Here is a 114,189-nt window from a genome sequence, read left to right on the forward strand (position 1 = left end):
CCACCGTGATCGGCCTGCTCGGGCCCGTGGCGGTGAGGACGGCCTGTGCTGCACCGGCAGACGGTGGCACCGCCGGGGATCCCTCCGACGGCACGGCAGGCACACCCGAGTGTCTGGTCCCGGTGCCCGGGGTGCGCGCACGCCGACTGCTCGTCTCGCTCGCGCTCGCCGACGGGCGCACGCGCTCCACCGAACGGCTCATCGCCGACGTGTGGGGTGAGGAGCCCCCGCGGTCACCGATGTCGGCGCTGCACACGCAGGTCTCGCGTCTGCGCCCGTTGCTCGGCACCGGTCGGCTCGACGGTGTCGGCAACGGATACCGACTCCTCGGCTGCCGGACCGACCTGGAGATCGTCGCCGCCCTCGTCGAGGCGGGTGACGCCGCATCCCTGTCCTCCGCCGCATCGTGGTGGCGGGGCACACCGGGCGACGACCTGGCCGACGACGGGGTGATCGGTCTCGACGACGATCTGCGTGCGCGTGCCGAGCGTCTGCGCGAAGCCCTCGATCAGCGTCGGGTCGGGGTGGCGCTGGACACCGGCGATTACGCCACCGCGCGGGAGATCGCCGACCGGCGTTGTCGGGCAGACCCGTTGGACGAGTCGGCGCACGTGGACCTCATGCGGGCACTCGCCGGAGAGGGCAGGGTCGCCGAGGCGCTGTCGGTGTTCGCCCGGCTGCGCCGCGCACTGTCCGAACAGCTCGGCGTCGACCCCGGGCCACAGGCGGTGGAACTCAACGGTGAACTGGTGCGCGGCGGGGGCGGTGCGCCGGGCGACCGCGATCGGCAGGCGCGCATCTCCCCACCCGCCACTCGGCGGGCACGCACCGTGGGCCTGGTGGGTGAGACGTCGGATCTGATCGGCCGCGACGACGACATCGCGGCCATCGTCGATCTCTTCGACGACCATCGGCTGGTGACCGTCCAGGGTCCCGGCGGAGTCGGGAAGACGCGCGTCGCGCATCGGGTCGGCGACGCGCTCGCCGAGGTCGGCCGACCCGTCTTCTACGTGCCGTTGGCCCCCATCCGCAACGATGACGACGTCGTCGCCGCGATCGCCGCCTCACTCGGGGTGGGTGAGACCGAGATCGGCAGCGGCGCACGACCGCGTGTCGCAGTCGGCGATCTCGCGGATCGTCTCGTCGATGCCGTGCGCGGACAGCGCGCCGTGATCATCCTCGACAACTGCGAACAGGTCATCGAGCGATGTGCCCGGGTGGTGGCCGACCTCCTGGCGGCCGAGCCCGCGCTGTGCATCCTCACGACCAGCCGTTCTCCGTTGTTGCTCGCCGCCGAACGGATCTTCCTGTTGCCGGTGCTCGACGTCGGGGTGCGTGGCTCAGCGGTCGAGTTGTTCGAGCGCCGGGCACGCGCGATCCGTCCGGATGCCCGTCTGCCACGAGTCGAGGTCGCCGAACTGTGCCGACATCTCGACGGTCTGCCACTCGCGATCGAACTCGCCGCCGCTCGCATCCGGACGATGACGGTCGCCGAGATCTCACGACGGCTGGCCGAGCGGTTCGCGTTGCTGCGCGGCACCGACCGCACCGCACCCGATCGGCACCGCACCCTGTACGCGGTCATCGAGTGGAGTTGGGATCTGCTCGATGGCGATGCGCAGTCGGCGATGCGCCGATTGTGCCGCTTCCCGGCGGGATTCACGATCGACGCGGCGGCGGTCGTCGTGGAGCACAGCGGATTCCGCCTCGACGACATCCTCGAGGCGCTGGTGAACCAGTCGCTGCTCACGGTGACCGAGGCCGACGGCCGCACCCGTTACCGGATGCTGGAGATGGTCCGGGAGTTCGGTGAGGAGATGCTGACCCGACCCGGCGGTCCGGACGAGCCCGACCACGTCGATCGTGCGATGGCGCGCTGGGCACGGGCATTCGCAGCGACAGCCGAAGAGCGATACGACCTCGCGGTCGACGACCGGTTGTTCGACTGGATCGCTGCCGACGTCGACAACCTCGTGTGGGTGTTGCGTCGGAGCGCCGAACGCGCTGTCCGCGGCGACGACCCGGAATCGGTCGACACCGTGGTGTCCGTCTTCCCGGTGCTCAGCGGATTCTGGATGGTGCGCGGGTTGCACGGTGAGGTGATGTCCTGGGGCGCCCGGATCATCGCCGTGTTGCCTTCCCCGAGTATCGATCTCGACGATGCGATGAGACGCCGGTGGCAGTTCACCGTCCTGGCGTCGATGGCGCACCTGCTGTTACGGCGCGAGTACCGGTGGGTGGCGACGGGACGCTACTACCTGCGTCGACTCCATCGGCCGGAACGGACGTACGACGAACCGACCGAACTGTTGTCGGCGTGCGCGCTGTGCCGATCCCCGGTCGGCGCCATGCGCTATGTGTCCCGGGCCACCCGGGTCCCGAACGAGGATGTCCGAACCGCCGCGTTGTCCATCCGGATGAATGCTCGTGAGAACTACGGGAATCTCGATCAGGCACTGGCCGACGGCCTCGCGCTGCTCGGGATCGGCCGCGAACACCGCAACTCGTGGATGTCGGGCATGACCCAGGTGACGATCGGGAGCCTGTACGGGCAACGGGCGATGTGGGGTCCAGCGATCGGCTACTACCGCGGGGGGATCGCCGATCTGGCGCGACTCGGCGCGCGGGACGAGGAACAGCAGATCCGCTGCTATCTGGTTGCGACGCTCGTCGCGCTGGGTCGGCTCGACGATGCCGAACGCGAACTCGATGTCGCCGCGGAGGGCTGGCGGCCGGAGGATCCCAATCCGCAGGGCAACCCGGAGGTCATCGGCGCGATGATGCTCGGCCGTGCCGAGCTCGAGCATGCTCGCGGCAACACCGAGGCGGCCGGCGAGATCTACTGGCGGGCCGCGGACCTGATCAAACACAATCATCCCCTGGGAGCCCAGGACCCGGGCATGGTCATGTTGATCAGTGTGTCGGTCATCGGCATCGTCCGGGCCGGCAACGTCGGCGCCGCAGAAGAATTCCTGGCTCTGCTCGCCGACGGGATCGGCCAGACGTTCGGCACGCTCGGATGGCAGGATCAGCCGCAGGCAGGAGCGATGGCGATGGCTGCCGGTTACCTGATGTGCGCCGGCGACCGACCCGATGCCGACGGACCGTGGCTGCTCGCGCTGTCGACGAGATTGGGTGCGCGACAAGATTATCCGTCGCTCCACGAAGTCTACTCGTCGATGGCAACCATCTCCGGCCTCTCCGGGCGGGACTGGGAGGGGTTGCTGGGCCGGGCCCGAACGCTGACACGGCGCCAGGCGGTGGACGAGGTCCGAATCCGCCTGGCGCCGTGGGGGAGCACAAAAGTGTAGTGCGTCGCTCAGGTGTTGCGCATATAGGCGCGGACGGCCAGCGGCGCGAACACCGCGGTGATCACGGCAGCACCGACCAGAGCCCACAGCACATGGATGCTCGCGTGACCGCCTGCGGTGAGATCACGCACCGCGGTGACGATGTGGCTGACCGGATTGATCTTGACGAAGGCCTGCAGCCAACCCGGCATGGTGTCGACCGGGACGAAGGCGTTGGACATGAAGGTGAGCGGGAACAGGATCAGCATCGACACACCCTGCACGGCCGATGCCTTGCTCATGAGACAGCCCATTAGGGCGAAGATCCACGAGACGGCGAAGCTGCACACGATGATCAGCAGCGCTGCTGCGATCGTGCCCCACGCGTCGGGGCGCCAGCCCATGATCAGACCCATGACGATGGTCAGGGTGGTGGCGATCAGATACCGGATCATGTCGGCCATCAGGGCGCCCGCCAGCGGGCTGATCCGGGCGATCGGCAGCGATCGGAATCTGTCGAACACGCCCTTGTCCATGTCCTCGCGGAGCTGGGTGCCGGTGACGATGGACGTCGTGATCACGGTCTGCACCATGATGCCCGGGATGATCACCGGGAGATACGATGCCACGTCACCACTGATCGCACCGCCGAAGATGTAGGTGAACATCACCGTGAAGATGATCGGCTGGATCGTGACGTCGAAGAGCTGCTCAGGATTGTGGCGGATCTTGAGCACACCGCGGTAGGCCATGGAGAACGACTGCTTCACGGTCTCGGCGAGGCTGACGGATGTCTTCGCCTGCAGCCGGGCGCTTTTCGTGGTGATAGCGGACGACGGTGCGCCGCGCTCGATGGTGGTGGTCATCAGGCGACCTCCTGCTCGATGGTGTCGGTGGTCGGCTGGTCCCCGGTGGCCTGGTCGGCCGCGGGCTTACCGGTGATGGTGAGGAAGACCTCGTCGAGACTCGGTTTCTGGACGGTGATCTCGTCGATGGCGATCTCGTGCTCGCGCAACGCGATCAGGACGTCGGGAACCAGGGCGGGCTGCTGCAGACCGACCGAGACGCGTGATGCCTCGGGGCTGAGCGTGGCCGTTTCACCGAGGACGTTCTCGACGATGCGGCAGACCTCCTGTGCATCGGGACGATGCTTGGGGACCAGCTGCAGGGTGCTCGCACCGACGGACTGCTTGAGTTCGTCTGCGGTGCCGTCGGCGATGACGACCCCGTGGTCGATGACGGCGATGCGGTCGGCGAGTTGATCGGCCTCGTCGAGGTACTGGGTCGTCAGCAGAACCGTCGATCCCTGCTTCACGAGATTGCGGATCGTGTTCCACATCTGGGCCCGGGTGCGCGGATCGAGTCCGGTGGTCGGCTCGTCCAGGAACAGTAGCGGGGGAGTGTCGATGAGGCTCGCCGCGAGGTCGAGGCGTCGGCGCATGCCGCCGGAGAAGTTCTTCAGCGGACGGTTGGCGGCCTCGGTCAGGGAGAACTCCTCGAGGAGTTCCTCGGCACGCGACCGTGCCGCCGGGCGGGAGAACCCGAGCAGTCGACCGAAGAGGACCAGGTTCTGCGACGCGGTCAGGTCCTCGTCGACCGACGCGTACTGGCCGGTGACGCCGACGAGGGAGCGGACGGCGACGGCGTCGTCGACGACGTCATAGCCGAATACGGTGGCGTGGCCCTCGTCCGGACGCAGCAACGTCGCGAGCATGCTGACCGTCGTGGTCTTGCCGGCCCCGTTCGGGCCGAGCACGCCGTACACCGATCCTGTCGGGACGGCCAGATCCACGCCGTTGACGGCGCGGGTCGATCCGAAGCGTTTGACCAGACCATGGGCGTCGATCGCCAGGCTGGTCGTGGTGGTTGATGTCATGTCGACGACGATGCACCGGTGCGCTGTCGTCGGGCTTGCACGGTCTTGCACGGAGATCACGGCGGACCGTCGACGCTGTCGTGACCTGTCCCGGCATGGCTGCGGATGCGTGCCGGACGATCGTGTCAGGCCGCGAAGCTCGAGGTCGGGAGGTCGATGTCGGTCGGGAGGTCGGCGGCGTAGCGGATTACCGAACCGACGTGCCCGAGTCGTCGTTCGACGAGCACGATGGCCTCGGCGAGCTGATCGGGGTCGTCGACGTCGGCGACCAGCGCGACGGTGTGCCCGTTGTTGCCGAGCATGAACGGGATCGCGGCCGAGTACTGGCTGCTGACGACACCGAGCGGGATGTCGCGAAGGAAGAGTGCGCGGGCGTAGTCGAGGGCGGCGGGGTCGTCGTCGAGGACCACGAGCGGGACGGTGGGGGTGCGTGTGTTCTTTCTCATACCCCGAGGATGAACCCGCAGGTTGGGGCCGATCTGGGGTGTCGCTGTGGATTGACTGTGAGCGGCAGGATTTCTTGTGGATGGAGTCCGGCGCAGGTGTGGAACGGCCCTAGTGTTCTTCAGCTATGGGACGACGGAATCGCACACCAGAACCGGTTTGGGCACCGAAGAACGTGGCCCGGATCAGAGCAGAACTCGCATTCGGATACGTCCAGACGATCGAGACACAGACCCGTCAGATCGATCGCTTGGAGTCCGATGTCGAGGGGCTCGACCATATTCTCGGTGACGGGACGTTACGAGAGCTTCGCCCCAGCATGCACGGCGAGCTGGCCGACGAGCAGGAGGAATGCCTGGAAGAACTACAGCAGCTCACGACCGACCGGGGGCGGGCCCGACACGCAGCCGATCTGATCGAGCGGTTGCCCCTGACCTGGATGTCGATCTCGGCGATCCGCGCCACGAAAGAGGTGGCGGTGGGTCTGCCCGGCGCGGCACCTCTGACCGCGTTGGGCTTGTCCGGATGCACCCTGTTCGCTGAACCGATCGCTCGCGTGGTGGGGACCTTGGATCCCGTTGTCGCCCTGCCGACCGAGGTATCCGTCGACGGTGTGTGGTGGTCGTGCGCAGGGGAGGGCGATGACGTCCCAGTCGATTCCGGGCGGCCGCTACCCGAGGCCATGACCCTGCATGTACTGACACGTAGCCGTGAGCAAGGACTGCTCGCGATGATCAGCCCGTGGCGGCAGTCCACGCTTGCCGACGCGGCGGTCTATCCGGTCCCTCTGCGTGAGAACACGACTCTGTCGGTCCCCGATGGGTGTATCTCGCTGCTGACGTTTCTCGAGCAACTGAGCGCAGCTGTCACGACCGGGATGGTGACGATCACCGAGCGGTCCCTGCCGCCGAGCAAGCGGGAGTACCGGCGCCTCGGTCGGCCTGAGCTCCCGCCGATCACGTCGCTGTCCGTGGTTTCCGCCGCGTGACCCGTGGCGCGCGCTGTGGTTCGGTAGCGTCAGTGCCATGGGACGACGCAACCGGAAACCGGAATCGTCATGGGACCCAGAGAACGCTGCGAGGATCAGAGCCGGTCTCGCGCACGGTTTCCATCGACTCGAGCGTGAGTTGTCCGCTGCGAGCAGCGAACTCGGTCCGCTGGTCGATGACCTGCTCGACCGTGAGATCGACACGGACCCGACGCTGGATGCCGACGAGCAGGACGAACTCGACCAATTGAGTGCCGACGCACTGCAGACCCTCGACGAGTACGACGAGGGTGCTGCGCTCGCAGCAGTCGAATCCATCATGGCGGGCGCCGGCGCGATCACCTGGGTCGAGAAGGACGTGGTCGAAACGCAGTGGCCTGTTCGGAAGTCGACCGCGACCCCTGCGGAGCTCTTGGCCGATTCCGACTCCGGAATCATGCTGTTCGAGGTGCCGGCGGGTTCCTATGTGTTCGAACCCGGGGGACCGATCGACGACAATGACTCTCCCGGAGCGAAACTCGAGATCGACGGCGTGTTCTGGTGGCACGCCCGGCGCGATTCCGATGCGGAGGACGACCTCGACGACCTCGACGACCTCGATCTGGAGGGTCTCGGCCTCGGAGCCGACGAGTTGGAGGGTGTGGCGGACCTCGTCGGAGGCGATGCAGACCTCCTCGATTCGGACGATCCGGGGGACGCGGACAACCTCGTCATCCACTTTCTCGCCCGGGCGCCTCGGCAACGCCATCTGCTCCACGAGGCGTGGCGTCTACCCGTCGTGGTCGACGGTGCATCCTTCGTGCTCGACTGGGACGAACCGTACGAGCAGGATCCGGACGAGCTCGCGCTGTCGGCGGCCCTCATACGATTCTTCGGACTGTTGGCAGAGATCCGGTCCCGCGAGCACGTCGACGTCACCGACCACGTTCTCCCCGCGGCGCGTCGAACGTACGTGAAGGCTGGATGGCTGGAACTGGAACCGCTGCAGTCGGTGTCGGTGGCGTCGCTCAAGAAGAGCTGAGCTGTCGGCCGGGGCGCCCGCTGGTGGAAGGAGTGGGTGGCCGTTTTTGTCCCACGGCCAATCGCGGGTGTGCGGATCTGGATGCACCGGTGGAGGTTCGCCGCATTCGGTGACGACGGTTGCGAGTAAGCGGTCGGATCACGAGGTCGACTGCAGAGCCTCAGCGCCAGATCTCGGCATGGCCTTGCCGCTGTTCGCCTGCACGAAAGTTGATGCCGCGCAAACTTGTCAGACCCCTGCTGCATCATCCCATTCGAGGCGATGCCCACTTCCCGGGGATCGCACGCGAGAAGGATGATCATGACCACTCCCCAGAATCCGGAGCCACAGTTCTCGGCTCCCCAGCCCGGCGGTCCGCACCACGAAGCGCCTCAGTATGCGGCGTCGCAGCCGTACCCGGGCGCTCAGTACGGCGCTCCGCACTATGGAGCTCCCAACTATGGAGCGCCGCAGTACGGAGCGCCACTCCCGCCGGTCGAGCCGCCGAAGAAGAAGCGCAAGTGGCCGTGGGTGATGGGCGGCATCTTCGTGGTGTTGATCGTCATCGCCGCACTCTCCGGTGGAGGTTCCGGCGACTCCACCGACGCCTCCGCGGCCGATGGCGGACCGACCGCAACCAACGCGGCCGCCGATGCACCCACGGCCGTGAACAAGCCGAAGTCCGACGACGTCGCAGCGATGAACGCCCCTGTGCGCGATGGCAAATTCGAGTTCGTCGTCACAGGCGTCGAGAAAGGGCTCGCGAGTGTGGGAGACAACCCGTACCTGACGGCGAAGCCGCAGGGGCAGTTCGTGATCGTCAGCATGACGGTCAGGAACATCGGTGATCGGCCTCAGGGTTTCTCGCCGAGCAATCAGAAACTGCTGGACGCCCAGGGACGCAGCTTCGAGTCCGACACGTCCGCGCAGATCGCCCTCGACAGCGACACCACGGATGTCGCGGTGTGGGACAACATCAACCCTGGCAACGCAGTTCAGGTCCGGGTGGTCTACGACATGCCGGCCGACGCCGTGCCCGCCGTCGTCGAAGTCCATGACTCGATGTTCTCCGGCGGCGAGAAGGTGTCGCTGACGTAGCACTGGCGACGCTTCGGCGAACGCCTTCGCCCGACCGGCCTCAGCGTTCCGCGGAACGCCGGCCAGACACAACGACAACGGCCGGTGTCGGATTCCTCCGACACCGGCCGTCATGTCGCCGACGCATCGGCGATGTGGATCAGCTGTGGTACGGCTCCGCGCTGACGAGCGTGACCTTGACGACCGCGCCGCTGGGCACGCTGTACTCGCGGGTCTCGCCGACCTTGGCGTCGATCAGTGCGGCGCCGAGAGGTGAGCTCGGTGAGTACGTCTCGATCGAGCCGCCCTTCGCGCTCTCCTCGCGGGTGGCGATGAGGAAGGTCTCGGTGTCGCTCTCGTCACCGTCGTAGTAGACCTTGACGACGGAGCCCGGCAGAGCGACGCCCGACTGGGTCGGCGCCTCGCCGACCTTGGCGTTGTTCAGCAGCTCCTGGAGCTGGCGGATGCGTGCCTCCTGCTGGCCCTGCTCCTCGCGGGCCGCGTGGTATCCGCCGTTCTCCTTGAGGTCGCCCTCTTCGCGTCGCTCGTTGATCTCCGCGGCAATGACCGGTCGATTGGCGATCAGCGCATCCAGTTCGCCCTTGAGGCGGTCATGCGACTCCTGGGTCAGCCACGTCACCTGTGTGTCGGTCATCGGTTACTCCTTTGTGTTGTCCGCGCCCAGACGCATTCTTCACCTGGGCATATGGACTGCTCAAAATGCAGCAACACGACCCCTCGCGGAGCCGTGTATCAATCGAGGATACCAGTGAATGAGAGCTAAAGCACATCCGATGTCTCGTCGCGCGCCTCGCGGAGTGCCTGCTGGTAGCTAGGCTCCGCCTTCTTGAGGCGCCCCACGACCAGGTAGGTCACCGGCATGATGATGATCTCCACCAACGTTTTCCAGACGAATCCGACGATCGTGTAATTGATGAAGTCGCCCCAGGTGGAAATGCCGAGCGCGGTCGCTGCGATCGAACAGAAAACGAGGGTGTCGGCGAACTCCCCGACGACGGTCGAGCCGAGCAATCGGGCCCAGAGATGTCGTTCGCCGGCCCGCTCCTTCATCTTCACGAGGACGAACGAGTTCAGGAACTCTCCGGCGAGATATCCGGCGAGACCGGCGAGCAGGAACTGCGGTACGACGCCGGCGACGGTGCGGAACGCCTCCTGGCCCTCGTAGAACTCGGCGGCGGGCAGTTCGATGGTGAGCCAGAAACAGATCGACGCGATCAGCAGCACCACGAAACCGCACAGGATGGCGCGGCGCATCGCGCGGAAACCGTACACCTCGCTGATCACGTCACCGAGGACGTAAGCCAAGGGGAACAGATAGAACGCACCGTCGGTGACCAGGCCGTTCATCTGGATCGGGCCGAGCGAGACGTTCAGCCAGTCGTCGAACAGGACGACACCCTTGGTGCCGGTGATGTTGCTGATCAGCATCACCCCGACGAACAACGCCAGCAGATAACCGTAGAAGGGCGTCGTGACGGTGGCGAACACCGCGCGATGGCGGTTCGGTGGATTCGGCTGGATCGACTCGGTCACGGTGTCGATCTGGTCAGGTAGGCGGGGACGTCGGTGGTGCAGCCGAAGACCTCACCGATCACCGGCGGCTTTGAGGTGATCACCTCGGTGCGCATACCGATCTGGGTCTGCGTGCCACCGGGGATGAGGATCTCGCGGCGTCCGCTCTCGTCGCCATCGAGCGAACGGCCGCGGACCACACACGCGACTGCCTGCGACGGATCGTTACGGGTGACGGTGAACTGTACGGCGACGGTCGAGGGATCGACGATCTGATACCCGGTCGCCTCGCCGGAGACATCGGGACTGGCGAACTTGCTGTAGCCGAGTGTGGCCAGACCGACTCCCACCACGACGACGAGCGCGGACAGACCGATGAACCAGCGTCGACGGCTGGTTGCCGACCGCTCGACGGGATAGGTGGCCCGGGGACCGCTCTGCGGCCGATCCTCACCGGCGCCGGGAGTGGAGCGAGCGGGCCTATCCTCACCGCTGCCGGTGCCCCCGTCTGAACTGTTCACGCGTCAATACCTACCATGGGAGGAGTATCGATCCGAAGGTGAGGAAGCGTGACCGAATCTCACACTGGTGGCCCCCACGCCGGTCTCCGTCTGATGGCGGTGCATGCTCACCCGGACGACGAGTCCAGCAAGGGCGCGGCCACGACCGCGAAGTATGCGGCCGAAGGCAATGATGTGCTCGTGGTCACGCTGACCGGCGGCGAGCGTGGCGACATCCTGAACCCGGCGATGGACCGACCGGGTGTCAAGGAGCGGATGAGCGAGATCCGTAAGGAAGAGATGGCCAACGCCGCGTCGGCGCTCGGCGTCGAGCAGGTCTGGCTCGGTTTCGTCGACTCGGGACTTCCCGAGGGTGACCCGCTGCCGCCCGTTCCGGAGGGGTCATTCGCCGCCATCGACCTCGACGAGGCCGTGGAGGCGCTCGTCCGGGTGGTCCGGGAGTTCCGGCCGCACGTGATGATCACGTATGACGAGCACGGGGGCTATCCGCATCCCGACCACATCCGCGACCACGAGGTCTCGGTCGCCGCATACGAGCGTGCCGGTGATCCCGATGCGTACCCGGGCACCGGTGAACCGTGGACGGTCTCGAAGCTCTACTACACGCACGGTTTCATCAAGGACCGAATGGTCTTGTTCTCCGATGAGTTCGAGCGCCACGGGCAGGAGAGCCCGTTCAAGGAGTGGCTCGAGCGGTGGGAGCGTGACCCGAGTCGCGGTGACCTGATGGGTCGGGTGACCACGCAGGTCGAGTGCGCAAAGTACTTCCCACAGCGTGATGACGCATTGCGCGCCCATGCGACGCAGATCGATCCCAACGGTGTGTTCTTCGCTGTGCCGCTGGAGTGGCAGCAGCGTCTGTGGCCGACCGAGGAGTTCGAGTTGGCGAAGACCCGGGTGAAGACGTCGATACCCGAATCCGATCTGTTCGCCGGAATCGAGGAGCCGTGAACCCGATGAATCTCGCCGCCGGTCTGCAGGTGCTGGCCGCGCAGGAACCCGAAGGCCCGGAGTTCGGCAAGGCGTCCCCGCTCGGGCTGTTGGTGATCATCCTCCTGCTGGTGGGCACCGCATTGCTGATCCGATCGATGAACACCCAGCTCAAAAAATTGCCGAAGAGCTTCGACTCCGACCATCCCGAGCCGGACCAGGCGTTCGACGAAGGGACCGATCCGGGTGCCGCGGATTCGGTGGCGGACGGCGAGGCCACACCGGACACCACGGATGGGGTGCACACCGATGAACGAAGGTCCGCCGACACCTGACCGCATGCCGCTCGACCCGGAGTCGGGTCTCGGCGGCGCCGGGCGCAACCTGTTGGATGCGTCGACCAGTCCGTACCTGCGTCAGCACGCCGACAACCCAGTCCACTGGCAGGAGTGGGGTCCCGATGCGATGGCCGAGGCGGCCCGGCGTGATGTCCCGATTCTGCTGTCGGTCGGTTACGCGGCGTGTCACTGGTGTCACGTGATGGCACACGAGTCGTTCGAGGACCCGGCGACCGCGTCGGTGATGAACCGCGACTTCGTCTGCGTGAAGGTGGACCGTGAGGAACGGCCGGACATCGATGCGATCTACATGAACGCGACGGTCGCGATGACGGGACAGGGCGGTTGGCCGATGACCTGTTTCCTCACGCCGACGGGGGCGCCGTTCTACTGCGGCACCTACTTCCCGTCGACACCACGCGGCGGTATGCCGTCGTTCGTGCAGATCATGTCCGCGGTCACCGAGGCCTGGACTGATCGTCGCGAGGAGATCGACGCCATGGGAGCGCGGGTGGGTGACCACCTGCGCGCGAACACGGTTGCGCTCCCACCGACCGATGTCGGCGTCGACGACCGGCTCCTGACGCATGCGGTGTCGACCGTCCTCGAGGACGAGGACCGGCAGTCCGGTGGATTCGGTGGCGCACCGAAGTTTCCGCCGTCGGCTCTGCTCGAGGGGCTGATCCGGTCGTCGGAGCGAACCGGTGACACTGCCGCACTGGAGGCGGCGGTACGGGCGTGCGTCGCGATGGCGCGGGGTGGCATTCATGACCAACTCGCCGGCGGGTTCGCTCGCTACTCGGTCGACAACGACTGGGTGGTACCGCATTTCGAGAAGATGCTCTATGACAACGCGCAGTTGTTGCGCGTATACGCCCATCTCGCGCGCAGGACGGGTGACGCACTGGCGCTGCGGATCACCGCGGAGACGATCGAGTTCCTGCGCCGCGATCTGCGAGTGGCCGACGGATTCGCCTCGTCGCTCGACGCCGACGCCGCCGGCGTGGAGGGCTCGACGTACGTCTGGTCGCCAAGCGAACTGATCGAGGTACTCGGCGACGACGACGGGCGTTGGGCGGCAGAGGTTTTCGAGGTGACTGCCGCTGGGACGTTCGAGGACGGCAGGTCGACTCTGCAGTTGCCCGCCGATCCCGACGATCCGGCTCGCTTCGCGTCGGTTCGGGAGCGACTGCTCACGGCGCGCGCTGCCCGTCCGCAACCGGCGCGGGACGACAAGGTGGTGACCGGCTGGAATGCGATGACCGTCACCGCGCTGGTCGAGGCGGGGACCGGACTGGGCCGGGCCGAGTGGGTCGATCTCGGGGCATGGTGCGCGCGCCGGCTGGTCGAGCGCCACATCGTCGACGGCCGCCTGCGGCGATCGTCGCTGGGCGGGGTGGTCGGTCAAGCCGCCGCCGCGTTGGATGACCACGCGGCTTTGGTCACGGCGCTGCTGACGCTGCATCAGGCCACCGGGGACGTGGCGTGGCGTGATCAGGGTCTGGTGGTGCTGGACGCGACGATCGACCTGTTCGCCGACACCGACGAGCCGGGAACCTGGTACGACGCGGCCGGCGACGGACTCATCACGCGACCGCGGGACCCGGTCGACGGGGCCACCCCGGCGGGAGCGTCGCTGATGGCCGAGGCCTTGCTGATCGCGTCGTCGGTGGCCCCGGACGGTCCGGCGGTCCGGTATGCCGAGCTGCTGGAGCAGACCCTGGCCCGTGCCGTCGTGCTACTGGTGAAGGTGCCGAGGTCGGCCGGACACTGGCTGGCCGTCGCCGAGGCGCGGGTGGCGGGTCCGCTGCAGATCGCGGTGTCCGAGACCCCCGGCAGCGCCGGTGCGCTCGCCGCCCACGCCCGGTCGATCGCACCGGGGGGAACCATCATCGTTGCGGGACAGCGCGACTCGGTGCCGTTGCTCGTGGGTCGGGGCCCGGTGGACGAGACGGACGCGGCGTATGTCTGTCGGGGCACGGTGTGTGGCCTTCCCGTCGTCGACGCGTCATCGCTGGCCGCACAGTTGGCGTGAGGCGCAGTCGGGAGACGTAGCCGACCACGTCGACCGGCGACGATCTCGGCATGTCTGCGGGATACGACTGTCGTCCGGACAGACCATTGCTGGTCCCGACCGGATGACAGTAACGTCACACGAATGTCGATGGGTCGCACTCCGAAGGGGCGTCGGCCATCCGCTCGCACCACCGTTCTCGCAGCCGCCACGATCATCATCACCGCGCTTGTTGCCGTGGCACAGCTCGCGGCGTCGTCGAAGGCGTTGTCGCCGAACGCGAATGCGGCAACACCCCTGCGAATGTTCGCCATGGGCAACTCCTATGTCTCGGGTCAGGGCGCAGACAGCCATCGGACGATCCCCGCAGACATGACGTCGTATCGACCCGGGACCACCGGCCCGGCGAACTATTGCTTCCGGAGCAGGCACGCGGCCGTCGAGGTCGTCGCGCGGGATCTGTCCGCAGACCTGACGAACGCCACGTGTGCGAACTCGGAACCGCGCCACGTCGATGAGACGGTCCAGTTCGACGAGGGATTGCAGATCGATCGACTGCCCCGGACCACGGACATCGTCGTCCTGCAGGTGATCGGCAATCCGGAGTTCATCAAGGTCGTCGAATGTGTTCAGCTGCGTGAATGCGACGACGCGACCGTGGCGCGGTCGGTGCGGGTACTCGACGAGCGCCAACGACTGCATGAGCGACGGATCGTGCGGGAGGTCCAACGGCGCGCACCGGACGCGGACATCTTCGTTCTCGGTGCACCGCAGGTCGTGCCGCGCGTGGGCCAGGACCAGCGGGCCAGGTGTGGCTGGTTCATGTCCGATCGGGAGGTCGTGCAGCTCAATCGGTTCATCGGTGCGGTCAACGCGATCTCACGCGACAACGCACGGCGGACGGGGGAGACGTTCGTCGACCTGGCCCGACCCGGTTCGCCGTGGAATCAGCGCCACGACCTGTGCAGCGCCGACCCCTGGCAGTGGGGTCCCCGGGTGGCCGCGCCGCAGTACGGTCCAGACAGTGCGCAGCTGCGGCACTGGCTGCTGGGCGGCTATCACCCGACGATTGCCGGGCAGCGGGCCACGGCGCATGTCCTCGAGCAGTACATCCGCGAACGAGGTTCTGTCAGAATTCCTCGGTGAGTGCTGTCGATCCTCGGCGAGCGCTGCGTCATAGGGGCAGATGGAGGCCGGCCCGGCTGCCATCATCACCCAGAGATCGGCATCCGAGAGAGGATCTGACATGCAGTATCTACTGACGATCACCGTGGACGAGTCCGTGCCCCTTCCCCAACCCGGTGACGCTGGATTCGACGAGATGAACGCCGCGTGGGCGGGCTATGGAAAGGCGCTCGCCGCAGCAGGTCTGCTCGTCGACGGCGCGAGCCTGGCCCCGAGCGGGTCCGCGACGACGATGCGACTGACGCTGGGGCAGGCCCCCGCGGTCAGCGATGGTCCCTACATCGAGGCCAAGGAGCAGCTGGCCGGCTACTACCGGATCGATGCCCCGGATCTCGATGTGGCGCTGGAGTGGGCGGGACGAATCCCGTTGCCGTTCGGCGTCGTCGAGGTCCGGCCGGTGCGTCTGTTCGCCGCCGATGACGGGACGCCGACCCCGGCCGGGGCCTGACGTCGCGGTGACCGATGCCGTCGGCCCGGCGATCATCCGCCTGGCGCGCGAGGAGAGCGGACGTGTGCTCGCTCTCCTCGCCGCCCGGTTCGACGACGTCGACCTCGCCGACGACTGTGTGCAGGATGCGTTGCTGCTCGCCGCGGAGACGTGGCCGTCGCGCGGTGTCCCCGACAACCCCGCGGCATGGCTGTTCACCGTGTCCCGTAACCGCGTCATCGATCAGCTGCGCCGACGTGCCGCGGCTCGACGTCGGTTGGCTGCCGCCGCGCCGGACCTGATCCCCGACGACCGGCCGTCGGCAGGATCGCCGTTGATCGTCGATGACAACGAACTCGGCGACGATCGGCTGCGGCTGCTGTTGTTGTGTTGTCATCCGGCGCTGAACCGTGATGCGCAGGTCGCGCTGACGCTGCGGCTCGTCGGCGGACTGACGACCGCGGAGATCGCCGCCGCGTTCCTCGTCCCGGAAAAGACGTTGGCGCAACGGATCGTGCGCGCCAAACGCAAGATCCGGGACGCGCGGATACCGCTGACGATCCCGGCCGACATCGACGGGCGTGTCGGAGTCCTGCTCGGGGTGCTCTACCTGATCTTCAACGAGGGGTATCTCGCGCGTGGAGCCGCCCCTGCGCTGGTCCGGGTCGATCTCGCCGACGAGGCGATCCGACTGTCCGAGCAGCTGATCGAACTCGTGCCGAACGACGGAGAGGCGCACGGACTCCTGGCGCTCGAACTCTTCCACCGCGCTCGGTTCGACGCGCGCACCGACGCCACCGGTGAACTCATCGTGCTGGCTGATCAGGATCGAAATGCTTGGGACACAACGACGATCGATCGTGCACGCGATGTCCTGCGTGTGGGTGTCGGCCTGCCGGGGGTAGGTGTCTATCGCATCCAGGCCCTCATCGCCGCGCTGCATGCCGGCGCGCCGTCGTCGGCAGACACGGACTGGTCGGCGATCGTCGGCCTGTACCGGATTCTGGAACGCATCGATCCGGGGCCGGTCGTCGCGTTGAACCGGGCGATCGCGGTGTCGATGGTCGAGGGGCCCGCGCGCGGCCTGGTGGAGGTGGACGCGATCGAGGGGCTCGCCGCCTACCACCTCTGGCACGCGGCGCGCGCCGAGATGCTGGCGCGGGCCGGTCACGTGGCACCGGCCGATGCCGCATTCCGTCGAGCGGCGGAACTGACTGACAACCCGGCCGAGCGACGGCATCTGGAACGGCGGCGCCTGCGCGCGGGCGGTACGGCCGATCGTGCGGGAGAGTAGAACGGCGGTATGCGTATCTCCACCCTCATCGGAACGTCTCTGGCCACCGCCGCCGCGGCCGCGATCGGGAGCGTGGTCACCCGACCCGCCGTCGAGACCTGGTATCCGACGCTGCGCAAACCCGCCTTCGTGCCGCCGAACTGGGTGTTTCCCGTCGCGTGGACGACGCTGTACGCCGACATCGCCGTGACCTCGGCGTCGACCGTCGACGCCCTGCGGGATCGCGGAGACGAGGACCTGCGTCGCTCCTACATCGGGGCTCTCGGCGCGAATCTGCTTCTCAATGCGGGCTGGACCTGGATCTATTTCGGTCAGCACCGACTGGGCGCGGCGTCGGTGGTGTCGGGTGCGCTCACCGTCAGCAGCGCCGACCTCGCTCGCCGGGCCGCCCGGGTCGATCCGCGTGCCGGTGCGGCACTGTCGGCCTATCCGGCGTGGTGTGGATTCGCGACAGCGTTGTCCACCAGCACGTGGTGGCTCAACCGCGATCGCTGACGGAGGATGCGCCGCCGATCACACCGCGAGATGTGTCGCGGCGGCTCCCTCCGGGCCGACCAGGGCACACAGCCGACGATCCTGACCGAGCTGCATGAGCAGCGCGGCTCCCGCCGGACGGAGGTCGATCTCGGCGCCCTGTCCGATCGGCCATCCGAGGAACCGGCAGACGAACGACCGGGAGAAGTGTCCGTGGGACACGATGATCACATCGGAGTCGACCAGACGTTCCTCGACGAGGTCGACCGCGCCGTCGACGCGCGCGACCATGTCCTCGACCGACTCCCCGTGCGGGCCGCCGCCGGTCCAGATCGTCCAGTCCGGGTCGCCGTCGGCGTGGATCTGCAGGCGGGTGAGCCCCTCGTAATCGCCGTAATCCCACTCGGCGAAGCGATCATCGACCTGGTCGACGGACAGGCCGGCCAGCTGCGCTGTACGTCGGGCGCGGGTGCGCGGCGACGCGAACACGAACGGCGAGACCAGACCGAGCCGGTCCGCGATCCCCGCCAGAGCGCGGGCGTCCTCCTCGCCTCGTGCCGTGAGGTCGATGTCGGTGCGGCCAGTGTGGCGATCGGTCAGTGACCACTCGGTCTGACCGTGGCGGATCAGCAGGACCCGGCGGTTCGTCGGGATGTCCGGTGCGGAATCGGAATGATCGGCGCTCACTCCCGGAAGCCTAACCGAGGAGCCCGGATTCAACTGTTTCATTCGGTCGACCGACGACGATGGTGCCGTCACCGGCCGCGTATAGGGTGAACGACAAATCGGGCAACTCGCGCGCAGGCGAGTCGGGGACGGGGGAGCAGTGGTTGGTGCGGCAAGCACGGACGCGGTCACAAGGGCGCACGATGAACACCTGGTCCCGTACCTGAAGCGGGTGTTCGATGCAGGCGTGCGGATGACTTTCGACGAGCACGGCCGCCCGCTCCGGCTGAGCCTGTCCGGGCAGGCGCACCGTCTCGGTGTGCATCAGCTCGACCGGGCGACGTACCTCTGGTTGGTGCATGGTCGGATCAAGACGATTCGCGCACTGGCCACGTCAGATCACCCTGGGCAGCGGCGGCACGTGCTCTTCCGATGCCCGAATCGCCTCGTCGAGATCGCGGCCGACGAGTACGGACCGTACCGGGCACGCTTCGATCCTCGACGCGCGCCGAATGCGACGCCGGCCGAGTTGATGAACTCGGTGAACGACGGTCTGCGGCAGCTCGCGGACGCAACCAGACGAACACGAGGAGATGATCGTCGTGGCGCCTGATCCTGCACTCACTGCAGCCCTGGCCGACATCCGAGCAGACGCGACGTTCTGGTCGACCACGGCACCGACGGTCGGCGGCTGTGGAGATCAAGCTGCCGGATTGCGTTTCGACGGAGCCGAACTGGGCATCTTCAGTCCGCTGAAGAGTGCAGTGAACGGTGTGTCCGATCTGGTGCGTGACCGCTGCTCCGAGGGCGAGACAGCGATGGACGACATCGCCGACAAGGTGGCCAACGCGGCGAAACTGATCGAGGAGGCGGATCGCTGGTGAGTGTCTTCGATATCGAACTTCCCGACCTGGATCTGCCCGAGATACCGGACATCCCAGGCCTGGATCGACTTCCCGATCTGCCGGACGTCTTCGACCTGCCCCTGCCCAAGGGGCCGACCCCGACGATCCCCGACACATCCATACCCTCGGTCGAGGACATCCTGGACAAGATCTTTCGGGGAGACGACACCGACGCGGCCGGCATCGACATCGAGGATCTCCTCGACTTCGCGCGGAAGGTCGTCGAGATCATCGCGTACCCGGACAAGCTCCGTCAGTTGGGTCGGGAGATCAACGCCTCGAGCCTGACACAATTCCTGAACCTCGAAGACGAGGTCACGGCGGCATGCGATTCCATGGCGAGCACGATCGAGAACGCCAAGGCGACTCTGGAATCTCTGGCCAAGGGTGTCGCGGTGCCGTTCACACTTCGCCAGCACGCAGCAGAGTGGGAATCGATACGGACCACGATGACCAACATCGGAGCGAACATCCCACAGTCGGCCCAGGTTTCCTCCGACTGGACGGGTCGCGGGGCTGGTGCGTACACGCGAGCCGCGACCGCGCAGGCATCGGCCGCTTCGAGTGTGGGGAGTAGTGCCGAGAAGATGCGATCGAGTGAGATCGACCTGTCGAATCGTGCACTCATCAGTTACGCGGGCGCTGGGATCGCATTGGCAGGGTGGTTGACGGCGGTGGCCGGAGCCTATGCGGCCGGATCGCGTGCTGGTGCTCCCGGGCTGTTGGCGGCTGCTGTGACCACCATTCCCACAGGGAAAGCTGCATTTGCGGTTATCGGAGGTGTCGTGGGGAGCTTGGCGAACTACATAGCGACGATGTCGGCAACCGCGGCCACCATCAACACCGAGCTCGCCACACACCCGGGCCTTCCGCTGGGACACTGGCCTCTGACGAACTCGAGTGACTATGACGAGGTGCACGAGTGGCGGGGATAGCGGCCTACCGCGTCGCGTGCGCGGTCTACCTCGCTGTCGCTGCGATTGCCGGCGCCGGGTGGGTGGTTGTCGTGGTGCTGGCGGGTTTCCTCGTGATGGCATTGATCCCGGCAGGCGCCGGCAATACCGATCGGTGGCGAACCGGTGTCTTCTTTTATGGGATGTCGGCGTTTCTGGCCGCGGCCTTCGTCCCGACAAGCAGCTATATCGCGTTCGCCCTTCCAGCCGCAGTCGTGACTGTACTCGGCATCCTGACGTGGGAGACCGTGCAGAGAATCGGTGCTCGGCGTGCCGGAAATCCGTCGGTCGGACAGGAAGTCACACTCACCGACCCACGACATCCGCCAATCGATCCACCGCCCAATCGATTTCCTCCTCGGTGATCACCAACGGCGGAGCGAGGCGCAACGTCGATCCGTGCGTGTCCTTGGCCAGGACGCCGCGCTCTGCCAAGCGCCGGCAGACCTCCTTGCCGGTGCCCACGGACTGCTCGACGTCGATACCCGCCCACAGGCCGAGCCCGCGGACGGCGACGACACCGTGACCGATGAGGTCGCGGAGACGGGTGTGCATCCGATCGCCGAGTTCGGCCGCCCGGGCCTGCCATGTCCCCTCGGCGAGCATCTCGACGACCGTCTGTCCGACCGCGGCGGCAAGTGGGTTGCCGCCGAACGTGGAGCCGTGTTCGCCGGGGTGCAGGACACCGAGGACCGTGCTGTCGGCGACCACCGCCGATACCGGCAGTATGCCGCCGCCCAGGGCCTTGCCGAGCGTGTAGATGTCGGGTTCGACGTTCCAATGCTCCACGGCCAGGGTCTTTCCCGTGCGGCCGAGTCCTGATTGGATCTCGTCGGCGATCATGAGGACATCGTTGTCGGAGCAGAGTGCGCGGACCCGGGGCAGGTAGTCGGCGGGCGGCAGATGATGCCGGCCTCGCCCTGCACGGGTTCGAGGAGGACGGCGACGGTGGTGTCGTCGATGGCGTCGGCCACGGCCTGGGCGTCACCGTAGGGGACCTGTACGAATCCCGGCGTGTACGGCCCGAATCCGTTGCGTGCGTCGGGATCGTCGCTGAAGCTGACGATGCTGATCGTGCGGCCGTGGAAGTTGCCGGCGGCGACGATGACCGTCGCCGTTCCGTCGGGGACGCCCTTGACGTCGTAACCCCACTTGCGGGCCACTTTGATCGCGGACTCGACCGCTTCGGCGCCGGTGTTCATCGGCAGGACCATCTCCTTGCCGCACAGAGTCGCCAGTGCCGCGCAGAACGGCTCCAGACGGTCGGATCGGAACGCCCGGCTGGTGAGGGTGACGCGGTTCATCTGTTCGGTTGCGGCAGCGAAGATTCGTGGGTTGCGGTGGCCGAAGTTGACGGCAGAGTAGGCGCCCAGACAATCGAGGTACGCCCGTCCGTCGACGTCGGTGACCCATGCACCTTCTGCCGTGGCCGCTGTCACCGGGAGTGGTGAATAGTTGTGTGCCACATGGGGCTCGGTGAGCGTGTGCACGTCGACCTCCTTGTCGGAGTCCCGCAGTTCCAGGGTCACGCACTTGACGCCGCCCCCGCCTTTGAGCAGTTCGGACAGGTCGACCTCGATCGGTTCGAATCCGTTGGCCCGCAATGTTGCGGCCAGCGCGGGTGCGGCGTCGGTCATCACGACACGGCGACCGTCGGAGACGAGGTTCAGCCCCAGCATCTCGGCGTCGGCATCGGTGGCGATCACGGCTCCGGGGTAGAGGTCTGCGAGCATCGCCCTCGAGCCCTCGGAGAACGCCGGCGGGTAGTAGGCGATGGTGTCCTCGTCGAGGACGCCGAGTGCGGTGTCGAGATGGTAGAAGCGAGGATCGACGAGTTCGAGGGTGATCACCGGGAGGCCGGTGATGGCGGCGATCTCGTGGTGCGTCTCGCGGCTCGTGCGGAATCCCGTGCCCGCGAGGATGCGGTCGCCGACGACCAGGAAGTCGCCCTCACCCTCCTGGACGCCGGTGGTGCGGTGGACTGGTCCGTGACCGTCGGCGTCGAACCATGCGGCGTACAGGTCGCCCTCGGGAGCGCGTTCGGGGAAAGCGAATCGGGCGGCGATGGTGTGGCCCGCCACGCTGAGTCCGCCGTTGGCGGCATACACCATGTCGGGGAGGCCGGGGTGGGGCTCGACCACGTGCACGCTGTGCCCGAGGGACTCGTAGATCTCCCGCAGATGCATCCACTGGCTGATCGCGCGATCGGTGTCGACCGGCACCGTCGGGTCCATCCAGGGATTGATGGCGTAACTGACGGTGAAGTGGACCGGCGGTGTCATCGCGTAGCAGCGGGTCCGTGAGATCCGCGTTGTCGGGGGTGGAGTCAGGGGCGTCGTCGCTGCCGGCGCCGAGGTGGTGAACGATGCGATGTCGGGCCCGGACGACGGACCGGCGATGGTCATGGATCGACGCTATCCGTGGCCATCTGTGCAATCAATCCTCGGATCTTGCGCATCTGTGCAATACACTGGTGCTCACGGCCCGACGATCGGAGATATGTTGCGCGTACCCGATGATGTCGACGAACAGGTGATCGCGTGCCTCACCAGGGACGCCCGCGCGACCTACGCCCAGGTCGGCGAGGAGGTCGGACTGTCGGCGCCCGCGGTCAAGCGTCGCGTCGACCGGTTGCTCGACGAGGGCGTCATCAAAGGCTTCACGACGGTCATCGATCCGCACGCGATGCAGTGGACGACCGAGGCGTACGTGCAGGTGTCGTGCCGTGGCAACATCTCGCCGGACGCGCTGAAGGCGGCGTGGGAACCGATCCCCGAGGTGGTGAGCGCAGCGACCATCACCGGTCAGGCCGATGCCATCCTGCGGGTGCGGGCGCGCGACGTCCGGCACCTCGAGCACGCGCTCGAGCGGATCCGCAGTGCGGGTCCGGTGGATCATTCGGAGTCGATCATCGTGCTGAGCCAGCTCATCGATCGTGGTCACCCGTGATCACCTCGGACCCGGCCGTGGGCTCCCTCCGAGTCCACCGACCGTGCCCAGGATCTCGCCGACCGTGTCCAGAATTCCGCCGACCGTGTCCAGAATTCCGCCGAGTGGACCCGCCTGCCGGGCTCGGTGCTCGGCGGTGGCCGGCTTCTGTGGATACCGTGCCCGACGGGCGAGAATCTGGACCCGGTCGGCGGAGAACTGGACCCGGTCGGCGAGGTGGCGGCGGGCGGTTCAGGCCGCGAACGCCGACGGCGGTCGGTGGGTCGCCGCGGTCGTGCTAGCCTGGTCGCCGTGATCAACATCGCTCGCGCCTATTGGCGCTTTATCGAGGCTCCGGGTGGGGCCGCGATGAAGCGCTGAACAGCCGCGCGCATCACACCCGGAGCCCGAGCAGCGACCAGACGGTTGCTGCTCTTGTCATTTCAAGGGCCTCCGGTTTCACCGAACACCTGGGGCCACCCGACGACCAAGGGCCTGACCCCGAAAGGCATGACGTGACCACCATCCCCGACTTGACCTCCGAATCGACCTCGGACCGGCGGATCAAGTCCTTCCGCTCCATCCCGTCCCCGGACACCATCCGCAGTGAGCTGCCGCTGACCGCGCGTCGCGCGGTGGCCGTGCAGAACGACCGCGACGAGATCGCCGACATCCTCGCCGGCCGCGACGATCGTCTGCTCGTGGTGGTGGGGCCGTGCTCGGTCCACGACCCGATCGCCGCCATCGACTACGCCCGCCGCCTGGCGCCACTCGCCAAGGACCATGCCGACCGCCTCAAGATCGTCATGCGGGTCTACTTCGAGAAGCCACGCACGACGGTCGGCTGGAAGGGCCTGATCAACGACCCCGGGATGGACGGGACCTTCGACGTGGAGCGTGGACTGCGTACGGCGCGATCCCTGCTGCTCGACATCATCGACCTCGGACTGCCGGTGGGGTGTGAGTTCCTGGAACCGACCAGTCCGCAGTACATCGCGGACACCGTCGCGTGGGGTGCCATCGGTGCACGCACCACGGAGTCGCAGGTCCATCGCCAGCTGGCTTCCGGATTGTCGATGCCCATCGGGTTCAAGAACGGCACCGACGGAAACATTCAGGTCGCGATCGACGGAGTGAAAGCTGCTGCAGCACAACACGTCTTCTTCGGTGTGGACGACTTCGGCCGCGGCGCGGTGGTCGAGACGGCCGGCAACGAGGACTGCCACGTGATCCTGCGCGGCGGGACCGCCGGTCCTAACTTCGACGCCGAGTCAATCGCCACCGCGGTCACCGCGCTCGCGAAAGCGTCACTGCCGCAACGGGTGATGATCGACTGCTCGCATGCCAACTCGGGCAAGGACCACATCCGTCAGGCCGAGGTCGCCGACGAGATCGCAGGCGTGATCCGCGCGGCTCGCCGCTCCGGTGATTCCGTCACGATCAGCGGGGTCATGCTGGAGAGCTTCCTGGAGCCCGGCGCACAGTCACCCGACGCTCGTCCGCTCACCTACGGTCAGTCGGTGACCGACAAGTGCATGGGCTGGGAGGCCAGTGCCGCTGTGCTGGCGCACCTCGCCGCGGTCTGACACTCAGCGATCGACGACCCGACCCGGCGAACGGTGGTGACACCGCCCGCCGGGTCGGCTCATCGAGGCGGTGTCAGCCCGACCGGTGTCGCCATCGGGCACCGGCTCCGGCGAGCACATCGACGAGGACGAATGCGATCCGTTCTGCTCACGGCAGAACCGACGGCGCCGCCTGTTCCCGGCGACCTACCATCGGCACATGGATCACCGACCCAGAGCAGCCGAACCGCTGTTGCGCGAGGTGACCGGGCGCGTCCTGCGCCGGCACCGGCACGACGCCGGTGAACGACTCGTCGAGACCGCCGAACGGGCCGGGGTGTCCAGCCAGTACCTCTCCGAGATCGAACGAGGCCGCAAGGACGCGTCGTCCGAACTGTTGGCCGCGGTGGCCGGTGCGCTGGGACTGACCCTGTTCGACCTGACCCGCGAGGTCGCCGTCGAGTTGAGCCGGCGGACAGCCGTCCCGGTTCTGCGGGCCACCACGGTTCCGGTTCCCGCGGCGGTGGCGCCGATGCGCACACATCGCGGCCCGGTCGCGCTCGCCGCCTGAAGCGTTCTCTGCCGACCCACACCCCGGTGGGCTGCGGTCACCGTCCGCGGGTGTCGATGATCCGGTCGGCGAGCCCGTAAGCGACGATCTCCTCCGCACGCAACACCCGGTCGCGGTCGGTGTCGCGGCGGAGTGCCTCGAGCTCCTGGCCCGTATGGCGACTCATCGCCTTCTCGATCTCCTCGCGCACCCGCAGGATCTCCTCGGCTGCGAGAATGAGGTCGGGGATCGTGCCGCGGCCCTGGCCCGAGGGCTGATGCAGCAAGACCCGCGCATGGGGCAGGACCGATCGTTGCCCCGGTGTGCCGGCCGCGAGCAACAGCGCGGTCGACGACAGCGCCTGGCCCACACAGGTCGTCGCGATGGGTGCGTGGCAGTACTGCATCGTGTCGTACAGGGCGAACGTCGCCATCACGGACCCGCCGGTCGAATTGATGTAGAGATCGATCGGGGCGTCGGGGTTGTCGGAGTCGAGGTGCAGGATCTGTGCGATCAGCGCATTGGCCACGCCGTCGTCGATCTCGGTGCCGAGATAGATGATCCGTTCGTCGAGCAGTCGGCTGTAGACATCCATCACCCGCTCGCCCTGCGGAGTACGACTGATGACGTTGGGGATGGTGTAGGTGCTCATCGGGTCACCCCGAAACCCGTGGACGCCGGTGTGAGGGGACGAATCTGTCCCAGATCGTCGACGATGTGATCGATGAAGCCGTAGGCGACGGATTCCTCCGCGGTGAACACATGATCGCGGAGCGAGTCGGCGAAGATCTTCTCCGCGGTCTGCCCGGTCTGCTCGGCGATGATCGTGAGCACGGTGTCGCGGACGTGTCGGAGGTCGTCGGCCTGGAGCTCGATGTCGGGTGCGTATCCGCCGATCCCGGCCGAGCCCTGGTGGAGCAGCACCTTCGCGTGCCGCAGAGCGAACCGCTTGCCGCGGGTTCCGTTGCAGAGCAGGAACTGTCCTGCGCTGTAGGCCATCCCGAGGTCGACCGTGCAGACATCATTGGGGATGAGTCGCATGGTGTCCATGATGGCGAGCATCGCCGGTACCGAGCCGCCCGGCGAGTTGATCCACAGGCTGATGTCGGCGACCGGATCCTCTGACGCCAACATCACGAGTTGTGCGCACAAGTGGCTGCCGATCTCGTCGTCCAGTGCGGAATCGAGCATCAGAATGCGCTGGCTCAGTAGACGTTCCGCGGTTCGCCGGCGTAGTGGCAGGGTTTGTTGTTCATCACTCATGTCACCGATCGTCGCGGTCGGTCGACGGTACCGCAGCCGCCTGCTGCTGTGCGCAGAACGGCTCTGCTGCAGGCAGGCTCAGACGACGTCGACAGTGGGAGACGAGTCAGGGATGGTGACGACGGCCCGACGGTGCAACCGTGCCGACGGCGTCGCGATCGAATCGGCCACCCGGAACTCGGCCTCCCATCGATCGCGACGCAGCCGGTTGAGGACGTACCCGCGTTGGGCGTTGCCGAAGCGGATGTGCGGCGATGCCGCCTTGAGTGCGCGGTCCGAGGTGTCGCTGTCCTGCCCGTCTCCGCCGGAGGAGATCGAGGTGCCGGCCAGTTCGACACCGACGGTGGGTGATTCACGACGGTACGTCGAGCGCAGATCGGACACCACATTGCGGTGGATGTCGCCGACGATGGACACCAGATTACGCACGCCGCGCGCGTGCGCGCCGTCGAGGATGCGGGCCCGCGACGCCTCGTAGCCGCTCCAGCCGTCCATGCTCACCTCGCGGACACCGTTGTCGACCCGGGCGAGGTCGGCGATGGTCGTCTGGTGTGCCAACACGTTCCACCGATGTCCGCTGCGGGCGAGTCCATCGAGCAACCACCGCTCCTGGCCGGCGCCGACAATGGTCCGCCGCGGGTCGGCGGTGACCGCGTTCTGCGCGGTGTCGTTGTCGCCGTTGGCCTGATCGCTGCGGAAGGTGCGGGTGTCGAGAACGTTGAACTCGACGAGATCGCCGAAACCGAAGCGTCGATAGGCGCGGATGTCGGCGCCGCGCGGATGCTGTGCGGTCCGCACCGGCATATTCTCCCACCATGCCTTGAGGCCCTGGGCGCGGCGGAGCAGAAAGGCGGGCACGGGCATGCCGTCCTCGGGAATCGTTGCAGCCCAATTGTTGTCGACCTCGTGGTCGTCGAAGACCGTGATGAACGGGCTGGTCCGATGGATCAGGCGCAGATGGGGATCGAGCTTGTAGAGCGCGTAGCGGTCCCGGTAGTCCTCGAGCGTCATGCACTCCCGCAGCGCCGACGCGGGCATCACGCTCGTCGCACGCCGGCCACCGTTGCCCGGGATCGGTTTCTCGTAGATGTAGTCACCGAGGTGGAAGACGACGTCCGGTGCATGAGATGCCATGTCCGCATATGCGGGGTAGTGGCCGTCGGCCCATGACTGACACGATGCGAACGCGAACGTGAGAGCGTTCACCGACGACCGGGCCGCGGGGGCGGTGCGCGTCCGGCCGATCTCCGAGATGTCCCCGGCTGCCCGGAATCGGAAGAAGTAGTCGCGCGCGGCGTCGAGTCCGCGGACGTCGACGTGCACGCTGAAGCCGTTGTCGGCGGTCGCGATCACCCGTCCACGCCGCACGACGCGAGCCATCGCCTCGTCGGTGGCGATCTCCCAGTCGACTCCCACCGGCGCGATACCCATCCCGCCGCCGCGCTCCAGTGGAGAGCGGGCGAGTCTGGTCCACAACGCCACCGAGTCGGCGACCGGATCCCCCGACGCGACACCGAGGGTGAACAGCCGGTCTCCGGGACGTGGCGAGCCGGGGGCGGCCGTCGCGTCGCCCAGGAGACCGGGGACGACGGCCAAGCCGGCGGCCACCCCCGTCCACGTGAGGAAGCGCCGTCGGGTCATGCCGATGCGCAGGGACTTGTCGGGGCCGACGGAGATGTCCGGCAGTTCGGTGCGGGGCATGGGCCCAGCGGATCAAGACGACCTGACCACGCACCGACCCGTGTCTTGCCCCCACGTGATGTCCGCATGAAGAGCAGACGATGCTCCTCGGCGACCGGGTGGGTCACGCAGTGAGTACGAGCCAGACGGCGACGTAATGCATCAGTGCTGCGACGGCGGTGCAGGCGTGGAAGACCTCGTGATGTCCGAACGTGTCGGGCCAGGGGTTCGGCCATCTGGCGGCGTAGAGGACTCCGCCGACGGTGTAGAACACCCCGCCGAGCGCGAGCAGGATGATGACGGCCCAGCCGACGTGGCTGACCAGTGCGGGCGCGACGGCGATGATCACCCAGCCGAGCGCGATGTAGAGCGCGACGCCGAGCCATCGTGGTGCCGACGGCCAGACGAGCTTGCATGTCACCCCGGCGACCGCGCCCACCCAGACGATGCCGAGGACCCACCACCGGACGTCGGCGGGCAGGGCCAGGGCGCAGAAGGGCGTGTATGTGCCGGCGATGAACAGGAAGATCATCGAGTGATCGGCGCGCTTCATACGGACCTGGGCGCGCGGCGTCTTCCAGGGGATGCGGTGATAGCTCGCGCTGACCGCGAAGACCCCGACCACGGTGACCGCATAGATGGCGCAGGCGACCGCCGCCCCGGGGCCGCGGAGGACTCCCGCACCGATGACCACGGCGAGTCCGGCGCACACCGCGACCCACGCGGAGTATTGATGGATGACACCGCGAAGTCGGGGTTTGACGAGCGGTGCTGAGACCTCCGACGTGATGCCCACGCAACCTACGGTACCGTAACTTCTCAGTCGATAAGATCAGGCAGCGATGAAACTACTTCCCGATCGGCTCCGTCGTCCGATGCTGAGCGTCTATGAACGCCGGCTCATCCAGTTGATGGACGACACGCGGCTCCCGCACCATGTCGCGATCATCTGCGACGGCAATCGGAGGTGGGCGCGGGAGGCGGGTTTCGAAGACGTCAGCCACGGTCATCGCGTCGGGGCCCAGCGGATCGCCGAGATGCTCGCGTGGTGTGCCGAACTGGACATCTCCACAGTCACGATCTACCTGCTCTCAACCGAGAACCTCCGTCGGGAGTCCGACGAGCTCGACGCGCTGATGGAGATCGTGCCCGACATCGTCGACGAGATCTCCGGCCCGGCCGGTCACTGGCGGGTGCGGATCGTCGGCACCCTCGACCAGCTGCCGGACGCCGTGGCCGATCGTTTACGGACCGCGTCCGCACGCACGGCCGACCGTCCCGGGATGAACGTCAACGTCGCGGTCGGTTACGGCGGACGCCAGGAGATCGTCGACGCAGTGCGCTCGCTGCTGAGCGAGCGCCGTGCGGCCGGCGACGGACCCGACGAGTTGGTGGACGCGGTCACCGTCGACGCCATCGACCGCAACCTGTACACGAAGGGGCAGCCGGACCCGGACCTGGTCATCCGCACCTCGGGGGAGCAGCGGCTGTCGGGCTTCCTGCTCTGGCAGAGCGCCTACTCGGAGATCTGGTTCACCGATGCCTACTGGCCGGAGTTCCGCCGGGTGGACTTCCTGCGCGCACTGCGCGACTACTCCGCGCGCAGCCGGCGATTCGGCAAATAGTCACCCACCAGATCGGCGAGAGCCTCCACATCCGCGGCGAACGCCGACGCCGCCGGTGTGCCGAATCCGACGACGACCCCGCCTCCGAGGCCCCGGCCGTCGGCAGACCCGCCGTCGGTGACATCGCATGCGGGATGCCGGAAGAACGAGAGCGGTGCCAGGGCGAACCCGCGTCGTGACGCATCGGCGACGACACGGGATTCACTGTCGGCGGGCAGCGGGATCACCGCGTGCAGGCCGGCTGCGATGCCCGGCACCCGTACACCGGACCGTGCCAGTCGACCCGTGATCCGGTCACGGCGTCGTCGGTAGTACTGCCTGCTGCGTCGGATGTGCCGGTCGTAGGCTCCGGAGTCGATCAGGTCGGCGAGCACCAGTTGATCGACGATGCTCGCGTCCGGCTCGCGAATCCCCTTGGCCCACACCATGGTGTCGACCAGTTGTGGGGGCAGCACCAACCAGCCGACGCGGACCGCCGGAGACAGGCTCTTGCTGACCGACCCGGCGTAGATCACCACGTCCGGGCCCAGTGCCTGGAGTGCGCCGACCGGTTCCCGGTCGTAGCGGAGTTCGCCGTCGTAGTCGTCCTCGACGATCAGCCGACCGCCCGAGCGTGCCCACTCGATCACGGCTGTCCGTCGCGGCGGTGACAGGCTGACGCCCGTGGGGAACTGATGGCTCGGGGTGAGCAGCACACCCGCGACGGCGTCCGGCAGGTCGTCGACGACGGCACCGTCGGTGTCGATCGCCACCGGGACCGTCGACGTCCCGCCGCGTTCGATCACCTGTCGATGGAACGGCAGGCCGTGGCTCTCCACCGCGAGGATGTCGCCGAAAATGCTGCGGGACAACAGCTCCAGGGCGCTCATCACCGAGGTGGTCAGGACTATCTGTTCGGGTTCGGCACGCACCCCGCGCGCCCGGGCCAAGTACGAGGCCAAGGATCTCCGCAGCCGCGCCGTGCCCTGCGGGTGCCCCGGAGCGAAGGCGTCGTCGGGTGCCTCGGTGATCGCGCGACGCGTGGACGCGATCCAGTCCGCGCGGGGGAACAGCGACGAATTGGGCTGCCCGAGAGCGAAATTGTGGCGTGGTGGCGGAAGCTCGGCCCTCGCCCGGGTCGGCTCGGCGTCCGTGCGAGCACGCCCGACGGTGTCGGCGACGTGCGTTCCCGATCCCTGTCGCGCGACGAGCCATCCCTCGGCGATCAGTTCCTGATACACCGACGCGACTGTTCCGCGCGCGAGTCCGACGTCGGCGGCGAGGGAGCGATACGGAGGCAGCCGGGTGCCCGCGGGGAGTCGTCCGTCGTCGATCGCTGCCCGGAGCGCCTCGGCCAGCGAGTGTCGTCGGCGGGCGCCGCGACCGCGTGGACTCGCGGTCGGGTCGGGCTGGAGGTCCAGATACAGATCGGTCCCCAGACGCCGGGCCACCTCATCCCACGGATCCGTGGCCACTCGGCCCGAATTGACGCTCTTGTCCACCATCGAATTGAACCACTTTACTGATGCAATCGGCGCCTACCGTGGAGCGTGAGAGTCGGACACACGAGAAGCAGGAGATACGTGACATGAGAACTGTGGTGCTCGGGGCGAGCGGAGAGATCGGCGCGGCACTCGTCCGCCGCCTACGGGACAGCGGCATCGATGTGCTTGCAGCCCACCGGTCGACCGGCGTGGACGCCTACACCGGTGCGGGCCTCGAGGCCGCATTCGCCGGCGCCGACGTCGTGGTCGATTGCACCAACGTGACGACGACCAATGCCGCGAAGGCCATCGACTTCTTCGGCACCGTCGCGCGGAAGGTGAGTGCGGCCGCGGATGCCGCCGGCGTGGGGCGGGTGGTGTGCCTGTCCATCATCAACGCCGCCGATCCCGAGGTGAACGCGAAGTTCGGTTACTACCAGGGCAAGGCCGCGCAGGAACAGGCCTATCGCGATGCGTTGCCGGCCGAACGGCTGACCGTGGTGCGGTCGGCCCAGTGGTACGAACTCGCCCGGCAGATGATGGGGTCGTTGAGGCTGGGTCCGGTCGCCGCGGTCCCGCACATGCGGTGCAGGCCGTTGTCGTCCGACGACGCGGCGGCCGCACTGGCCGACGCCGTGCGTCACCGGCCCGAGCACGACATCGAGGTCGCCGGGCCGGAGGTGCTCGACCTCGCCGACATCGGCAAGGCCATTGCGCGACGGGCAGGTTCGCCGAGGTGGGTTGTCGGCGTCCGGGTCGGCGGATCGGCGATCCGCGACGGCGGACTCGTTCCCGACGACCCGACGATCGTCACGACGACGACTCTGCAGCAGTGGCTGGACGAGGAGTTCGCCGCATGAGCGCCACGCCGGAGACGCTTCCCGACACCCGGCGAATGTGGCTGCCACGCACGAATCCCGGTGTCTACAAGGCGCTCGTGGCGCTGCAGCGCGCGTCGTCGGAAGGCTTGTCCGTCGAACTCGCCGAGGTGATCCGTATTCGTGCCTCCCAGCTCAACGGCTGCGCATACTGCCTACACATGCACATCTCGGATGCGCTGGCCGCCGGGATGGATCCGCTCGTGCTGGGGATGGTGTCGGTGTGGTCGGAGGCGCCACATCTGTTCTCCGAGCGTGAACGTGCCGCACTCGCGCTGACCGAGGCCGTCACGCGGCTCGGGGAGGAGGGTGTTCCCGACGACGTGTTCGACTCGGCCCGGGCGGTTTTCGACGAGGTCGAACTCGGGCAGGTGGTGGCGTCGATCGTGATGATCAACGCCTGGAACCGGATCGCGGTGACCGGCCGTTATCCGGCCGGACTGGACGAGCGACAGCTGCGCTGACCGGCGGGCGAAAAGTGCCCGGACCGGTTGTGCCCCTCAGAGTTTGCGGAGCCGGACGCGATTGATGGAGTGGTCGGCGTCCTTGCGCAACACGAGGGTCGCGCGCGGCCTGGTGGGCAGGATGTTCTCGTTCAGGTTGGGCAGGTTGATCGAGGTCCACAGGTCGCGCGCCGCGATCGTCGCCTGGTCGTCGGTGAGCGATGCGTAATAGTGGAAGTGGGATTCGGGATTGGCGAAGGCGGTGGTGCGCATCTTGAGGAATCTCGACACGTACCAGCGCTCGATGTCGGCCGTCTTGGCGTCGACGTAGATCGAGAAGTCGAACAGATCCGACACCATGAGCGTGGGACCCGTCTGGAGGACGTTCAGGCCCTCGAGAATGAGGATGTCGGGTTGACGCACATAGTGTTTCACGTCCGGCACGATGTCGTAGGCGATGTGTGAGTAGACCGGAGCGGTGACCTCGCGCGCGCCCGACTTGACCTCGGTGACGAAGCGCAGCAGTGACCGGCGGTCGTAGGACTCGGGAAAACCCTTGCGGTGCATGATGCCTCGCCGCTCGAGCTCGGCGGTCGGCAGGAGGAACCCGTCCGTGGTGACGAGGTCGACCTTGGGGTGTGACTCCCAACGTGCGAGCAGGGCGGCGAGCACGCGGGCGGTCGTCGACTTCCCGACCGCGACGCTGCCGGCGATACCGATGACGAACGGCACCTGGCGACTCGTCTGCCGTTCGCCGAGGAACGTGGAGGTCGCCGCGAACAGTCGCTGGCGGGCGGCGATCTGGAGATGGATCAGACGCGACAGGGGGAGGTAGACGTCGGCGACCTCGTCGAGATCGACCTGCTCGCCGAGACCGACGAGCTGCTGCAGCTCTCTGTCGGTCAACACCATCGGCATCGATTCGCGCAGGTCACGCCACTGCCGACGATCGAGCTCCAGATACAGACTGGGATCGCGCCCGGTCGTGTCGCGTGCCATGGTCCTACAGCTTAGGGCGCACGGATTCTCCGGTGATCGGTAGCCTTCGCTCATGACTTCTGCTGCCACCTCGCCGGTGACCGAGTATCTGCGTCTCGGACTGGCGTTCGACCGTCTCGAAGAGGGGTTCGTCGACGCCTACACCGGCGATGCGAGTCTGCGCGCGGAGGTGATGAACGCCCCGTCCCCGGATCCCGCCGTGCTCGCCGACCGCGCTCGCGGATTGCGCCGCGACCTGCCCGGCGACCTCCCGGCCGCGCGGGCCGAGTTCATCGCCGCGCATCTGGCCGCACTCGAGTGCTCGGCACGCAGGTTCGCGGGGGAGGACATCGGCTTCGTCGACGAGGTCCGCGCCTACTTCGACGTCGACATCGCCCTGGGCGACGAGCAGCGCTATCGCGACGCCCATGCGGCGATGGCGGTCGGGCTCGAGGTCGCGGGTGCGGGCGACGAGCGGCTGACCGAGGCGTACGCCGCGTACAAACGTGCCGACGAGATCCCGGCGGACCGTGTCGACGAGTGTGTGCGTGCCTTCAGCGGGGCGTTGCGCGAGCGGGTCCGGTCCGCCTTTCCGCTGCCCGACAACGAGATCGTCGAGTTCGAGGTCGTCTCGGACAAGCCGTGGTCGGGCTTCAACTACTACCTGGGTGGGTACCGGTCGAGGGTGGCGATCAACACCGATCTGACGCAGTACATGTCGACTCTGCCGCATCTCATCGCGCACGAGGCCTACCCCGGGCATCACACCGAGCACTGCCGGAAAGAAGAGATCCTCGTCGGCGGGGGACAATTCGAGCAGACGATCTTCCTGGTGAACACGCCGCAGTGTCTGATGGCCGAAGGTCTCGCCGACCACGCGTTGCGTGCCGCGGTCGGCCCCGACTGGGGCCTGTGGGCGCAGGAGATCTACGCCGACCTCGGACTGCGCTTCGACGGGGAGCGGGCGCAGCGGATGTCGACGGCGTCGTCGGGCCTGCTGGGCGTGCGCCAGGACGCGGCACTGCTGCTGCACGATCGGCATCTCGACGCCGATTCGGTCGCGTCGTTCCTGCAGCAGTGGCTGCTCGCGCCGCCCGAGCGGGCACGTCAGATGCTGCGCTTCCTGACCTCACCGCTGTGGCGTGCCTACATCTCGACCTACGTCGAGGGCTACCGGTTGCTCGACACCTGGCTCGACGAGGTCCCGGCGTCGGGTCGCCTCGCGCGATTCGGGCGATTGCTCGACGAACCCCTCACCCCGGCGCAGCTGAGAGCCGAACTCGGACCTTCGGGAGCCGGACCATAGACTTGTCTCCCATGAGCCTGAATTCGATGTCCCTGGCCGAGCTCGATCCGGACGTGGCTGCGGCGATGAACGGTGAGCTGAGTCGTCAGCGCGACACGCTCGAGATGATCGCGTCGGAGAACTTCGTCCCCCGGGCGGTGCTGCAGGCGCAGGGCAGCGTGCTCACCAACAAGTACGCCGAGGGCTATCCGGGTCGGCGCTATTACGGCGGCTGTGAGTACGTCGACGTCGTCGAGGACATCGCACGCGACCGCGCCAAAGAGCTTTTCGGCGCCGACTTCGCCAACGTCCAGCCGCACTCCGGCGCCCAGGCCAATGCCGCCGTGCTGATGGCCCTGATGAGCCCGGGCGAGAAGATGCTCGGTCTCGACCTCGCACACGGCGGCCATCTCACGCACGGCATGCGGCTCAACTTCTCCGGCAAGCTCTACGAGATCGAGTCGTACGGCGTGAGCAAGGAGGACTTCCGCGTCGACATGGACGAGGTGCGCAAGATCGCTCTCAGCGCCAAGCCGAAGGTCATCTGTGCCGGATGGTCGGCATATCCGCGCACCCTCGACTTCGAGGCGTTCCGCTCGATCGCCGACGAGGTCGGTGCGTACCTGTGGACCGACATGGCGCATTTCGCCGGTCTGGTGGCCGCAGACCTGCACCCCTCGCCCGTGCCCTACTCCGATGTCGTCTCCTCGACCGTGCACAAGACGCTGGGCGGGCCGCGTTCGGGTCTCATCCTCGCCAAGCAGGAGTGGGCCAAGAAGCTGAACTCCGCGGTGTTCCCGGGCCAGCAGGGCGGTCCGCTCATGCATGCGATCGCGGGGAAGGCGGTGGCCCTCAAGATCGCCGGCACCGACGAGTTCGCCGACCGGCAGCGGCGCACGCTGTCGGGCGCGAAGATCCTGGCCGAACGCCTGACCGGCGGTGACGTCGAGAAGGCAGGCATCTCGGTGCTCACCGGCGGCACCGACGTCCACCTCGTCCTCGTCGACCTGCGCAACAGCAGGCTCGACGGCCAGCAGGCCGAGGATCTGCTGCATCAGGTCGGCATCACCGTGAACCGCAACGCGGTGCCCTTCGATCCGCGGCCGCCGATGGTGACCTCCGGCCTGCGCATCGGGACACCCGCGCTGGCCACGAGGGGCTTCGGCGACGAGGAGTTCACCGAGGTGGCCGACATCATCGGCACCGCTCTGGCGGCCGGGGAGGCCGCCGACGTCTCCGAGCTGCGCGGCCGCGTGTCGCGCCTGGCCCTCGACTTCCCGCTCTACGACGGACTCGAGGAATGGGGCCTGATGAGTCGGGTCTGAGACCCCGGCTCGAGAGAAATTGGCCACAGCGTCGCGCGAGTGCCTATCCTGTCTGACGATGAACGCATTGACCGAGGACGAGTTGATCATCGCGCTGGAAAAGGCGCTACCCGAGATCGCCGAGGATCACCAGGCGGCGGCCCTTCCGTGGAACCCGCATGACTGGGTGCCGTGGGAATCCGGCCGCAACTTCGCCTTCCTGGGCGGTGAGGACTGGGATCCGTCGCAGGGGACCCTGTCCGACGAGGCGCGGGCCGGCACCCTGGCCCTGCTGCTCACCAAGGACAACCTGCCGTCGTACCACCGTGTGCTCGCCATTCACTTCCCGGCGTTCTCCGAATGGCGGCAGCTGGTCGGCGTCTGGACCGCCGAGGACAACCGCCACGCCATCGTGTTGCGCGACTTCCTCGTCGTGACCCGCGCGATCGATCCGGTCGACGCCGAGGAGCGCCGCCGCATTCACGTGACCGCCGGCTACCGGCAGACCACCGAGGGCGTCGCCGATCTGTCGCCCCTCGACGTGCTCGCGCTGATGGCGGTGCACGAGAACCAGAGCGTCGCGTTCACCGAGAGGCTCGCGTCCGCGGTCACCGACGACGTGTTCAAGCAGATCCTCACCAAGATCGCCCACGACGACGCCGTCCAGGCCACGACGTTCGCCGCATTCCTCAATGCATCGCTGGTCGCCGATCCGGAGGGCACCGTTCTCGCCCTCGACCGTCGTCTCGCGAACATCGAGCCGATCGGTGCCGACGTCGCCGACTTCGACGACGAGCGTGCACTGATCGCCGGGTACGAGAACGACGAGACCCGCACGGCGATCGCCGCGACACTGGTCGATCAGCTGAAGCTCGCCACCGTCCAGGGACTGGGTTCCGACGCCGAGGCCGCACGGCAGCGCGTTCTCGGTCTCGCCGGGGCATAGTCGCCGGGGACCTGAGAACGTCGCCTCGACGTAGCGCCGAGGCAATCTGCGTTAACGCATAATTCACGCCGACACACCCCTGCCTGGCAAGCCGCAGGGGTGTGTTCGGCGTACGTTGACCAGTGACGGGCCGCGGGGAAGCGGTTCGTCCGGGAGGTTCGAATCGTGGTCTGCACCAGCATCGCGAGAGGACCGGCCCCGGTCCTCGTCCACCTCGGCTGACCAGCCGGGACGGGCAAGAACCAGCCGGTCGTCGCTACTGGTTTGTGCGGGAGCCGTACAAATGTAGGAGCCCTACGTGACCACACGCACCTACGTCCTCGACACCTCCGTGCTGCTGTCCGATCCCTGGGCGGTTCTGCGCTTCGCCGAACATCACGTGGTTCTTCCGCTGGTGGTCATCGGCGAACTCGAGGGCAAACGTCACCACCACGAGCTCGGCTGGTTTGCTCGTGAGGCGTTGCGGATGCTCGACGATCTCCGACTCGCACACGGCCGACTCGACGTCCCGTTCCCGATCGGCGACGAGGGCGGCACGCTCCAGGTCGAGCTGAACCACACCGATCCCGCAGTCCTCCCGGCCGGCTTCCGCACCGAGACCAATGACTCGCGGATCTTGGCCTGCGCGTTGAATCTTCGCGCCGAGGGCAAGGACGTCACCCTGGTGTCGAAGGACACCCCGCTCCGCGTGAAGGCGGGCGCTGTCGGGCTGGCCGCCGACGAGTACCACGCGCAGGACGTGGTGGTGTCCGGATGGTCGGGCATGACCGAGCTGGACGTGGACTCCGCGACGATCGACACCCTCTTCGCCGACGGTGTCGTCGACGTCGACGACGCGCGAGAACTCCCGTGTCACACCGGAATCCGGCTGCTGGGCCACTCGTCGAGTGCGCTCGGCCGGGTGAACGAGGACAAACGGGTGCAACTGGTGCGCGGTGATCGTGAGGCCTTCGGCCTGCACGGGCGATCGGCCGAGCAGCGGGTCGCCCTCGACCTCCTGCTCGATGACAGCGTGGGCATCGTCTCGCTCGGCGGCAAGGCGGGCACGGGCAAGTCGGCGCTGGCCCTGTGCGCGGGCCTCGAGGCCGTCTTGGAACGACGGACACAACGCAAGGTGGTGGTGTTCCGGCCGCTGTACGCCGTCGGCGGTCAGCAACTCGGATATCTGCCCGGTAGCGAGGCCGACAAGATGGGGCCCTGGGCGCAGGCCGTCTTCGACACCCTCGAGGGGCTGGCCTCACCCGAGGTCATCGAGGAGGTGCTCAGCCGCGGCATGCTCGAGGTGTTGCCGCTGACCCACATCCGCGGTCGGTCACTGCACGACTCGTTCGTCATCGTCGACGAGGCGCAATCGCTGGAACGCAACGTGCTGCTCACGGTGTTGTCGAGGCTGGGTGCCGGGTCACGGGTGGTGCTCACCCACGATGTCGCCCAGCGCGACAATCTGCGTGTCGGCCGGCACGACGGCGTGGCCGCGGTCATCGAGAAGCTGAAGGGGCATCCGCTCTTCGCGCACGTGACGTTGACGCGCAGTGAGCGGTCACCGATCGCCGCTCTGGTCACCGAGATGCTCGAGGAGTTCGCGCCGGGCGCGTGACGCCCGCGAAGCCGCCGACCGTGTCCAGAATGTCGCCGACCGTGCCCGAGTTGGGCACGATGGGCGAAAAACAGGGCACGGTCGGCGATGTGGGGGGCTCGCGTCCGGGGGCGACGTGCACGGACTCGGCCGAAAAATGACGACGCTGCCGCACCGGTGATCGGTGCGGCAGCGTCGTCAGGTCTGAGCGGTCAGGACGAGCCGAGTGGGATTCCCGCAGCGATTGCCTCAGCGAGGGCCGCCCACAGTTCGAAGAAAGTCATGTCTCTACCCTTTCGTAACAGGTGTTGTGATTTCGCCACCTGCGACGAAACATTACTGGCGAGCCCTGTCGGTCGCAGTGCGGGACCCCGGTTCTGGGACGGGTGTGACGGAAGTCCCCGGTGACCCGATCTGTATTGCACCGTGATCATCACGAGACTCGCTGCCCCTTGCGCAATGGCACACTGGTGTGGTGCTGAAGTTACTGATGAGGCGAATGAGGTTATTGGGACTTGTGGTGATCGCGGCAATGGCGGCGCTCGTCGGAGGTGCCGGAACCGCGCTCGCAGCTCCCGGGACGACGCCGAGCGCACCGCCGACGTCGGGGACCCCGGGTGGACTGACCATCCCTAAGACGGGCATCACCCTGCTGGACTCGGTCCTGGAGACACTGGCCGGCAATCTCGGCGTGGGCGGGGGAGGAAGCTCCGAGGCCGATACCAGTCAGATGATCGTCGTCACCGCGCCGAAGGCCAGTGACCAGACGGCCAGCCTCACTGCCTTCGAACGTGGTGCCGATCAGTCCTGGAAGCCGGTCATCGGTCCGACGAAGGCCTTCCTCGGATCGCTCGGCATGGGCGAGCCCAAGGACAACGTCTACCGCACGCCGCAGGGCACGTTTGGCCTCGACCAGGCATTCGGCCGGGCCGCCAATCCCGGCACCAAGATGCCCTACAAGCAGGTGGACCGCCAGGACTGGTGGGACTCGAACATGAAGTCGCCGACCTACAACACCATGGTGCGCCAGGCGAAGAGCCCGGGTGGCGACAGCGAGAACCTCTACGACTCCGGGCCGGTGTACGACTACGCCGTCAACATCGCCCACAATCCGCAACGCACCCCGGGCAAGGCGTCGGCGATGTTCCTGCACGTGACCAACGGTCAGCCGACGATGGGCTGCGTGGCCATCGATCGGGACCTGATGCGCAAGATCCTCGTGTGGCTCGACCCGGCCAAGCATCCGAAGATCGCGATCGGGGTCAACCAGGCGGGGCCGTCGTCCAGCGCGCCGTCGAGCACCTCACCATCCGGTTCGGCACCGAATTCGGCAGCACCGAATTCCACAGCACCCAATTCCACAGCACCGAACTCGACGGCACCCGCGGCGCCGGCCACCGAGGACAACGCCCTCACCGGGCTGCTCAGTCAGCTGGTGAACCTGGTGCCCGCGCTTCTGGGCGTCGAATCCGGGAGCTGACGGGCTCGGATCACCGTGCGCGTGAACGCTTCTGCTCGAAGCATGCCGCCGGCACACCTCCGAAGTCGTCCCGCGGTGACGTGACCATCTCGATCTGCCGTCGGGCCTGCTCGACGACGGGGGTGTCGGGATCGAGGACCGAGAGATACTGCTCGTGGGCGGCCAGGGATCGCACGGCCACTTCGATCTGATCGGTCACGTCGACGCCGTGGGTGGCCTGCGGCCCGTTCTCGAACAGCAGCCCGGGCCGGTCGTCGGGCGGCAGGTCGTCGTAGGCCTCGAGAACGGCGGCGGAGAACTCCATGTGATCACGCTGATTCGGTTGTCCGGGAGCCCATTCCGGTCCGCCGTACAGGGAGAGCACGATGTCGGGGGCGACGCGCAGGATCGTGTCGCGGATGCGTGCGCGCAGTTCCGGCGTGTTGCGGATCTCGCTGTCGGGGAAGCCCCAGAACTCCACCTCGTCGACGCCTACGATGCCCGCCGACGTCCGTTGCTCGGCCTCACGGACGGGGCCGGCGGTCTCCGGGGCCATGCCCTCGATCCCGGCCTCACCGCTGGACGCCAGTGCGTACACCACCCGCCGGCCCTCGCCCGTCCACCGCGCGACGGCGGGAGCCATCCCGTATTCGGGATCGTCGGGATGCGCGACAAGCGCCAGAGCGGTCTGCCAGTCCGAGGGGAAGGGTTCCATGACCCCACCCTAGAAAATTTATGGCAATGGTCCGCGGTGATCGCGGACCATTGCCATGAATCGGAGATCGGCGCTCTCAGCGCTCGCGATCGAGATTGGCCATCTTCAGGACGTCGAGGCGCTTGTCGAGTTCGGCCTCGGACAGCTTGTCACCGATCAGTCCGCGATCGATGACGGTCTGCCGAATGGTCTTGCCCTCCTTGAGTGCCTGCTTGGCGACCGCGGCCGCCTCCTCGTAACCGATGGCGCTGTTGAGCGGGGTCACGATCGACGGCGAGCTCTCGGCCAGGGTGCGCAGCCGGTCCTCGTTGGCGACGAGGCCGACGATGCAGCGGTCGGCGAACAGGCGGGACACGTTGGCCAGCAGCTTGAGTGACTCGAGGACGTTGCGCGCCATCATCGGGATGTAGACGTTCAGCTCGAACGCCCCGTTTCCGCCACCCCAGGTGACCGCGGCGTCGTTGCCGATGACCTGGGCTGCGACCTGCGTGACCGCCTCGGGCAGAACGGGATTGACCTTGCCCGGCATGATGGAGCTGCCCGGTTGCAGGTCCGGCAACTGGATCTCGCCGAGACCGGTGAGCGGTCCGGAGCCCATCCAGCGGACGTCGTTGGCGATCTTGGTGAGCGACACGGCGATGGTCTTGAGCGCACCCGACAGCTCGACGAGGCCGTCGCGTGCGGCCTGCGCCTCGAAGTTGTCCTTGGCGAGCGTGAGTGCGTCGACGTCGGTCAGGCCGCGCAGTTCCGCGACGACCTTCGTGCCGAATCCATCGGGTGCGTTGAGACCTGTGCCGACGGCCGTTCCGCCGATCGGGAGTTCTCCGACACGCGGCAGCGTCGAGGTCACGCGCTCGATGCCGGCCTCGACCTGTCGTGCGTATCCGCCGAACTCCTGGCCGAGCGTCACCGGCACCGCATCCATCAGATGCGTCCGGCCGCTCTTGACGACCTCACGCCACTGCGTCGCCTTGTCCAGCAACGCGAGTCGCAGATGATCGAGAGCGGGGATCAGGTCGGTGACGGCCGCCTCGGTGGCCGCGACGTGGGTCGCGGTGGGGAAGGTGTCGTTCGACGACTGCGACATGTTGACGTGATCGTTCGGGTGGATCTCGACGCCGTTGGCCTTCGCGATCGATGCGATGACCTCGTTGGCGTTCATGTTGGAGCTGGTGCCCGATCCGGTCTGGAACACGTCGATCGGGAACTGATCGTCATGCTTGCCGTCGGCGATCTCTTTGGCCGCGGCGACGATCGCGTCGGCCTTCTCGGCGTCGAGCAGGCCGAGGTCCTTGTTCACCTGTGCGCAGGCCGCCTTCAGCAGGCCCATCGCGCGGATCTGTGTCCGTTCGAGCGGGCGGTGACTGATGGGGAAGTTCTCGACCGCGCGCTGGGTCTGTGCGCGCCAGAGGGCGTCGATCGGGACCTTGACCTCGCCCATGGTGTCGTGCTCGATGCGGTACTGCTGTTCGGCCATGACGGCAACCATCCTCGTTCGAATCGAAGAGCCAGCGGCTCGGTGGAGATGTCGGGCTGCAGAGTGGGGTGGGGATCAGATGTCGACGCGCGCGTACTCGCGCAGCTTCTCGACCTGGTGGACCGCCTCGATCCGGCGGATCGTCCCGGACTTCGAGCGCATCACCAGCGAGCGGGTGGTGGCGCCGTTCGGACGATAGGTCACGCCGCGCAGCATGTCACCGTTGGTGACGCCGGTGGCGCAGAAGAAGGAGTTCTCGCCGCTCACGAGGATGTCGTTGGTGAGCACACGATCGAGGTCGTGGCCGGCGTCGAGGGCCTTCTGCCGCTCCTCGTCGTTGCGCGGCCACAGCTTGCCCTGGATCTCACCGCCCATGCACTTCATCGCGACGGCGGTGATGATGCCCTCGGGGGTTCCGCCGACGCCCATCAGCATGTCGACGGTGGAGTAGTCCCCGGCCGCCGCGATCGCACCGGCGACGTCGCCGTCGGAGATGAGGCGGATCTTCGCGCCGGCCTCGCGGATCTCGCCGATCAGGTCGGCGTGACGCGGCCGGTCGAGGACGACGACAGTCAGGTCGGCGATGTCGATGCCCTTGGCCTTGGCGACCGAGTTGATGTTCCAGGCGACGGACTCGTCGATGTTGATCGCGCCCTTCGCCTCCGGTCCGACAGCGATCTTGTCCATGTAGAACACCGCCGACGGGTCGTACATCGTGCCGCGCTCGCTGACCGCGATGACGGCGATCGAGTTCGGCCGGCCCTCGGCCATCAGTGTGGTGCCGTCGATCGGGTCGACCGCCACATCGCACTCGGGGCCCGCGCCGTTGCCGACCTCTTCGCCGTTGAACAGCATCGGCGCCTCGTCCTTCTCGCCCTCGCCGATGACGACGACGCCCCGCATCGAGACGGTCGAGAGGAGTTCGCGCATCGCGTCGACGGCTGCCCCGTCGCCCTTCTTCTTCTCGCCGCGTCCGACCCAGCGTCCGGCGGCGAGCGCCGCGGCCTCGGTGACCCGCACCAACTCCATGGCCAGGTTGCGGTCGGGGGCCTGCGGGGAAGGTGACATCGGCGAACTCCTCGTCGTGGAGACTGCGCACCGTCCGGGATGTGGCCAGTGCTGACTTGCGGCGGGTTGTCACCATCCTTGCATGTCACACCGGACGTTTGATCAGCCGGGTCAGAGCGGATCGAGTAGTCGGCGCAGAAACTGGCGGGTGCGCTCATGCGACGGATGATCGATGACCTCCCCGGCGGTTCCACGTTCGAGAACGACGCCGTGATCGGCGAAGATGACCTGATCGGCGACCTGCCGCGCGAACCGGATCTCATGGGTGACGACGATCATCGTCCAGCCCTGGGCGGCGAGGTCGCGCAGCACCGACAGCACGTCGCCGACGAGCTCCGGGTCGAGTGCCGAGGTCGGTTCGTCGAACAGCATGACCTCGGGCCGCAATGCCAGGGCCCGGACGATCCCGGCCCGCTGTTGCTGGCCACCGGACAGTTGGGCGGGGTACTGATCGCGCTTGTCGAGGAGGCCGACCTCGCCCAGAAGCCGCTCGGCGTCGGCGACCGCCTCGTCGCGCGGACGCTTCTGCACGATCACGGGTCCTTCGATCACGTTCTCGAGGACGGTCTTGTGCGGGAAGAGGTTGTGGCTCTGGAAGACCATGGCGCTCTGTCTGCGATAGCGGGCGATGTCGGCCTTGGTGACCCGTCCGGCGAAGTCGACGGTCGCCTCGGCGACCCGCACGACCCCGGAGTCGGGGAGGTCGAGAGCGTTGAGCGACCGGAGGATGGTGGTTTTGCCCGATCCGCTCGGACCGAGGATCACGGTGACACTGCCCGCGGGCACGGCGAACTCGATGCCCTTGAGGACCTCGTTGTCGCCGAAGGACTTCCGTAGTCCGGTCACCTCGACCAGCGGGCGGCCGTCGTCGGTGGCCGGGGGCGCGATCGGATCGGCGGGATCGCTGGAATCGTGGGTCATACCGTCACGAACCTTCCGAGTCGGTTCTCGAGTCGGCCCTGCAGGCCGGACAGGACGAAGCACACGATCCAGTAGTAGACCGCCGCCGTGGTGTAGAGGGCGAAGAACTCGAACGTCGGTGCCGCCGCGATCTGTGCCACCCGGAGCAACTCGGTGACCAGGATCGTCGACGCGAGCGAGGTGTCCTTCACCAACGAGATCAGTGTGTTCGACAGCCCCGGGACCGCATTGCGCGCCGCCTGCGGCAAGACGATCCGACGCATCGTCGTCGCGTAGTCCATCCCGATCGTCTGTGCCGCCTCGGTCTGCCCCTTCGGGACCGACAGGATGGCGCTGCGGATGATCTCGGCCGCGTAGCCGCCGACGTTGAGCGAGAACGCCACGACCGCCGCCGGGAACGGCGGCACGGAGATGCCGAGCTCGGGCAGTGCGTAGAAGATGATGAACAACTGAACCAGCAGTGGCGTACCCCGGATCACCGAGATGTAGAACCGTGCGGCCCCCGACACGACCCGGTTCGACGACAGCCGGGCCAGTGCGACCGCGAGGGCGATGACCAAGCCGACGAGAAAGCTGATGGCCGCCAACGGGATGGTCATGGTCAGGGTGGCCCGCGCCATCGGCCACAGGTTGTCGGCGATCAGCTCCCACGTGCTGCGCGACGCCGGCTGATCCTGCGCTGAGGACGAGGGCGACCCACTGGCGTCGGCCCTGAGGTACTTCTGGGAGATCTGGGTCAGCGTGCCGTCGGCCTTCAGCTCGTCGAGGGCACGATTGAGCTCGCCGACGATCCGGCTGTCCTTGCGCGCCGCGAACGCCTGCTCGCTCGTGTCGCCGGTGGTGGCGGCGATCTTCACACTCGTGTCGCCGGTCTCGGCCAGGTAGGCGTAGACGGCGATGCTGTCGTTGACGGTCGCCTGCACGCGTCCCTGGTTGAGTAGCTTGATCGCCTGGGTGAAGCCCTCGACCGCTTCCACCCGGGCACCGGCGTCTGTCGCCACCTGGGCCCAGTTGCTCGTCGCCGACTGAGCGGTGACCTTGCCGTTCAGATCGTCGAGGGAACGGATCGACGAGTCGTCGGCGCGGGTCACGATGACCCCTTCGCCCACCGAGTAGGGCTCGGAGAGATCGTATTTGGCCTGACGCTCGGGCGTGATCGTGACCTGGTTGGCGACCACGTCGAACCGGTCGGCCCCGAGCGCGGCGAAGATCGAGTCCCACGGCGTCTCGACGAACTCCGCGCGGACGCCGAGCTTCTCGGCGACCGCGTTGGCGACGTCGACGTCGTAGCCGGCGAGCTGACCCGAGGACTGATCGTGGTAGCTGAACGGTGCATACGTGCCCTCGGTGCCGACCCGGAGGACGCCGGACTCGCGGATGCTGTCGAACCCGTCCGCCGACGAGTCGCGGCCGCACCCGGACAGCCCGACGACGAGCAGGATGATGAGGCACAGCGAGGGCGCCGCGCGTCGGAGTCGTCTCATGGGACCACTCAACACCGCGCGACGACCCGTTGAACAGCACATGGATCGGACTGGTCGGATGGGTGGCCTCCGACCGTCCGCGCGGTTCTTGGGATACTCGATGTCATGGCCGCCAAACCCCGCATCCTGCACAGCAGCAAGGACATGATCTGGTCCTTGATCCCGCTGCTGGTCATCTGTGCGATCGTCGCGATCGCCTCGGGCAACTGCTCGGTCGGGCTCACCGGTCAGGCCTCCGACGACCGGACACCGAGTTTCGATGTCGCGAACGCATTGCAGGCCGACGCGCGCGACCTGCCCTTCCCGATCCGTCGGCCCGCGACGCCTGCGGGCTGGAAGCCGAACTCGGGGTCGACCCAGCCCGTCGGCAACACCCGGGTCAGTACGGTCGGCTGGATCTCGGACGTCGGCGCATATGTGCAGCTCAGCCAGACGGATGCCGCCGAGGAAGACCTCGTGGTGAAGTTGGGCGGCGGCGAAGCGCTCGGCAAGGGCACCCGGCAGGTGGGCGGCCGCGAGTGGGTGGCCTACGAGACGCCCGACGAGAAGAAGTTCTGGATCACCGACCTCGGCGACGTGCGGATCGCGGTTCTCTCACGCGGACCGGACGAGGACATGACCGAGATCGCCACCGCGGTCCTCGCCCAGCAGCCCCTGCCCGGGCGGGCCTGACCCGGGACCGTCGAGCCGACGGGGGCATGATCAGTCGTCGTCGTCCGGATCGGACTCGGCGATCGCCGCCTCGATCCTCGCCCGCGCCCCGGCGAGGTGTTCCTCACACCGTGTGGCCAGTGCCTCGCCGCGTTCCCAGAGCGCGAGCGACGCGTCGAGGTCGAGTCCGCCGTGCTCCAGGGTCGCCACGACATCGACGAGTTCGTCGCGGGCCTGCTCGTACCCGAGATCCTCGACGGGGATCCAGTCCTCGGTGTCGTCGGCGGTCTCGTCGTCGCGGTCCTGCGTCACGATGTTTCTCCTTCGGTCCCGTGGGCGCCCCCGGTCACGTGTGCGACCGCCGAGCCGTCGGCCACGCGGATGCGCACCTCGGCCCCGGACGGCATGTCCGCGATCTCGCCCACCACGTGGGGACGGTCGACATCGGTGCGCTGCACCACTGCGTATCCCCGCGCCAGTGTCTGGGCCGGACCCAGTGTGGCAAGGCGTGCCGACAGATGATCACGACGGCGCTCCTCGGCGTCGAGGTGGCGTCGGATGTCACGCCGGATGTCGCGCCGCATCCGGTCGATCTGCACGGCGTGGGCGTCGATCGTGGTGAACGGACGGGCGAGTACCGGCCGAGCACGCAGGCCGTCGATCACGTGGGTCTCGCGGCGGACCCAGTTGCGCAGGGCATGCGCGCTGCGTGCTCGGAGTTCGTCGATGCCGGCGAGTTCGGCCGCCACATCCGGCACGACCCGCTTCGCGGCATCGGTCGGCGTCGCGGCGCGGACGTCGGCGACGAGGTCGAGCAATGGAGTGTCGGGCTCGTGCCCGATCGCGCTGATCACCGGCGTCCGACAGGCGGACACGGCACGCAGGAGCGCCTCGTCGGAGAAGGGGAGCAGGTCTTCGACACTGCCCCCGCCCCGCGCGATGATGATGACCTCGACGTCGGGGTCGGCGTCGAGCGCGGTCAGATGACCGAGGATGCGTGGCACGGCGGTCGGGCCCTGCACCGGCGCATCGCGCACGACGAAGCGCACGGCCTCCCAGCGCGACGTCGCGACCGCCACCACATCGCGCTGCGCCGCACTCGAGCGTCCGCTGATGAGGCCGACGGCCTTGGGCAGGAACGGAAGTGGGCGTTTGAGTCGTCGGTCGAACAGGCCTTCCGCGGTGAGGAGCTGACGCAGCCGTTCGATCCGCAGGAGGAGTTCACCGACGCCGACCGGCCGGATGTCGGTGACCCGTAACGACACCGTCCCACGCCCGGTGAAATACGTCGGGCGGCCGAGCATGACGACGTGGCTGCCCTCGGTGAGCGGAACCTCCGTGCGGTACAACAGATCCGGGCTGCACGTCACCGAGACCGAGATGTCGGCGGCGGGGTCGCGGAGGGTGAGGAACGCGACCCGGGTCCCCGGACGGCGGTTGATCTGGGTGACCTGGCCCTCGACCCAGATCTGCCCGAGCCGGTGGATCCAGTCGGCGATCTTGGTGTTGACGGTTCGGACCGGCCACGGATTCTCGGCCGAATTGGCCGACGCTGCCGCCGTCACGTGGGCTGTTGCCGCTTGCTGTTCTGCGAGGCGATGCGGTTGTCGATCATGGTGACGAAGGGGGCCCGGCCCTTGGTCGCCTTCTCGTACTCGAGGAGTTGCTCGAGTTCCTCGAGCCCGACCGAACGCAGCTTGGCGCGCAGCTGGGCGAGGGTCAGGTTGTCGTATTCGATGTACTCGACGATCTCCGGGACGTCGGTATCGGCCGCGGACGACGTCGCGGCGTCGGGTGAGTCACCGTCGCCGTTGACGACGGTCTCCGGCGGTGCGCTGTAGAGGGCGAACCGGCCAGCCGACGGTTCCGGTGACGACGGTGCGGCGCTACTCGTCGAGGTGGCCGATGGCGTGGCGGTCTTCTTCGCAGGCTTCTGGGCGCCTGGCTTCTGGGCGCCTGGCTTCTGTGCGCTTGCCTTCTGCGCGCTTGTCTTCTGGGCGCCGGCCTTCGGTGTCGAGGCCTTGGGGGCGGGGGTCTTCCGGGCAGGCGGCGACGCGGGGTTGGCCGATGTGTTGTCGGTCACCGCCGAGTCGGTTCCCGCGCTCTCGATCGGGGTGCGGTCGGCCTCGGCGTCGATCGCGTCGTCGTCCTCGTCGAACCGTGCCCATTCGGGTTGGTCGGCGGGCTTCTCGAACAGCGACTCGAGGGCGAGGTCGCCCTTGATGGCGAGTTCGGCGATGTTCTGTTGCATCCGCATGCCGGCCTGCAGCGTCTGACTCACTGCGGTCATCGGCAGCGTGATCACCAGCGCGGGCAGCTTCTTGGTCTCCTCGATCGCGGTGACGACGAGGCCGGCGGCGATCCGGGCCGGATAGGGTGCACGAACCATGCCCATACTCTGCCATTCGGTGTGACGGGGGTCCACCGGGTGACCGGAGGACAGTACCGGCCGCTGTGGCCGCCGCTTCGCCGGGCGGGCCGACGCTCGCGGAGCGAGAGGCCGGATCCGCGGCCGGACCCGTACCCTGGGAGGCATGGTTGAACGCAAACGTGTCCTTCTGGCCGAACCACGTGGCTACTGCGCCGGTGTGGACCGTGCCGTGGAGACCGTCGAGCGCGCGCTCGACAAGCACGGCGCTCCCGTCTACGTGCGCAAGGAGATCGTGCACAACCGGCATGTCGTCGAGACGCTGACCGATCGCGGTGCGATCTTCGTCGGCGAGACCGACGAGGTGCCCGAGGGTGCGATCGTGGTGTTCTCCGCCCACGGTGTGTCGCCGGAAGTTCATCGCAGTGCAGCTCAGCGCAGCCTGAAGACGATCGACGCGACCTGCCCGCTGGTGACGAAGGTGCATCAGGAGGCCAAGCGTTTCGCCCGCGACGATTACGACATCCTCCTCATCGGTCACGAGGGTCACGAGGAGGTCGAGGGCACCGCGGGTGAGGCGCCCGAGCACATCCAGCTCGTCGACGGTCCCGATCACGTCGACGACGTGGTGGTGCGTGACGAGTCGAAGGTCATCTGGCTGTCGCAGACCACACTGTCCGTGGACGAGACGATGGAGACGGTCAAACGTCTGCGCGCGCGGTTCCCGGAACTGGCCGATCCGCCGAGTGACGACATCTGCTACGCCACCCAGAATCGTCAGGTCGCGGTGAAGGCCATGGCGCCGCAGTGCGACCTCGTCATCGTGGTGGGCTCGAAGAACTCGTCGAACTCGGTGCGGCTGGTGGAGGTCGCGCTGCAGAACGGGGCGTCCGCGTCGCATCTGGTCGACTACGCCCGCGAGATCGATCCGGCCTGGCTCGACGGCGTCACGACCGTCGGCGTCACCTCGGGTGCGTCGGTTCCGGAGGTGCTGGTGCGCGGTGTGCTCGACTTCCTGGCCGAGTACGGCTACGACACGGTCGACACGGTGAACACCGCCAACGAGACCCTGACGTTCGCGCTCCCGCGCGAACTGCGTCCGGCGCGCACCGCGAAGTGACCCGGCGCCCGCCGACGATCGGCGTGGCGCCGCTCAGTAGTCGTCGGGGTCGAGCCGTCGCACACGCCGATGGGGCAGGGCTATGCCCAGGACTGCGGCGATCACGGCTGCGCACACCCCGGTGCCGATGAGGGCGATGGTGCGTGCGGTGTGGTCGGGCGGAGTGCGTACCGCGGGCGCGGCGATCGCCTCGCCGTCGGTCGGATCCGGCAGCTCGCCCGAGATCTCACTGGTCAGGGCGGCAACCGGATCGATCACCCCGTAACCGATCTGCGTGTCGCGCCCGGTGCCGGGGGCATGCGCGGTCCGGGTGATCCGCTCCATCACGGCTCGGGGTCGCAGGTCCGGGAATCGCGCCCGGATCAGCGCGACGGTCCCTGCCACATACGGGGTGGCGAAACTGGTGCCGACGATCGGCACCGGCCCGTCCTGGCCCTGCTGGGCATCGACGAGCGCCGACGACCCGCGCGTGCTGTCGAGACTGACGATGTCGGTGCCGGGCGCGGCCACCCCCACCCACGGTCCGTGCAGGCTGAACCCGCTCGGTGCGCCGGTGCCGGCATCGACCGATCCGACGGCGAGCACATACGGCGAGAACCACGCCGGGCTGGCGACCGTCCCGACCGATCCCCAGCCCTCGGTGTCACCGGGTGACGGGGCCGGATTCTGTTGGCGGCAACCGGAATTCTGCGAGAGGTTGCCCGCTGCGACGACGACCACGACGTTGCGGTCGTAGGCGTACTTGACGGCGGCACCGAGGGACCGGTCGTTGAGGCGGGTCCCGGCCGATGCGCAGGCGACCTCGGAGATGTTGATGACGGTGGCGCCCAGATCGGCGGCGCGCACCACCGCGTTGGCGAGGGTGCGCACCGAGCCGTAGCCGGAACCGACGGTGGGATCGGCGTCGTCGGCCGAGCGCTGGTTCTTCGCCGAATACGCGCCGCTGGACTGTCGGATCGAGATGAGCGAGGCGTCGGGTGCGACGCCGGCGAAGGCGTCACGCCCGCTCGGGGAGGCGGCGATGATGCCCGCGACGAGGGTGCCGTGTGCGTCGCAGTCGACCAGCCCGTTGCCCGACGACACGTAGTCACCGCCGGCCTGCACCCGCCCCAGACGCGGGTGCGGGGTCACCCCGGTGTCGATGACGGCCACGCGCTGGCCCTTGCCCCGACTGAACCGCCAGGCCTGCGGAAGATTCATCATTGCTTGCGCCGCAGTGGGTTTCGAGTTGTCGTGGCGACCGGTTGCCAGCGGCTTGGCGCACAGTGTGCGCTGCTCGGTGGGTTCGGGCGGTCCGACCGGCGCGGAACGCACGAGGGCTCCGGGATCGATCGTCGGCGGTGTCATCGCGGCCGCCGGACCGCCGCCGACACCCACCACGAGCGCCATCGTGGACAGCAGGGCACCCGCGGTGCCCGCCGCGCGTCTGCGCACGTCAGATCTCCCGGACGATCCGGTACAGGTCGAGAATCCAGAGCAGCAGCGGCACGATGACGGCGACGAGGAGGTATTCGAGAATCTCGGCGGCGCGGCGCGTGACCGGTGAGAACTCCTGACGCGGCGCCACGACGCCGAGCACCAGCGCGGCCGCGACGATCACCATCGCGAGCACGAATCCGATGATCGGCCAGCTGCCCGCGCCGACGGCGAGCCCGGTGGTCAGCGCGATCATCGCGGCCGATCCGGCGGCGACGAGGAACGCCGCCTGGGCGAGGTCGCTGTGGGAGCGTCCGCGCAGGCACAGCACCACGGCGACGATGGCGGCGAACGCGGCGGACTTCGGCGCGAACCCGGCGAGGGGAGCCGCGGCCAGGACGGCGGCGACGGCGGTGACCGTGGCGGTGCCCGCGATGATGCCGGTGAGGTAGGCGTTCGCGACGAACGACCGCCGCTCCAGGGCGTCGGCCTTGGGCAGCGCCATCGCGCCGATGGCGCCGATTCCCTCGATGGTGGGCTTCGGCTCGATGTCCTCGGTGTCGATCGCGGCACCCGCGGTCGGGACCGGTGGGAGTGGCAGCTTCGCCAGCATGATGGTGGCGCGAGGTGCGAGGGCGACGACGAGGAGGCCGACGGCGGCGACGACGGCCGCGACGTCGGGAACGCTTGCGCCGAGCAGGAGTTCGGCCGCACAGGCGCATCCGACGAGGAAGGCGGCGGTCGTCACGGCACTGTGCAGGGCGGAACCCACCGCGGTGAGTCGATACGACACGACGGCCGCGACGAGTGTGAGTGCGCACCCGAGGGTCAGGTGTGCGGACCCGAAGCGGCCCGGGGTGAGCAACATGCCGGTGACGGCGGCCAGCGGCATGGCCGCGGCGGCGAGGACCGCTGCGCTGGTGGCATCGCGGTAGTGGCGCGCGACGATGGTCGCGGCCGTGAGCAGTCCGACCGCACCGAGGGCGCTGAGGCCGCCGACCCACAGGGCGTCACTGGTCCACCGGTAGGCGCCGAGAGCGACCGCGGCCGCCACCGATGCGACCAGGGCGACGGCGAATCCGGCGTATCGGGCCGATACCGGCGACCAACTGGCGAACCGGGATTCATTCAGACGAGCGACAGCGTCGACCACGTCGTCGAACAGCGCGGGGGACTCTCCGGTGCGTGTGGACCGCAGGACGAGGAGATCACCGTCGCGGATTCCTGACTCCGACAGCGAGCGGTTGGGCGCTATCGCCTCCTGTCCGACGAGGCTGAGCGTCCATCGGTTCTGTCGGTCGTATGGACGACCTTCACCGCCGTCAGGGTCATCGGTGTCGCGTCGCGCCGGTGTCCGTGAGGTGATCTGTGCGACCAGGTCAGGGATGAGTGCGGCGATCGGCAACCCCGCGGGTAAACCCACGTCGAGCTGCGTGTTCCCGCCCAGCACCGAGACGCGGACGAGCTCCGGCTCGATACCGGCGTCGTCGCGTGGCCCCCCGGCCTGCGACCGACCCGTCACAATCTGCGCATCCAGAGTCGACATCTGGTGGATCCTCCCCGCCCTGTTCGCGGTTAACATAGCGAACCGCGTCAATTGTGTACCAGCGCCGCCTCGTCGGACCACGTCGGGGGCGCGGGAGCTTCTCCGGGGGGAACGTCGAGTGGTGACAACAACGGAAGGGTTCGTCCGTCGTCCGCGGATCACCCCCCCGCGGACCCCCGGGGGCGAGCTGAACCTGCAGCCACCGCCCGATGTCCCACGCGTGGTGCCGGGCAACATGCTGGTCAAGATGCTGCCCGTCGTGATGGTGGTTGCCGTCGTCGGGATGATCGCGATGATGTTCGCGACCGGCGGCCGCAACATCCTGTCGAACCCCCTCTTCATGATGTTCCCGCTGATGATGCTGATGTCGATGTTCGGCATGTTCGCCGCCGGGGGCGGCCGCGGTGGTGGAAAGCGCGCCGCCGAACTCAACGAGGAACGCAAGGACTACTTCCGCTATCTCGGCCAGACCCGCGAACAGGTTCTCGAGACCGTGGAGGCGCAGCGGGCGGCGCGGTCGTGGAGTCATCCGGATCCGGCAGCGCTGCTCGACATCGTCGGCAGCCGTCGCATGTGGGAGCGCCGACCCACCGACAGCGACTTCGCGCACGTGCGGATCGGAGTCGGTTCCCAGCGTCTGGCCACCCGGCTCATGCCGCCCGAGACGGGGCCGCTCGAGGACATCGAACCCGTGTCGATGGTGGCGCTGCGGCGATTCGTCCGCACCCACTCGATGGTTCATCGACTACCGACGTCGATCTCGCTGCGCGGCTTCCCGGCGGTCAACATCGAGGGGGCACGTCAGGAGACCCGGGATCTGGTGCGCGCCATGCTGGTCCAGCTGTGCGCGTTCCACGGCCCGGATCACCTGCACATCGCCATCATCACCGGGGACCCGGCGGGGGAGGCCTGGGACTGGGCGAAATGGCTTCCGCACGTGGGTCATCCGACTCTGCGTGACGGCCTCGGGGCGATGCGCATGATCTATCCGACGTTGGCCGACTTCGAGAACTCGATGGCCGCGGACCTGCTCGAACGCGGCCGGTTCAGCCGGTCCGCGCCGCCGAGCCCGGGTCGCGCCCACCTGGTCATGGTCATCGACGACGGCCACGTGGCCGGTGACGAGCGGCTGATCAACGACGCGGGCATGGAGGGCGTGACGGTGCTCGACCTCACGGCGCCACCCGACGGTCTGGCGGCTCGACGAGGTCTGGCGCTGGTGGTCCGCAACAGGCGGTTGTCGGCGCGCACCGCGTTCGACGTCGAGGAGTTCGGCGACATGGATTCGCTGACCATCCCCGAGGCGGAGACGCTGGCCCGGCGGATGGCCCGCTACCGCCTGGCCACGGCGGCCGCGCTGGCCAATCTCGAGTCGGAGGCCGCCTCGAGCGACCCGGGTCTCCCGTCCCTGCTGGGCATTGCGGACGCGGCACGGTTCGATCCGCTCGTGCACTGGCGGGGCCGCACCGGTCGCGAACGCCTGCGGGTACCCATCGGATACACGCCGAGCGGTACACCGGTCGATCTCGACATCAAGGAGAGTGCGCACGGCGGCATGGGGCCGCACGGACTCTGCATCGGTGCGACCGGTTCGGGCAAGTCCGAGTTCCTCCGGACGCTCGTCCTGGCCATGCTCGCCACCCACTCGCCGACCGAGCTCAATCTGGTACTCGTCGACTTCAAGGGTGGCGCAACGTTTCTCGGGCTCGAGTCGGCCCCACACGTCGCAGCCATCATCACCAACCTCGAGCAAGAGCTGTCGATGGTCGACCGCATGAAGGACGCGCTGTCGGGCGAGATGAATCGCCGCCAGGAGCTCCTGCGGTCGGCGGGCAATTTCGCGAACGTCACCGACTACGAACGCGCCCGCGCCTCAGGTGTACGCCTCGAACCGTTGCCGGCCTTGTTCATCGTCGTCGACGAGTTCTCCGAACTGTTGTCGCAGAAGCCGGATTTCGCGGAGCTGTTCGTCGCGATCGGCCGGCTCGGCCGATCGCTGCACATCCACCTGCTGCTTGCCTCGCAGCGCCTGGAGGAGGGCAAGCTGCGCGGCCTGGACAGTCACCTGTCCTATCGCATCGGTCTGAAGACGTTCTCGGCCAACGAGTCCCGTTCCGTACTCGGCGTGCCCGACGCCTACCATCTGCCCAGCGTGCCCGGGTCGGCCTACCTGAAGTGCGACTCGGCGGAGCCGGTCCGGTTCAACACGTCCTACGTGTCCGGTCCGTACCACTCGCCGGTGCCGGTCGACGGCGTGATCGACGACGGCCCGGTCTACGTGGGCCCGCGTGGGCGGATGAAGATCTTCACCGCGCTACCGGTCCCGTTGGAGGACGGCAGCGCGAGTTCCTCGGTGCTCGATCAGGCGCAGGCCCTGTTGGACGAGGAGCCACCCGCCGCCGGCCCGGCCACGTCGTACGACGCTCCCGCAGCCGCCGCGGTGCCCACCCTGCTCGACACCCTGGTCGGCCGAATGGCGGGCCACGGCCCGCCCGCCCACGAGGTATGGCTCGATCCGCTCGACGAGTCGCCCACGGTCGACGCGTTCGTGGGCCGCCGCGACTGGACGGTGCCGGGTGGGGTCGGAGATCTGCGGCTCGCGGTCGGCTACGTCGACCGTCCCTACGATCAGCGACGCGACGTCTACACCATCGATCTGGCGGGCGCGGCGGGCAACGTCGCCGTCGTCGGCGGTCCGCAGTCGGGCAAGTCGACGACCCTGCGCACGATCATCATGTCGGCCGCGGCCACGCACACACCGGAGCAGGTGCAGTTCTACTGCCTGGATTTCGGTGGCGGCAGCCTCGCCGGTGTCGCCGGCCTCCCGCATGTCGGGTCGGTGGCGTCCCGCGGCGACATGGACGCGGTGCGCCGAACCGTCGCCGAGGTCTCCGCGATCGTCCGCACGCGCGAATTGTTGTTCTCCCGGTTGGGCATCGAGTCGATGCGCGACTACCGGGCGCGGCGGGCCGCGTGGTTCGCCGGCGGCGCAACCGATCCGGCGGACCCGCTCACCGAGGACCGGCACGGCGACGTGTTCCTCGTGCTCGACGGGATCGGTCTGCTGCGCAACGAACTCGACTTCCTCGAGGACCAGATCTCGGCGATCGTCGGCCAGGGCCTGTCGTATGGCGTGCATGTCATCGTGTCGGCGACGCGCTGGGCGGAGGTCCGCCCCGCCGTGAAGGACCTGATGGGCAGCCGGATCGAACTGAAGCTCGGCGATGCGATGGATTCGGAGATGGGCCGTCGCGCAGCCGCTCTGGTGCCCCACAACCGACCGGGCCGAGGACTCACCCCGGACGAGCTGCACATGCTGATCGCGCTGCCGCGTCTCGACGGGGTCAGCTCCCCGGAGTCGCTGCCGGCCGGGATGGCACACGCGGTCGACCAGCTCAGCGCCGCCTATCGCGGCCGGGAGGCGATGGCGGTGCGCAAGCTCGGGGTCGAGATCGCCCAGAGCGCCGTCGACGACCTCGTCGCGGAGGCCGGGATCACCCTGGCCCCCAACCAGGTGGCGATCGGCGTCGGCGAACTCGAACTCGCCCCGGTGGTGCTGGACTTCAGCACCCAGCCGCACTTCTTGGTGTTCTCCGACGTCGAGCACGGCAAGACCACGTTGTTGCGCAACATCGTCCGCGGCCTGGTGTGCAATTCGACATCGGAACAGGTGAAGATCGTCTTCGTCGACTACCGGCGCACGATGCTCGGCATCATCGACGGCGATCACCTCGGCGGGTACGCCAGTTCGGCGAACAAGGCCGCACCGATGATGGCCCAGCTCGCCGACATCCTCACCGCCCGGCTGCCCCCGGAAGACGTGACACCGCAGCAACTCCGGGACCGCACCTACTACACGGGCGCCGACGTCTACCTCGTCATCGACGACTACGACATGGTGGCCACGGCCTCGGGCAATCCGCTCATGCCGCTGGTGGACCTCGCCGCGCACGCACGTGACATCGGGTTCCACATCATCCTGGCGCGTCGGTCGGGCGGCGTCGGTCGGGCGATGTTCGACCCGCTGATCGGCCGACTCAAGGATCTGTCCAGCGACATGTTGCTCATGAGCGGCGACCGCGACGAGGGCTACATCACCGGGCGCGTGCGCATGCAGCAGCTGATCCCCGGTCGCGGCGAGCTCATCTCACGTTCGCGACCGCAGGAGATGATCCAGGTCGGCTTCGTCGAACCGGAGGAGTGAGCAGCGTGCCGTCGCCGTCCCGGCCGACCGTCGTCGACCTCGCCTATGGGCAGGTCCTCCTCGACGGACGGTCGGCGGACGTGACGGCATTGCTCGAATCCGTGGACGCCGCCACCGTCGTCGTCGCCGGGTCGCGGCGGTATGTCCATCAGGCGTGGCAGTCCTACTGGGCCGACCTCGGTCTGCCGGATCACGACGCGACCGGTCCGCTGCCGGTCGTACTGGGGCATCCGAGCACCTGGGGCACGCTGCGGACCTCCGCGCTGAGCCGATCGTTCGCCGATCTGGGTGTGCCGGTCTCGCTCCTGCCCCGGGCGGTCCTGATCGCCCGCAGCCATTCGGACGGTGCGATGCAACGCTGCGCCGTTGTCGAGACGACACACCTGCCCTCCCTGATCGTCGATCCCGCGCGCCCGCGACGGACCACGTGGGATGTCACCCGTTTACGACGCACCGCGGCAGGCTGGGGCATCGAGGCGTCCGATGTCCTCGAACCCGAGGGCACCGACCTCGCGGCGCGCACCGAGGCGGTCGTCGACGACTCGGTCGAGGCCGTGTTCGTCGACGGGGCCCTCCCGGAGGAGGTGACACGCGCCGTCGACGTCGTCTCCACGTATGCGCTCGCCGGGCGCGTGGTACCGGTCGACCGTGACCTCATCCGCCGGTACGGGTGGCGATCCGGTCGTGCGGACTCCCCGGACAGCCACGGCGCGGTGACCGCGATCCCCGCCGACGACGGCTCAGGCGGAGGCCGGACGACCACGCGGTGGATCTGGGCGGCCGGGGCGGTCGCGGTCGTGATCGCCCTGATCGCGGCGGGCGTGGGCTTCTTGCAGCGCGACGGTGGGGACGCGGTGACCGATCGCACCGCCACCGTCGGTCGGACGAGCCTGGTCATCCCCTCGGAGTGGCGCCAGAGCGAACTCGGGACGGCCCCGGGTCGCGACGGACCGTCGCGCACGGTGTTCGCCGACCCGGACACCGGACGCCGCATCCTCCTGGTCCAGAGCGAGGTGAGATCGGACTCGACGCTGGCATCGGTGGCCACGAGTCTGGGTAACCGGATCCGTCAGCGCGGCGACGACGTCGTCACCGAGTTCTCGCCGTCCACCCGATTCATGGGACGCGACGTGATCAGCTACCGCGAGGCGCCGGCGTCCGGGAGCGGCATCCGCTGGTACGTGCTGGTCGCCGACGGCATGCAGGTCTCGATCGGCTGTCAGTCGGGGAACGCGGGCGAGTCGGTGGACCCCGAATGTGCGCGGGCCGTCTCGACGGTGCAGATCGCGAGCTGACGCGTTTTGACCCTGACCAGCGCCATCGCGTAGCCTGGACCGCTGGTGCATGGCATCTCCGACCGGGTGACCGGGAGGGGATAGTCGAGGCCCGGGTCCCCACTGGTCGCCGGGAACAACCTCTGCCGTCGCACCCGACCAGCATCCACATCGACAGAGTTGAGGACCACTGTGCCCACCTACACCCCGAAGGCCGGTGACATCACGCGTTCGTGGCATGTCATCGACGCCACCGACGTGGTGCTCGGCCGCCTCGCCGTGCAGAGCGCGAATCTGCTCCGCGGCAAGCACAAGCCGACCTACGCACCGCACGCCGACGGCGGCGATTTCGTCGTCATCATCAACGCCGAGAAGGTCGCGCTGACCAGCAACAAGGCCGAGCGCAAGCTGAACTACCGCCACTCCGGGCATCCCGGTGGGCTCAAGAGCCAGACGACTGCGGAACTCCTGGAGAGCCATCCCGAGCGGGTGGTCGAGAAGGCCATCAAGGGCATGCTGCCCCACACGAAGCTCGGACGCGCGATGGCGGCCAAGCTGAAGGTCTACGCCGGCCCGAACCATCCCCACGAGGCACAGCGCCCCGTGCCCTTCGAGATCAAGCAGGTGGCCCAGTGAGCAACGAGAACATCAACGAGCCCGCCGTCGAGATCGACGAGGAGATCCAGGTCGCCGCTGACGGTGGCGTCGAGACCGTCGAGGTCGTCGAGCAGGCGTCGGACGACTACGACACCGAGATCGTCGCCGAGGCCGGCGAGGTCCGCGAGCCCGTCGTCATCGACCGCCCGATCCAGACCGTCGGTCGCCGCAAGGAAGCCGTCGTGCGGGTCCGTCTCGTCCCCGGTTCCGGTCAGTTCGAGCTGAACGGCCGCAGCCTCGAGGACTACTTCCCGAACAAGGTGCACCAGCAGCTCATCAAGGCGCCGCTGGTCACCGTCGAGCGCACCGAGTCGTTCGACATCTTCGCCAAGCTCGTCGGCGGCGGCCCCTCGGGCCAGGCCGGTGCGCTGCGCCTCGGCATCGCCCGCGCACTCATCGAGGTCACTCCGGATGATCGTCCCGCCCTCAAGAAGGCCGGATTCCTCACCCGTGACCCGCGTGCGGTCGAGCGCAAGAAGTACGGCCTGAAGAAGGCACGCAAGGCGTCGCAGTACTCCAAGCGCTGATCTTGGCACGCCTTTTCGGAACCGACGGCGTCCGGGGCCTGGCCAACGACGAGCTCACTCCCGAGCTCGCGTTGCGCCTGGCCTCGGCCGCCGCGGTCGTTTTCGAACATCAGTCGTCGGCCACCGACGGGCGCCCGCGCGCCGTGGTGGGCCGCGATCCCCGCGCCTCCGGTGAGATGCTCGAGGCGGCGGTCTGCGCCGGCCTCGCCGCCACCGGGGTCGACGCCATCCGGGTCGGTGTCGTCCCGACCCCCGCCGTGGCGTACCTGACCGCCGACTATGCCGCCGATTTCGGCATCATGATCTCGGCATCGCACAACCCGATGCCCGACAACGGCATCAAATTCTTCTCCGGTGGGGGACACAAGCTCGAGGATGCGGTCGAGGACCGGATCGAGGCCGCGATGTCCGACGATTTCGCCCGGCCCATCGGCGCGGCGGTCGGTCGGGTCACCGACGCGCTCGACGCCGGAGACCGGTACCGGCGCCACCTCGCCGACGCGGTCGGAGCGCGCCTCGACGGACTGACGGTCGTCGTCGACTGCGCCCACGGAGCTGCGTCGACGCTTGCGCCGCAGGCGTATTCGGATGCCGGCGCAACAGTGATCGCGATCCACGCGGAGCCCGACGGTCTCAACATCAACGAGGACTGCGGGTCGACCCACATGGGCAAGCTGCAGGCAGCGGTGCTCGAGCACGGCGCGGACATCGGGCTCGCCCACGACGGGGACGCCGACCGGTGTCTCGCGGTCGACTCGACCGGACAGGTCGTCGACGGCGACGCGATCATGGCGATCCTGGCCACCGCCCTCGCATCGCGAGACCGACTGCGCGACAACGTCCTCGTCACCACGGTGATGAGCAACATGGGCCTGCACATCGCCATGCGCGAGGCGGGGATCACGTTGCGTACCACCGCCGTCGGCGACCGTTACGTTCTCGAAGAACTCCGCCGCGGCGACTACTCGCTCGGTGGTGAGCAGTCGGGCCACATCGTGGTGCCCGGTTCGGGCACCACCGGCGACGGAATCCTGACCGGTCTGCTGCTTATGGAGCAGATGGCCGCGACCGGACGGCGCCTCGCCGATCTCGCCGCCATCATGACCGTACTGCCACAGGAACTCATCAACGTCCGGGTCGGGGACAAACATGCGGTCGCACAGTCGGCGACCGTCAAACAGTCGGTCACCGACGCGGAGGTCGAACTCGGCGACCACGGACGAGTGCTGTTGCGCCCCTCCGGAACCGAGCAACTGGTGCGGGTGATGGTGGAGGCCCCGACCGGTGATCTCGCGCGGTCCGTGGCCCGTCGCATCGCCGACGTCGTGGAAGCGGCGGGGGCGTGAGCGCCCCGGCCGCGGTCCTGTTCGACTTCTCCGGGACGCTCTTCCGGTTCGAGGCGGCCGACGACTGGTTCGCCGGTTTGCACGACGAGAACGGCGACGACCTCCATCTCGATGCGCAGGCCGAGCTGATCCGCCGCATGACCCAGCCCGTCGGATTGCCCGCCGCGATCGCCGACGACGACCGGATCGCCTGGGAACAGCGAGATCTCGACCCGGCGAAACACCGGCGTGCCTACCTGTCGATGCTGCGTGCCTCCGGCCTCACGGGGGAGGGGCACGCCGAACAGCTCTACGGTCGCGTCATCGACCCCCATTCCTGGCAGATCTTCCCCGACACCGAGAGGGTCCTGCGCGGGCTGCGTTCCGCGGGAATCGGGATCGGAGTGGTCAGCAACATCGCCTTCGATCTGCGGGACGTGCTGGCACTGCACGGGATCGCCGATCTGGTCGATGCCTACGCCCTGTCCTTCGAGGTCGGCGCCATCAAACCCGATCCGCGGATCTTCCATGCCGCCCTCGATCCGCTGGGCGTCTCGCCCGAGGCGGCCCTGATGGTCGGTGACAGCGAGGAGGCCGATGGCGGCTCACGCGCCCTCGGATGCGCCTTCGAACTCGTCCACGACGTGCCGGTGGAGGAACGGCGGACCGCACTGCTCGATGCCGTGCGCGCAGGCGGCGTGATCATCGACGTCGCCGACTGATCGGACGACCCACGGTGTCCGGTCCGGTCCTCGTCACCGGAGCAGATGGCCATATCGGTGGATGGATCGTCGCCGACCTGATCGGACACGGCCGCCGCGTGCGTGCGGTTGTCGCTGATCCCGTTCACTTCCACGACCTCCGCGCGGCGATCGGAGACGCCGGCGGAGATCCCGATCGGCTGGAGATCGCCACCGTGGCGCTCTCGTCCGACGACGGATGGGACGCCGCCCTCGACGGTGTCGACGCCGTCGTGCACACCGCAGCGGCCAGTGGCGCACCCGGGGCCGGCGGTCCCGACGACACCGTGGCCGCCGACATCGTCGAACGGGTTGTCGGCGGCACGCGACGGCTCATCGGGGCAGCCGCCGCGGCCGGGGTCCGGCGCGTGGTGATGACCTCCGCGGTCGGCGCCGCCGCTCCCGAGACATTCGCCGACGACACGCCCAGCGACGAGAGTGTCTGGACCAGAACCGATCTCGATCCCGACGACGACCCGATACCCCGGCGCCTGCTCACGCCGATCGCCGAGCGGGCGGCCTTCCGGCTCGTGGAACAGCCGGGAACACCGGAACTCGTGACGATTCTTCCGGGCGCCGTGCTGGGCCCGTTGCTGTCGTCGTCGGCGGTCGGGGCGACCGGCGTCATTCACCAGATGCTGACGGGACGGGCTCCGCGCATCCCCGCCATCGGTGTCGAGGTGACCGATGTCCGGGATCTGGCCGCCGTCCATCTGCGTGCCCTGGATGCACCGAGGGCCGCCGGTCAGCGCTTCCTGGTCACCGGCGAGTTCCTGTGGATGCGGGAGATCGCGGAGACCCTGCGTGAACGGCTCGGCTCCGACGCGGCCGAGGTGAGCACGAAGGGCATGCCGGATCGCCTGATCCGTCTGCTCGGCCGCCGGACACCGGCTCTGGCCTCGGTCCTGCCGTTGCTCGGGCGTCGCATCCGGCACGACCCGAGCCGGGCTCGCGACGTCCTCGGGTGGGAACCGCGGCCGGCCCGTGACACCGTCGCGGACTGTGCGAGGTCGCTGATCGAGTTCGGGATCCGCTGAGATCGAGGGAACCGGGCGTGCCGCTCGCGCGTCTAAACTGCACACGAATCGATCGACGCCGGGGGAGGAACCGTTGTCCGAGAACGCGCTGCCCGCCCGGCCCACCGGGCCCGGGGTGACCGTCGATGTCGACGAGGTCAGGTCCGTCGTCGGCTTCTATCGCTCCGCGTCTGTCGTCGTCGGCGACGCCGCCGCCCGGATCGGCGCCGATGAACTCGGGGAGTGGGCGGGCGCGGACTATGCCGAGATGGGCCGACGGTATCGCGACATGGGGCGCGTGATCGCCGAGCGGCTGACCGAACAGTCCCGTGCGGCGCGGCGACTTGCGGACGCCCTCGACCGCGGGATCACGACCCTCGTCGACACCGACGCCGAGATCGGCGACCACCTGCGCGAGGCCCGTCCTTGCGCGGACGAGAGCGGTGCCCGATGACCCGGCCCGGCGACTCTCTCGGTGCGCTGCGCGACCAGGCGGTCGCCGGTGTCGAGGATCTCGTCGACGTGCTCGCCCTCTCCGCCACGCTCGGAGCCGACCCGACCGACCCGGACCAGGTCCATCGACCGTTCCGGCGTGTCGGTGCGTTCGACGCCGCCGCGTTCGCCGCGGATGCTCACCGTCTCGCCGCAGCGCATCGGGCGGTGGCCGATCACCTGCACCGACTCCCCGAACAGCAGGTCCGGCTGGGCCGCGGCTGGACCGGTGACACCGGGATGCGGGCAGTCGCTGCCGTCGTCGATCATCAGCGGCGGGCGGAGTCCGATCTCCACGGCCTGCGCATGCTGGCGGAGGCCACCGGCGCAGCGTCCTCCGGCATCGATCAGCTGTTGCGCACCTGGTACCTGACGGTGGCGCGGTTGTCGGCGCCACTCGTCGCGGGTGTCCCGATCGCCGAGGTCCCCGAGGCGATCGTGACCGGCCGGGTCCCGCTGGCGGTGGTCGTCGAGGACATCGCCTCGCGCGCCCGGCTCTACTTCACCACGGCAGAGGCGACCGTCCGGGGCATCGACGACATCCTCGACCATCTGAACCGTGTGACCGAGACGGTGGATCTCGAGCCGTACCCCGAGGAGACGGGCACCGCAACCGGCCTGTCCCCCTCTGCGCCGCAACCTTCTGCGCCTGAACCTTCTGTGCCTGAACCTTCTGCGCCCGACCCTTCTGCGCCCGACTCTTCTGCGCCCGATCCGTCGGCGCCCGAACCCGACGATCCCTCAGCGTCGGATGTACCGCTTCGCCTGACCCCGGACACCGCGGCTCCGAACACCCCGGCTCCGGACACCGACCAGGCGACCTCCGGTGACCGACCGTCCGACTCGGAAGGTCCTGCGCAACAACCGAAGTCGACGTCGACTGCCACCGGTGGCCGACCTGTACCCGCCGAGGATGCCGGCCTGGCGGCCCGCCCGGCTGCACCGGGGGCAGGCCCGGACACCGGGGATGTCCCCGATCGCCATGACGCGCCGGACCACCCGACGGGTAGATCGTCCGGGGAGTCATCCTCGGCTGGGGATCTCGCACTGGCCGGGGAGGAATAGGGTGGCACCGTCATGAATCTGGCCGACCAGATCGAGGCGATCGCCCGGCGGGCCACGGCCCACGTGACTGCCGCGTCGAACGCGTTCTCCGAGACGCAGCGGCGACTCGTCGCCGAGCTCGGCGACCACCGAGACGAGAACGCCGACCCGCGTGAACGCCTGCGCGAAGGGCTCCGGCGGGAGGCGGACGCCGCCGACGTCGACACCCCGCGTCTCCTGTTGCCGGCCGACGTGGCCGAGGCCAGTCCCCATCGACCGGCCACCGACGAATAAGCTGTCGGTGTGCCGGCCACGAAACCAGTGCAGTCCCCGAAACCCGGATCCTCGTCGACTCGGCGTTCACGACGTGCCACGCCGACGCGATCTCCGGAACGGCTGATGACCGAGTTGTCGCGACGGGGGCCGCACAAGGTGCTTCGCGGCGACCTGGGGATCGTCGGCATGCGGGGGCAGGTCTTCACGCCCGCGACCGGTCGTCGCCTGCCCGCCATCGCGCTCGGCCACGCATGGCTCGCCGACAGTCGGCGTTACCGTGATCTGCTCTATCACTTCGCGTCGTGGGGATTCGTCACCGTCGCGCCCGACGGCAACAGCGGAGTCCTGGCCTCCGACACCGGACTCGCCGCAGATCTCCGAGGCGCACTCGGGCTCGTCTCCCGCGTGCCGCTGGGTCTCGGCGCTGTCACCGTCGACCCGGATCGGCTGGGGCTCGTGGGCCACGGTTTCGGTGCTGCCGCGGCGGTTCTCGCCGCATCGGGCCAGCAGGTGCAGGGCCAGCCAGCGCCCGACGTGTCCGGGGTGGCCGCGCTCTTCCCGGCCCCGACCACATCTGTCCTGCTCCCCGCCGCCGGACTGGTCACCGCGCCCGGCCTCGTCGTCGCGGGTGCGGGTGAACTCCGGACCGTCGACAGCAATGCCCTCACCCTGGCCGGCGCGTACGCGGGAGATGTGGTCTTGCGCACGGTCCCGAAGGGCAACGCCAAGGATCTCCTCGAGCGTCGGACAGTGAAATCGCTCATCGGGTTCAACGGCTCCGACCGCGCTCTGCACGGGCTCATCCGGGCAGCCACGACCGGGTTCCTGCTGCACACCGTTGCCGGTGACCCCGAGTATCAGGCCTTCACCGATCCCTCGGTCACCCTGGGGAAACTGGGCGTCGTCGACCTCGACGACCCGCCCGTGCAGGCGGTCGACCCGGTGTCGCACCTGTTCGGTGCCAGACCACGGAAGCGGCGTACGCGGAAGCGCTGACTTCACAGGTACCCTGACTGTCTATGTGTGGAATCGTCGGATACGTCGGGCGGCGCGATGCGCTGGGCATCGTGGTCGAGGCACTTCGGCGGATGGAGTACCGCGGATACGACTCGGCCGGAGTCGCGATTCTCGACGGACAGGGCAGCACCGCCGTCGAGAAGAAGGCGGGCCGCCTGGAGAACCTGGACAAGCAGATCGCGGCCGTCGGTGCGGAGACGCTCTCCGGCACCACAGGGATGGGACATACCCGCTGGGCCACCCACGGGCAGCCGACGGACCGCAATGCCCACCCCCATGTGAGCACCGACGGCAAGATCGCCGTCGTCCACAACGGCATCATCGAGAACTACGCGCCACTGCGTGCCGAACTCGAGGACGGCGGGATCGACTTCACCTCGGACACCGACACCGAGACCGCGGTGCATCTGCTGGAGACCTACTACGCGTCGGGGCCGACCGCCGGTGATTTCGTCTCCAGCGCCTACGCCGCGCTGCGCCGTCTCGAGGGTGCGTTCACCCTTGTCTTCACCCACTCGGATCACCCGGACACCATCGTGGCCGCACGTCGGTCCACGCCGCTCGTCGTCGGTGTCGGCGACGGCGAGATGTTCGTCAGCTCCGATGTGACCGCCTTCATCGAACACACGCGGGACGCCGTCGAGCTCGGTCAGGACGAGGTCGTCATCATCACCGCGGATGACTACCGCATCTCCGACTTCGACGGTGATCCGCGCCCCGGCAAGCCGTTCCACATCAACTGGGATCTCGCCGCGGCCGAGAAGTCGGGTTACGACTTCTTCATGCTCAAGGAGATCGCCGAGCAGCCCGCGGCGCTGGCCGACACTCTGCTCGGCCACCTCCAGAACGGCCGGATCGTGCTCGACGAGCAGCGCCTGACCGACGACGACCTCCGCGATGTCGACAAGGTGTTCGTCGTCGCCTGCGGCACGGCGTATCACGCGGGGCTGCTGGCGAAGTACGCCATCGAGCATTGGACGCGCATCCCGGTCGAGGTCGAGTTGGCCAGCGAGTTCCGTTACCGTGACCCGGTTCTGGACCGATCCACGCTGGTCGTCGCGATCTCCCAGTCCGGCGAGACCGCGGACACGCTGGAAGCGGTTCGCCACGCCAAGGATCAGAAGGCGCGCGTACTCGCGATCTGCAACACGAACGGAGCGCAGATCCCGCGGGAGTCGGACGCAGTCCTCTACACCCATGCCGGTCCGGAGATCGGTGTCGCGTCGACCAAGTGCTTCCTGGCCCAGATCGTCGCCGCCTATCTCGTGGGATTGGCCCTGGCGCAGGCGCGCGGCACCAAGTACGCCGACGAGGTGTCGCGCGAGTTCGCCGCGATGGAGGCCATGTCCGGCGCCGTCACCGAGGTGCTGAGGACGATGGAGCCGGTCCGGGGTCTGGCGCGGTCACTGGCCGACCATGACACCGTGCTCTTCATCGGGCGCCACGTCGGCTACCCGGTCGCGCTCGAGGGTGCGTTGAAACTCAAGGAACTCGCCTACATGCACGCGGAGGGTTTCGCCGCCGGTGAGCTCAAGCACGGTCCCATCGCACTGCTCGAGGACGGTCTGCCGGTCATCGTCGTGATGCCGTCGGCGGAGGGGCGTGCGGTCCTGCACTCGAAGATGATCAGCAACATCCGTGAGATCCAGGCACGCGGTGCCCGGACGATCGTCATCGCCGAGGAGGCCGACGTGGCGGCCGCCGCGGTTGCCGACCACCTCATCCCGATGCCCAAGGTGCCGACCCTGATGCAGCCACTCGTCTCGACGATCCCGCTGCAGGTCTTCGCCGCGACAGTGGCGCAGGCCCGTGGCTACGACGTCGACAAGCCGCGCAACCTGGCCAAGTCGGTCACCGTCGAGTAGCGACACCATGCCGATCCGCTACCTCACCGCCGAGCGGGTCCGGGAGGCGGAACACGCCACCGGACACCTCCTGGAGAACGGCACACTCATGCGCCGGGCATCGGCGGGAGTCGCGCACGTCGTGATCGGTGAACTCGACCGCACCGGGGGCGTCTACGGCCGACGGGTGGGGCTCGTCGTCGGCGCGGGCGACAACGGCGGTGACGCGCTCTATGCGGGGTCTGTTCTGCAGCGTCGCGGAGTCGCTTGCACCGCAGTGCTTCTCGCGCCCGAGAAAGCGCACGCCGGAGGTCGCGACGCCTTTCTGCGCGCCGGTGGCCGCGTGGCCTCGGCACTCCCGTCGGACCTCGACATCGTGATCGACGGTGTCGTCGGGATCGGCGGCCGGGGACCGCTGCGGCCTGCCGCCGCGGAGGTCTTCGCTGCACTCGCACCCGCCGACGCCGGGGGACCGCCCGTCGTGTCCGTCGACCTCCCCTCGGGCGTCGACGCCGACACGGGCGAGGTGCACGATCCCGCGGTGCAGGCCTCGGTCACCGTCACGTTCGGCGTTCCGCGGAACGCGCACCTGCTCGCCGCGCCGAGATGCGGTCGCGTCGAGATCGTCGACATCGGACTCGGACCGGCCGGATCCGTCGGCGGCGTCGGTGGCGGACCGGTGTTCGAATCGCTCTCCGACGACGACGTCGGGCGGCTGTGGCCCGTGCCCGGACCCGCCGACGACAAGTACACCCAGGGCGTGGTCGGCGTCATCGCGGGCTCCGCCCGTTATCCCGGCGCCGCACTTCTCGCGACGGGCGCCGCTGTCGCCGCCACCTCGGGCATGACCCGCTACGTGGGATCGGCCGGCGACGAGGTCGTCGCGCATTTCCCCGAGGTGGTCGTCGCGCCGTCGCTCGCCGACGCGGGACGCGTGCAGGCCTGGGTCGTCGGACCGGGCGCCGGCACCGACGATGCCGCTCTGGCGCTGCTCCGCGAGGTCCTGTCGACCGACCTGCCGGTCCTTCTCGACGCGGACGGCCTGTCGCTGCTGGCGCGGCATCCCGAGCTGGTGATCGATCGTGCCGCGCCGACCCTGCTCACGCCGCACGCCGGTGAGTTCGCCCGGCTGACCGGCGCCGACCCGGGTGCCGATCGGCTCGGGGCGGTGCGTGATCTCGCCGCGCGTTGGCAGGTGACGGTCCTGCTGAAGGGCCGTATCACGCTGATCGCGGATCCGTCCGGTGACGTCCTGGGCAACGACGCCGGCAGCTCGTGGTCGGCGACCGCCGGTGCCGGAGACGTGTTGTCCGGGATCGCCGGCTCACTTCTCGCCGCGGGTCTCGCGCCACGGCTCGCCGGCGCCGCGGCAGCCCGAGTCCACGCCCGCGCCGCGATGCTGGCCGCGCGCGGCGCCCCGATCGGAGCGTCCGCACTGTCCGGCGCCATCCGGCCGGCCATCCGTGACCTGCGCGGCAGCGCCTGAGGACCGATGATCTGCGCCCGTCTGGGAGAATGGCAGCGATGACCTCTGCCCTGACCGCGACCATCGATCTCGATGCGATCGCCCACAACGTCGACGTGCTGCGTACCACCGCGGGCGCCGACGTGCTGGCGGTCGTGAAGGCCGACGCCTACGGTCACGGCGCACTCCCGGTGGCCCGTGCGGCGCTGGCCGCCGGTGCCACCGAACTCGGAGTGGCCCACATCACCGAGGCGCTCGCGTTGCGGCAGGCCGGGATCGATGCCCACGTGACCTCGTGGCTGCACGGTGCCCGGGCGGACTTCGACAGCGCGATCGCCCACGACATCGACATCGCGGTCTCGTCGTCGCGCCAGCTCGCGGCGGTGATCGACGCCGCACGCCGACGGTCGGAGACGGCCACCGTGACCGTCAAGGTCGACACCGGGCTCAACCGCAGCGGTGTGGCCGCGGAGGACTGGTCGGATGTCGCCGAGATGCTGGCCAAGGCGCGTGCCGACGGTGCGGTCGAGGTGCGTGCCATCATGTGTCACCTGGCACGTGGGGACGAGCCCGATCATCCGCTGAACTCACTGCAGGCCGATCGCCTCGACGAGGCGGCGGCCGACCTGCGTCGGCTCGGCGCCGGACCCGAGGTCATGCACATCGCCAATTCGCCTGCGGCACTGACCCGTCCGGATCTCGCACGGGATCTGGTCCGACCGGGTATCGCCCTGTACGGCCGAACCCCCATCCCGGAACTCGGTGACTTCGGTCTGGTCCCGGCGATGACGCTCGAGGCGGATATCGTGCTGATCAAGGAGCTCGCCGCGGGCGACGGCGTCTCGTACAACCACACGTGGATCGCCCCGTCCGACACCAGGATCGGCGTCGTCTCGGCCGGATACGCCGACGGGGTACCGCGTCTGCTGTCCGGGGTGATCGCCGTCCGCGTCAACGGGCGTACGTTCCGCGGTGTGGGACGAATCTGTATGGACCAGTTGGTCATCGACCTCGGCGCCGACGGCGGCGGGGTCCGAGAGGGGGATCGTGCGGAACTCTTCGGAACAGGTCGCGACGGTGGTCCCACCGCCAAGGACTGGGCCGATGCGATCGGCACCATCGATTACGAGATCGTCACGGGAATCGGACGACGGGCCGAGCGGGTGTACGTCGGCGGCGGACGGGCCGGTGCCGGACATGGATAGGTCCGAGCGGATCGGATGGCTGGCCGGGGTGACCGGAGTCGCGGGACTCGGCGCGGTCGCCGCGGGTGGCGTCGCCCGGAACGTGGCGAGACGCCGAGTACGTGGGCGCGCGGATCCGTTCGCCGACATCGACTTCACGTCGATCTACGACGATCCGGCGACCACCGTCACCACCGACGACGGACTCGGTCTCGCGGTCCGATCGGTGATCACCGGACCGGAGGGTGTCGAGCCGGAGCTCACCGTGGTGTTCGTCCACGGCTTCAGCCTCCGGATGGCGAGCTGGCACTTCCAGCGCTACTTGCTCGCCGAGCAGTGGTCCGGCCGATCGATCCGCATGGTGTTCTTCGACCACCGCGGACACGGCCGAAGCGATCCGGCTCCGTCACACACCTGCACCATCGGGCAGCTTGCCGACGACACCGGAGCGGTCATCCGCGCCATGGCGCCGTCGGGACCCGTTGTCCTGGTCGGGCATTCGATGGGCGGGATGGCGCTGATGGGCTTGGCGCGCCGCGACCCGGCCCTGTTCGGCTCCGACGGGCGGGTGACCGGTGTGGCGCTCGTCGCGACGGCGTCACGAGGGCTGACCGAGGCGGGACTCGGTGAGGGACTGACCAATCCGCTGCTCGACGCGTTCCGCCTGTCCGTCCGTCATGTCCCGGCGCTGGTACGGGCCGGCCGTGGCGTCACACGCGCGGCGCTCGAACCGGTCCTGGTGGCGGCGAGCTTCGGGTCCGACTTCTACAGTCCCGTCGCCGGGCGCGCCGTCGAGAAGATGATCCAGAACACCCGCATCGAGACGATCGTCGACTTCCTGCACGCCCTGGAGGACCACGACGAGTCGACGGCGCTGCCGGTGCTCGCGCAGGTGCCCTCGGTCGTGGTGTGCGGCAACGAGGATCGGCTCACGCCCCTGCAGAGGTCGATGCGCATGTACGGCGAGCTGGGTGAGGACTCCGAACTCGTCGTCGTCGAGGGGGCGGGTCACATGGTGCCGATGGAGGAACCGGAGATCGTCACCGCGGCGATCGCCGACCTCGTCGACCGGGCACGGGCCGCCGTCCCGCAACCCCGCCGGCGGTGGTGGAAGAAGATGGTGGGCGTCCGGTGACCGGGTCCGCGACACGGGGTGCGACGGGTTCACGGGTGTTGCCGGACGTCGCCGACACCGAGGACCTCGGCCGGGAACTGGCCGCAACGCTTTCCGCCGGGGATCTGGTCATCCTCGACGGTCCGCTGGGGGCGGGCAAGACCGCTCTCGCTCGCGGGATCGCGGCCGGCCTGCGCGTTGTCGGACGCGTGTCGTCGCCGACCTTCATCATCGCGCGTGAGCACCGTCCCTCACATCCCGATCTGCCCGGCATGATCCATGTCGATGCCTACCGTCTCTGTGGACTCGACGAACTCGACGCCCTCGACCTCGATTCGGATCTGACCGATGCCGTTGTCGTCGTGGAGTGGGGGGAGGGCGTGGTGGAACGACTGGCCGAGCGGCATCTGATGGTACGGCTGCGACGGGAGCCGGATTCCGAGGTGCGGCAGGCGGAGTGGGAATGGGTGGAGCACTGATGTACGTCCTGGCGATCGACACCGCGACCGACGCGGTGGTGACGGGTGTGGCGCGTGTGGACGACACCGGTCCGGCCGAGATCCTCGCCGAGCGCGCACTGGCCGACGGCCGGCGGCATGCCGAGGTCCTCACGACACTGATCGCGGAGGTGCTGGCCGAATCCGCGGTCGCACGAGAAGATCTCGCCGCGGTGGTCGTCGGCTGCGGACCCGGCCCCTTCACCGGGTTGCGTGTCGGCATGGCGACCGCGGCATCCTTCGCGGATGCGCTGTCGCTGCCGGTGTACGGGGTGTGCTCGCTCGACGCAGTGGCGGTCCGGGCCACCGGCACCACAGACGCCGGGTCGGTGCCCCGCTCGGTGCTCGTGGTGGCAGATGCCCGTCGACGTGAGATCTACTGGGCGCGTTATGTGGACGGCGAGCGTGTCAGTGGACCGTCGGTGGCCGCTCCCGCGGTCGTCGTGTCCGATCTCGCGGAGGCCGACATCGATCTCGTCGTCGGCTCGCCCGATCATGCGCGGTTGTTCGATCGGCCGGTCGGTGCGGCAACCGTGCCGTCGGCCGCCGGACTCGTCGGCTGCGCGATCACGGACCTGAGGTCGGCCGCGACTCCGGCGCCGTTGGTGCCGCTCTACCTTCGGCGGCCCGACGCGGTGGAGCCCACGGCCAAGCGTCGACGGACCACGGCGGGCGGGGTGGGACGATGACGACCTCCGAATTGCTGATCGATGACCTCGACTACTCCGACATCCCACGCTGCGCAGCACTGGAGAAGGAGATGTTCTCCGGCGACTCGCCCTGGCCTGCAACAGCATTCCGGGCCGAGCTCAACGCTCCGTATAACCGCTACTTCGCGGCCAGAGAGGTGTCCGGCGGCGAGGTCGTCGGCTACGCGGGCGTGTCCACGCTGGGGACTGCCGGTTCCTACGAATGCGAGATCCACACCATCGCCGTGGCGCCGACACATCGTGGTCGTGGTTACGGCAGGGCGCTGCTGGCGGCGCTGCTCGACGTCGCCGACGACTGCGATGCACCGATGTTCCTCGAGGTCCGCACCGACAACGAGACGGCCATCGAGCTGTACACGCGAAACGGCTTCGTACGGTCGGGCATTCGGCGCAACTATTATCAGCCGTCGGGAGCCGACGCGTACACCATGATCCGGCCGGCCCAGACGCCGACCACACCACAGGCCGGGAGCGCCCCATGATCGTGATGGGTATCGAGAGTTCGTGTGACGAGACCGGCGTCGGCATCGTCCGATGGGACCCGGACGGGATCGGTGACGGTGGTCGGGGCACGGCGACACTATTGGCCGACGAGGTCGCCTCCAGTGTCGACGAGCACGCCCGGTTCGGGGGTGTCGTCCCGGAGATCGCCTCCCGCGCGCACCTCGAGGCCATCGTCCCGACGATGCGCCGCGCCCGCGAGGCGGCGGGGATCGACCGTCCGGATGCGATCGCGGTGACGATCGGGCCGGGGCTGGCCGGTGCGCTGCTCGTGGGAGTGTCGGCGGCCAAGGCCTACGCCCTTGCCTGGGACGTACCGCTGTACGCGATGAACCACCTCGGGGGCCACGTCGCCGTCGACACACTCGAACACGGGCCGATGCCGGAGTGCGTCGCGCTGTTGGTCAGTGGTGGCCACACCCACCTGCTGCACGTGACCGATCTGGCCCGTCCGATCACCGAACTCGGCACCACCGTCGACGATGCTGCGGGGGAGGCGTTCGACAAGGTCGCCCGACTGCTGGATCTCGGCTTCCCCGGTGGTCCGGCCCTCGACCGTGCCGCGGCGCAGGGAGATCCGCACGCCATCGCGTTCCCACGCGGCATGACCGGACCGCGCGACGCACGGTACGACTTCTCGTTCAGCGGCCTGAAGACCGCCGTCGCCCGGCATGTCGAAAAGTGTGAGCGGGAGGGTGTCGAGCCGGCGATCCCCGACATCGCGGCGTCGTTCCAGGAGGCGGTCGCCGACGTCCTCACCATGAAGGCGATCCGCGCTTGCACCGACCTCGACGTGGACACCCTCGTCCTCGGGGGCGGCGCGACCGCCAACTCCCGCATCCGCTCGATGTCGCAGGAGCGCTGCGCCGCGGCCGGGATCACCTTGCGCGTACCGAGACCGCGCCTGTGCACTGACAACGGGGTCATGATCGCCACCCTCGGTGCACACGTCATCGGCGGCGGTGCGACGCCGTCGCCGCTGACCGTGGCGACCGACCCCGGCATGTCGGTGCAGGTCAGTCAGCTCTGAGCGATCAGCTCAGACTTTCGCACCCTCTGCCCTTGAGTGCTGGCACTCGCATGTATAGAGTGCTAGTGGCACTGTGATGAAGTCTCGTACACCCGCGACTGCGGGGCTTCGGCCCAGGGCCAATGAACGTGCAAGTCGATACCGTTCAACAACTCAGTACGAAAGTTGAGGACCCACATCGTGGCGAGCGTGAACATCAAGCCGCTTGAGGACAAGATCCTGGTGCAGGCCGTGGAGGCAGAGACGACCACCGCGTCCGGTCTGGTCATCCCGGATACCGCCAAGGAGAAGCCGCAGGAAGGCACCGTCATCGCCGTCGGCGAGGGACGGGTGACCGAGCAGGGCAACCGCGTCCCGGTCGACGTCAAAGAAGGCGACACCGTCATCTACAGCAAGTACGGCGGCACCGAGATCAAGTACGCCGGTGAGGAGTACCTGATCCTGTCGGCGCGCGACGTGCTGGCCGTCATCGGCAAGTAAGACCCGCGACTTCCCGCGTGTCTCGCGCCCCGGTGCCCTCTCGGGCGCCGGGGCGTTGCCGTTCACCCCATCTCCGTATGTGAAAGAGACCCATGCCCAAACAGATTGAATTCGACGACGTAGCGCGCCGCGCGCTCGAGCGTGGCATCAACCAGCTCGCCGACGCCGTGAAGGTCACCCTCGGCCCGCGCGGGCGGCACGTGGTGCTGGCCAAGGCCTTCGGCGGCCCGAACGTCACCAACGACGGCGTGACCATCGCCCGTGACGTCGATCTCGAGGATCCCTTCGAGAATCTCGGTGCCCAGCTGGTCAAGTCGGTCGCGACGAAGACCAATGACGTGGCCGGCGACGGCACCACCACCGCGACCGTCCTCGCCCAGGCCATGGTCTCGGCCGGTCTGCGCAACGTGGCGGCCGGCGCGAACCCGATCGCTCTCGGCATCGGTATCGGCAAGGCAGCCGACGCCATCAGCACCGAACTGCTCCGCGTGGCGACCCCGGTCGAAGGGGAGAAGGCCATCGGACAGGTCGCCACCGTCTCGTCACGTGACGAGGAGGTCGGCGAGATGGTCGGCAAGGCGATGAGCCGGGTCGGCGGCGACGGTGTCGTCACCGTCGAGGAGGGCTCGGGCCTGCAGACCGAACTCGACATCACCGAGGGTGTGCAGTTCGACAAGGGTTACCTGTCGCCGTACTTCATCACCGACGGTGACAGCCAGGAGGCCGTCCTCACCGACGCACTCGTGCTGCTCTACCGCGACAAGATCAGCTCCCTGCCGGACTTCCTCCCCCTGCTGGAGAAGGTCGCCTCCGAGGGCAAGTCGCTGCTGATCATCGCCGAGGACGTCGAGGGCGAGCCGCTGTCGACCCTGGTGGTCAACTCGATCCGCAAGACGATCAAGGCCGTCGCCGTGAAGGCGCCGTTCTTCGGTGATCGCCGCAAGGCGTTCCTCGAGGATCTCGCCGTCGTGACCGGCGGCACGGTGATCTCCTCCGACATCGGGGTGAGCCTGCAGAACGCCGAGCTCGATCTGCTCGGATCGGTTCGCCGCGTGGTCGTCACCAAGGACACCACCACGCTGGTCGAGGGTGCGGGGACCTCCGAGGAGATCGCGAAGCGGGCCGAGCAGCTCCGTCGTGAGATCGAGAACAGCGACTCCGACTGGGATCGGGAGAAGCTCGCCGAGCGTCTGGCCAAGCTCGCCGGTGGCATCGCGGTCATCCGGGTCGGTGCTGCCACCGAGACCGCGCTCAAGGAGCGTAAGCACCGCGTCGAGGACGCGGTCGCCGCCGCCAAGGCCGCGGTCGAGGAGGGCATCATCCCCGGCGGTGGAACCGCCATCGTGCAGGCCGCCAAGATCCTCGACGGAGTGGCCGAGGGTCTCGACGAGGACGAGGCACTCGGTGTGCGGCTGGTCCGCGATGCCGTGCGCGCTCCGCTGTTCTGGATCGCCGGCAACGCGGGTGTCGACGGTGCTGTCGTCGTCGCGAAGGTGTCCGAGGCCGAGCCCGGCCAGGGATTCAACGCGGCCACGCTCACCTACGGCGACCTGCTGGCCGACGGCATCATCGATCCGGTCAAGGTCACCCGCTCGGCCGTGGTGAACGCGGCATCGGTGGCCCGGATGGTGCTGACGACCGAGACCGCCGTCGTCGACCAGCCCGAGGACGAGCCGGCCGGGGGACATCACGGTCACGCGCACTGACACGTGCCCACGACATATGTGAGGTGCTGACAGATGCAGACGGGGGCATCGATCCACGGATCGATGCCCCCGTCTCGTCTGTCACGGACCGGTGGGACCGGTCAGCTCGCGATCCGGCGTCCGACGCCGCGCTTCATCAGCATGCTGCGCTCGGACTCCGACAGTCCGCCCCAGATCCCGTAGGGCTCGGCCACGGCGAGCGCGTGCTCGCGGCACTGGGCGATGACCGGGCACTGATGGCACATCTCCTTGGCGCGGCGCTCACGCTGGGCACGGGCACGGCCTCGCTCGCCGTCGGGATGGAAGAACATCGACGATTCCACTCCACGGCACAAGCCCTGCATCTGCCAATCCCAGATGTCAGCATTCGGACCGGGGAGATGATTCGGCTGAGGCATGGCAGCGGCTCCTTGTCTGCGTGTGACGCTCCGTTTGTCATCGGCGCAAACACACAGTAAGCAAGCGAAATTAATTGAGTCAATCCCGCCAAATGGCTGCTCAACGATGGTGAAAGTTCGGCGATTGTTAACGCAGTGTTGAGGAGTGCGGAAGGCATAGCATATGAACAGAAGGTGCTGAATCCGACCCCGGTTCATGTCCTGACAATCCCGCTTGATCTGCGAGTTTTCTTGGTGGAGGGGCTATTTCGATGGTGCATTTGGCGCATGACAGGCACGTGACACGCAAGGGGCCGCGTAACCCAGAAGAAACCCAGCGATTATTCGCACGTGATCTGTTTTCTGAATTAACGTTTGTGACGGCAGGTTAAATTCATGCAAACTGCAACCGGTTCCACTGTCTGGATCGTGCCTGAAAACCTCGGAAAATAGGTTCTGAAATGCGCAGACGTACGGAAGGGTATGCGCGTTGGGCCGACGCCGTCGAGTGGGGAGGTGTGGGTCACATCGCGCGCGCCTGCTCGCTGCTCGACGATGTGGACCGCATCGCACGGGTCGCCGACGACGCTGTGCTGGCGTCGCTGTCCGGCTCGACGCGGGCCTCGTTGCTGCGCCAGGCCGGTCGCCACCGGCTCGCCGCGCGGCTCGACGGACGGGCGCTGTCCCGCATCGGTGGTCCACGGTCCGTCGAGGATCCCCACGCCCGGGCGGCCGTCCTCGACGCCGTCGTCGGACTCGCCGCCGATCACCTCGGACAATTCCATCTCACCGCCTCGCGCAATCTGCTGCGTAGGGCCCGCCGATGTGTGGCGCCCGGCGACCCCGACTGGTTCGCCGGCCGACGTCCGCGGCTCCGGATCGAATGGGTGTCGGCCGAGCTCGCGATGTACTCGGGTGATCCCGACGAGGCGTGCGCCCACGCCGACGCCGCGCTGACCCTCGCCGCGGGGCCCGACGTCCCGCACCGGCATCAGGTGAAGACGTCCCTCATCGCCGCGGCCGCCGCGGCGACGGCAGGCCGATCGGCGGAGGCCTCGCAGCGGGCCGCCCAGGTGAGTGCCGCCGCCGCCGAACACGGGCTGCTGCCGCTCGCGTGGGCCTCATCGGCGCTGCGCACGGGTCTGAATCCGTCGGATGTCGCGCTCGCCGCAGATCTCGCGCGGCAGCGAGCCGAACTCATCCGTCGAGGTGTCCCGTTCGAACACCGGGTGACGGCGAGTGGGTGATCGGAGCGTGACAGGTGATCGCTAAGGTGACGTGGGGACAAATCCGGACGGCAACACCACCACACATGTAACACGGGGATCTCAACTGACGATGAAACTGACGGGTGTTGAGCTCGACGAGGCAGTCCGCTCTGCGGGGCAGGGCGATCGCGGCGCGCTCACGTCAGTTCTCGAGAGTGTGCAGGAGCCGATCCTGCGCTACTGCCGAGGGCGAATTGGAGTCGGAGAACGCCACCTGTTCTCCGCCGACGATATCGCGCAGGAGGCGTTGATGGCGGTGATGACAGCACTGCCCCGGTATCAAGACCAGGGCAGGCCGTTCATGGCCTTCGTATACGGTATCGCCGCCCACAAGGTCGCCGATGCGATGCGAGTGGCGGGCAGGGTCAAGGCCGACCCGGTGGAGACGTTGCCGGAGCTGACGACGTTCACGGGCGGACCGGAACAGATGGCTCTCGACGCCGATGCCAGCCGCCGGATGCGTGCGCTGCTGACTATCCTCCCGGAGAAACAGCGCGAGGTGCTGGTGCTGCGTCTGGTCGTCGGCCTCTCGGCCGAGGAGACCGCTGACGCGGTGGGCAGCACGGCGGGAGCAGTCCGGGTCGCCCAGCACCGGGCACTCGCGAAATTGAAGGATCAACTGAGGAAGGCAGGTGAGTCGGATGAACGAGGAGCGTGATCCTGCCGATCCCACCTGGGACCTCACCGATCCGATCGATCTGACGGCCGTCCACCTCGACGACCGCTTCCTCGACGCGCTGGCCGACGACAAGCCGGTACCGACCCGCGACGACACCGAGTATCACCTCGCCGAACTGCTCGCCGGCTGGCGCCACGACGTGATCGCCGAACCGCTGCCCGAGCTGCCCACGGTCGACGAGGTCGAATCCGCGATCGCGGCCACCGAGCGCGCGCGTCGCGGCCGCGGTGTGATCCGCCATCTGCGCGTGGCCTCCGGCGCTGCCGCGATCGTCGTGATCGCCGGCGCCGGCCTGACCGTGCTCGCCGAGGGGTCGTCCCCGGGAGATCCCCTGTGGGGCGTCAAGCGCGTGGTGTTCGCCGAGGCTGCCAGCCAGACCCAGGCGTCGATGGACGTCCAGTCCTATCTCGAGCAGGCCGAGGCGGCCGCCGCATCCGGCGACACGACCCAGGCAGCCGAGCTGATCGCCAAGGCCCAGAAGAACATGGGCCCGGTGGCCGACGCCGACAAGAAGCGGATGAACGAGTGGATCGATCGTCTGCGCACCGACGGGGCGTCGAAGGCCGCATCGAGCAGTTCGGCGAAGTCCTCGGAGAGCCGTGAGTCTTCGGTCACCGGCCGGAACCCGAACGATCCGGCGTCGCCACCACGCGACCTGCTGAGGTCGGGAACCGACAAGCGGTCCACCTCGGTGACCGTGCCGAACCCGCCACCTCCGACGGACGACCAGTCGAGCGATCCGCCGACCGACGCACGGACCGGACAGCCCGGGACGGGTCAGCCGGGTACCACGGATCCGCAGCTGCCGAGTACGACCGACATCCCGGTGCCGACGACGACTCCGGTGCCGACCGCGAATCCGTCACCGGTGGAGCCCGAGCCGACGGTGAGCCCGGAACTGCCGACGATCACGACCACGTTGCTGCCTGCGCCGGCGCCTGCCCGCTGGTATTGGTGATTTGCTGATCTGCTACTGATTTGCTGGGGCGCTCAGCGCTCGTCGTCGACGTGGCTGCGCGCATCGGCGTAGCCACGGCAGTAATCCCACGTGACGTAGGCATCCGGCCGTGGATCGACCGCCGGCTCGTGTGGCCGGACCGTGCCGTCGATCAGCAGCTGCAGCAGATTGGCGCGCAGCATGTCCCAGTCGTGATAGTGATCTTCGTGACAGTCGTCGCACACGACGACGAGGCCGCGGATTCCCCGATGTGCCAGCAGCGCTTCGTAGACCGCCAGATCGGCGAGATCCTCCTCGACCGCCATGCGCTCGTTCTCGTCGAGCGGGATGCCCGGTTCCACCGAGTCCAGGGCCGACGCCGGATCGCTGGGATCGTCGGCGAACGGGTCTGGCGGCAGGCCGGGTGGTAGGTGGTCACGCACACAACCACGGTAACCGATGACGCCGCCGGAGTGCTTCGAGGAGTACACAGGCGCCGACGCCGGGCGAGTCGTCGTACGGCATCCGAACGGGGTGGGCCTGACCACACCTGCGATGCCGATACCATGGAGCAATGACGCACGTTCGCACCGGAGGAGACGACCCCGGCAAGGTCGCGATGCTCGGCCTCACCTTCGATGACGTCCTGTTGCTGCCCGCGGCATCCGACGTGATCCCCAGCGACGCCGACACCTCGTCGCGCGTGACCAAGAACATCACCCTGCGGGTCCCGCTCGTCAGTTCGGCGATGGACACCGTCACCGAGTCGCGGATGGCCATCGCCATGGCGCGCGCGGGTGGGATGGGTGTGCTGCACCGCAATCTCGCCATCGAGGACCAGGCCGGTCAGGTCGAGACCGTGAAGCGGTCGGAGGCGGGGATGGTCACCGACCCCGTCACCTGCTCGCCGACGAACACCCTCGCCGAGGTCGACGCCATGTGCGCGCGGTACCGCATCTCGGGTCTTCCCGTCGTCGACGAGGTCGGCGAGCTCGTCGGCATCATCACCAACCGCGACATGCGTTTCGAGGTCGACCAGTCCCGACCGGTCTCGGAGGTCATGACCAAGGCCCCGCTGATCACCGCCCAGGAGGGGGTCTCCGCGGAGGCGGCCCTGGGGCTGTTGCGCCGCAACAAGATCGAGAAACTCCCCATCGTCGACGGCAACGGCAAACTCACCGGTCTCATCACGGTCAAGGACTTCGTCAAGACCGAGCAGCATCCGCTGGCGACCAAGGACGCCGACGGTCGACTGCTGGTCGGCGCTGCCGTCGGTACCGGCGATCCGCAGTGGGATCGTGCGATGGCACTGGCCGACGCCGGTGTCGACGTGATCATCGTCGACACCGCACATGCGCACAATCGTCTGGTCCTCGACATGGTCACGAAGCTCAAGGCCGAGGTGGGGGAGCGGGTCCAGGTCGTCGGAGGCAACGTCGCCACCCGCGAGGCGGCACTCGCACTCGTCGAGGCCGGCGCGGATGCGGTCAAGGTCGGCGTGGGACCGGGTTCCATCTGCACCACGCGAGTGGTCGCGGGTGTCGGCGCGCCGCAGATCACCGCGATTCTCGAGGCGGTCGCGGTCTGCAAGCAGCACGACGTGCCGGTGATCGCCGACGGCGGCCTGCAGTACTCGGGCGACATCGCCAAGGCGCTCGCCGCCGGTGCCTCGACCGCGATGCTCGGTTCGCTGCTGGCCGGCACGGCCGAGGCCCCCGGCGAGCTGATCCTGGTGAACGGCAAGCAGTTCAAGAGCTACCGCGGCATGGGGTCGCTGGGTGCGATGCAGGGACGCGGTCAGGCCAAGTCGTATTCGAAGGACCGGTACTTCCAGGATGACGTCCTGGCGGAGGAGAAGCTCGTCCCGGAGGGCATCGAAGGACGCGTGCCGTTCCGCGGGCCTCTCGGGCAGGTCATCCACCAGCTGGTGGGCGGTCTGCGCGCGGCCATGGGCTACACGGGGGCCTCCTCGATCGCCGGGTTGCAGCAGGCCCGTTTCGTGCAGATCACCTCCGCGGGTCTCAAGGAGTCGCATCCCCACGACATCACGCTCACGGCTGAGGCGCCCAACTACTATTCTCGCTGACGCTGTTCCACCTCTGTCGTCAGAACAGCCCGCGTAGCAGAAAGGCGCAATGGTGCGTGACCTCGTGGACATCGGTATGGGCCGGACGGCTCGTCGGACGTTCGAACTCGACGACATCAGCATCGTCCCGTCCCGCCGGACCCGGTCGTCGAAGGACGTCTCCACGGCCTGGCAGATCGACGCCTACCGCTTCGAGTCGCCGATCCTCAGCCACCCCACCGACGCCCTGGTGTCGCCGGCGATGGCCATCGCGCTCGGCAAACTCGGGGCCCTCGGCGTGATCAACGGCGAGGGACTGTGGGCGCGACATCGCGATGTCGAGGAGAAGATCGCCGACCTGATCGCGGTGGCGACAGAGAATCCCGATCCGCAGGCGGCGATCCGCCATCTGCAGCACCTTCATTCGGCCCCCCTCGACACCGGCCTGCTGCGCGAGGCCGTCACCACCGTCCGCGAGGCCGGGGTCACCACGGCCGTCCGGGTCAGTCCGCAGCATGCGCCGGAGCTCACCCCGGCCCTGCTCGAGGCCGGTGTCGAACTGCTCGTCGTGCACGGCACCATCATCTCCGCCGAGCATGTCGCGCAGGTCGACGCCGACGGTGCGGCCCGCGAGCCCCTGAACCTCAAGACCTTCATCGCCGACCTCGACATCCCGGTCATCGCCGGCGGCGTGCACGATCATCGGACCGCTCTGCACCTGATGCGAACCGGTGCTGCCGGCGTCATCGTCGGCTACGGATCGGCGGCCGGGGCGACGACGACCGGTGAGGTCCTCGGCATCGGTGTGCCCATGGCGACCGCGATCGCCGACGCCGCAGCGGCGCGGCGCGAATACCTCGACGAGACCGGTGGCCGGTACGTGCATGTCATCGCCGACGGCGACATCCACACCTCGGGCGACCTCGCGAAGGCGATCGCCTGCGGTGCGGACGCGGCCGTGCTCGGGACGCCGCTCGCCGCGTCGGCCGAGGCGCCGGGACGCGGCTGGTACTGGCCGTCGGCGGCGGCGCATCCGGACACCCCGCGTGGCGCCCTGCTCCAGGTGGCGACCGAGGCGGACCGCCCAAGTCTGGAGTCCGTCCTGACCGGGCCTTCGCAGGATTCGTTCGGCGAGCTGAATCTCGTTGGTGCGCTGCGCCGTTCGATGGCAAAGGCCGGTTACAGCGACCTCAAGGAATTCCAGAAGGTCGGGCTCTCGCTGCACTCCTGAGCATCGGGGGCTGCCCAACCTTGACAATGTTCGTTAGTATGTTTCGTCATGGCAGCCCACCATGACTTCGACGTGCTCATCATCGGTTCCGGATTCGGCGGGAGCGTCAGCGCCCTCCGGCTGGTGGAGAAGGGGTACCGCGTCGGGGTGATCGAGGCGGGGCGGCGCTTCGAGGACCACGAGTTCGCGAAGACCAGTTGGCGGCTGCACAAGTGGTTGTGGGCGCCGAAGCTCGGTCTGTTCGGGATCCAGCGCATCCATGCGCTCAAAGACGTCATGATCCTGGCCGGTGCGGGCGTCGGCGGTGGGTCGCTCAACTACGCCAACACGCTGTACAAGCCGCCCGCGCCCTTCTTCGACGATCCGCAGTGGCGGCACATCACCGACTGGCAGGACGAACTCGGCCAGCACTATGAGCAGGCGCGCCGCATGCTCGGCGTGGTGACCAACCCGACCGTCACCGACTCGGACCGCATCATGCGGGAGGTCGCCGAGGAGATGGGTGCGGGTGACACGTTCACGGCCACCCCCGTCGGCGTGTTCTTCGGCGCGAAGACGGGCCTCGACGGTACTCCCGGCGAGACCGTCGAAGACCCGTACTTCGGTGGCGCGGGTCCCGACCGCACGGCCTGCACCGAATGCGGGGCATGCATGACGGGATGCCGGGTGGGCGCGAAGAACACCTTGATGAAGAACTATCTCGGACTCGCCGAACGGCACGGCGCGACCATCATCGACCGAACCACCGTCGACCGGATCGCGCCGAGGGGTGACGGGAGCTGGGAGGTCGGCACGCGGCCGTCGGCGTCCTGGGTGTCCTGGGGTCGTCGGCGCACTCTCACCGCCGGTCAGGTGATCGTCGCGGCGGGCACCTTCAACACCCAGCGGCTCATGCACACCGCCAAACGCACCACGCTGCCGGACATCTCGGACGCGATGGGTGTCCTGACCCGAACCAACTCGGAATCCATCCTGGGTGCGATGGCCGCGACCTACGATCCCGCCCATGACTATTCGCGCGGCGTGGCGATCACGTCATCGTTCCACCCCGAACCGACCACTCACATCGAGCCGGTGCGGTACGGCCGGGGATCGAACGCCATCGCGTACCTGCAGAGCCTCCTCACCGACGGCGGGACCCGACGAGACCGGTTCTCCCAGTTCCTCCGTCAGGTGGCCGCGAATCCCTTCCTCCTGGTCCGACTCCTGGTGGTGCGCAAGTGGAGTCAGCGAACGGTGATCGCGCTGGTGATGCAGAACAGCGACAACTCGCTGACGACCTTCGTCCGCAGGCGCGGTCCGTTCCGGTACATCACGAGCCGCCAGGGGCACGGTGAACCCAATCCGACGTGGATCCCCACGGGCAACGAGGCAACCCGGCGGGTGGCCGCGAAACTTCCCGGAGGTGTCGCGGGCGGCACCTGGGGCGACATCGTGAACATGCCCCTGACCGCACATTATCTCGGCGGATGCGTCATCTCCGACGACCCGGAACAGGGGGTGATCGATCCGTATCACCGCGTGTGGAATCATCCGACGCTGCACATCACCGACGGTGCGGCGATCAGCGCCAACCTCGGGGTGAACCCGTCGCTGACCATCTGTGCCCAGGCCGAACGTGCGATGTCGTTGTGGCCCAACAAGGGCGAGGCCGACCGGCGACCGGCGCAGGGTGAGGCCTACCGGCGCATCGACCCGACACCCCCACGCGCGCCGGTCGTCCCGGCCGGTGCGCCGGGCGCGTTGGTCCTGCCGATCGTGTCAGTCCAGCCCGCGCGCGATCAGCGTGTCGGCGAAGCCGTCGGCGGTGCGTAGGGCGGCGATCACCACCGGCGCGACGAGTATCCGTGCGCCGGGACGCAATCCGCGAGCCTTTCGCGCCTCGTCGACCTGCGCGACGACCTCGACCATCAGTGGGATGGACCGGATCGCCAACGCCAATGCGAGCGCGATGTGGTCGGTCCGCACGCCGATCCGACGCAGCGGGGACAACACGGCCATGATGGTGTCGAGGATCGCCGAGGTCCTCGTCGTCAGCGACACGACCGCGGCCAGCGCGACCGACGCGGCCAGCACCGCGCACACGATCACGGCCCGCCGCCAGTCGGTGAACACCACCTGGAAGACGAACACGAACACCAGCACCCACACCATGGGTCGCATCTGTCGCCACGCCTGCGCCGGACCGATGCCGCCGAGCGCGAACGCCACGACGACCCCGGCGGCGACGACGCCGACCGCGGCGAGGCTGCGGACGGTCAGGCTGATGAGCAGGATCGCCGCGCCGAGCGCCGCCAGCTTCACGCCTGCGGGCAGACGGTGGAGCACCGACCGCCCGGGCCGGTAGACGCCGAGAGCGGTCATGCCATCAGCGCGCGGTAGGCGGCGACGGCGGGCGCCGGCTCGTCGTCGGCGACGACACGCCCCTCGTCGAGCACGATCACGCGGTCGTAGTCGGCGATCAGGTCCAGGTCGTGGGTGAGGACGACGAGCTGCTCGTCGAGTGTCGTGAACACGTCGGCCAGCATGGAACTGTTGCGCAGGTCGAGGAGTGTCGTCGGCTCGTCGGCGACCAGGATCGAGGGGCCGGTGACCAGAACCGACGCCAGTGCCAGGAGTTGTTTCTGTCCTCCCGACAATCGGTGTGCCGGATGGTCGGCGTGGTCGGCGAGACCGAACTGGCGCAGGACGTTCTGGGCGCGGGAACGCCGCGTCGTGCGGTCGGAGACGGTGCGGGTCAGCGACAGCTCGATGTCCTCGGCGACCGTCGGCATGATGATCTGGCGGTCCGGGTCGCTGAAGATGAACCCGACCTCACGTCGGACACGACGTTTGTCGCGGGCCGCATCGATCCCGTTCACATGCACCGTGCCGGTGTCGGGCACGACAAGGGCGTTGATCATCCGCGCCAGGGTCGACTTGCCACTTCCGTTGGCGCCGATGATGCCGATCCGGCGTTCGGCGAGGTCGAGGGTGATGTCGGACAACACGACCCGGTCGTCGTAGGCATGCCCGACGGCCCGGAACTCGATCATGGACGCACGCTCTGTGATCGGCGGCGGTCAGTGTGCGCCACGCCGCAGGCGGATCGGTGCGATCAGCCCCGGGTATGCGCGGTGAACCTGCGCGGCGACCAGGGCTGCGACGACCGCCTTCGCGATGTCGCCAGGAACGTAGACGCCATTGGTGGAGATCGCCGCCCACAGCGACAGATCGGTGCGGAGCAGGAGTCCGATCACACCGCACGCGTAGATCACGACCATCCCGCCGACGATGTTGATGACGATGCCCCACAGCACCCGATACCGCGGCATCATCATCGCGGTCGCGAGACCGATCGCGAGGACGGCGGGTAGGAAGCCGACGAAGAACCCGGCGGTCGGCGACGCCAATGCCACCAACCCGCTGCGCCCGCCCGCCAGGATCGGCAGACCGGCGATCGCCAGGACTGCGAAGATGACCACGGCGAGGGTGCCCTTGCGCGGTCCGAGAATCGATCCGGCGAGCATCACACCGAGGGTCTGGAGCGTGATCGGCACACCCGACGATCCGATCGTGATGGTGCCCGGCAGGCCGAGGGCGGCGATGAGTGCGGCGAAGACGGCAGCCTGGGTGAGGTCGGCCACCGACAGGGAGAAGCGTCGCGTCCGGGGTGCGCCGGTGGTCTGGGACATGCCTGCATTATGTCTGGCGGCCGCGATCACTAAACTCGCTGGGGTGACAGATACCTCTGCCGGTTCCCCGACCGGTTCCGCCGCCGCCCTGCCCGACGGCCCTCGTCCCGTGCTCGTGGTCGACTTCGGCGCCCAGTACGCCCAGTTGATCGCCCGCCGCGTTCGTGAGGCGCGGATCTACTCGGAGGTCATCGGCCACGACGCGCCGCTGGCCGAGATCGAGGCGCGCAACCCGGTCGCCCTGATCCTGTCCGGGGGACCGGCCTCGGTCTACTCCGACGACGCGCCGTCGCTCGATCCCGGTGTGTTCGACCTGGGTGTACCCGTCTTCGGCATCTGCTACGGATTCCAGGCGATGACGCAGCAACTCGGCGGTGAGGTCGCCAACACCGGCGGACGCGAGTTCGGTCGGACGACGCTGACCATCAGCGGCGACGGCGTCCTGCACCAGGGACTGACCGAGACCCAGCCCGTGTGGATGAGTCACAACGACGCGGTCCAGGTCGCGCCGGACGGCTTCACCGTGACCGGGTCGACGCCCGGTGCGCCGGTCGCCGCGTTCGAGTGTGTCGCACGCCAGATGGCCGGCGTCCAGTACCACCCCGAGGTGCTGCACACCCCGCACGGCCAGCAGATCCTCACCCGCTTCCTCTACGAGATCGCCGGGCTCGAGGCGACCTGGACGCCGGCGAACATCGCCGACGCCCTGATCGATGCCGTCTCCGACCAGATCGGCGACGGGCGTGCGATCTGCGGGCTGTCCGGAGGTGTGGATTCCGCGGTCGCCGGGGCGCTCGTGCAGCGTGCCATCGGTGATCGTCTGACCTGCGTGTTCGTCGATCACGGCCTGTTGCGCGCCGGTGAGCGAGAGCAGGTGCAGCACGACTTCGTCGCCTCGACCGGGGCGAAGCTGGTGACCGTCGACGCCGCGGACACCTTCCTCGACGAGCTGGCGGGCGTCAGTGATCCGGAGGAGAAGCGCAAGATCATCGGTCGCGAGTTCATCCGCTCGTTCGAGGGGGCGGTCTCCGATCTGACGGTCGCACAGGCAGAGGGCGAGAGCGAGTCGATCGACTTCCTGGTCCAGGGCACCCTCTACCCCGACGTCGTCGAGTCCGGTGGCGGTAGTGGCACGGCCAACATCAAGAGTCATCACAATGTCGGCGGTCTGCCCGAGGATCTCGAGTTCACCCTGGTCGAGCCGCTGCGTCTGCTGTTCAAAGACGAGGTGCGCGCCGTCGGCCGAGAATTGGGGCTGCCCGAGGAGATCGTCGGACGTCAGCCGTTCCCGGGACCGGGCCTGGCCATCCGTATCGTCGGCGAGGTGACCGCCGACCGGTTGTCGATGCTGCGCAAGGCCGATCTGATCGCCCGGGAGGAGCTGACCGCGGCCGGGCTCGACGGGCAGATCTGGCAGTGCCCGGTGGTGTTGTTGGCCGATGTGCGCAGTGTCGGTGTGCAGGGCGACGGCCGCACCTACGGGCATCCGATCGTGTTGCGTCCGGTGTCGAGCGAGGACGCGATGACCGCGGACTGGACCCGGGTGCCCTACGAGACGCTGGAGATCATCTCGACCCGGATCACCAATGAGGTGCCCGACGTCAACCGTGTCGTCCTGGACGTCACGAGCAAGCCGCCGGGCACCATCGAATGGGAGTGAGTGGGGGGCGGCACGCCTAGCTGAGGCCGGCCCGCCCGGGTCAGCGGTGCCGCGACGACCGGGCGCCGGTGAGGATGAGGATCAGTCCGATCACCAGACCCCCTCCGACGGCGATCCAGCCGAGGTCGGCGGCCGACATCAGCGTCAGGTCGCCGACGAGTCCCCATCCGGCGACCACCAGGGCGATCACGCCGAGGACGATCAGTCCGGGCGCGCGATGACGGGTGTCGCGGGCGGTCGGTTCGGTACTCATCGGGCAACCTCCACATGGCCGATGTTCGTCGTGGCGTCGATCGTCAGGACGGGTCCTTCGGTTCCGTCGCGGCCACCGTCGAGTCCTGCCGGGCAGACGTAGTCGCCCACGGTGGAATCGCAGTCGGCGCGGACGTTCATGTTCTCACCGACCAGCACCTGGATCTCGCCGATCCCGCCGTGCAGTGCCACGGTGCGGTCGCGGGTGAGGTCGACATCGCGCAGATCGAGCACCATCTTGCCGACCGTGAGGCTGTACTCGCTCTCGATGTCGTTCTCGCTGATCGGTTTCCAGACGCGTTCTCCGGCACCACCGGCTGGCAGCCCGTCGAAGTGCCCGACCGCAGTCGTGGCCACCACGGCGACACCGAGCGCGAGGGCGAGCGGGACAAGTCCGGAGCTGTGGCGGCCGGTCTGCCGACGGCGCAGTCCGGCGTACACCAATCCCAGACCGACCACCGCGAGTGACATCGACAGGATGCGGGCGGGGGTGAACCAGTCGGCGCCCGCCTGATGCAACGCGGCTCCTGCGGCCCCGACGATGACGGCCAGACCGATGACGATGAGGGTCAGCGGTGAGCGCTGCCCGTCAGGCTCGGCGGGCAGCCGGTCCGGGGCGGGATCGGGGAGATCCCAGGCGAACTGGGCGGTCCCCAACGGATCCCACGCGGGCGGGGTGCGCCGGAGATCGTCGGTCGTCGGGTCTGCCGCGCTCGGCGGGTGGGGTGCCGCGGCGGTGCCGGGTACCGTCCCGGCCGTCGACGGTGCCGTCGATGCGTCGGTGACGTCGTGACCCGCACCGGGATCGGCCCCGGGGCGGGGCGTCATCGGAAGGGTCGTCGCCGCTGCGGGCACCGGTCCGTGGTGCGACGAGTAGGTCGTCGCGGTCCGCGGGGCGTTCATCATCGCGCGGGGTATCCATGGTTGGAGCTGATCGCCCGTATCGCCGGGTGCCGTGGATTGCCGGTGTGTGTTCGCGCTCGTCCCGACCGGGGGTTCCGGGGTGCGCTGATAGAGCAACCACCAGCCGATCAGCATGAGCGCCGCGCCGAGCAGCCCGCCGGAACTCCAGGTCGCGTTGGGCCCGAACGAGGTCAGGATGATGATCGCGAGGACGATGAGAAGAATGAACTGCGGCCGCCGGTGCCCGGGATGTCGTCCGCCATGCCGGAAGGCCGACCGCGCATGCCGGATCGAGCCGAGTTCGTCGTTGTTGCGATCCTCGCTCGGCAGTGCCACCCAGGCTGCGATGTACAGCACGAGCCCACTGCCGCCGAACAGTGTCGCCACGACGAACGCGATCTTGACCAGCGTCGGGTCCACCCGGTACCGGGCGCCGATGCCCGCACAGACGCCCGCGACCGTGCGGTTGCGGTTGGGCCGGATCGGCCGCGTCTCCCACATCCCCTCGAACTGCTTCGTGTCCATGATCCCCATCCTGTCGTCCGGATCGCGTGGGCACATCGGGGGAAGACCCTGATTCATCCCTGATGTCCTCGGGGGCGTCGACGTGCCACTATCGAGTCATGAGTAGTGGTGTGCCCGTACCGGCGTCACCCGCTGCGTCGTCACCTCCGGCCTTGTCACGTACGGCCCCGGCACCGGCGCCGCGGCTGGAGCGCCGCGACGGGGGACGTGTGATCGCGGGTGTCGCAGGCGGGATCGCCGATCATCTCGGCGTCGACGCATTCCGCGTCCGTGTCGTGTTCATGGTGCTCGCCGCGCTCGCCGGGGCCGGGGTGCTCGCCTACGGTCTGCTGTGGTTCTTCTGTCCGCCCGGCCACGACGAGGCGCCGCCCTCGCCCGGTGAGCGTCGTCAGGCCTACGGCCTCGCATTGGTCGGGCTGGTGGCGATGTCGGTGGTGGGCTTCGCCGCCTCGGGCACCCCGGCCGCCTACCTGGTGCCGTTCGTGTTCGTCGTCGTGGGTGCCAGCCTCGTGTGGCGCGAGTTCGACACCTCGCGGACCTCGCCGCGCACCCCGGCCGTGTTGACATGGACACGGCTGGTCGGCGGAGCGTTGCTGGTCATCGGCGGTCTGGTGGTGATCGTGCTGGCCGGCGATCAGAGCTTCGGCGGACTGTCGACGACCGTGCTCGCCGTGCTCGCGACCCTGATCGGTGTGGTCCTGCTGACCGTGCCGCTGTGGATGCGGATGTGGCGCGCGCTCAACGAGGAACGCGCCGCCCGCATCCGCAACGCCGAGCGTGAGGAGATCGCCTCACATCTGCATGACTCGGTGCTGCAGACACTCGCGCTGATCCAGAAGCAGGCGGGCAGGCCCGAGGAGGTCGCCCGGCTCGCGCGCAGTCAGGAGAGGGAGCTGCGCGGATGGCTGTTCGGCGATCCCGCGCAGCGGGCCGGGTCGCTGTCCGCCAGCCTTCAGGGGGTCGGTGCCGAGGTCGAGGATCACTACGGCATCGAGGTCGAGGTGATCACCGTCGGCGATCTGCGACCCGAGGACGAGCCGGCCGATGCCCGTCGTCGATGGGCGGCGCTCGTCGGCGCCACCCGCGAGGCACTCGTCAACGCGGCCAAGCATTCCGGGGAACGCAAGGTCGACGTCTACGGCGAGGTGACCGACGACCAGGTCGAGGTCTTCGTCCGCGATCGGGGCGCGGGTTTCGATCCCGACGTCGTCGACGAGGATCGGCAGGGGATCGCCCGCTCCATCCGGGCACGCATGGAGCGCGCGGGTGGCGACGTCGCCATCGACTCGTCGCCGGGCCGCGGGACCAACGTCCGGCTCACCATGCCCCGATCCGACGATGCCGGCCGGGCCGAGCACGACTCGGAAACCGCTGTGCCGATCGACCATTCACGTGAACAGGAAGGATCTCGATGACCGACCCGGGGACCTGCACCATCTTTCTCGTGGACGACCACGCCGTGTTCCGGTCCGGGGTGCGTGCGGAGCTCGCCTCCGAGGACGGGCTGCGGGTCGTCGGCGAGGCCGGCACGGTTCCCGAGGCGGTCGACGGCATCCTGACGATGCGGCCCGACGTCGTGCTCCTCGACGTGCACATGCCGGCCGGTGGAGGGGTCGCGGTGTTGCGGGCGGTGAACGACGCCGCACTCGCCGACGACGGGCCGGTCTTCTTGGCGCTCAGCGTCTCCGACGCGGCCGAGGACGTGATCGCGACGATCCGTGCCGGGGCCCGCGGGTACGTCACCAAGACCATCGATGGTGCTGCACTCGCCGACGCGGTGCGCCGTGTCGCCGACGGCGACGCGGTCTTCAGCCCCCGACTGGCGGGCTTCGTGCTGGACTCGTTCACCGGGAAGTCGGCGGCCCCGGAACCGCCCCTGGATCCCGAGCTCGACTCGCTCACCAAACGTGAACTCGAGGTGCTCCGGCTGCTGGCTCGCGGCTACACCTACCGGGAGATCGCCGACGAATTGTTCATCTCCATCAAGACCGTCGAGACCCACGCGTCGAACGTGCTGCGCAAGACCCAGCAGTCCAATCGCAACGCGCTGACCCGATGGGCGGCCACCCGACACATCGGGTGAGCGTGCCCGGCGGGGCCTCCGGTCGCGACCCGATCAGGCCGTGGCCGCGATGATCAGCACGATCACGAGGGCGAGCACGATGATGGCCGCGAACACCGACAAGATCAGCGTCGTCGACGAATTCGACGGCCCGGATCTCCGTGGTTTCGACGTCGGTGGCATCGACGCCTGTGGTGGGGACGCCTGTGTCCCCGGCCGGGACGACCCGGCCACCGTCGTCACGGGCGGACCCGGCTGTCCCGACTGCCCGCGGCCCGGGCCCGGCACGACGGTCTCACCCGGGGGCGGACCGCCGACCGGGAGATGCGTCCCGGTCGGATGGGACCGCGGTGGGCGGGGGGAGCGCTGTGCCCAGGTGGGCACACCTCCGTCGGGGGTGGTGATCGGACCGTCGAGCACGGCGCGGGTGCTGCCGCGGGAGCCCGCGGCCGCCCGGGCGAGCAGATCGCGCGCGGCCGACATCGACGGACGTTTGGCCGGACTGGGCTCGAGCAGTGCGAGGATGACCGGTTGCAGCGCACCGGCTCTGGTCATCGGTGTGATGCGGGCACGAGCCACCTTGTGCAGCAGTGCAAGTGAGTCGTCGTCCACGCCGAAGGGTGGCTGGCCCTCGACGAGTGTGTAGACGGTCGCACCCAGGGAGTAGACGTCGGACGCCTCGTCGGGTTCCGCGCCGCGGGCCACCTCGGGGGCGAAATATGCGGGCGTGCCGGTGATCACGCCGGTGTGCGTGAGGCTGACGTCGTCCTTGGCCCGGGAGATCCCGAAGTCGGTGATCTTGACCAGACCGGCGTCCCGGCCGGTTGTGGTGACGAGGATGTTGCCGGGTTTGATGTCGCGGTGGATGATGCCCGCCGCGTGCGCGGCGGTCATCGCATCGGCCACCTGCGCGCCGATCTGGGCGGCCTGACCGACCGCGAGAGTGCCCGCGCCGTGCAGTATCTGGGCGACGCTGCGAGACGGTAGATACTCCATGACGATCCACGGCTCGCCGCTGTCGAGGGCGACGTCGTGCACGGCGATCGCGTTGCGATGGGAGAGCTTGGCGGCGATCCGGCCCTCCCGCATCGCACGACGTCGGATGTTCTCGGCCGTCTCCTCGCTGAGCCCTTCTGTCGAGACCACCTGCTTGACCGCGACGTCACGTGCGAGGAGTTGATCGCGGGCAAGCCAGACGGTGCCCATGCCGCCACCGCCGATGCGCGAGGACAATCGGTAGCGACCGGCGACCAGGTACTGCGGCCCTGGTGTGCGGTGGCTCTCGGGTCGGGTGGGCGACATAGCAGCATGATAGTCGGGCGCGTCCGGGTGCGGATGGCCGCGCTTGACACGCAAATCGCACGTATGTTCGACTGTGGTCATGCGGTGGTCCGACCAAGGCGTCGAGGTCGACGACGGTGCTCTGCCCGGTTTGGGCAAGGCCGGTCTGGTGCGTTCGGTGCAGACCCCCGAGTTCGAGGGTGTCACCTTCCACGAGGTCCTCGCCAAGAGCGCCCTGAATCAGGTTCCCGAGGCGTCGAATCTTCCATTTCGATTCACGGTGAACACCTTTCGCGGGTGTACCCACGCCTGCCGATACTGTTTCGCGCGTCCGACCCACGAGTATCTGGACCTGGATGCGGGGCGTGACTTCGACACCCAGGTGGTGGTCAAGCTCAATGTCGCGGCCGTGTTGCGCAAGGAGTTGCGGCGACGGTCGTGGTCGCGGGAGACGGTGGCGCTCGGCACCAACACGGACCCGTATCAGCGCGCGGAGGGACGCTATCGCCTGATGCCGGGCGTGATCTCGGCGCTGGCGGAGGCGGCCACGCCGTTCTCGATCCTGACGAAGGGGACGTTGCTGCGGCGAGATCTGCCGCTGTTGCGACAGGCGGCACGCAAGGTCCCGGTGAGCATCGCTATCTCTCTCGCCATCAACGACGTCGATCTGCAGAAGGCCATCGAACCCGGTACGCCGACCCCGAAGGCGAGGCTGGAACTGATCCGGGCGGTCGCCGACGCCGGCTTCGCGCCCCATGTGATGGTGGCGCCGGTGATCCCGTACCTGACGGACTCGACCGCCCATCTGGACGGTCTCCTGGCCGCCCTCGCCGATGCCGGGGCGTCCGGGGTGACAGCGTTCCCGATGCATCTCCGGGGTGCCACCAAGCCCTGGTTCATGGAGTGGGTGGCGCAAGAGCACCCCGCGCTGGTGCGCCGCTATCGAGGGCTGTACGGACGGGGCGCCTACGTCACACCCGAGTACTCCTCCTGGCTGCGTGAGCGGATGCGTCCGCTGGTCGAGCGACACGGACTCGCCGGCGCGCAGGGGCTGCGCGGGGCGGCGTCGGGCGGTTCGGACTCACCGGCCGGCGCGGTGGCACAGCCCGAGTTGCAGCAGGCCCTGACCCTGTTCTGATCGGCCTCCCACCTCACGCGTTGACGGTTGTCGGTGGCCCGTCCTAGTATCGAATCAATCGAAAACATGTTCGAACAGCATGCATCTTCCCGGCGCGCTGATTGCGGAAAGTCGCTGGTCAGGAGGATGTATGAGTGTGTCTGTCGATGCTGTCGCGGATACCGCTGTCGGTCATGAGCTCGATCGGCTCCGGCGTCAGATCGCGGTGATGTCGGGCCGCCCGGACAGCCGGTCGGTCGAGGTGGCAGATCGGTCCGAGGATGTCCTGGCCGTCCCGGAGGCACTGGCCGAGCTGATGCCGCGGCGCGGGCTGGCGCGGGGAAGCGTGGTGGCCGTCGCCGGTGCCCGATCGATCCTGTTGGCGATGATCGCCTCGGTGACCGCGTCCGGCGGTCAGGTCGGGATCGTGGGCATGCCACAGCTCAACTTCGGGGCGGTTGTCGAGTTGGGTGGGGAGCTGTCGCGGATCGCGACGGTGCCCGATCCGGGAGTCGATCCGGTCGAGGTGGCCGGTGTGCTGCTCGACGGGATGGATCTGGTGGTGCTCGGTCTGTCGGGGATCTCCGTGCCGCCGTCGCGGACCCGCGTGGTGATGGGACGGGTGCGCAAACAGTTGTCGACACTGATCACCGTCGGTGGCGTCTGGCCGGGGGCGCAGATACGCATGGATGCCGAGGTGCTGACCTACCGACATCTTCCCGGCGATGCGGGCTCGGCCGACCTCGCCGCGGCGCGGGCAGGATTCGGGCGCATCGGCGGGGTGTCGCTGCAGGTGACCGTCACCGATCGCGGACGCCGTCGTCAGATCGGCGAGATCGACGTGGTGGCAACCGGTTTCGGTTCGGATCGACATGTGGGGCTGTCGACGGCGCAGGCCCGCCCGACGCTGGCGGTCGCGAACTGATGGGCGCCGGTCGTGTGCTCGCGCTGTGGTGTCCGGACTGGCCTGCGACCGCCGCGGCGATCGACGGTGAGATCCCGCCGCAGCATCCGATCGCGGTGCTCCACGCCAACCGGATCGTCGCGTGTTCGGCGCCGGCCCGTCGGATGGGGGTCCGCCGCGGGATGCGGAAGCGTCAGGCGCAGTCGGTCTGCCCGGAGATGACCGTGGTGGCCGCCGACGACCATCGGGACGGCCGGATCTTCGAGCCGGTGGTCGCGGTGGTGGCCGATCTGGTCCCGGTCGTCGAGGTGTTGCGTCCCGGCGTGCTGGTGATGCCGTCGACGACGGCCACGCGCCACTTCGGCGGTGAGGACGTGCTGGCCGAGAAGACGATCGACGCCGTCGCCGCCTCCGGTGTCGAGGCCCAGGCCGGCGTCGCCGACGAGTTGTTCACCGCCGTGCTGGCGGCGAGACAGGGCGCTCATGTCGAACCCGGGGGTGACGCCGCCTTTCTCGCCCGTCGGCCGGTCTCCGACCTCGCCCTGGAGCCCAGCCTGAGCGACCCCGGACGTGCTGATCTGGTGGATCTGCTTCGCCGACTGGGTATCTCGACGATCGGAGCGTTCGCGGACATGTCGGTCCGGGATGTGGCCTCCCGGTTCTCCGCCGATGCTGTCGTCGCACATCGCCTGGCGAACGCACTGCCCGGACGGCCGCCGTCGGGGCAGATGGCCCCGGCCGATCTGGTGATCGAGCACGAGTGCGACCCACCCATCGACCGCGTCGACTCGGCGGCCTTCCTCGGACGACGGCTGGCCGATGAGCTCGCGGGCCGGCTGGCCGCGGCGTCGGTGGCGTGCACACGGCTCACGGTGGAGGCGGTCACCGAACTCGGACAGCGTCATGCGCGGACCTGGCGATGTGCGCAGCCGCTCACGCCGGAGGCGACCGCTGATCGGATCCGGTGGCAACTCGAGGGATGGCTGACCGGCGGTCGGACGGGGGCGCACGGACGGCCGGATTCGCCGATCGGCGTGCTCCGATTGGAACCCATCGAGGTCGTTGCGGCGGGTGCGTTGCAATATGCGTTGAACGGCAACGGGTTACCCGAGGATCCGGAGGTCGACGAACGTGCCCGGCGCTCGCTGGTCCGGGTGCAGGGGCTGCTCGGCGGAGACGCCGTGCAGTTGCCCATCTCCAGTGGCGGTCGCGGACCGGGGGAGCGGATCACCATGGTCTCGCTGGGTGATGAACGGGTTCCGGCACGAGACCCGGGTGCGCCGTGGCCGGGCGGGATCGCCCAGCCGACCCCGGCGGTCCTGGTGGACACCCCGATTCAGGTGCTGGATCTGACAGGTCGCCCGGTGGAGGTCACCGGCCGCGGCGGGTTCACCGCCGAGCCGACCACGATCCGGATGGAACGCAACGGCCGGGACCGCGGCTCGTGGGAGCTGCGCTGGTGGGCCGGACCCTGGCCCACCGGCGTGGACACCGCTGCCGACACCACCTCCGACGACGCTGTCGTCGCCCGTGCACAGGTCCTGCTCGACGACTCGCGTGCCCTGTTGCTGAGATATCGCGCGCAGACCTGGGTCGTGGAGGGGGTGTACGAGTGAGCCGTCAGGCGTTCGCGCCGCGGGCGATCACCGGCCAGTGTTCCTCGGTGCCGTCGGTGGTGACGGCGATCAGGCCGTCGACGAGGTTCACCGCCGTACACACATGATTGGGCACCACGCGTACCTGGTCACCGGGAACGGGCAGCGATCCGACATCGACTGCCGCGTCGTCGAACTCGATCACCGCATGGTGTTCCGACAACGAGGTGATCCGCGCGTCGGCGTGATCGAGCAGCCGCCCGAAACCCGACGCCCACGCGGGACGGTCGGCACCCAAGATCTTGCTGCCGGCGTCGGCCACGATGCGGTTACCGGTGCGATGGACGACGGTGGCCACCGCCGTCAGCGCGATGTCGTCGGCGGTCGTCGTCCCCAGTTCCATCTGCTGCGCGTCCCCGAACGGATACACGCCTGGCCGGATCTCGGTCAGCACGTCCGATCCCGCGTACTCGATCGTCGGGGTGGAGCCACCGCTCCGCACGATCGGGTCGATCCCGTTGTCCCGCAGGCGCTGTGCGGCCATTGCGAGCGCGTCTGTCTCCTGTTGCGCGGCACGCCTGCGTGCGTCGCCCGGGCCGTATCCATGACCGGGGAAGGTGAACACGCCGACAACCCGCAGACCGACTCTCGCGGCCGCGGCGGCCACTGCCCCGGCATCCTCGGGCGGCACCCCGGTCCGATGCTGTCCGGAATCGACCTCCACGACGACGTCGATGTCGACGCCGCGGACCTCCGCGGCCATCCGGGTCGCGCCCTCGACCGAGTCGACCGCGACCCGCAGTCGTGCCGCTGCGGCGAGAGTACGTAGACGTGCGCCCTTGTGTTCGGTCACCCACAGCGGATAGGCGATGAACAGATCGGCGCCCCCGGGTGGCTGTGCTGCGGCGAAGGCCTCCGCCTCGCCGATGGTGGCCACGGTCAGTCCGACCGCTCCCGCGTCGAGTTGTCGCCGTGCGATCTCGGCGCACTTGTGGGTCTTCGCGTGCGGTCGGAGATCGAGGCCGGCCGCGGCGGCGCCGACGGCCACGGCGTGGACGTTGCGGTCGAGGCGCCCGACGTCGACGGTGAGATAGGGCGTGTCGTTCACGAGCGGGACTCGTCATCGGCGTCCGCGGACCGGCCCAGGGCGGCTGCCGACTCGCCGAACATCAGATACTCCTGATGGAGCACCCGGGTGATGAGCCGTGGGGTGAAACGATGCCCGAGCTCGGCGAGGACGCCGATGGGGGAGTTGACGTTTCGTGGCCGATCGAGAACCCCATGGAGGACCCGCGACGCCGCCTTGTCCACACCCCAGACGCCCGCCTGGTTCTCATAGGCCTCGGTGGGCGCGATCATGCGCGTGCGGACGAGGGGCAACCGGACGTTGGTGAAGGTGACGTGGTCGGACAGGGTCTCGACCCGGGTCACGTCGCTGAACGCCTCGAGGGCTGCCTTGGACGCCGCGTACGCGCCGAACCGGGCGCCCCGGGACTGCACTGCCACCGATGTCACGTTGACGACATGCCCCGACTGCCGTGCCACCATGTGGGGCAGCAGTCCGAGCGTCAGGTTGACGGCCCCGAAGTAGTTGACGGCCATCAGACGCTGGTGGTCATGCAGACGTTCTGTCGAGTTGACTGCGGCCCGGCGGATGGAACGACCCGCGTTGTTCACCAGGATGTCGACGTGATCATGCTCGGCGAGAACCGTTTTCACCAGCCCGGCGACGGATTCCTCGTCGGTGATGTCGCACGGATATCCGTGGATGCGTCCTGGTGGCACGCCATCCTTGCTGGCCGTCGCGCGCAGTTCGGAGACCGCTGCGTCGAGGGCCTCCGCGGCGCGGCCGACGATGATCACATCTGCTCCGCGGGCCACGCACATACGGGCGGTGGCTTTGCCGATCCCGGCCGAACCGCCGGTGATCAGGATCGTCTTGCCGACCAGCGGTCCGCGCGGGTCCGTCCGGCGGTGCCGGGTGGGGTCGAGATGATCCGCCCAGTACCGATACAGGCGCGGGCCGTAGTCGTCGAGGTCGGGCAGGGTGATGCCGCGTTCGGCCAGTGCGGCCACGGTGTCGTCGGCGCGGAAGTCGACGGTCAGCGCGATCGTGTCGAGCAGTGCCGGGGGGATGCCCTGCTGCGCCGCGACCAGATCGCGTCCGATGCGGAAGGGGCCGGTACCGGCCAGGGCGAGCAGCGGTTCGACCATTCCGTTCGGGACGACGTTTCGTCCTCGGGGAGCATCGAAACCCGGTGCGATCGCGTTGTACATCCCGGTGATGGTGCGCCGACGCGGATCGGCCAGGTGGTGGACCTGCCCACTGCGTTCCGGGTCGACGGCGGCCAGGGCGACGATCGCATCGGCGACGTAGTCGACCGGGACGATGTTGGTGTTCCCGAGGTCGGGCATCGGGAGCGTGAACGACGACGGCAACCGCCCGAGAACCGAGAGGTGGGGGAAGAAGTAGTACGGTCCGTCGATCTTGTCCATCGCGCCGGTGTGGGAGTCGCCGACGACCACCGACGGCCGATAGACGCGCCACCGCAAGCCTTCTCGCTCTCGGACGACCTTCTCCGCCTCGAACTTCGTGCGGTGATAGGGCGACGGAAAGCCTTGTCCCTTGTCGAAGTCGTTCTCGGTGAACGTGCCGCGATGATCGCCCGCGACCGCGATCGACGACACGTGATGGAGCAGCGCCGCGCGGGCCATCGCGAAGTCGGCGACCCGCGCGGTGCCCTCTACGTTCGCCGCCTGCTGTGTGTCGGCGTCGACGGTCATGTCGTAGATGGCGGCGAGATGGATGACGTGGTCGATGGGCGGCAGCTGCGTGCCGTCGAGACCGAGTCCGGGCGCGGTGAGATCGCCGGCGATCGGTTGCACGCGGCCGGTCGGGTCGATCTGGGCCAGCATCTCGCTGAAGCGGGACAGCGATCCTGCACGGACGAGTGCGAGAATCCGGGCCTCGGGTTCCACCGTGAGGAGTCTGTCGATGACCCTGCGTCCGATGAATCCGCTGCCGCCGGTGATGAAGTAGGTCGTCATGGGCGTGTCCTTACCGCTCGGTAAGTAGTCGATTTGTACACAGGGTGACACTTACATCGACGAATGGCAAGGTCCGCGGTCGAGGCTGGGTGTGGATCGTGGTGCCACCCTTGAGTAATCGAACACGTGTTCGATAGACTCTCGGGGTGGGATGGGATCAGGGGCCACCGACGTGGTCGGAGATGGAGCGGGTGCTCTCCGGTCGTGCGCCGGGCGGTGGTCGGCCGGGCGAGGCGTTCGGCCCCGGCGACAACTCCGGTGCCCTCGGTGACGGCGGTGACAGCCCGGCCTGGTCGCGTAAGCGTGGCGCCTATCGCTCCGATGGCATCGAGCGTGGTCGGTCGGCGGTGCCGTTCGCCGAACTCCACGCACACAGTTCCTACAGCTTCCTCGACGGAGCGTCGATGCCGGAGGAGATGGTCGAGGAGGCGCAGCGGCTCGGTCTGTCCTCACTGGCCCTCACCGACCACGACGGTTTCTACGGCATCGTCCGATTTGCCGAGGCTGCAAGGGAATTCGGGCTTCCGACGGTTTTCGGTGCAGAGTTGTCCCTGGAACCCGACGTCACGCGGACCGGGGTGCCGGATCCGCCGGGCGAACACCTCCTGGTGATCGCCCGCGACGGCGAGGGTTATCGCCGGCTGTCGCGCACCATCGCCGATGCGCACATGGTGGCCGGCGAGAAGGGGCTCCTGCGTTACGACCGCGACTCCCTGCCGGACCGGTCGGGCGGTCACTGGCTGATCCTCACCGGTTGCCGGAAGGGGCAGGTACGCCGGGCGCTCGATCGCGGCGGGCCCGAGGCGGCGCGAGAAGCGTTGCGTGACCTGGTCGAACGTCACGGGCTCGCGGATGTCGCGGTGGAACTGACCGCCCAGGGCTTGCCCGAGGACGACGAGCGCAACGCGACCCTGGCCGGTTTGGCCGCGGAGTTGGGACTGACGACGGTGGCGACCACCGGGGCGCACTTCGCGTCACCGCGCCGCCGACGACTCGCCATGGCGGTGGCCGCCGTCCGCGCGAGAACCGACATCGAGACGATCGACGGCTGGCTCCCCGGTGTCGCCGGCGCCCATCTGCGCAGCGGTGACGAGATGGTCCGTCTCCTCCCCGGTCATCCGGAGGCGATCGACAATGCGGTCGCGCTCGCCGCCGACTGCGCGTTCGAACTCGGACTCATCGCGCCGCAGCTGCCGCCGTTCGACGTCCCTTCGGGGCACACCGAGATCAGCTGGCTGCGGGAACAGACCCTGGCGGGAGCGCTGCGGCGCTACGGATCGCCTGCCGCCCACCCGCAGGCGTACCGGCAGATCGACCACGAACTCCGCATCATCGAGGCATTGACGTTTCCCGGCTACTTCCTCGTCGTCGCCGACATCGTGAACTTCTGCAAGACCCACGACATCCTGTGCCAGGGCCGGGGCAGTGCCGCGAACTCCGCGGTCTGTTACGCCCTCGGCATCACCAATGTCGATCCGGTGGCGAACAAGCTGCTGTTCGAGCGGTTCCTCTCACCCGAACGCGACGGGCCGCCGGACATCGACGTCGACATCGAGTCCGATCGGCGGGAGGAGGCGATCCAGTACGTCTATCGCCGTTACGGCCGGGACTTCAGCGCGCAGGTCGCCAACGTGATCACCTACCGTGGCAAGTCCGCGATCCGGGACATGTCGCGGGCGCTGGGCTATGCCACCGGACAGCAGGATGCGTGGAGCCGGATGCCCGACCAGGCGCCCGACGACGTCACCGAACTCGCCTCGGAGATCCTCGGGATGCCAAGGCATCTGGGCATCCACTCCGGGGGCATGGTGATCTGCGACCGTCCCATCGCCGACGTCTGCCCGACGGAGTGGGCGCGTATGGAGAACCGCAGTGTCCTGCAGTGGGACAAGGATGACTGTGCCGCCATCGGCCTGGTCAAGTTCGATCTCCTCGGACTGGGCATGCTCTCGGCTCTGCACTACGCGATCGATCTGGTCGCCGACCACAAGGGCATCGAGGTCGATCTCGCCACCCTCGACCTGACCGAGACCGCGGTCTACGACATGCTGTGTCGCGCCGACTCCGTCGGGGTCTTCCAGGTGGAGTCGCGCGCCCAGATGGCCACGCTCCCGCGGCTGAAGCCGCGTAATTTCTACGACCTCGTGGTCGAGGTCGCCCTCATCCGGCCGGGACCGATCCAGGGAGGATCCGTGCACCCGTACATCCGGCGGCGCAACGGGATCGAGGAGACGACGTTCGAACATCCGTCGATGCGCAAGGCTCTCGACAGGACCCTGGGTGTGCCGTTGTTCCAGGAGCAGCTGATGCAGCTGGCCGTCGACGTCGCGGGGTTCGATGCGGTGGAAGCCGATCAGCTGCGGCGCGCGATGGGATCGAAACGATCGCCCGAACGGATGGAGCGTCTCCGGCAACGGTTCTATGCGGGCATGGAGGAGCTGCACGGTATCACCGGCGACATGGCCGACCGGGTCTTCGAGAAGATGGCCGCGTTCGCCAACTTCGGTTTCCCGGAGAGTCATTCGCAGAGTTTCGCCTCGCTGGTGTTCTACTCGTCGTGGTTCAAGTTGCACCATCCGGCGGCGTTCTGCGCGGCGTTGCTGCGAGCGCAGCCCATGGGCTTCTACTCCCCGCAATCGCTGGTGGCCGACGCGCGCCGGCACGGTGTCGTGGTGCACCGTCCCGACATCAACATCTCCCTACCGCACGCGAACCTGGAGAACGCGGGGATGGAGGTCCGGCTGGGGCTCGGTGGCATACGCGGGATCGGTGACGACGTCGCGGAACGCATCGTCGAGTGCCGCGAGCGCGACGGCGACTACACCGATGTCACCGATGTGTCCCGTCGCGCCGAGCTGACGGCCCGTCAACTCGAGGGATTGGCCGGTGCCGGGGCGTTCTCCGGGTTCGGGGTGAGCCGACGACAGGCGTTGTGGGAGGCGGGTGCCGCCGCGACGGTGCGGGCGGATCAGCTGCCCCTCGAGTCGGCAGCGGCCACCCCGACCCTTCCTGGTCTGTCCGATGTGGAGCTGGCGGCCACCGACGCCTGGGCGACCGGCATCACCCCGACGTCGTATCCGACTCAGTTCCTGCGCCCACGACTCGATGCGTTGGGAGTGATCCCGGCCGACGGACTGCTGTCGGTTGCCGACGGTTCACGGGTGAGTGTGGCGGGGGCGGTGACCCACCGGCAGCGTCCGGCGACCGCCTCGGGTGTGACGTTCATCAACTTGGAGGACGAAACGGGCATGGTGAATGTCGTCTGCTCGGTCGGCTTGTGGACTCGACACCGGAATCTGGCACACTCGGCATCGGCTTTGCTGATCCGAGGGACCGTGCAGAACGCGGAGGGGGCGGTGACGGTCGTGGCGGAACGATTGCAGCGCCTGGATCTCCGGGTCGGAACTCGTTCCAGGGACTGGCATTAACCAGGCCGGGGTCACACTCGGCATCCGAGATTGGCATCGAACAGGGAGGGCCGCCATGCCGAGGCAGATCGTGGTGACCGTGAAGCCGAGCAGTCGGAAAGGTCCTCTGGTGGAGACGGGCCCGGACGGGTCGGTGACCATCTTCGTCCGCGAGCCGGCAGCCGAGGGACGCGCCAACAAGGCCGTCGCCGAGATCCTCGCGAAGCACCTCGGGGTGCCCAAGAGCAAGGTCGCACTCGTCGGCGGGGCGACCGCCCGGACGAAGCGCTTCCGGATCGACTGAGAATCGGGAGGGTCAGACGGCGCCGCCGAAGCCGTTCTGCCGCCAGGCCTCGTAGACGACGATGCTGGCCGCATTGGCGAGATTGTGCGACCGGCGTCCGGCGAGCATCGGGATGCGCAGCCGTTCGGTGACCTCCGGCTGGTCGAGGACCTCATCGGGGAGTCCGGTCGGCTCCGGACCGAACAGCAGGACGTCGCCGGGACGGTAGTCCACGTCGGTGTGGTAGCGGGTCGCGTGCGCGGTGAACGCGAACACCCGCTCCGGCTGTAACGCCGACCACGCCGTCGCCAGATCGGGATGCACTGTCACCGTAGCCATCTCGTGATAGTCGAGTCCGGCTCGCTTCACCTGTGCATCCGACATCGAGAACCCCAGTGGCTCGATGAGGTGCAACTCGGACCCGGTGTTGGCGGCCAGCCGTATCGCGTTGCCGGTGTTCGGCGGGATGCACGGCTGATAGAACATGATGCGGAACATGATGTGCACACAGTACGACGCACCTCATCGGCGAGACCGCCTGACCCGGGAGGGGATGGCCGGCCACCCCATCACGACGCACGGTCTCGTGCCGACCGACGGTACGCCCAGATCACACCTCGAGCGACGTGTTCGCTCCGCACAGCACGACGCACAGTGTCGAATCCGGCTCCGGTGCAACGGCTCCGGTGAGAACGGCGGCGACAGCGGTGGCGGTGCCGTGTTCGGTGAGGATGCGGAAGGACTCCCAGAGCATCCGGCGTGCGGCGACGAGATCGTCGTCGGTCACCACCACGCTCGACACCGGACGATCGGTGATGGTCGCCCAGCAGATGTCACCGAGCCGCGTCGCGCCGAGCGAATCGGCCGCCACGCTGTCGAGGTCGACGGATACCGGCTCGCCATGCTCGAATGCCCGGTGCAGGCACGACGACCCGACGGGTTCCGCACCGACGACCCGGTCGCCCGGCCGCATCGCCGCGGTGAGTCCGCCCAGCAGACCGCCGCCGCCCACGCAGACGACCGTCGTCAGCGGGCCGTCGACCTCCTCGGCGAGTTCGAGTGCGATCGTGCCCGCACCCGCGACGATGTCGGGTTGGTCGTAGGCATGCAGCAGGAGCGCACCCGAGTCGGTGGCCATCTCCACCGCTGCGTCGGCGGCGTCCTGATAGCGCTCGCCGACCTGATGGACGACGGCACCGAGTGAGCGGAGTCGCTCGACCTTGACCCGGGGAGCGGTCTCCGGCACGACGACCGTGCAGGTCGTACCGGCGATCCGGGCCGCCGACGCCGCCCCGATCGCGGCGTTCCCGCCCGACGCGACGAGGACTCCCGCCTCGCCGAGTCGGCCCTCGGCACGGGCCGCCAGGACCGCGTTCAGGCTCCCGCGGGGCTTGAAGCAGCCCCCGATCTGTGTGTACTCGAGCTTGAGGACGACGTCGATAGCTCCGTTCACACCGTTGAGCGTCGTGCGCAGGATCGGTGTCCGCCGGAGGTGGCCGTCGATACGCTCCCGCGCCGCACGCACATCGTCCGCTGTGAGCGCCCGCGGCCCTCTCTGCATCCCGGGTCGTGTGTCCACGTCGAGTCACAGTATCCGTAATGGAACAATGGACTCCCGTGAGTGCGATACGACTGGACGGCAAGGCGACCCGCGACGAGATCTTCACCGATCTGAGCGTGCGGGTGGAGAAGCTGCGTGCCGAGGGCATCACCCCCGGGCTCGGCACCGTCCTGGTCGGCGACGACCCGGGATCACAGTCGTATGTGAAGGGCAAGCACGCCGATTGTGCACGCATCGGAGTCGCGTCGATCCGCAAGGATCTGCCTGCCGATGCGACGACCGAGGAGCTCGACGCCGCGATCGACGACCTCAACGCCGACCCCGCGTGCACTGGCTACATCGTCCAGCTGCCGCTGCCGCGCCACCTCGACGAGAACGCGGCGCTCGAGCGCATCGATCCGGAGAAGGACGCCGACGGACTGCACCCGATCAATCTCGGCCGTCTGGTGCTCGGCAAGGAGTCGACACTGCCGTGCACCCCGCGCGGTGTCGTCCACCTGCTGCGGCGCTACGACATCCCGATCGCCGGTGCCCGGGTGGTCGTCGTCGGGCGCGGCGTGACGATCGGCCGACCGATCGGGCTGCTGCTGACCCGACGCAGCGAGAACGCGACCGTCACGCTCTGTCACACCGGGACCGCTGATCTCGCCTCCGAGGTGTCGCGCGCCGACATCGTGATCGCCGCTGCCGGCGTGCCGCATCTCATCACCGCCGACATGGTGAAGCCGGGTGCCGCCGTGATCGACGTCGGGGTCAGCCGTACCGACGCCGGACTCACCGGTGATGTGGCCCCCGAGGTCTGGGAGGTCGCCGGTCACGTGTCGCCCAATCCCGGCGGAGTCGGGCCGCTGACGAGGGCTTTTCTGTTGGTCAACGTCGTCGAGCGCGCCGAGGCGCAGTTGGCCGCACGGTCCGGGGCGGGGCCGACCGGGTGAGTCCGGACGCCGCCGGCGGGGGCCGGACGACCCCGCGCGCGGACCGGGCGAGCACCATCACGCGCGTCGAGCGAATCCGTCACGCGCGAGCCGTCCGGCGGTACATAGTCCAGATCCCGTACTTCCTGGTCCTGCTCGGTCTACTGGTCGCGGCGGTTCTCGTGTTGTTCGATCGCTGGCGTCGTGGGGCATTCGTGTTCGGTTCGGCACTTCTTCTCGGTTCGCTGCTCCGCGCTCTCATCCCGACCTCGAGAGCCGGATTGCTCCAGGTGAGGAGTCGTTTCTTCGACGTCGCCGCCATGGCCGCGGTGGGGACTCTCATACTCTGGCTGGCGACGTCGATCGATCCTTTGGGCACAGATTGATTACAATAGAGATCAACACGTGACCTGAGCCCTGACGAGGGCGACCACATCCGGGGGAGTACGTATCACTTCGACGATGACCACCGAGAGCTCGACGATGCCCGACGAATCCACGTCGATGGGTGTTTCCGCAGGCGACGGCATGATCCATTACGTCCTGCTGACCCGCGACGACGTCGGGCGCAGCATCGTCGACACCCGAGTCATCGACGTCGACCGCAGCGACGGACTCGATGTCGCCGGGCGCGTGAACGCCGGTATCGACCTCGTCCTCGGAACCGCCCGCGACTCGAACGTCCGGGTCGGACCGATCGGCGTGGCCGCACGGACCGCCAAACAGCGCCGCGAACTCCAGTCGCGGGGCGCCGGGCCGCGTCGTCAGATCCACCTCGTCCACGACGACGAGGCCGTCGTCGCGTATCTGTCGGCCACGGGTCAGATCAACCGCTTCTCCTCTGTCGTCATCGTGGACTGCGGCGACACCGGGATGTCCCTGTACACGGTCGAGCCCTCGACGAGCCGGATCTCCGATCCGGAGCGGTCACGGGCGCTCACCGGACGCAAACTCGACCGGGCCATCGTGGCGCAACTGGTGTCCGACGACAGCCCGCAGGACCCCATCGGTGCCCGGGTGCGACGGGGCGCGTTGCTCAGCGCGTGCCGCACCGCGAAAGAGGAGATCTCCGCACCGCCGACGTCGGCGGGGACCGGCTCGATCCTCGTCGCCGACGGCGGCGGCCACATGACACTCACCGCAGAGACGATCGACGCGGCGGCGGGCCCGATGATCGACGAGGCCCGCGACGTGCTCGCGCGCTACCTCGCCGACCTCGCCGACCGCGGGAACCGTCCCGAGGCGGTCGTCCTGGTCGGTGGCATCGCGAACCTCTCCGCCGTGCGGAGGATGGTCACCCGTGATCACGGCGTCGAGATCGTCGTCCCGGACGCTCCCGAACTCGCCGCCTCGATCGGGGCCGCCATCCTGGCGCGTGCCCAGACCGTCGCCGAGACCACGTCGCGACTGGCCTTCATCGGTGGCCGCCGCAATCGCGAGTGGCTGTCGGCGACACCACTGGCCGTCGTCGGCGCGATCCTTGCGGCGGCGATGATGACGATCTACGCGGTCAGTTCGTCGCTCACCGGACAGAACGGTCCCGCGCCGTCGCCGTCGTCGCAGACCACCGCTGCACCCACGACCACCACCGAGGCGGTGACGTCGCAGCAGTCGCGGGTAGTGACCACGCAGGAGCCGCAGCCGCAGATCCCGCAGACCCCAGAGCAGGCTCCGGTGGCCACGCCGCAGCGCACCGAACCGCGCTGGGGTGATGCACCGGGTTGGGCCACAACCGAACTGCCGCCGACGACACAGCCGGGAACTCCGTCGACGACGACGCGGACCCTCTCGCCGTACCCGTTGCCGTCGCTGCCGTGGCCGACCGGGACCCGGCCCACGCCGACGATCCCACCGGAGTTCCTGCCCCCCGGGCTGGCGCCGCAGACGACCGCTCCGACACCACCCCCGCCGACCCCCGATGACGAGGTGCCCCAACGGGAGACGCCGTCGTCGCCGTCGCCGCAGGGCGCGGGTCCACAGGGTGCGAACGATCGGGATGTCACCCTTCCGGGGGTGACCACCACGCCACCGCCGCCGGCGCTCGGCGACTAGCGGGCGATCTCCACGGTCTGCTTGAGCAGGTCGCTGATCGCATCGAACTCGGTGAGGAATCCGTCGTGTCCGTTGTCCGAGTGCACCACCTGCAGGCCGCCGACACAGTTGCCGAGCAACTCGGCCAGTTCGACCTGTAAACGCAAGGGATACAGTCGATCCGAGGCGATGCCGCCGACGATGACGGGAACTGTGCACTCGCGCAGCACCTTTTCCAGGCTGCCGCGATTGCGACCGACGTCGTGGTTGTTGAGGACCTCGCTGAGGACCACGTAACTCCCGGGATCGAATCGCTGGATGAGCTTGTCGGCCTGATGCTGTAGATAGCTGTCGACCGCGTATCGGCCGCCGTCGAGCGGATTCTCGTCGCCCTGGGCATCGTTCGCGAACCGCTGATCGAGCTCGGCCTCTCCCCGATACGTCAGGTGCGCGATCCGGCGGGCGACACCGAGGCCGGCCGTCGGGACGCGCCCGGACTCATGATAGTCACCGCCCTGCCACGCAGGGTCCGCTTTGATCGCCGCGATCTGTGTTGTCTGCGTACCGATCTGGTCTGCGGTCGCCCGGGCGCCGACGGCGAGGACGAGCGCGCTGCGGACCAGTTCCGGATACTCGATGGCCCATTCGAGGGCGCGGGCGCCGCCCATGGACCCGCCGATCACCGCACCGATACCGGTGATCCCCAGCTGATCGATCAGGGCGCGTTCGGCACGCACCTGATCGAGGACGGTGATCGCGGGGAACCGGGAGCCCCATGGGCGGCCGTCGGGCCCGGGCGATGCCGGTCCGGTCGAACCGCGGCATCCACCGAGGACGTTGGCCGAGATGACGCACCATTCGTCGGTGTCGATCGCGGCGCCCGGTCCGATGAGGCCGTCCCACCAGCCCGCCGCCTGATGGGCGCCATCGGCCGGACCGGTGACGTGCGAGTCGCCGGTCAGGGCATGCAGGGTGAGGATGACGTTGTCCCGGGTCGGCGACAACGTCCCCCAGCGCTGGAAGGCCAGGGTGACGTCGTCGATCCGACCACCGTTGTCGAGTGAGACCGAACCGATGTGTGCGCTCGACATCGCACCGTCCGGGACGGATTCCCAGTCAGGACGATCAGCGGGCTGGGCCTTCGATTCGAGACTCACCGACACAATTCACTCACTCTTCGTCTACACCTCGTCTTGTCGTCGCGATTACTTCGCCGCAGCGAACCCCTGCTCGAGATCGGCGACGATGTCGTCGATCCCCTCGATGCCGACAGCCAGGCGCACGAGGCCCGGGCTGACGCCGGCGTCGATCTGCTCCTCCGGGGTCAGCTGGCTGTGCGTGGTGGACGCGGGATGGATGACGAGGGATCGCACGTCACCGATGTTCGCCACGTGGCTGTGCAGCGACAGCGCATCGACGAACTTCTTGCCCGCATCCACACCGCCGGTGATCTCGAAACCGACGATCGCGCCCTGGCCCTTGGGGAGGAGCTTCTGCCCGCGGTCGAACCACCGCGACGAGCGGAGTCCCGCGTAGGCGACCGACTCGACCTGGGCGTGGCCTTCGAGGAACTCGGCCACGCGCTGTGCGTTGGCCACGTGGCGCTCGATGCGCAGGCTCAGCGTCTCCAGACCCTGCGCGAGGAGGAAGGCGTTGAACGGGGAGATCGCGGCGCCGGTGTCGCGCAGCCACTGCACCCGTGCCTTGAGCGCGAATGCCGGTGCGCCGAGGTCGGCGAACACCGCACCGTGGTAGCTCGGGTCGGGCGTGGTGAATCCGGGGAACAGATCTTTGCCGTCACGCTGCCCGCGCCAGTCGAAGGTGCCGCCGTCGACGATGACGCCGCCGATCGCGGTGCCGTGCCCACCGATGTACTTGGTCGCCGAGTGCACGACGATGTCGGCTCCGTGGGCCAGGGGATTGAGCAGATACGGAGTCGCGACCGTGTTGTCGACGATCAGTGGCAGCCCGTTGCGGTGAGCGACGTCGGCAATGCCCTCGATGTCGAGGATCTCGTTGTTCGGGTTGGAGATCGTCTCGCCGAACAGGGCGCGGGTGTTGTCCTTGATCGCAGCCTGCCAGGAGTCGAGATCCTCGGGGTCCTCGACGAACGACACCTCGACGCCCAGCTTCGGCAGGGTGTAGTGGAACAGGTTGAACGTGCCGCCGTACAGACGCGGGCTGGACACGACGTGTCCGCCGGTCTCGACGATGTTCAGGATCGCGTAGGTCTCGGCGGCCTGACCAGAGGCGACGAGCAGTGCGGCGACGCCACCTTCGAGTGCGGCGATGCGTTGCTCGACCGCATCCTGGGTCGGGTTCATGATCCGCGTGTAGATGTTGCCGGGCTCGGCCAGACCGAACAGGTTGGCCGCGTGTTGCGTGTCGTTGAACGTGTACGAGGTGGTCTGGTAGATCGGCAGCGCACGTGCATTGGTGGTGCTGTCGACGGACTGACCCACATGGATCTGCTTGGTCTCGAAGCTCCAGTTGTCGGCAGGATTGTCGACTGGATCGAGGGTGCCGTCGGGGACGTCAGACATGGTGGTGTGATCGCTTTCTACGGTCGGCAGGGTGCAACGACCCTGGTGGGGTCCGACCTTCGGACCCGCGCTTGCCTCGGAACCCGTCTCGGATTCCTCAACCCGGTCATCACCCGGAGCACCCCACCGCGGTTGGAGGGTTGCCGATCAGCAAGCCGGGGCTTGGCGCTGATGCTCATGACCTGGCGTCAAGGATATAGCACGGCTCGAGGTGTACGAGAACCCTCCCGATCTGCCTGAGCCCAACCGCCCAGATGTGGTCCGTTTGAACTAACTATCGGTCACGACCTGGTGTATTCCCAGGTGGGCGCAATCAGCCTTTCTCAGAAACATCTCAGTTTTGTGATCGCGGATCTAACCTGTGGCCAGCCCTGGGAACGCGACGTCCGGCCCGACCCGCGCCAGGTAGGACGAAAGACGATGCCGTATGTCCGCTCGGTTCGGGGTGTCCCGCAGACTAACCGTCATTCTCATCGCCATCTCGACGAGCATTGCCGTCGCGGCCGCATTCTGTCTGCCGGGAGTGGGCGGTGTGGCGCGGGCGGACGACTGCGGGGCGGGTGCTGTGGTCATCGTCGGCGGGACGTGGGATCACGAGGGGGCCGTGATGGTCGGCGTGAAGCAGCGCTACACGGGGCTCGGTCCCGACAACCAGCCGAACCCGGGCAGCGACTACGCGGGCGACAACGCATACAAGATCATCTACGCCGACTACCCGGCAACTGTCTGGCCGGCGGGTGCCACCGGATACGATGAAAGCACGAGGCAGGGGATTGCTTCGACCAAGTCGGCGATCGCGGGCTATCAGCAAACGTGTAACGGCAAGCCCGTTGTCGTGGCCGGATACTCCCAGGGAGCGCGCATCGCCGGAGACGTTCTGTCCGACATAGGGAATGGTCGGGACAGCGAGGTCACGATCACCGATAAGGACGGGAATCCGGTCGTTGTCTCGATCAATTCCGGGACGGTCTCCGGCGAGCTCTACGCCGACCCTCGCCAAGGCGGCGACAAGACCGGGCGCGGCATCGAGCTGTCGCTCATCGGTGTCATCCCGGGACTGACGATGTCGGGCGCGCGGGAGGGTCTGGGCGATCGTGGATTCGGAACCCTTGAGGACACCATCGTCTCCGTCTGTATCGACGGCGACCCGATCTGCGATCTGCCCGATCCGATCTATGACCCGATCGGTGCCATCGACGGCCTCGCGGGCTACTGGGTCAAACACGGCCGGTACCCGTACTACATGTTCGAGGATCCGAGGCAGGACTGGTGGAGCGATCGGGACGTCGAGTGCGAAGGGACGAACGACACCAGCTGCACCGTCGAGTTCGACTCCTCCATCGTCGAGTACCTCCGCGAGCAGGCCGCGAACCTCGGCTACACCGGTGAGATCGGCGACTTCCTCGCGAACCGGCCGAAGATCGGCCTCCCTCTCGGTATCACGCTCGCCAATCTCCAGCCGGCGATACGGGTGGTGCAGGACCTTCTCCCGCCGCTGCCGCAGTTGGGTTATGGCGCCTACCTTCCCGACATCTATGTCTTCGAGGACATCCTGCAGGGCATCGTGAATCGCGCCCCGGATCGGTTCACGGCGGGTGCCGCGGCGCTCGCGGCCAGCGTGCGCAGCATCATCCGGTGGCCGGTGAGCTTTACGAGCTACTGGGCGGACCAACTGGTGACGGTGGTCGGTGCCCAGACAGCCGTACAGACCACGACGTCGCGTTCGGCCGGCGAGACGCCGGCGAGTGTGGCCGTCGAACAACACGTCCAGACCCTGCAGACCCTGGCCGCCGTCGAACATCCGAGTGCGAGCGTCGTCGAGACATCCACTCCGGACGCGCAGACGCCGACGACGCAGATCCACGATGACGGGTCGGCGTCCGCGCCCCCGTCGGCTGTCGATCCGGTCGCCCCGGCCCGATCGGAACCCGAACCCCAGCCCGAACCCCAGCCCGAACCGGCACCGGTCGTCGAGACACCGCCCGTTGTGGCGGCAGAACCGGAACCGGAGACGCCGCCCGCGGACACGCGCTCGACGTCCGGTGGTGTCGAACCCGGTGCCGCGTCGGATCAGTCGACCGGTGACGAGGCATCACCTGCCGAGTCCGAGTCGACCGGCGGTTCCGACACCGGTGGCGAATCCTCGGACTCGACATCGGGTTCATCGAAGAAGTCATCGGAGAGTTCGTCGGAAGGCAGCGATTCCGGCGACGAGTGAGGCGCTGCCGGGGTTGTCTCGGCTGTGAACGAACTCACCTGACGCCGATGGAATCCTTCCGGACCCCCGGTGGGTTGGTGACTGAGTGTCCTCAGCCTCACCCGAAGCCCCGGTCCTGTCCGACGCCGCCCTGACGCGTGCGCCGTCGTCGATCCGACGGTGGGCGGTCTTCGCCCTCGCGCTCGGTGGGTTCGGCATCGGCACCACCGAGTTCGTCGCGATGGGTCTGCTGCCCAACATCGCCGACACGCTGGGCGTGAGCGAGCCGACGGCCGGACATGTCATCTCGGCCTACGCGCTGGGTGTGGTCGTCGGTGCGCCGCTGATCGCTGCGATCACTGCGCGGGTGTCGCGTCGCACGCTGCTGATCGGCCTCATGATCGCGTTCACCGTCGGCAACGCGGTCACGGTGCTGGCGCCGAGCTACGGACTCCTGATGGCGGCGCGATTCGTCGCCGGTCTGCCGCACGGCGCCTACTTCGGTGTCGCCGCACTGGTGGCGGCCCACCTCGCGGGTCCCCGTGATCGGGCGAAAGCCGTCGGTCAGGTCATGCTCGGGTTGTCGGTGGCCAATGTGCTGGGTGTGCCCGCCGCGACGTGGCTCGGTGAATCGCTGGGGTGGCGGGTCGCGTTCGCCCTCGTCGTCGTCATCGGCCTGCTGACGATCCTCGCGCTGGTGCGATTCATGCCCGACCTGTCGGACATGCGCGTGACCAACCCGATGACGGAACTCGGCGCCCTCGCCCGCCCGCAGGTGTGGTTCACGCTTCTCATCGGTGTGGTCGGGTTCGGCGGGATGTTCGCCTTCTACACGTATCTGAATTCGGCTCTGACCACGGTCACCGGGGTGTCCGTGTCGCTCGTGCCGGTCGCCATGATGCTCTTCGGCCTGGGCATGGTCGCCGGCAACATCGTCGGCGGCTACATTGCCGACCGCAGTGTGCCGCTGGGAATCCTCATCGGACTCGTCGCCACCGGGGTGTCGCTGGCACTGTTCGGGTTGACGCTTCAGAACGCTTGGGCGGCAATGATTCTCAGCTTCGCGATCGGGCTCTCCGGGGCGTCGACGATCCCGGCCCTGCAGACTCGCCTGATGGATGTCGCCGACGACGCGCAGACGCTGGCCGCGGCGCTCAACCACTCGGCGCTGAACATCGCGAATGCGGCGGGCGCGTGGCTCGGCGGTGTCGTGATCGCCGCGGGCCACGGGTACCGGTCACCGTCGATCCTCGGCGCGCTGCTGACCCTGGCCGGGATCGTGATGCTGGGCGTCGCGCTGGCGACCGCGCGCCGCACGGCGAACCGCGGCACGGTCGCCGCCGCGGTCACTCGACCGTAGGCGGGGTGGCGACGGTCTTCGACAGATAGAGCTGCTCGCCGAGACGGTCCATCAGTTCGAGCTGGGTCTCCAGATAATCGATGTGGTGTTCCTCGTCCTTGAGGATCTCCTCGAGGAGCTTCGCACTCGTGATGTCGCCTTTGCCGCGGCACATCGCGATACCCGGACGCAGCCGTTCGACGACCTCGACCTCGATCGCCATGTCGGACTCGAACTGCTCGCGAATGGTCTGGCCGATCCGCAGCGGAAGGATCTTCTGATAGTTCGGCAGACCCTCGAGGAACAGGATGCGATCGGTCAGGATCTCGGCGTGGTGCATCTCCTCGATCGATTCCTCACGAGTCTTCCCCGCGATCTCGGTCAGCCCCCAGTTACCTTGCATCTTCGCATGGAGAAAGTACTGGTTGATCGCCGTCAGCTCGCTGGTGAGCTGTTCGTTGAGGAGAGCGATCACCTCATCGTCGCCGCGCATGACTGTGCCTCCGTTCGCCGTGGTAAAGGGAACGTAGCACGCAGAAAGTCCCCGCGCCCGGACTTGGACACGAGGTTGTGGATTCACGTCATGAGACGTCTGGCTCAGGCGGCGGT

At 68.2% G+C, this 114,189-nt stretch carries 106 protein-coding genes, 1 pseudogene and 1 riboswitch (2 of these 108 running past the window's edge); of the genes and pseudogenes, 67 read left to right on the forward strand and 40 right to left on the reverse strand.

Annotation, left to right across the window (positions count from 1 at the left end; all coding sequences use genetic code 11):
* A protein-coding gene (locus tag EEB19_RS07185; protein ID WP_187584611.1) for a BTAD domain-containing putative transcriptional regulator crosses the window boundary here: on the forward strand, positions 1–3,311 show its 3' portion. The gene continues 19 nt to the left of window position 1, outside the view; 3,311 of the gene's 3,330 nt are visible here — the last part of the coding sequence; the start codon falls outside the window, past its left edge; it ends in the stop codon at positions 3,309–3,311.
* Between the two features lie 8 nt (positions 3,312–3,319).
* On the opposite strand, the gene EEB19_RS07190 is transcribed toward EEB19_RS07185, so the two are convergent.
* From EEB19_RS07190 to EEB19_RS07200, 3 genes are all read right to left on the reverse strand, one after another.
* The gene (locus EEB19_RS07190) at positions 3,320–4,156 is read right to left on the reverse strand and encodes an ABC transporter permease (RefSeq protein ID WP_187584613.1); all 837 of its coding nucleotides are present in this window, start codon (positions 4,154–4,156) and stop codon (positions 3,320–3,322) included.
* Entirely contained in the window at positions 4,156–5,166 is a 1,011-nt protein-coding gene (locus tag EEB19_RS07195; protein WP_187584615.1) for an ATP-binding cassette domain-containing protein, read from the reverse strand. The genes EEB19_RS07190 and EEB19_RS07195 overlap by 1 nt, the downstream gene beginning before the upstream one ends.
* Positions 5,167–5,291: 125 nt before the next feature.
* Positions 5,292–5,612 carry a hypothetical protein gene (locus EEB19_RS07200; protein ID WP_187584617.1) on the reverse strand — a complete coding sequence of 107 codons (321 nt, stop codon included), beginning with the start codon at positions 5,610–5,612 and terminating at the stop codon, positions 5,292–5,294.
* Between the two features lie 173 nt (positions 5,613–5,785).
* On the opposite strand from EEB19_RS07200, the gene EEB19_RS07205 reads away from it, so the two are divergent.
* The 3 genes from EEB19_RS07205 to EEB19_RS07215 all read left to right on the forward strand — a co-directional run bounded on the left by EEB19_RS07205 (position 5,786) and on the right by EEB19_RS07215 (position 8,696).
* Positions 5,786–6,598, forward strand: coding sequence for a hypothetical protein (locus EEB19_RS07205; protein ID WP_187584619.1), 813 nt, complete (start codon positions 5,786–5,788; stop codon positions 6,596–6,598).
* A gap of 37 nt (positions 6,599–6,635) precedes the next feature.
* Entirely contained in the window at positions 6,636–7,619 is a 984-nt protein-coding gene (locus tag EEB19_RS07210) for a hypothetical protein (protein WP_187584621.1), read from the forward strand.
* Between the two features lie 300 nt (positions 7,620–7,919).
* Positions 7,920–8,696, forward strand: a complete 777-nt coding sequence (locus EEB19_RS07215) for a DUF4352 domain-containing protein (protein WP_187584623.1) — start codon at positions 7,920–7,922, stop codon at positions 8,694–8,696.
* Positions 8,697–8,835: 139 nt separating this feature from the next.
* Here EEB19_RS07215 and greA read toward each other — a convergent pair whose 3' ends face one another.
* From greA to EEB19_RS07230, 3 genes are all read right to left on the reverse strand, one after another.
* The gene (greA, locus tag EEB19_RS07220) at positions 8,836–9,330 is read right to left on the reverse strand and encodes a transcription elongation factor GreA (protein WP_187584625.1); all 495 of its coding nucleotides are present in this window, start codon (positions 9,328–9,330) and stop codon (positions 8,836–8,838) included.
* Positions 9,331–9,455: 125 nt separating this feature from the next.
* The gene (locus EEB19_RS07225) at positions 9,456–10,229 is read right to left on the reverse strand and encodes a queuosine precursor transporter (RefSeq protein ID WP_187584627.1); all 774 of its coding nucleotides are present in this window, start codon (positions 10,227–10,229) and stop codon (positions 9,456–9,458) included.
* The gene (locus EEB19_RS07230) at positions 10,226–10,729 is read right to left on the reverse strand and encodes a DUF4307 domain-containing protein (protein WP_187584629.1); all 504 of its coding nucleotides are present in this window, start codon (positions 10,727–10,729) and stop codon (positions 10,226–10,228) included. Before EEB19_RS07230 ends, EEB19_RS07225 begins: the two co-directional genes overlap by 4 nt.
* Before the next feature lie 48 nt (positions 10,730–10,777).
* Between EEB19_RS07230 and mca the strand changes: the two genes are divergently transcribed.
* From mca to EEB19_RS07265, 7 genes are all read left to right on the forward strand, one after another.
* Entirely contained in the window at positions 10,778–11,680 is a 903-nt protein-coding gene (mca, locus tag EEB19_RS07235; protein WP_187584631.1) for a mycothiol conjugate amidase Mca, read from the forward strand.
* A gap of 5 nt (positions 11,681–11,685) precedes the next feature.
* On the forward strand, positions 11,686–11,994 hold the full coding sequence (locus EEB19_RS07240; RefSeq protein WP_187584633.1) for a hypothetical protein: 309 nt from the start codon (positions 11,686–11,688) through the stop codon (positions 11,992–11,994).
* 4 nt (positions 11,995–11,998) lie between these two features.
* Positions 11,999–14,032: a thioredoxin domain-containing protein gene (locus EEB19_RS07245; RefSeq protein ID WP_187584931.1), complete on the forward strand. Its 2,034-nt coding sequence runs from the start codon at positions 11,999–12,001 to the stop codon at positions 14,030–14,032.
* A gap of 129 nt (positions 14,033–14,161) precedes the next feature.
* Positions 14,162–15,157 carry a GDSL-type esterase/lipase family protein gene (locus tag EEB19_RS07250; protein ID WP_187584635.1) on the forward strand — a complete coding sequence of 332 codons (996 nt, stop codon included), beginning with the start codon at positions 14,162–14,164 and terminating at the stop codon, positions 15,155–15,157.
* A gap of 100 nt (positions 15,158–15,257) precedes the next feature.
* Positions 15,258–15,644: a YciI family protein gene (locus EEB19_RS07255; RefSeq protein ID WP_187584637.1), complete on the forward strand. Its 387-nt coding sequence runs from the start codon at positions 15,258–15,260 to the stop codon at positions 15,642–15,644.
* Between the two features lie 7 nt (positions 15,645–15,651).
* Entirely contained in the window at positions 15,652–16,917 is a 1,266-nt protein-coding gene (locus EEB19_RS07260) for an RNA polymerase sigma factor (protein ID WP_262365503.1), read from the forward strand.
* A gap of 9 nt (positions 16,918–16,926) precedes the next feature.
* Complete coding sequence (locus EEB19_RS07265; protein ID WP_187584641.1) at positions 16,927–17,412, forward strand: TspO/MBR family protein; 486 nt, start codon at positions 16,927–16,929, stop codon at positions 17,410–17,412.
* Positions 17,413–17,430: 18 nt separating this feature from the next.
* On the opposite strand, the gene EEB19_RS07270 is transcribed toward EEB19_RS07265, so the two are convergent.
* Positions 17,431–18,078 (reverse strand): histidine phosphatase family protein, encoded by a 648-nt coding sequence (locus EEB19_RS07270; protein WP_262365504.1) that lies wholly within the window; start codon positions 18,076–18,078, stop codon positions 17,431–17,433.
* Between the two features lie 232 nt (positions 18,079–18,310).
* On the opposite strand from EEB19_RS07270, the gene EEB19_RS07275 reads away from it, so the two are divergent.
* Genes EEB19_RS07275 through EEB19_RS07285 form a run of 3 tightly spaced genes read left to right on the forward strand, consistent with a single transcriptional unit; the run spans position 18,311 to position 19,897 of the window.
* Positions 18,311–18,670, forward strand: coding sequence for a hypothetical protein (locus EEB19_RS07275; RefSeq protein WP_187584645.1), 360 nt, complete (start codon positions 18,311–18,313; stop codon positions 18,668–18,670).
* Entirely contained in the window at positions 18,660–18,941 is a 282-nt protein-coding gene (locus EEB19_RS07280; RefSeq protein WP_187584647.1) for a hypothetical protein, read from the forward strand. Before EEB19_RS07275 ends, EEB19_RS07280 begins: the two co-directional genes overlap by 11 nt.
* On the forward strand, positions 18,938–19,897 hold the full coding sequence (locus EEB19_RS07285) for a hypothetical protein (RefSeq protein ID WP_187584649.1): 960 nt from the start codon (positions 18,938–18,940) through the stop codon (positions 19,895–19,897). The genes EEB19_RS07280 and EEB19_RS07285 overlap by 4 nt, the downstream gene beginning before the upstream one ends.
* Positions 19,898–20,221: 324 nt before the next feature.
* Here EEB19_RS07285 and rocD read toward each other — a convergent pair.
* Positions 20,222–22,197, reverse strand: a pseudogene (gene rocD / locus EEB19_RS27125) (ornithine--oxo-acid transaminase).
* 217 nt (positions 22,198–22,414) lie between these two features.
* Between rocD and EEB19_RS07295 the strand changes: the two are divergent.
* From EEB19_RS07295 to EEB19_RS07305, 3 genes are all read left to right on the forward strand, one after another.
* The gene (locus EEB19_RS07295; RefSeq protein WP_187584651.1) at positions 22,415–22,864 is read left to right on the forward strand and encodes an Lrp/AsnC family transcriptional regulator; all 450 of its coding nucleotides are present in this window, start codon (positions 22,415–22,417) and stop codon (positions 22,862–22,864) included.
* Between the two features lie 494 nt (positions 22,865–23,358).
* On the forward strand, positions 23,359–24,429 hold the full coding sequence (locus EEB19_RS07300; RefSeq protein ID WP_187584653.1) for a 3-deoxy-7-phosphoheptulonate synthase: 1,071 nt from the start codon (positions 23,359–23,361) through the stop codon (positions 24,427–24,429).
* A 199-nt stretch (positions 24,430–24,628) separates the two neighbouring features.
* The gene (locus EEB19_RS07305) at positions 24,629–24,979 is read left to right on the forward strand and encodes a helix-turn-helix domain-containing protein (protein ID WP_187584655.1); all 351 of its coding nucleotides are present in this window, start codon (positions 24,629–24,631) and stop codon (positions 24,977–24,979) included.
* A 37-nt stretch (positions 24,980–25,016) separates the two neighbouring features.
* On the opposite strand, the gene EEB19_RS07310 is transcribed toward EEB19_RS07305, so the two are convergent.
* The 4 genes from EEB19_RS07310 to EEB19_RS07325 all read right to left on the reverse strand — a co-directional run bounded on the left by EEB19_RS07310 (position 25,017) and on the right by EEB19_RS07325 (position 28,691).
* Positions 25,017–25,610, reverse strand: coding sequence for a ClpP family protease (locus tag EEB19_RS07310; protein WP_187584656.1), 594 nt, complete (start codon positions 25,608–25,610; stop codon positions 25,017–25,019).
* A complete protein-coding gene (locus EEB19_RS07315) occupies positions 25,607–26,221 on the reverse strand; it encodes a ClpP family protease (RefSeq protein WP_187584659.1) in 615 nt (204 codons plus the stop codon). The genes EEB19_RS07310 and EEB19_RS07315 overlap by 4 nt, the downstream gene beginning before the upstream one ends.
* Positions 26,222–26,299: 78 nt before the next feature.
* Positions 26,300–27,922 (reverse strand): alkaline phosphatase, encoded by a 1,623-nt coding sequence (locus EEB19_RS07320; RefSeq protein ID WP_187584661.1) that lies wholly within the window; start codon positions 27,920–27,922, stop codon positions 26,300–26,302.
* Positions 27,923–28,025: 103 nt separating this feature from the next.
* Entirely contained in the window at positions 28,026–28,691 is a 666-nt protein-coding gene (locus EEB19_RS07325; protein ID WP_187584933.1) for a hemolysin III family protein, read from the reverse strand.
* Between the two features lie 52 nt (positions 28,692–28,743).
* On the opposite strand from EEB19_RS07325, the gene EEB19_RS07330 reads away from it, so the two are divergent.
* Positions 28,744–29,526 carry an isoprenyl transferase gene (locus EEB19_RS07330; protein ID WP_187584663.1) on the forward strand — a complete coding sequence of 261 codons (783 nt, stop codon included), beginning with the start codon at positions 28,744–28,746 and terminating at the stop codon, positions 29,524–29,526.
* On the opposite strand, the gene EEB19_RS07335 is transcribed toward EEB19_RS07330, so the two are convergent.
* Positions 29,493–31,010 carry a PLP-dependent aminotransferase family protein gene (locus EEB19_RS07335; RefSeq protein WP_187584665.1) on the reverse strand — a complete coding sequence of 506 codons (1,518 nt, stop codon included), beginning with the start codon at positions 31,008–31,010 and terminating at the stop codon, positions 29,493–29,495. The two genes, EEB19_RS07330 and EEB19_RS07335, sit on opposite strands and share 34 nt — an antisense overlap.
* Before the next feature lie 83 nt (positions 31,011–31,093).
* Here EEB19_RS07335 and EEB19_RS07340 point away from each other — a divergent pair, with 83 nt between their 5' ends.
* A complete protein-coding gene (locus EEB19_RS07340) occupies positions 31,094–31,849 on the forward strand; it encodes an SDR family oxidoreductase (protein ID WP_187584666.1) in 756 nt (251 codons plus the stop codon).
* A complete protein-coding gene (locus EEB19_RS07345; RefSeq protein ID WP_262365505.1) occupies positions 31,846–32,331 on the forward strand; it encodes a carboxymuconolactone decarboxylase family protein in 486 nt (161 codons plus the stop codon). The genes EEB19_RS07340 and EEB19_RS07345 overlap by 4 nt, the downstream gene beginning before the upstream one ends.
* A gap of 36 nt (positions 32,332–32,367) precedes the next feature.
* On the opposite strand, the gene coaA is transcribed toward EEB19_RS07345, so the two are convergent.
* Positions 32,368–33,309 carry a type I pantothenate kinase gene (gene coaA, locus EEB19_RS07350; protein ID WP_187584668.1) on the reverse strand — a complete coding sequence of 314 codons (942 nt, stop codon included), beginning with the start codon at positions 33,307–33,309 and terminating at the stop codon, positions 32,368–32,370.
* Between the two features lie 52 nt (positions 33,310–33,361).
* Here coaA and EEB19_RS07355 point away from each other — a divergent pair, with 52 nt between their 5' ends.
* The 5 genes from EEB19_RS07355 (at position 33,362) to EEB19_RS07375 (ending at position 39,879) form a co-directional block, all read left to right on the forward strand.
* Positions 33,362–34,594 (forward strand): DUF885 domain-containing protein, encoded by a 1,233-nt coding sequence (locus EEB19_RS07355; protein ID WP_187584670.1) that lies wholly within the window; start codon positions 33,362–33,364, stop codon positions 34,592–34,594.
* A gap of 26 nt (positions 34,595–34,620) precedes the next feature.
* A complete protein-coding gene (glyA, locus tag EEB19_RS07360; protein WP_187584937.1) occupies positions 34,621–35,898 on the forward strand; it encodes a serine hydroxymethyltransferase in 1,278 nt (425 codons plus the stop codon).
* A 58-nt stretch (positions 35,899–35,956) separates the two neighbouring features.
* Positions 35,957–36,823, forward strand: a complete 867-nt coding sequence (locus tag EEB19_RS07365) for an acyl-ACP desaturase (protein WP_187584673.1) — start codon at positions 35,957–35,959, stop codon at positions 36,821–36,823.
* Positions 36,824–37,121: 298 nt separating this feature from the next.
* Positions 37,122–38,420, forward strand: coding sequence for a PhoH family protein (locus EEB19_RS07370; protein WP_187584675.1), 1,299 nt, complete (start codon positions 37,122–37,124; stop codon positions 38,418–38,420).
* Positions 38,421–38,898: 478 nt separating this feature from the next.
* The gene (locus EEB19_RS07375) at positions 38,899–39,879 is read left to right on the forward strand and encodes a L,D-transpeptidase (protein ID WP_187584677.1); all 981 of its coding nucleotides are present in this window, start codon (positions 38,899–38,901) and stop codon (positions 39,877–39,879) included.
* Positions 39,880–39,889: 10 nt separating this feature from the next.
* Here the strand turns inward: EEB19_RS07375 and EEB19_RS07380 are convergent, their stop codons facing one another.
* The 5 genes from EEB19_RS07380 to EEB19_RS07400 form a co-directional block, all read right to left on the reverse strand.
* A complete protein-coding gene (locus EEB19_RS07380) occupies positions 39,890–40,573 on the reverse strand; it encodes a PIG-L deacetylase family protein (protein ID WP_187584679.1) in 684 nt (227 codons plus the stop codon).
* A gap of 76 nt (positions 40,574–40,649) precedes the next feature.
* Positions 40,650–42,050 (reverse strand): class II fumarate hydratase, encoded by a 1,401-nt coding sequence (locus EEB19_RS07385; protein WP_187584681.1) that lies wholly within the window; start codon positions 42,048–42,050, stop codon positions 40,650–40,652.
* Positions 42,051–42,125: 75 nt separating this feature from the next.
* Entirely contained in the window at positions 42,126–43,118 is a 993-nt protein-coding gene (glpX, locus tag EEB19_RS07390; RefSeq protein ID WP_187584683.1) for a class II fructose-bisphosphatase, read from the reverse strand.
* 111 nt (positions 43,119–43,229) lie between these two features.
* Positions 43,230–44,039 (reverse strand): amino acid ABC transporter ATP-binding protein, encoded by an 810-nt coding sequence (locus EEB19_RS07395; protein WP_222929927.1) that lies wholly within the window; start codon positions 44,037–44,039, stop codon positions 43,230–43,232.
* Positions 44,036–45,523, reverse strand: a complete 1,488-nt coding sequence (locus EEB19_RS07400) for an ABC transporter permease subunit (protein ID WP_187584685.1) — start codon at positions 45,521–45,523, stop codon at positions 44,036–44,038. The genes EEB19_RS07395 and EEB19_RS07400 overlap by 4 nt, the downstream gene beginning before the upstream one ends.
* 105 nt (positions 45,524–45,628) lie before the next feature.
* On the opposite strand from EEB19_RS07400, the gene EEB19_RS07405 reads away from it, so the two are divergent.
* Entirely contained in the window at positions 45,629–46,195 is a 567-nt protein-coding gene (locus EEB19_RS07405) for a DUF4245 domain-containing protein (RefSeq protein ID WP_187584687.1), read from the forward strand.
* A 30-nt stretch (positions 46,196–46,225) separates the two neighbouring features.
* Here the strand turns inward: EEB19_RS07405 and EEB19_RS07410 are convergent, their stop codons facing one another.
* From EEB19_RS07410 to EEB19_RS07420, 3 genes are read right to left on the reverse strand one after another with little or no spacing between them, the layout of a single operon-like run.
* Complete coding sequence (locus EEB19_RS07410; protein ID WP_187584689.1) at positions 46,226–46,486, reverse strand: exodeoxyribonuclease VII small subunit; 261 nt, start codon at positions 46,484–46,486, stop codon at positions 46,226–46,228.
* Positions 46,483–47,739: an exodeoxyribonuclease VII large subunit gene (xseA, locus tag EEB19_RS07415; protein WP_187584691.1), complete on the reverse strand. Its 1,257-nt coding sequence runs from the start codon at positions 47,737–47,739 to the stop codon at positions 46,483–46,485. Before xseA ends, EEB19_RS07410 begins: the two co-directional genes overlap by 4 nt.
* Complete coding sequence (locus EEB19_RS07420) at positions 47,736–48,563, reverse strand: lipid droplet-associated protein (RefSeq protein WP_187584693.1); 828 nt, start codon at positions 48,561–48,563, stop codon at positions 47,736–47,738. The genes xseA and EEB19_RS07420 overlap by 4 nt, the downstream gene beginning before the upstream one ends.
* Positions 48,564–48,708: 145 nt before the next feature.
* On the opposite strand from EEB19_RS07420, the gene EEB19_RS07425 reads away from it, so the two are divergent.
* Positions 48,709–49,662, forward strand: a complete 954-nt coding sequence (locus tag EEB19_RS07425; RefSeq protein ID WP_187584695.1) for a 4-hydroxy-3-methylbut-2-enyl diphosphate reductase — start codon at positions 48,709–48,711, stop codon at positions 49,660–49,662.
* Positions 49,663–49,695: 33 nt separating this feature from the next.
* Here EEB19_RS07425 and mycP read toward each other — a convergent pair whose 3' ends face one another.
* Positions 49,696–51,051, reverse strand: coding sequence for a type VII secretion-associated serine protease mycosin (gene mycP / locus EEB19_RS07430; protein WP_187584942.1), 1,356 nt, complete (start codon positions 51,049–51,051; stop codon positions 49,696–49,698).
* A gap of 46 nt (positions 51,052–51,097) precedes the next feature.
* Entirely contained in the window at positions 51,098–52,624 is a 1,527-nt protein-coding gene (gene eccD, locus EEB19_RS07435) for a type VII secretion integral membrane protein EccD (protein ID WP_187584697.1), read from the reverse strand.
* 118 nt (positions 52,625–52,742) lie between these two features.
* Between eccD and eccCa the strand changes: the two genes are divergently transcribed.
* The 21 genes from eccCa to groL all read left to right on the forward strand — a co-directional run bounded on the left by eccCa (position 52,743) and on the right by groL (position 75,727).
* Entirely contained in the window at positions 52,743–56,828 is a 4,086-nt protein-coding gene (gene eccCa, locus EEB19_RS07440; RefSeq protein WP_187584699.1) for a type VII secretion protein EccCa, read from the forward strand.
* 5 nt (positions 56,829–56,833) lie between these two features.
* Complete coding sequence (locus EEB19_RS07445) at positions 56,834–58,123, forward strand: type VII secretion-associated protein (protein WP_262365506.1); 1,290 nt, start codon at positions 56,834–56,836, stop codon at positions 58,121–58,123.
* Positions 58,124–58,294: 171 nt separating this feature from the next.
* Positions 58,295–58,738 (forward strand): 50S ribosomal protein L13, encoded by a 444-nt coding sequence (gene rplM, locus EEB19_RS07450; protein WP_187584703.1) that lies wholly within the window; start codon positions 58,295–58,297, stop codon positions 58,736–58,738.
* Positions 58,735–59,286, forward strand: a complete 552-nt coding sequence (rpsI, locus tag EEB19_RS07455; RefSeq protein WP_187584705.1) for a 30S ribosomal protein S9 — start codon at positions 58,735–58,737, stop codon at positions 59,284–59,286. Before rplM ends, rpsI begins: the two co-directional genes overlap by 4 nt.
* Before the next feature lie 2 nt (positions 59,287–59,288).
* Entirely contained in the window at positions 59,289–60,632 is a 1,344-nt protein-coding gene (gene glmM, locus EEB19_RS07460; protein ID WP_187584707.1) for a phosphoglucosamine mutase, read from the forward strand.
* Positions 60,629–61,333 carry an HAD-IA family hydrolase gene (locus EEB19_RS07465; RefSeq protein WP_187584709.1) on the forward strand — a complete coding sequence of 235 codons (705 nt, stop codon included), beginning with the start codon at positions 60,629–60,631 and terminating at the stop codon, positions 61,331–61,333. Before glmM ends, EEB19_RS07465 begins: the two co-directional genes overlap by 4 nt.
* A gap of 14 nt (positions 61,334–61,347) precedes the next feature.
* Entirely contained in the window at positions 61,348–62,388 is a 1,041-nt protein-coding gene (locus EEB19_RS07470; protein ID WP_187584711.1) for an NAD-dependent epimerase/dehydratase family protein, read from the forward strand.
* 73 nt (positions 62,389–62,461) lie between these two features.
* Complete coding sequence (locus EEB19_RS07475; protein WP_187584713.1) at positions 62,462–62,821, forward strand: hypothetical protein; 360 nt, start codon at positions 62,462–62,464, stop codon at positions 62,819–62,821.
* The gene (locus tag EEB19_RS07480; protein ID WP_187584714.1) at positions 62,818–63,924 is read left to right on the forward strand and encodes a hypothetical protein; all 1,107 of its coding nucleotides are present in this window, start codon (positions 62,818–62,820) and stop codon (positions 63,922–63,924) included. The genes EEB19_RS07475 and EEB19_RS07480 overlap by 4 nt, the downstream gene beginning before the upstream one ends.
* A gap of 12 nt (positions 63,925–63,936) precedes the next feature.
* Positions 63,937–64,197: a hypothetical protein gene (locus EEB19_RS07485; RefSeq protein WP_187584716.1), complete on the forward strand. Its 261-nt coding sequence runs from the start codon at positions 63,937–63,939 to the stop codon at positions 64,195–64,197.
* A 105-nt stretch (positions 64,198–64,302) separates the two neighbouring features.
* Positions 64,303–65,175, forward strand: coding sequence for a dienelactone hydrolase family protein (locus EEB19_RS07490; protein ID WP_187584718.1), 873 nt, complete (start codon positions 64,303–64,305; stop codon positions 65,173–65,175).
* A 23-nt stretch (positions 65,176–65,198) separates the two neighbouring features.
* Complete coding sequence (gene glmS, locus EEB19_RS07495) at positions 65,199–67,061, forward strand: glutamine--fructose-6-phosphate transaminase (isomerizing) (protein ID WP_187584720.1); 1,863 nt, start codon at positions 65,199–65,201, stop codon at positions 67,059–67,061.
* A 7-nt stretch (positions 67,062–67,068) separates the two neighbouring features.
* Positions 67,069–68,526: an NAD(P)H-hydrate dehydratase gene (locus tag EEB19_RS07500; RefSeq protein WP_187584722.1), complete on the forward strand. Its 1,458-nt coding sequence runs from the start codon at positions 67,069–67,071 to the stop codon at positions 68,524–68,526.
* Between the two features lie 38 nt (positions 68,527–68,564).
* Positions 68,565–69,710: an alanine racemase gene (alr, locus tag EEB19_RS07505; protein ID WP_187584724.1), complete on the forward strand. Its 1,146-nt coding sequence runs from the start codon at positions 68,565–68,567 to the stop codon at positions 69,708–69,710.
* On the forward strand, positions 69,703–70,824 hold the full coding sequence (locus EEB19_RS07510; RefSeq protein ID WP_187584726.1) for an alpha/beta fold hydrolase: 1,122 nt from the start codon (positions 69,703–69,705) through the stop codon (positions 70,822–70,824). Before alr ends, EEB19_RS07510 begins: the two co-directional genes overlap by 8 nt.
* The gene (tsaE, locus tag EEB19_RS07515; protein WP_187584728.1) at positions 70,821–71,282 is read left to right on the forward strand and encodes a tRNA (adenosine(37)-N6)-threonylcarbamoyltransferase complex ATPase subunit type 1 TsaE; all 462 of its coding nucleotides are present in this window, start codon (positions 70,821–70,823) and stop codon (positions 71,280–71,282) included. Before EEB19_RS07510 ends, tsaE begins: the two co-directional genes overlap by 4 nt.
* Positions 71,267–71,989, forward strand: a complete 723-nt coding sequence (gene tsaB / locus EEB19_RS07520) for a tRNA (adenosine(37)-N6)-threonylcarbamoyltransferase complex dimerization subunit type 1 TsaB (protein ID WP_262365507.1) — start codon at positions 71,267–71,269, stop codon at positions 71,987–71,989. The genes tsaE and tsaB overlap by 16 nt, the downstream gene beginning before the upstream one ends.
* Positions 71,986–72,492, forward strand: coding sequence for a ribosomal protein S18-alanine N-acetyltransferase (gene rimI / locus EEB19_RS07525; RefSeq protein ID WP_187584730.1), 507 nt, complete (start codon positions 71,986–71,988; stop codon positions 72,490–72,492). The genes tsaB and rimI overlap by 4 nt, the downstream gene beginning before the upstream one ends.
* Positions 72,489–73,541, forward strand: coding sequence for a tRNA (adenosine(37)-N6)-threonylcarbamoyltransferase complex transferase subunit TsaD (tsaD, locus tag EEB19_RS07530; protein ID WP_187584732.1), 1,053 nt, complete (start codon positions 72,489–72,491; stop codon positions 73,539–73,541). Before rimI ends, tsaD begins: the two co-directional genes overlap by 4 nt.
* Before the next feature lie 180 nt (positions 73,542–73,721).
* Positions 73,722–74,021, forward strand: a complete 300-nt coding sequence (groES, locus tag EEB19_RS07535; RefSeq protein WP_006334733.1) for a co-chaperone GroES — start codon at positions 73,722–73,724, stop codon at positions 74,019–74,021.
* 92 nt (positions 74,022–74,113) lie between these two features.
* Positions 74,114–75,727 carry a chaperonin GroEL gene (gene groL, locus EEB19_RS07540; protein ID WP_187584734.1) on the forward strand — a complete coding sequence of 538 codons (1,614 nt, stop codon included), beginning with the start codon at positions 74,114–74,116 and terminating at the stop codon, positions 75,725–75,727.
* Positions 75,728–75,828: 101 nt separating this feature from the next.
* On the opposite strand, the gene EEB19_RS07545 is transcribed toward groL, so the two are convergent.
* Positions 75,829–76,125, reverse strand: coding sequence for a WhiB family transcriptional regulator (locus tag EEB19_RS07545; protein WP_187584736.1), 297 nt, complete (start codon positions 76,123–76,125; stop codon positions 75,829–75,831).
* A 440-nt stretch (positions 76,126–76,565) separates the two neighbouring features.
* Here EEB19_RS07545 and EEB19_RS07550 point away from each other — a divergent pair, with 440 nt between their 5' ends.
* The 3 genes from EEB19_RS07550 (at position 76,566) to EEB19_RS07560 (ending at position 79,009) form a co-directional block, all read left to right on the forward strand.
* Complete coding sequence (locus tag EEB19_RS07550) at positions 76,566–77,351, forward strand: hypothetical protein (RefSeq protein WP_187584738.1); 786 nt, start codon at positions 76,566–76,568, stop codon at positions 77,349–77,351.
* Positions 77,352–77,442: 91 nt separating this feature from the next.
* A complete protein-coding gene (gene shbA / locus EEB19_RS07555; RefSeq protein WP_187584740.1) occupies positions 77,443–78,030 on the forward strand; it encodes an RNA polymerase sigma factor ShbA in 588 nt (195 codons plus the stop codon).
* Entirely contained in the window at positions 78,014–79,009 is a 996-nt protein-coding gene (locus EEB19_RS07560) for an anti-sigma-D factor RsdA (protein WP_187584946.1), read from the forward strand. Before shbA ends, EEB19_RS07560 begins: the two co-directional genes overlap by 17 nt.
* A 32-nt stretch (positions 79,010–79,041) precedes the next feature.
* Here the strand turns inward: EEB19_RS07560 and EEB19_RS07565 are convergent, their stop codons facing one another.
* Complete coding sequence (locus EEB19_RS07565; protein ID WP_187584743.1) at positions 79,042–79,431, reverse strand: DUF5319 domain-containing protein; 390 nt, start codon at positions 79,429–79,431, stop codon at positions 79,042–79,044.
* A 131-nt stretch (positions 79,432–79,562) separates the two neighbouring features.
* On the opposite strand from EEB19_RS07565, the gene guaB reads away from it, so the two are divergent.
* Genes guaB through EEB19_RS07580 form a run of 3 tightly spaced genes read left to right on the forward strand, consistent with a single transcriptional unit; the run spans position 79,563 to position 84,099 of the window.
* Positions 79,563–81,074 (forward strand): IMP dehydrogenase, encoded by a 1,512-nt coding sequence (guaB, locus tag EEB19_RS07570; RefSeq protein ID WP_187584745.1) that lies wholly within the window; start codon positions 79,563–79,565, stop codon positions 81,072–81,074.
* A gap of 52 nt (positions 81,075–81,126) precedes the next feature.
* Positions 81,127–82,284, forward strand: a complete 1,158-nt coding sequence (locus EEB19_RS07575) for a GuaB3 family IMP dehydrogenase-related protein (RefSeq protein WP_187584948.1) — start codon at positions 81,127–81,129, stop codon at positions 82,282–82,284.
* Positions 82,285–82,332: 48 nt separating this feature from the next.
* Positions 82,333–84,099 carry a GMC family oxidoreductase gene (locus tag EEB19_RS07580; protein ID WP_187584747.1) on the forward strand — a complete coding sequence of 589 codons (1,767 nt, stop codon included), beginning with the start codon at positions 82,333–82,335 and terminating at the stop codon, positions 84,097–84,099.
* On the opposite strand, the gene EEB19_RS07585 is transcribed toward EEB19_RS07580, so the two are convergent.
* The 3 genes from EEB19_RS07585 to EEB19_RS07595 are packed head-to-tail and all read right to left on the reverse strand — an operon-like array spanning position 84,046 to position 85,958.
* Complete coding sequence (locus EEB19_RS07585) at positions 84,046–84,648, reverse strand: energy-coupling factor transporter transmembrane component T (protein WP_187584749.1); 603 nt, start codon at positions 84,646–84,648, stop codon at positions 84,046–84,048. The genes EEB19_RS07580 and EEB19_RS07585 overlap by 54 nt on opposite strands.
* Positions 84,645–85,319 carry an energy-coupling factor ABC transporter ATP-binding protein gene (locus tag EEB19_RS07590; protein ID WP_187584751.1) on the reverse strand — a complete coding sequence of 225 codons (675 nt, stop codon included), beginning with the start codon at positions 85,317–85,319 and terminating at the stop codon, positions 84,645–84,647. The genes EEB19_RS07585 and EEB19_RS07590 overlap by 4 nt, the downstream gene beginning before the upstream one ends.
* Positions 85,320–85,346: 27 nt before the next feature.
* On the reverse strand, positions 85,347–85,958 hold the full coding sequence (locus tag EEB19_RS07595; RefSeq protein ID WP_187584753.1) for a biotin transporter BioY: 612 nt from the start codon (positions 85,956–85,958) through the stop codon (positions 85,347–85,349).
* A 109-nt stretch (positions 85,959–86,067) separates the two neighbouring features.
* Here EEB19_RS07595 and guaA point away from each other — a divergent pair, with 109 nt between their 5' ends.
* A complete protein-coding gene (gene guaA, locus EEB19_RS07600) occupies positions 86,068–87,618 on the forward strand; it encodes a glutamine-hydrolyzing GMP synthase (RefSeq protein ID WP_187584950.1) in 1,551 nt (516 codons plus the stop codon).
* Between the two features lie 40 nt (positions 87,619–87,658).
* Here the strand turns inward: guaA and EEB19_RS07605 are convergent, their stop codons facing one another.
* Positions 87,659–87,871, reverse strand: a complete 213-nt coding sequence (locus tag EEB19_RS07605) for a hypothetical protein (protein WP_187584755.1) — start codon at positions 87,869–87,871, stop codon at positions 87,659–87,661.
* The gene (locus EEB19_RS07610) at positions 87,868–89,298 is read right to left on the reverse strand and encodes a PspC domain-containing protein (protein ID WP_316245464.1); all 1,431 of its coding nucleotides are present in this window, start codon (positions 89,296–89,298) and stop codon (positions 87,868–87,870) included. Before EEB19_RS07610 ends, EEB19_RS07605 begins: the two co-directional genes overlap by 4 nt.
* A 98-nt stretch (positions 89,299–89,396) precedes the next feature.
* Between EEB19_RS07610 and EEB19_RS07615 the strand changes: the two genes are divergently transcribed.
* Together EEB19_RS07615 and EEB19_RS07620 are read left to right on the forward strand one after the other, a co-directional pair.
* On the forward strand, positions 89,397–90,713 hold the full coding sequence (locus EEB19_RS07615; protein WP_187584757.1) for an ATP-binding protein: 1,317 nt from the start codon (positions 89,397–89,399) through the stop codon (positions 90,711–90,713).
* Positions 90,710–91,381 carry a response regulator transcription factor gene (locus tag EEB19_RS07620; RefSeq protein WP_187584759.1) on the forward strand — a complete coding sequence of 224 codons (672 nt, stop codon included), beginning with the start codon at positions 90,710–90,712 and terminating at the stop codon, positions 91,379–91,381. Before EEB19_RS07615 ends, EEB19_RS07620 begins: the two co-directional genes overlap by 4 nt.
* Positions 91,382–91,414: 33 nt before the next feature.
* On the opposite strand, the gene EEB19_RS07625 is transcribed toward EEB19_RS07620, so the two are convergent.
* On the reverse strand, positions 91,415–92,662 hold the full coding sequence (locus tag EEB19_RS07625; protein WP_187584761.1) for a serine/threonine-protein kinase: 1,248 nt from the start codon (positions 92,660–92,662) through the stop codon (positions 91,415–91,417).
* A gap of 79 nt (positions 92,663–92,741) precedes the next feature.
* Between EEB19_RS07625 and EEB19_RS07630 the strand changes: the two genes are divergently transcribed.
* From EEB19_RS07630 to EEB19_RS07640, 3 genes are all read left to right on the forward strand, one after another.
* Positions 92,742–93,779, forward strand: a complete 1,038-nt coding sequence (locus EEB19_RS07630; protein WP_187584763.1) for an Rv2578c family radical SAM protein — start codon at positions 92,742–92,744, stop codon at positions 93,777–93,779.
* Positions 93,780–93,909: 130 nt separating this feature from the next.
* The gene (locus tag EEB19_RS07635; protein ID WP_187584765.1) at positions 93,910–94,683 is read left to right on the forward strand and encodes a hypothetical protein; all 774 of its coding nucleotides are present in this window, start codon (positions 93,910–93,912) and stop codon (positions 94,681–94,683) included.
* Complete coding sequence (locus EEB19_RS07640) at positions 94,683–96,278, forward strand: DNA polymerase Y family protein (RefSeq protein WP_187584767.1); 1,596 nt, start codon at positions 94,683–94,685, stop codon at positions 96,276–96,278. Before EEB19_RS07635 ends, EEB19_RS07640 begins: the two co-directional genes overlap by 1 nt.
* Before the next feature lie 4 nt (positions 96,279–96,282).
* Here EEB19_RS07640 and EEB19_RS07645 read toward each other — a convergent pair whose 3' ends face one another.
* Both EEB19_RS07645 and EEB19_RS07650 read right to left on the reverse strand, forming a co-directional pair.
* Positions 96,283–97,365 (reverse strand): alanine racemase, encoded by a 1,083-nt coding sequence (locus tag EEB19_RS07645; protein ID WP_187584769.1) that lies wholly within the window; start codon positions 97,363–97,365, stop codon positions 96,283–96,285.
* Positions 97,362–99,305 carry an SDR family oxidoreductase gene (locus tag EEB19_RS07650; RefSeq protein ID WP_187584771.1) on the reverse strand — a complete coding sequence of 648 codons (1,944 nt, stop codon included), beginning with the start codon at positions 99,303–99,305 and terminating at the stop codon, positions 97,362–97,364. The genes EEB19_RS07645 and EEB19_RS07650 overlap by 4 nt, the downstream gene beginning before the upstream one ends.
* 146 nt (positions 99,306–99,451) lie before the next feature.
* On the opposite strand from EEB19_RS07650, the gene EEB19_RS07655 reads away from it, so the two are divergent.
* A complete protein-coding gene (locus tag EEB19_RS07655; RefSeq protein ID WP_187584773.1) occupies positions 99,452–102,733 on the forward strand; it encodes an error-prone DNA polymerase in 3,282 nt (1,093 codons plus the stop codon).
* A 55-nt stretch (positions 102,734–102,788) separates the two neighbouring features.
* Positions 102,789–103,016, forward strand: a complete 228-nt coding sequence (locus EEB19_RS07660) for a DUF167 domain-containing protein (RefSeq protein ID WP_187584774.1) — start codon at positions 102,789–102,791, stop codon at positions 103,014–103,016.
* A gap of 12 nt (positions 103,017–103,028) precedes the next feature.
* On the opposite strand, the gene EEB19_RS07665 is transcribed toward EEB19_RS07660, so the two are convergent.
* Complete coding sequence (locus tag EEB19_RS07665; protein ID WP_187584776.1) at positions 103,029–103,493, reverse strand: tRNA (cytidine(34)-2'-O)-methyltransferase; 465 nt, start codon at positions 103,491–103,493, stop codon at positions 103,029–103,031.
* A 112-nt stretch (positions 103,494–103,605) separates the two neighbouring features.
* The gene (locus tag EEB19_RS07670; RefSeq protein ID WP_187584954.1) at positions 103,606–104,556 is read right to left on the reverse strand and encodes a serine/threonine dehydratase; all 951 of its coding nucleotides are present in this window, start codon (positions 104,554–104,556) and stop codon (positions 103,606–103,608) included.
* Between the two features lie 56 nt (positions 104,557–104,612).
* On the opposite strand from EEB19_RS07670, the gene EEB19_RS07675 reads away from it, so the two are divergent.
* The 3 genes from EEB19_RS07675 to EEB19_RS07685 all read left to right on the forward strand — a co-directional run bounded on the left by EEB19_RS07675 (position 104,613) and on the right by EEB19_RS07685 (position 107,522).
* Positions 104,613–105,491, forward strand: a complete 879-nt coding sequence (locus tag EEB19_RS07675) for a bifunctional methylenetetrahydrofolate dehydrogenase/methenyltetrahydrofolate cyclohydrolase (RefSeq protein WP_187584778.1) — start codon at positions 104,613–104,615, stop codon at positions 105,489–105,491.
* 56 nt (positions 105,492–105,547) lie between these two features.
* Positions 105,548–105,856, forward strand: a complete 309-nt coding sequence (locus tag EEB19_RS07680) for a DUF3017 domain-containing protein (RefSeq protein WP_187584956.1) — start codon at positions 105,548–105,550, stop codon at positions 105,854–105,856.
* A gap of 76 nt (positions 105,857–105,932) precedes the next feature.
* Positions 105,933–107,522: an Hsp70 family protein gene (locus EEB19_RS07685; RefSeq protein ID WP_262365508.1), complete on the forward strand. Its 1,590-nt coding sequence runs from the start codon at positions 105,933–105,935 to the stop codon at positions 107,520–107,522.
* Here the strand turns inward: EEB19_RS07685 and EEB19_RS07690 are convergent.
* Together EEB19_RS07690 and EEB19_RS07695 are read right to left on the reverse strand one after the other, a co-directional pair.
* Positions 107,519–108,664 (reverse strand): homoserine O-acetyltransferase, encoded by a 1,146-nt coding sequence (locus EEB19_RS07690; protein WP_187584779.1) that lies wholly within the window; start codon positions 108,662–108,664, stop codon positions 107,519–107,521. The two genes, EEB19_RS07685 and EEB19_RS07690, sit on opposite strands and share 4 nt — an antisense overlap.
* A gap of 42 nt (positions 108,665–108,706) precedes the next feature.
* Positions 108,707–110,044, reverse strand: a complete 1,338-nt coding sequence (locus EEB19_RS07695) for a bifunctional o-acetylhomoserine/o-acetylserine sulfhydrylase (protein ID WP_187584781.1) — start codon at positions 110,042–110,044, stop codon at positions 108,707–108,709.
* Between the two features lie 62 nt (positions 110,045–110,106).
* Positions 110,107–110,227: riboswitch (SAM riboswitch) on the reverse strand.
* 244 nt (positions 110,228–110,471) lie between these two features.
* Between EEB19_RS07695 and EEB19_RS07700 the strand changes: the two genes are divergently transcribed.
* Positions 110,472–112,262 (forward strand): PE-PPE domain-containing protein, encoded by a 1,791-nt coding sequence (locus EEB19_RS07700; protein WP_187584783.1) that lies wholly within the window; start codon positions 110,472–110,474, stop codon positions 112,260–112,262.
* Positions 112,263–112,392: 130 nt separating this feature from the next.
* Complete coding sequence (locus EEB19_RS07705) at positions 112,393–113,601, forward strand: MFS transporter (RefSeq protein ID WP_262365514.1); 1,209 nt, start codon at positions 112,393–112,395, stop codon at positions 113,599–113,601.
* Here EEB19_RS07705 and bfr read toward each other — a convergent pair.
* Together bfr and EEB19_RS07715 are read right to left on the reverse strand one after the other, a co-directional pair.
* Positions 113,588–114,073 carry a bacterioferritin gene (gene bfr, locus EEB19_RS07710; RefSeq protein WP_187584787.1) on the reverse strand — a complete coding sequence of 162 codons (486 nt, stop codon included), beginning with the start codon at positions 114,071–114,073 and terminating at the stop codon, positions 113,588–113,590. The genes EEB19_RS07705 and bfr overlap by 14 nt on opposite strands.
* A 104-nt stretch (positions 114,074–114,177) precedes the next feature.
* On the reverse strand, positions 114,178–114,189 hold the 3' portion of the coding sequence (locus EEB19_RS07715) for a bacterioferritin-associated ferredoxin (protein ID WP_187584789.1). It continues 171 nt past the right edge of the window; 12 of the gene's 183 nt are visible here — the last part of the coding sequence; its start codon lies beyond the right edge, outside the window — the gene reads right to left on this strand; the stop codon is at positions 114,178–114,180.

The organism is Gordonia sp. OPL2, assembly GCF_003797825.1.
Lineage (GTDB): Bacteria > Actinomycetota > Actinomycetes > Mycobacteriales > Mycobacteriaceae > Gordonia.

What these genes read in the sequence shown, in the direction of transcription:
- EEB19_RS07590 (WP_187584751.1), bottom strand. Translation starts at nt 85,319, where the DNA reads ATGATCGAGTTCCGGGCCGTCGGGCATGCCTACGACGACCGGGTCGTG.
- EEB19_RS07665 (WP_187584776.1), bottom strand. Translation starts at nt 103,493, where the DNA reads ATGTTCCGCATCATGTTCTATCAGCCGTGCATCCCGCCGAACACCGGC.
- greA (WP_187584625.1), bottom strand. Translation starts at nt 9,330, where the DNA reads ATGACCGACACACAGGTGACGTGGCTGACCCAGGAGTCGCATGACCGC.
- EEB19_RS07405 (WP_187584687.1), top strand. Translation starts at nt 45,629, where the DNA reads ATGGCCGCCAAACCCCGCATCCTGCACAGCAGCAAGGACATGATCTGG.
- EEB19_RS07400 (WP_187584685.1), bottom strand. Translation starts at nt 45,523, where the DNA reads ATGAGACGACTCCGACGCGCGGCGCCCTCGCTGTGCCTCATCATCCTG.
- EEB19_RS07295 (WP_187584651.1), top strand. Translation starts at nt 22,415, where the DNA reads ATGTTGCGCGTACCCGATGATGTCGACGAACAGGTGATCGCGTGCCTC.
- coaA (WP_187584668.1), bottom strand. Translation starts at nt 33,309, where the DNA reads ATGGCACGCGACACGACCGGGCGCGATCCCAGTCTGTATCTGGAGCTC.
- EEB19_RS07635 (WP_187584765.1), top strand. Translation starts at nt 93,910, where the DNA reads ATGAGTGTGTCTGTCGATGCTGTCGCGGATACCGCTGTCGGTCATGAG.
- EEB19_RS07310 (WP_187584656.1), bottom strand. Translation starts at nt 25,610, where the DNA reads ATGAGCACCTACACCATCCCCAACGTCATCAGTCGTACTCCGCAGGGC.
- EEB19_RS07275 (WP_187584645.1), top strand. Translation starts at nt 18,311, where the DNA reads ATGACTTTCGACGAGCACGGCCGCCCGCTCCGGCTGAGCCTGTCCGGG.
- EEB19_RS07605 (WP_187584755.1), bottom strand. Translation starts at nt 87,871, where the DNA reads ATGAGTACCGAACCGACCGCCCGCGACACCCGTCATCGCGCGCCCGGA.
- EEB19_RS07480 (WP_187584714.1), top strand. Translation starts at nt 62,818, where the DNA reads ATGACCCGGCCCGGCGACTCTCTCGGTGCGCTGCGCGACCAGGCGGTC.
- EEB19_RS07620 (WP_187584759.1), top strand. Translation starts at nt 90,710, where the DNA reads ATGACCGACCCGGGGACCTGCACCATCTTTCTCGTGGACGACCACGCC.
- groL (WP_187584734.1), top strand. Translation starts at nt 74,114, where the DNA reads ATGCCCAAACAGATTGAATTCGACGACGTAGCGCGCCGCGCGCTCGAG.
- alr (WP_187584724.1), top strand. Translation starts at nt 68,565, where the DNA reads ATGACCTCTGCCCTGACCGCGACCATCGATCTCGATGCGATCGCCCAC.
- eccD (WP_187584697.1), bottom strand. Translation starts at nt 52,624, where the DNA reads ATGTCGACTCTGGATGCGCAGATTGTGACGGGTCGGTCGCAGGCCGGG.
- EEB19_RS07330 (WP_187584663.1), top strand. Translation starts at nt 28,744, where the DNA reads ATGAAACTACTTCCCGATCGGCTCCGTCGTCCGATGCTGAGCGTCTAT.
- EEB19_RS07685 (WP_262365508.1), top strand. Translation starts at nt 105,933, where the DNA reads ATGACCACCGAGAGCTCGACGATGCCCGACGAATCCACGTCGATGGGT.
- EEB19_RS07510 (WP_187584726.1), top strand. Translation starts at nt 69,703, where the DNA reads ATGGATAGGTCCGAGCGGATCGGATGGCTGGCCGGGGTGACCGGAGTC.
- EEB19_RS07425 (WP_187584695.1), top strand. Translation starts at nt 48,709, where the DNA reads ATGGTTGAACGCAAACGTGTCCTTCTGGCCGAACCACGTGGCTACTGC.
- EEB19_RS07190 (WP_187584613.1), bottom strand. Translation starts at nt 4,156, where the DNA reads ATGACCACCACCATCGAGCGCGGCGCACCGTCGTCCGCTATCACCACG.
- EEB19_RS07250 (WP_187584635.1), top strand. Translation starts at nt 14,162, where the DNA reads ATGGGTCGCACTCCGAAGGGGCGTCGGCCATCCGCTCGCACCACCGTT.
- EEB19_RS07500 (WP_187584722.1), top strand. Translation starts at nt 67,069, where the DNA reads ATGCCGATCCGCTACCTCACCGCCGAGCGGGTCCGGGAGGCGGAACAC.
- EEB19_RS07315 (WP_187584659.1), bottom strand. Translation starts at nt 26,221, where the DNA reads ATGAGTGATGAACAACAAACCCTGCCACTACGCCGGCGAACCGCGGAA.
- EEB19_RS07215 (WP_187584623.1), top strand. Translation starts at nt 7,920, where the DNA reads ATGACCACTCCCCAGAATCCGGAGCCACAGTTCTCGGCTCCCCAGCCC.
- tsaD (WP_187584732.1), top strand. Translation starts at nt 72,489, where the DNA reads ATGATCGTGATGGGTATCGAGAGTTCGTGTGACGAGACCGGCGTCGGC.
- EEB19_RS07660 (WP_187584774.1), top strand. Translation starts at nt 102,789, where the DNA reads ATGCCGAGGCAGATCGTGGTGACCGTGAAGCCGAGCAGTCGGAAAGGT.
- EEB19_RS07210 (WP_187584621.1), top strand. Translation starts at nt 6,636, where the DNA reads ATGGGACGACGCAACCGGAAACCGGAATCGTCATGGGACCCAGAGAAC.
- EEB19_RS07365 (WP_187584673.1), top strand. Translation starts at nt 35,957, where the DNA reads ATGAACGCATTGACCGAGGACGAGTTGATCATCGCGCTGGAAAAGGCG.
- EEB19_RS07550 (WP_187584738.1), top strand. Translation starts at nt 76,566, where the DNA reads ATGCGCAGACGTACGGAAGGGTATGCGCGTTGGGCCGACGCCGTCGAG.
- EEB19_RS07585 (WP_187584749.1), bottom strand. Translation starts at nt 84,648, where the DNA reads ATGACCGCTCTCGGCGTCTACCGGCCCGGGCGGTCGGTGCTCCACCGT.
- bfr (WP_187584787.1), bottom strand. Translation starts at nt 114,073, where the DNA reads ATGCGCGGCGACGATGAGGTGATCGCTCTCCTCAACGAACAGCTCACC.
- EEB19_RS07485 (WP_187584716.1), top strand. Translation starts at nt 63,937, where the DNA reads ATGAATCTGGCCGACCAGATCGAGGCGATCGCCCGGCGGGCCACGGCC.
- EEB19_RS07560 (WP_187584946.1), top strand. Translation starts at nt 78,014, where the DNA reads ATGAACGAGGAGCGTGATCCTGCCGATCCCACCTGGGACCTCACCGAT.
- EEB19_RS07200 (WP_187584617.1), bottom strand. Translation starts at nt 5,612, where the DNA reads ATGAGAAAGAACACACGCACCCCCACCGTCCCGCTCGTGGTCCTCGAC.
- EEB19_RS07240 (WP_187584633.1), top strand. Translation starts at nt 11,686, where the DNA reads ATGAATCTCGCCGCCGGTCTGCAGGTGCTGGCCGCGCAGGAACCCGAA.
- EEB19_RS07305 (WP_187584655.1), top strand. Translation starts at nt 24,629, where the DNA reads ATGGATCACCGACCCAGAGCAGCCGAACCGCTGTTGCGCGAGGTGACC.
- EEB19_RS07630 (WP_187584763.1), top strand. Translation starts at nt 92,742, where the DNA reads ATGCGGTGGTCCGACCAAGGCGTCGAGGTCGACGACGGTGCTCTGCCC.
- EEB19_RS07580 (WP_187584747.1), top strand. Translation starts at nt 82,333, where the DNA reads ATGGCAGCCCACCATGACTTCGACGTGCTCATCATCGGTTCCGGATTC.
- EEB19_RS07595 (WP_187584753.1), bottom strand. Translation starts at nt 85,958, where the DNA reads ATGTCCCAGACCACCGGCGCACCCCGGACGCGACGCTTCTCCCTGTCG.
- EEB19_RS07340 (WP_187584666.1), top strand. Translation starts at nt 31,094, where the DNA reads ATGAGAACTGTGGTGCTCGGGGCGAGCGGAGAGATCGGCGCGGCACTC.
- mycP (WP_187584942.1), bottom strand. Translation starts at nt 51,051, where the DNA reads ATGGCGCTCGTGGTGGGTGTCGGCGGCGGTCCGGCGGCCGCGATGACA.
- EEB19_RS07545 (WP_187584736.1), bottom strand. Translation starts at nt 76,125, where the DNA reads ATGCCTCAGCCGAATCATCTCCCCGGTCCGAATGCTGACATCTGGGAT.
- EEB19_RS07395 (WP_222929927.1), bottom strand. Translation starts at nt 44,039, where the DNA reads ATGACCCACGATTCCAGCGATCCCGCCGATCCGATCGCGCCCCCGGCC.
- EEB19_RS07345 (WP_262365505.1), top strand. Translation starts at nt 31,846, where the DNA reads ATGAGCGCCACGCCGGAGACGCTTCCCGACACCCGGCGAATGTGGCTG.
- EEB19_RS07195 (WP_187584615.1), bottom strand. Translation starts at nt 5,166, where the DNA reads ATGACATCAACCACCACGACCAGCCTGGCGATCGACGCCCATGGTCTG.
- EEB19_RS07265 (WP_187584641.1), top strand. Translation starts at nt 16,927, where the DNA reads ATGCGTATCTCCACCCTCATCGGAACGTCTCTGGCCACCGCCGCCGCG.
- EEB19_RS07375 (WP_187584677.1), top strand. Translation starts at nt 38,899, where the DNA reads ATGAGGTTATTGGGACTTGTGGTGATCGCGGCAATGGCGGCGCTCGTC.
- EEB19_RS07255 (WP_187584637.1), top strand. Translation starts at nt 15,258, where the DNA reads ATGCAGTATCTACTGACGATCACCGTGGACGAGTCCGTGCCCCTTCCC.
- EEB19_RS07695 (WP_187584781.1), bottom strand. Translation starts at nt 110,044, where the DNA reads ATGTCTGACGTCCCCGACGGCACCCTCGATCCAGTCGACAATCCTGCC.
- EEB19_RS07625 (WP_187584761.1), bottom strand. Translation starts at nt 92,662, where the DNA reads ATGTCGCCCACCCGACCCGAGAGCCACCGCACACCAGGGCCGCAGTAC.
- glpX (WP_187584683.1), bottom strand. Translation starts at nt 43,118, where the DNA reads ATGTCACCTTCCCCGCAGGCCCCCGACCGCAACCTGGCCATGGAGTTG.
- tsaB (WP_262365507.1), top strand. Translation starts at nt 71,267, where the DNA reads ATGGGTGGAGCACTGATGTACGTCCTGGCGATCGACACCGCGACCGAC.
- EEB19_RS07355 (WP_187584670.1), top strand. Translation starts at nt 33,362, where the DNA reads ATGACTTCTGCTGCCACCTCGCCGGTGACCGAGTATCTGCGTCTCGGA.
- guaB (WP_187584745.1), top strand. Translation starts at nt 79,563, where the DNA reads ATGACGCACGTTCGCACCGGAGGAGACGACCCCGGCAAGGTCGCGATG.
- EEB19_RS07610 (WP_316245464.1), bottom strand. Translation starts at nt 89,298, where the DNA reads ATGGACACGAAGCAGTTCGAGGGGATGTGGGAGACGCGGCCGATCCGG.
- EEB19_RS07320 (WP_187584661.1), bottom strand. Translation starts at nt 27,922, where the DNA reads ATGCCCCGCACCGAACTGCCGGACATCTCCGTCGGCCCCGACAAGTCC.
- EEB19_RS07700 (WP_187584783.1), top strand. Translation starts at nt 110,472, where the DNA reads ATGTCCGCTCGGTTCGGGGTGTCCCGCAGACTAACCGTCATTCTCATC.
- EEB19_RS07245 (WP_187584931.1), top strand. Translation starts at nt 11,999, where the DNA reads ATGCCGCTCGACCCGGAGTCGGGTCTCGGCGGCGCCGGGCGCAACCTG.
- shbA (WP_187584740.1), top strand. Translation starts at nt 77,443, where the DNA reads ATGAAACTGACGGGTGTTGAGCTCGACGAGGCAGTCCGCTCTGCGGGG.
- EEB19_RS07385 (WP_187584681.1), bottom strand. Translation starts at nt 42,050, where the DNA reads ATGGCCGAACAGCAGTACCGCATCGAGCACGACACCATGGGCGAGGTC.
- glmS (WP_187584720.1), top strand. Translation starts at nt 65,199, where the DNA reads ATGTGTGGAATCGTCGGATACGTCGGGCGGCGCGATGCGCTGGGCATC.
- EEB19_RS07490 (WP_187584718.1), top strand. Translation starts at nt 64,303, where the DNA reads ATGACCGAGTTGTCGCGACGGGGGCCGCACAAGGTGCTTCGCGGCGAC.
- EEB19_RS07335 (WP_187584665.1), bottom strand. Translation starts at nt 31,010, where the DNA reads ATGGTGGACAAGAGCGTCAATTCGGGCCGAGTGGCCACGGATCCGTGG.
- rimI (WP_187584730.1), top strand. Translation starts at nt 71,986, where the DNA reads ATGACGACCTCCGAATTGCTGATCGATGACCTCGACTACTCCGACATC.
- EEB19_RS07380 (WP_187584679.1), bottom strand. Translation starts at nt 40,573, where the DNA reads ATGGAACCCTTCCCCTCGGACTGGCAGACCGCTCTGGCGCTTGTCGCG.
- EEB19_RS07640 (WP_187584767.1), top strand. Translation starts at nt 94,683, where the DNA reads ATGGGCGCCGGTCGTGTGCTCGCGCTGTGGTGTCCGGACTGGCCTGCG.
- EEB19_RS07670 (WP_187584954.1), bottom strand. Translation starts at nt 104,556, where the DNA reads ATGCAGAGAGGGCCGCGGGCGCTCACAGCGGACGATGTGCGTGCGGCG.
- EEB19_RS07420 (WP_187584693.1), bottom strand. Translation starts at nt 48,563, where the DNA reads ATGGTTCGTGCACCCTATCCGGCCCGGATCGCCGCCGGCCTCGTCGTC.
- glyA (WP_187584937.1), top strand. Translation starts at nt 34,621, where the DNA reads ATGTCCCTGGCCGAGCTCGATCCGGACGTGGCTGCGGCGATGAACGGT.
- EEB19_RS07650 (WP_187584771.1), bottom strand. Translation starts at nt 99,305, where the DNA reads ATGACGACCTACTTCATCACCGGCGGCAGCGGATTCATCGGACGCAGG.
- EEB19_RS07615 (WP_187584757.1), top strand. Translation starts at nt 89,397, where the DNA reads ATGAGTAGTGGTGTGCCCGTACCGGCGTCACCCGCTGCGTCGTCACCT.